General features: G+C 67.4%; 96 protein-coding genes, 4 tRNA genes and 2 riboswitches (2 of these 102 cut by a window edge). Of the genes, 43 read left to right on the top strand and 57 right to left on the bottom strand.

The annotated features are described in order from the left end of the window. From IEX71_RS04675 to gabT, 5 genes are all read right to left on the bottom strand, one after another. Nucleotides 1–934, bottom strand: the 5' portion of a protein-coding gene (locus IEX71_RS04675) for an APC family permease (protein WP_188835736.1). The gene continues 551 nt to the left of window position 1, outside the view; 934 of the gene's 1485 nt are visible here — the first part of the coding sequence; its start codon is at nt 932–934; the stop codon falls past the left edge of the window. Between the two features lie 250 nt (nt 935–1184). Next, on the bottom strand, nt 1185–2372 hold the full coding sequence (locus IEX71_RS04670) for an acyl-CoA dehydrogenase family protein (protein ID WP_188835735.1): 1188 nt from the start codon (nt 2370–2372) through the stop codon (nt 1185–1187). After that, nucleotides 2369–3544 carry a CaiB/BaiF CoA transferase family protein gene (locus IEX71_RS04665; RefSeq protein WP_229749457.1) on the bottom strand — a complete coding sequence of 392 codons (1176 nt, stop codon included), beginning with the start codon at nt 3542–3544 and terminating at the stop codon, nt 2369–2371. Before IEX71_RS04665 ends, IEX71_RS04670 begins: the two co-directional genes overlap by 4 nt. Then, a complete protein-coding gene (locus IEX71_RS04660; protein WP_188835734.1) occupies nt 3541–5013 on the bottom strand; it encodes an aldehyde dehydrogenase family protein in 1473 nt (490 codons plus the stop codon). Before IEX71_RS04660 ends, IEX71_RS04665 begins: the two co-directional genes overlap by 4 nt. 17 nt (nt 5014–5030) lie before the next feature. Next, entirely contained in the window at nt 5031–6401 is a 1371-nt protein-coding gene (gene gabT, locus IEX71_RS04655; RefSeq protein WP_188835733.1) for a 4-aminobutyrate--2-oxoglutarate transaminase, read from the bottom strand. Nucleotides 6402–6511: 110 nt separating this feature from the next. On the opposite strand from gabT, the gene IEX71_RS04650 reads away from it, so the two are divergent. Then, complete coding sequence (locus tag IEX71_RS04650) at nt 6512–7963, top strand: PucR family transcriptional regulator (RefSeq protein ID WP_188835732.1); 1452 nt, start codon at nt 6512–6514, stop codon at nt 7961–7963. 37 nt (nt 7964–8000) lie between these two features. Here IEX71_RS04650 and IEX71_RS04645 read toward each other — a convergent pair whose 3' ends face one another. Genes IEX71_RS04645 through IEX71_RS04610 form a run of 8 tightly spaced genes read right to left on the bottom strand, consistent with a single transcriptional unit; the run spans nt 8001 to nt 15867 of the window. Further along, nucleotides 8001–8867 carry a carbon-nitrogen family hydrolase gene (locus IEX71_RS04645; RefSeq protein WP_188835731.1) on the bottom strand — a complete coding sequence of 289 codons (867 nt, stop codon included), beginning with the start codon at nt 8865–8867 and terminating at the stop codon, nt 8001–8003. Beyond that, complete coding sequence (locus tag IEX71_RS04640) at nt 8864–11251, bottom strand: xanthine dehydrogenase family protein molybdopterin-binding subunit (protein WP_188835730.1); 2388 nt, start codon at nt 11249–11251, stop codon at nt 8864–8866. Before IEX71_RS04640 ends, IEX71_RS04645 begins: the two co-directional genes overlap by 4 nt. After that, nucleotides 11251–11745 carry a (2Fe-2S)-binding protein gene (locus tag IEX71_RS04635; RefSeq protein ID WP_188835729.1) on the bottom strand — a complete coding sequence of 165 codons (495 nt, stop codon included), beginning with the start codon at nt 11743–11745 and terminating at the stop codon, nt 11251–11253. The genes IEX71_RS04640 and IEX71_RS04635 overlap by 1 nt, the downstream gene beginning before the upstream one ends. Nucleotide 11746: 1 nt before the next feature. Further along, nucleotides 11747–12601 carry an FAD binding domain-containing protein gene (locus IEX71_RS04630; protein WP_188835728.1) on the bottom strand — a complete coding sequence of 285 codons (855 nt, stop codon included), beginning with the start codon at nt 12599–12601 and terminating at the stop codon, nt 11747–11749. A 37-nt stretch (nt 12602–12638) separates the two neighbouring features. After that, nucleotides 12639–13355 (bottom strand): SRPBCC family protein, encoded by a 717-nt coding sequence (locus IEX71_RS04625; RefSeq protein WP_188835727.1) that lies wholly within the window; start codon nt 13353–13355, stop codon nt 12639–12641. 51 nt (nt 13356–13406) lie between these two features. Continuing rightward, on the bottom strand, nt 13407–14603 hold the full coding sequence (locus IEX71_RS04620) for an FAD binding domain-containing protein (RefSeq protein WP_188835726.1): 1197 nt from the start codon (nt 14601–14603) through the stop codon (nt 13407–13409). A gap of 29 nt (nt 14604–14632) precedes the next feature. Then, nucleotides 14633–15571: a cyclase family protein gene (locus IEX71_RS04615; RefSeq protein ID WP_188835725.1), complete on the bottom strand. Its 939-nt coding sequence runs from the start codon at nt 15569–15571 to the stop codon at nt 14633–14635. After that, nucleotides 15571–15867, bottom strand: coding sequence for a Dabb family protein (locus IEX71_RS04610; RefSeq protein WP_188835724.1), 297 nt, complete (start codon nt 15865–15867; stop codon nt 15571–15573). The genes IEX71_RS04615 and IEX71_RS04610 overlap by 1 nt, the downstream gene beginning before the upstream one ends. Before the next feature lie 158 nt (nt 15868–16025). Here IEX71_RS04610 and IEX71_RS04605 point away from each other — a divergent pair, with 158 nt between their 5' ends. Genes IEX71_RS04605 through IEX71_RS04595 form a run of 3 tightly spaced genes read left to right on the top strand, consistent with a single transcriptional unit; the run spans nt 16026 to nt 20529 of the window. Further along, nucleotides 16026–18203 carry an oxidoreductase gene (locus IEX71_RS04605; protein ID WP_188835723.1) on the top strand — a complete coding sequence of 726 codons (2178 nt, stop codon included), beginning with the start codon at nt 16026–16028 and terminating at the stop codon, nt 18201–18203. Further along, nucleotides 18200–19636, top strand: coding sequence for an NAD(P)/FAD-dependent oxidoreductase (locus IEX71_RS04600; RefSeq protein WP_188835722.1), 1437 nt, complete (start codon nt 18200–18202; stop codon nt 19634–19636). The genes IEX71_RS04605 and IEX71_RS04600 overlap by 4 nt, the downstream gene beginning before the upstream one ends. 11 nt (nt 19637–19647) lie before the next feature. Beyond that, on the top strand, nt 19648–20529 hold the full coding sequence (locus IEX71_RS04595) for a LysR family transcriptional regulator (RefSeq protein ID WP_188835721.1): 882 nt from the start codon (nt 19648–19650) through the stop codon (nt 20527–20529). Nucleotides 20530–20752: 223 nt separating this feature from the next. On the opposite strand, the gene IEX71_RS04590 is transcribed toward IEX71_RS04595, so the two are convergent. Then, nucleotides 20753–22234 carry an NAD-dependent succinate-semialdehyde dehydrogenase gene (locus IEX71_RS04590; RefSeq protein WP_188835720.1) on the bottom strand — a complete coding sequence of 494 codons (1482 nt, stop codon included), beginning with the start codon at nt 22232–22234 and terminating at the stop codon, nt 20753–20755. Nucleotides 22235–22389: 155 nt separating this feature from the next. Here IEX71_RS04590 and IEX71_RS04585 point away from each other — a divergent pair, with 155 nt between their 5' ends. Beyond that, a complete protein-coding gene (locus IEX71_RS04585; protein ID WP_188835719.1) occupies nt 22390–23286 on the top strand; it encodes a LysR family transcriptional regulator in 897 nt (298 codons plus the stop codon). A 477-nt stretch (nt 23287–23763) separates the two neighbouring features. On the opposite strand, the gene IEX71_RS04580 is transcribed toward IEX71_RS04585, so the two are convergent. Continuing rightward, the gene (locus IEX71_RS04580; protein ID WP_188835718.1) at nt 23764–23922 is read right to left on the bottom strand and encodes a hypothetical protein; all 159 of its coding nucleotides are present in this window, start codon (nt 23920–23922) and stop codon (nt 23764–23766) included. Between the two features lie 849 nt (nt 23923–24771). On the opposite strand from IEX71_RS04580, the gene IEX71_RS04575 reads away from it, so the two are divergent. Continuing rightward, nucleotides 24772–24981, top strand: coding sequence for a helix-turn-helix domain-containing protein (locus tag IEX71_RS04575; protein ID WP_188835717.1), 210 nt, complete (start codon nt 24772–24774; stop codon nt 24979–24981). A 1346-nt stretch (nt 24982–26327) separates the two neighbouring features. Here the strand turns inward: IEX71_RS04575 and IEX71_RS04570 are convergent. The 5 genes from IEX71_RS04570 to IEX71_RS04550 form a co-directional block, all read right to left on the bottom strand. After that, nucleotides 26328–26402: transfer RNA gene (locus tag IEX71_RS04570), tRNA-Val, on the bottom strand. A gap of 18 nt (nt 26403–26420) precedes the next feature. Further along, nucleotides 26421–26493: transfer RNA gene (locus IEX71_RS04565), tRNA-Gly, on the bottom strand. A 108-nt stretch (nt 26494–26601) separates the two neighbouring features. Beyond that, nucleotides 26602–26672, bottom strand: a tRNA-Cys gene (locus IEX71_RS04560). Between the two features lie 51 nt (nt 26673–26723). Further along, nucleotides 26724–26796 (bottom strand) — tRNA-Gly (locus IEX71_RS04555). A gap of 42 nt (nt 26797–26838) precedes the next feature. Then, the gene (locus IEX71_RS04550; protein WP_188835716.1) at nt 26839–27945 is read right to left on the bottom strand and encodes a YihY/virulence factor BrkB family protein; all 1107 of its coding nucleotides are present in this window, start codon (nt 27943–27945) and stop codon (nt 26839–26841) included. An 88-nt stretch (nt 27946–28033) separates the two neighbouring features. Here IEX71_RS04550 and glgX point away from each other — a divergent pair, with 88 nt between their 5' ends. Then, on the top strand, nt 28034–30151 hold the full coding sequence (gene glgX / locus IEX71_RS04545) for a glycogen debranching protein GlgX (RefSeq protein WP_188835715.1): 2118 nt from the start codon (nt 28034–28036) through the stop codon (nt 30149–30151). A 14-nt stretch (nt 30152–30165) separates the two neighbouring features. Here glgX and IEX71_RS04540 read toward each other — a convergent pair whose 3' ends face one another. Continuing rightward, on the bottom strand, nt 30166–31053 hold the full coding sequence (locus tag IEX71_RS04540; protein ID WP_188835714.1) for a polyphosphate kinase 2 family protein: 888 nt from the start codon (nt 31051–31053) through the stop codon (nt 30166–30168). Nucleotides 31054–31102: 49 nt separating this feature from the next. After that, the gene (locus IEX71_RS04535) at nt 31103–32260 is read right to left on the bottom strand and encodes a DUF8805 domain-containing protein (RefSeq protein ID WP_188835713.1); all 1158 of its coding nucleotides are present in this window, start codon (nt 32258–32260) and stop codon (nt 31103–31105) included. 36 nt (nt 32261–32296) lie between these two features. Between IEX71_RS04535 and IEX71_RS04530 the strand changes: the two genes are divergently transcribed. The 3 genes from IEX71_RS04530 to sfnG all read left to right on the top strand — a co-directional run bounded on the left by IEX71_RS04530 (nt 32297) and on the right by sfnG (nt 35116). Continuing rightward, nucleotides 32297–33358 (top strand): ATP-dependent DNA ligase, encoded by a 1062-nt coding sequence (locus IEX71_RS04530; RefSeq protein WP_188835712.1) that lies wholly within the window; start codon nt 32297–32299, stop codon nt 33356–33358. 71 nt (nt 33359–33429) lie between these two features. Next, nucleotides 33430–33518, top strand: a riboswitch (SAM riboswitch). 6 nt (nt 33519–33524) lie between these two features. Beyond that, nucleotides 33525–34040 (top strand): flavin reductase family protein, encoded by a 516-nt coding sequence (locus IEX71_RS04525; RefSeq protein ID WP_188835711.1) that lies wholly within the window; start codon nt 33525–33527, stop codon nt 34038–34040. Beyond that, nucleotides 34037–35116, top strand: a complete 1080-nt coding sequence (gene sfnG, locus IEX71_RS04520) for a dimethylsulfone monooxygenase SfnG (protein WP_188835710.1) — start codon at nt 34037–34039, stop codon at nt 35114–35116. The genes IEX71_RS04525 and sfnG overlap by 4 nt, the downstream gene beginning before the upstream one ends. A gap of 3 nt (nt 35117–35119) precedes the next feature. Here sfnG and IEX71_RS04515 read toward each other — a convergent pair whose 3' ends face one another. Both IEX71_RS04515 and IEX71_RS04510 read right to left on the bottom strand, forming a co-directional pair. After that, nucleotides 35120–36196: a DNA polymerase domain-containing protein gene (locus tag IEX71_RS04515; RefSeq protein ID WP_188835709.1), complete on the bottom strand. Its 1077-nt coding sequence runs from the start codon at nt 36194–36196 to the stop codon at nt 35120–35122. A 12-nt stretch (nt 36197–36208) separates the two neighbouring features. Beyond that, entirely contained in the window at nt 36209–37324 is a 1116-nt protein-coding gene (locus tag IEX71_RS04510) for a 5-methyltetrahydropteroyltriglutamate--homocysteine S-methyltransferase (RefSeq protein ID WP_188835708.1), read from the bottom strand. A 162-nt stretch (nt 37325–37486) separates the two neighbouring features. On the opposite strand from IEX71_RS04510, the gene IEX71_RS04505 reads away from it, so the two are divergent. From IEX71_RS04505 to IEX71_RS04495, 3 genes are all read left to right on the top strand, one after another. Continuing rightward, complete coding sequence (locus tag IEX71_RS04505) at nt 37487–39889, top strand: DUF8508 domain-containing protein (protein ID WP_188835707.1); 2403 nt, start codon at nt 37487–37489, stop codon at nt 39887–39889. Between the two features lie 134 nt (nt 39890–40023). Next, complete coding sequence (gene msrB / locus IEX71_RS04500) at nt 40024–40485, top strand: peptide-methionine (R)-S-oxide reductase MsrB (protein WP_188835706.1); 462 nt, start codon at nt 40024–40026, stop codon at nt 40483–40485. 88 nt (nt 40486–40573) lie between these two features. Next, nucleotides 40574–42007: an amino acid permease gene (locus IEX71_RS04495; protein ID WP_188835705.1), complete on the top strand. Its 1434-nt coding sequence runs from the start codon at nt 40574–40576 to the stop codon at nt 42005–42007. 92 nt (nt 42008–42099) lie between these two features. On the opposite strand, the gene hemQ is transcribed toward IEX71_RS04495, so the two are convergent. The 5 genes from hemQ to yczR all read right to left on the bottom strand — a co-directional run bounded on the left by hemQ (nt 42100) and on the right by yczR (nt 46843). Continuing rightward, on the bottom strand, nt 42100–42810 hold the full coding sequence (gene hemQ / locus IEX71_RS04490) for a hydrogen peroxide-dependent heme synthase (RefSeq protein ID WP_188835704.1): 711 nt from the start codon (nt 42808–42810) through the stop codon (nt 42100–42102). A 22-nt stretch (nt 42811–42832) separates the two neighbouring features. After that, nucleotides 42833–44212 (bottom strand): protoporphyrinogen oxidase, encoded by a 1380-nt coding sequence (gene hemG, locus IEX71_RS04485; RefSeq protein WP_188835703.1) that lies wholly within the window; start codon nt 44210–44212, stop codon nt 42833–42835. A gap of 12 nt (nt 44213–44224) precedes the next feature. Then, nucleotides 44225–44686: a VOC family protein gene (locus IEX71_RS04480; RefSeq protein ID WP_188835702.1), complete on the bottom strand. Its 462-nt coding sequence runs from the start codon at nt 44684–44686 to the stop codon at nt 44225–44227. A 51-nt stretch (nt 44687–44737) separates the two neighbouring features. Next, on the bottom strand, nt 44738–45343 hold the full coding sequence (locus IEX71_RS04475; protein ID WP_188835701.1) for a C39 family peptidase: 606 nt from the start codon (nt 45341–45343) through the stop codon (nt 44738–44740). A gap of 78 nt (nt 45344–45421) precedes the next feature. Next, a complete protein-coding gene (gene yczR / locus IEX71_RS04470; RefSeq protein ID WP_188835700.1) occupies nt 45422–46843 on the bottom strand; it encodes a MocR-like transcription factor YczR in 1422 nt (473 codons plus the stop codon). A 113-nt stretch (nt 46844–46956) separates the two neighbouring features. Between yczR and yczE the strand changes: the two genes are divergently transcribed. After that, nucleotides 46957–47694 carry a membrane protein YczE gene (yczE, locus tag IEX71_RS04465; RefSeq protein ID WP_229749455.1) on the top strand — a complete coding sequence of 246 codons (738 nt, stop codon included), beginning with the start codon at nt 46957–46959 and terminating at the stop codon, nt 47692–47694. Here yczE and hemE read toward each other — a convergent pair. After that, a complete protein-coding gene (gene hemE, locus IEX71_RS04460; protein WP_229749454.1) occupies nt 47606–48652 on the bottom strand; it encodes a uroporphyrinogen decarboxylase in 1047 nt (348 codons plus the stop codon). The two genes, yczE and hemE, sit on opposite strands and share 89 nt — an antisense overlap. 164 nt (nt 48653–48816) lie before the next feature. Between hemE and IEX71_RS04455 the strand changes: the two genes are divergently transcribed. The 6 genes from IEX71_RS04455 (at nt 48817) to IEX71_RS04430 (ending at nt 56572) form a co-directional block, all read left to right on the top strand. Further along, the gene (locus IEX71_RS04455) at nt 48817–49404 is read left to right on the top strand and encodes a DUF3000 domain-containing protein (protein WP_188835698.1); all 588 of its coding nucleotides are present in this window, start codon (nt 48817–48819) and stop codon (nt 49402–49404) included. Next, a complete protein-coding gene (locus IEX71_RS04450; protein WP_188835697.1) occupies nt 49401–50705 on the top strand; it encodes an HRDC domain-containing protein in 1305 nt (434 codons plus the stop codon). The genes IEX71_RS04455 and IEX71_RS04450 overlap by 4 nt, the downstream gene beginning before the upstream one ends. A 51-nt stretch (nt 50706–50756) precedes the next feature. Further along, nucleotides 50757–52007, top strand: coding sequence for a thiolase family protein (locus IEX71_RS04445; protein ID WP_188835696.1), 1251 nt, complete (start codon nt 50757–50759; stop codon nt 52005–52007). Next, complete coding sequence (locus tag IEX71_RS04440) at nt 52007–54121, top strand: 3-hydroxyacyl-CoA dehydrogenase NAD-binding domain-containing protein (protein WP_188835695.1); 2115 nt, start codon at nt 52007–52009, stop codon at nt 54119–54121. The genes IEX71_RS04445 and IEX71_RS04440 overlap by 1 nt, the downstream gene beginning before the upstream one ends. A gap of 124 nt (nt 54122–54245) precedes the next feature. After that, on the top strand, nt 54246–55778 hold the full coding sequence (locus tag IEX71_RS04435; RefSeq protein ID WP_188835694.1) for a helix-turn-helix domain-containing protein: 1533 nt from the start codon (nt 54246–54248) through the stop codon (nt 55776–55778). 8 nt (nt 55779–55786) lie between these two features. Beyond that, on the top strand, nt 55787–56572 hold the full coding sequence (locus IEX71_RS04430) for a glycerophosphodiester phosphodiesterase family protein (RefSeq protein WP_229749453.1): 786 nt from the start codon (nt 55787–55789) through the stop codon (nt 56570–56572). A gap of 46 nt (nt 56573–56618) precedes the next feature. Here IEX71_RS04430 and IEX71_RS04425 read toward each other — a convergent pair whose 3' ends face one another. Further along, on the bottom strand, nt 56619–58163 hold the full coding sequence (locus IEX71_RS04425) for a DEAD/DEAH box helicase (protein WP_229749452.1): 1545 nt from the start codon (nt 58161–58163) through the stop codon (nt 56619–56621). A 199-nt stretch (nt 58164–58362) separates the two neighbouring features. Then, entirely contained in the window at nt 58363–58953 is a 591-nt protein-coding gene (locus tag IEX71_RS04420; protein WP_188835692.1) for an alpha/beta hydrolase, read from the bottom strand. Between the two features lie 110 nt (nt 58954–59063). Between IEX71_RS04420 and IEX71_RS04415 the strand changes: the two genes are divergently transcribed. Continuing rightward, a complete protein-coding gene (locus IEX71_RS04415; protein WP_188835691.1) occupies nt 59064–60092 on the top strand; it encodes an FUSC family protein in 1029 nt (342 codons plus the stop codon). Nucleotides 60093–60104: 12 nt separating this feature from the next. Here IEX71_RS04415 and IEX71_RS04410 read toward each other — a convergent pair whose 3' ends face one another. Then, nucleotides 60105–61202 (bottom strand): ROK family transcriptional regulator, encoded by a 1098-nt coding sequence (locus IEX71_RS04410; protein WP_188835690.1) that lies wholly within the window; start codon nt 61200–61202, stop codon nt 60105–60107. Between the two features lie 91 nt (nt 61203–61293). Between IEX71_RS04410 and IEX71_RS04405 the strand changes: the two genes are divergently transcribed. After that, nucleotides 61294–62577: a YbiU family protein gene (locus IEX71_RS04405; protein WP_188835689.1), complete on the top strand. Its 1284-nt coding sequence runs from the start codon at nt 61294–61296 to the stop codon at nt 62575–62577. Nucleotides 62578–62584: 7 nt separating this feature from the next. On the opposite strand, the gene IEX71_RS04400 is transcribed toward IEX71_RS04405, so the two are convergent. Both IEX71_RS04400 and dxs read right to left on the bottom strand, forming a co-directional pair. Then, nucleotides 62585–63547 (bottom strand): phosphotransferase, encoded by a 963-nt coding sequence (locus tag IEX71_RS04400; RefSeq protein WP_188835688.1) that lies wholly within the window; start codon nt 63545–63547, stop codon nt 62585–62587. Further along, complete coding sequence (gene dxs / locus IEX71_RS04395; protein WP_229749451.1) at nt 63544–65430, bottom strand: 1-deoxy-D-xylulose-5-phosphate synthase; 1887 nt, start codon at nt 65428–65430, stop codon at nt 63544–63546. The genes IEX71_RS04400 and dxs overlap by 4 nt, the downstream gene beginning before the upstream one ends. Before the next feature lie 133 nt (nt 65431–65563). Further along, a riboswitch (TPP riboswitch) is annotated at nt 65564–65667 on the top strand. Here dxs and IEX71_RS04390 point away from each other — a divergent pair. The 3 genes from IEX71_RS04390 to IEX71_RS04380 all read left to right on the top strand — a co-directional run bounded on the left by IEX71_RS04390 (nt 65658) and on the right by IEX71_RS04380 (nt 68403). After that, complete coding sequence (locus IEX71_RS04390; RefSeq protein WP_188835687.1) at nt 65658–66287, top strand: ECF transporter S component; 630 nt, start codon at nt 65658–65660, stop codon at nt 66285–66287. Its footprint overlaps the riboswitch before it by 10 nt. After that, nucleotides 66284–67708, top strand: coding sequence for an ABC transporter ATP-binding protein (locus IEX71_RS04385; RefSeq protein ID WP_188835686.1), 1425 nt, complete (start codon nt 66284–66286; stop codon nt 67706–67708). The genes IEX71_RS04390 and IEX71_RS04385 overlap by 4 nt, the downstream gene beginning before the upstream one ends. Beyond that, on the top strand, nt 67705–68403 hold the full coding sequence (locus IEX71_RS04380) for an energy-coupling factor transporter transmembrane component T family protein (RefSeq protein ID WP_188835685.1): 699 nt from the start codon (nt 67705–67707) through the stop codon (nt 68401–68403). Before IEX71_RS04385 ends, IEX71_RS04380 begins: the two co-directional genes overlap by 4 nt. Nucleotides 68404–68485: 82 nt before the next feature. Here IEX71_RS04380 and IEX71_RS04375 read toward each other — a convergent pair whose 3' ends face one another. From IEX71_RS04375 to IEX71_RS04360, 4 genes are all read right to left on the bottom strand, one after another. Further along, nucleotides 68486–69835: a C39 family peptidase gene (locus IEX71_RS04375; RefSeq protein ID WP_188835684.1), complete on the bottom strand. Its 1350-nt coding sequence runs from the start codon at nt 69833–69835 to the stop codon at nt 68486–68488. Nucleotides 69836–69990: 155 nt separating this feature from the next. After that, on the bottom strand, nt 69991–72669 hold the full coding sequence (gene acnA, locus IEX71_RS04370; protein WP_188835683.1) for an aconitate hydratase AcnA: 2679 nt from the start codon (nt 72667–72669) through the stop codon (nt 69991–69993). 161 nt (nt 72670–72830) lie between these two features. Then, complete coding sequence (locus IEX71_RS04365; RefSeq protein ID WP_188835682.1) at nt 72831–74150, bottom strand: class I SAM-dependent RNA methyltransferase; 1320 nt, start codon at nt 74148–74150, stop codon at nt 72831–72833. Further along, nucleotides 74147–76150: an APC family permease gene (locus tag IEX71_RS04360; protein ID WP_373284548.1), complete on the bottom strand. Its 2004-nt coding sequence runs from the start codon at nt 76148–76150 to the stop codon at nt 74147–74149. Before IEX71_RS04360 ends, IEX71_RS04365 begins: the two co-directional genes overlap by 4 nt. A gap of 130 nt (nt 76151–76280) precedes the next feature. Here IEX71_RS04360 and IEX71_RS04355 point away from each other — a divergent pair, with 130 nt between their 5' ends. Together IEX71_RS04355 and IEX71_RS04350 are read left to right on the top strand one after the other, a co-directional pair. Beyond that, nucleotides 76281–76943: a potassium channel family protein gene (locus IEX71_RS04355; protein ID WP_188835897.1), complete on the top strand. Its 663-nt coding sequence runs from the start codon at nt 76281–76283 to the stop codon at nt 76941–76943. A 37-nt stretch (nt 76944–76980) separates the two neighbouring features. Continuing rightward, nucleotides 76981–77679, top strand: coding sequence for a potassium channel family protein (locus tag IEX71_RS04350; protein ID WP_188835681.1), 699 nt, complete (start codon nt 76981–76983; stop codon nt 77677–77679). 205 nt (nt 77680–77884) lie between these two features. Here IEX71_RS04350 and IEX71_RS04345 read toward each other — a convergent pair whose 3' ends face one another. The 6 genes from IEX71_RS04345 to IEX71_RS04320 all read right to left on the bottom strand — a co-directional run bounded on the left by IEX71_RS04345 (nt 77885) and on the right by IEX71_RS04320 (nt 82000). Next, nucleotides 77885–78262, bottom strand: a complete 378-nt coding sequence (locus IEX71_RS04345; RefSeq protein WP_188835680.1) for an OB-fold nucleic acid binding domain-containing protein — start codon at nt 78260–78262, stop codon at nt 77885–77887. A 92-nt stretch (nt 78263–78354) separates the two neighbouring features. Beyond that, nucleotides 78355–79248: a DUF3710 domain-containing protein gene (locus IEX71_RS04340; protein ID WP_229749450.1), complete on the bottom strand. Its 894-nt coding sequence runs from the start codon at nt 79246–79248 to the stop codon at nt 78355–78357. 58 nt (nt 79249–79306) lie between these two features. Then, the gene (locus IEX71_RS04335; RefSeq protein WP_188835911.1) at nt 79307–79468 is read right to left on the bottom strand and encodes a hypothetical protein; all 162 of its coding nucleotides are present in this window, start codon (nt 79466–79468) and stop codon (nt 79307–79309) included. Nucleotides 79469–79471: 3 nt separating this feature from the next. Then, nucleotides 79472–79771 carry a DUF4193 domain-containing protein gene (locus IEX71_RS04330; protein WP_188835679.1) on the bottom strand — a complete coding sequence of 100 codons (300 nt, stop codon included), beginning with the start codon at nt 79769–79771 and terminating at the stop codon, nt 79472–79474. 172 nt (nt 79772–79943) lie between these two features. Beyond that, nucleotides 79944–80783, bottom strand: a complete 840-nt coding sequence (locus IEX71_RS04325) for an inositol monophosphatase family protein (RefSeq protein WP_188835678.1) — start codon at nt 80781–80783, stop codon at nt 79944–79946. 5 nt (nt 80784–80788) lie between these two features. After that, nucleotides 80789–82000, bottom strand: a complete 1212-nt coding sequence (locus IEX71_RS04320) for a ferrochelatase (protein ID WP_188835677.1) — start codon at nt 81998–82000, stop codon at nt 80789–80791. A gap of 227 nt (nt 82001–82227) precedes the next feature. Between IEX71_RS04320 and sepH the strand changes: the two genes are divergently transcribed. Beyond that, nucleotides 82228–83688 carry a septation protein SepH gene (gene sepH / locus IEX71_RS04315; protein WP_188835676.1) on the top strand — a complete coding sequence of 487 codons (1461 nt, stop codon included), beginning with the start codon at nt 82228–82230 and terminating at the stop codon, nt 83686–83688. A gap of 9 nt (nt 83689–83697) precedes the next feature. Here the strand turns inward: sepH and IEX71_RS04310 are convergent, their stop codons facing one another. The 7 genes from IEX71_RS04310 to IEX71_RS04280 are packed head-to-tail and all read right to left on the bottom strand — an operon-like array spanning nt 83698 to nt 92771. Continuing rightward, nucleotides 83698–85500 (bottom strand): MFS transporter, encoded by a 1803-nt coding sequence (locus IEX71_RS04310; protein ID WP_229749449.1) that lies wholly within the window; start codon nt 85498–85500, stop codon nt 83698–83700. A gap of 7 nt (nt 85501–85507) precedes the next feature. Further along, entirely contained in the window at nt 85508–86233 is a 726-nt protein-coding gene (locus IEX71_RS04305; protein ID WP_188835675.1) for a thymidine kinase, read from the bottom strand. A 36-nt stretch (nt 86234–86269) separates the two neighbouring features. Continuing rightward, nucleotides 86270–87418 (bottom strand): alkaline phosphatase family protein, encoded by a 1149-nt coding sequence (locus tag IEX71_RS04300; RefSeq protein ID WP_188835674.1) that lies wholly within the window; start codon nt 87416–87418, stop codon nt 86270–86272. Beyond that, nucleotides 87415–88023, bottom strand: coding sequence for a DUF5998 family protein (locus IEX71_RS04295; RefSeq protein ID WP_188835673.1), 609 nt, complete (start codon nt 88021–88023; stop codon nt 87415–87417). The genes IEX71_RS04300 and IEX71_RS04295 overlap by 4 nt, the downstream gene beginning before the upstream one ends. 5 nt (nt 88024–88028) lie before the next feature. Next, nucleotides 88029–90740 (bottom strand): bifunctional acetate--CoA ligase family protein/GNAT family N-acetyltransferase, encoded by a 2712-nt coding sequence (locus IEX71_RS04290; protein WP_188835672.1) that lies wholly within the window; start codon nt 90738–90740, stop codon nt 88029–88031. A gap of 52 nt (nt 90741–90792) precedes the next feature. Further along, nucleotides 90793–92268, bottom strand: coding sequence for a beta propeller repeat protein (locus IEX71_RS04285; protein WP_188835671.1), 1476 nt, complete (start codon nt 92266–92268; stop codon nt 90793–90795). Next, the gene (locus IEX71_RS04280) at nt 92265–92771 is read right to left on the bottom strand and encodes an RNA polymerase sigma factor (RefSeq protein WP_188835670.1); all 507 of its coding nucleotides are present in this window, start codon (nt 92769–92771) and stop codon (nt 92265–92267) included. Before IEX71_RS04280 ends, IEX71_RS04285 begins: the two co-directional genes overlap by 4 nt. A 201-nt stretch (nt 92772–92972) precedes the next feature. On the opposite strand from IEX71_RS04280, the gene IEX71_RS04275 reads away from it, so the two are divergent. The 4 genes from IEX71_RS04275 (at nt 92973) to IEX71_RS04260 (ending at nt 97625) form a co-directional block, all read left to right on the top strand. Continuing rightward, entirely contained in the window at nt 92973–93590 is a 618-nt protein-coding gene (locus IEX71_RS04275) for a nitroreductase family protein (protein ID WP_188835669.1), read from the top strand. 5 nt (nt 93591–93595) lie between these two features. Then, nucleotides 93596–94402 (top strand): LLM class F420-dependent oxidoreductase, encoded by an 807-nt coding sequence (locus IEX71_RS04270; RefSeq protein ID WP_188835668.1) that lies wholly within the window; start codon nt 93596–93598, stop codon nt 94400–94402. A 66-nt stretch (nt 94403–94468) separates the two neighbouring features. Next, nucleotides 94469–95029: a sunset domain-containing protein gene (locus IEX71_RS22410; RefSeq protein ID WP_229749448.1), complete on the top strand. Its 561-nt coding sequence runs from the start codon at nt 94469–94471 to the stop codon at nt 95027–95029. A gap of 133 nt (nt 95030–95162) precedes the next feature. Further along, nucleotides 95163–97625, top strand: a complete 2463-nt coding sequence (locus IEX71_RS04260; protein WP_188835667.1) for a DNA gyrase/topoisomerase IV subunit A — start codon at nt 95163–95165, stop codon at nt 97623–97625. A 494-nt stretch (nt 97626–98119) separates the two neighbouring features. Here IEX71_RS04260 and IEX71_RS04255 read toward each other — a convergent pair whose 3' ends face one another. Beyond that, nucleotides 98120–99451: an HNH endonuclease gene (locus IEX71_RS04255; RefSeq protein WP_188835666.1), complete on the bottom strand. Its 1332-nt coding sequence runs from the start codon at nt 99449–99451 to the stop codon at nt 98120–98122. 222 nt (nt 99452–99673) lie between these two features. Here IEX71_RS04255 and IEX71_RS04250 point away from each other — a divergent pair, with 222 nt between their 5' ends. Beyond that, nucleotides 99674–100624, top strand: coding sequence for a ferredoxin family protein (locus IEX71_RS04250; RefSeq protein WP_188835665.1), 951 nt, complete (start codon nt 99674–99676; stop codon nt 100622–100624). Nucleotides 100625–100627: 3 nt separating this feature from the next. On the opposite strand, the gene IEX71_RS04245 is transcribed toward IEX71_RS04250, so the two are convergent. Continuing rightward, the gene (locus IEX71_RS04245) at nt 100628–101122 is read right to left on the bottom strand and encodes a GNAT family N-acetyltransferase (RefSeq protein ID WP_188835664.1); all 495 of its coding nucleotides are present in this window, start codon (nt 101120–101122) and stop codon (nt 100628–100630) included. Continuing rightward, a complete protein-coding gene (locus IEX71_RS04240; RefSeq protein WP_188835663.1) occupies nt 101119–101682 on the bottom strand; it encodes a DinB family protein in 564 nt (187 codons plus the stop codon). The genes IEX71_RS04245 and IEX71_RS04240 overlap by 4 nt, the downstream gene beginning before the upstream one ends. A gap of 72 nt (nt 101683–101754) precedes the next feature. Between IEX71_RS04240 and IEX71_RS04235 the strand changes: the two genes are divergently transcribed. The 9 genes from IEX71_RS04235 to IEX71_RS04195 all read left to right on the top strand — a co-directional run bounded on the left by IEX71_RS04235 (nt 101755) and on the right by IEX71_RS04195 (nt 112966). After that, nucleotides 101755–102333 carry an HhH-GPD-type base excision DNA repair protein gene (locus IEX71_RS04235; RefSeq protein ID WP_188835662.1) on the top strand — a complete coding sequence of 193 codons (579 nt, stop codon included), beginning with the start codon at nt 101755–101757 and terminating at the stop codon, nt 102331–102333. After that, a complete protein-coding gene (locus IEX71_RS04230; RefSeq protein ID WP_188835661.1) occupies nt 102330–102572 on the top strand; it encodes a thiamine-binding protein in 243 nt (80 codons plus the stop codon). The genes IEX71_RS04235 and IEX71_RS04230 overlap by 4 nt, the downstream gene beginning before the upstream one ends. Beyond that, a complete protein-coding gene (locus IEX71_RS04225) occupies nt 102565–102945 on the top strand; it encodes a helix-turn-helix domain-containing protein (protein ID WP_229749483.1) in 381 nt (126 codons plus the stop codon). The genes IEX71_RS04230 and IEX71_RS04225 overlap by 8 nt, the downstream gene beginning before the upstream one ends. A 389-nt stretch (nt 102946–103334) precedes the next feature. After that, complete coding sequence (uraD, locus tag IEX71_RS04220; protein WP_188835659.1) at nt 103335–105320, top strand: 2-oxo-4-hydroxy-4-carboxy-5-ureidoimidazoline decarboxylase; 1986 nt, start codon at nt 103335–103337, stop codon at nt 105318–105320. Between the two features lie 55 nt (nt 105321–105375). Further along, nucleotides 105376–106740 carry an 8-oxoguanine deaminase gene (locus IEX71_RS04215; protein ID WP_188835658.1) on the top strand — a complete coding sequence of 455 codons (1365 nt, stop codon included), beginning with the start codon at nt 105376–105378 and terminating at the stop codon, nt 106738–106740. 215 nt (nt 106741–106955) lie between these two features. Continuing rightward, the gene (locus tag IEX71_RS04210; protein ID WP_188835657.1) at nt 106956–108452 is read left to right on the top strand and encodes a xanthine dehydrogenase small subunit; all 1497 of its coding nucleotides are present in this window, start codon (nt 106956–106958) and stop codon (nt 108450–108452) included. Then, nucleotides 108449–110854 carry a xanthine dehydrogenase molybdopterin binding subunit gene (xdhB, locus tag IEX71_RS04205; RefSeq protein ID WP_188835656.1) on the top strand — a complete coding sequence of 802 codons (2406 nt, stop codon included), beginning with the start codon at nt 108449–108451 and terminating at the stop codon, nt 110852–110854. Before IEX71_RS04210 ends, xdhB begins: the two co-directional genes overlap by 4 nt. A 1-nt stretch (nt 110855) precedes the next feature. After that, nucleotides 110856–111677, top strand: a complete 822-nt coding sequence (gene xdhC / locus IEX71_RS04200; protein ID WP_373284555.1) for a xanthine dehydrogenase accessory protein XdhC — start codon at nt 110856–110858, stop codon at nt 111675–111677. Continuing rightward, nucleotides 111674–112966, top strand: a complete 1293-nt coding sequence (locus IEX71_RS04195; protein ID WP_188835654.1) for a guanine deaminase — start codon at nt 111674–111676, stop codon at nt 112964–112966. The genes xdhC and IEX71_RS04195 overlap by 4 nt, the downstream gene beginning before the upstream one ends. Before the next feature lie 139 nt (nt 112967–113105). Here the strand turns inward: IEX71_RS04195 and IEX71_RS04190 are convergent, their stop codons facing one another. Both IEX71_RS04190 and IEX71_RS04185 read right to left on the bottom strand, forming a co-directional pair. Continuing rightward, complete coding sequence (locus IEX71_RS04190) at nt 113106–113504, bottom strand: MmcQ/YjbR family DNA-binding protein (protein ID WP_188835653.1); 399 nt, start codon at nt 113502–113504, stop codon at nt 113106–113108. Nucleotides 113505–113537: 33 nt separating this feature from the next. Further along, nucleotides 113538–114815 carry a hydroxyacid-oxoacid transhydrogenase gene (locus IEX71_RS04185; RefSeq protein ID WP_188835652.1) on the bottom strand — a complete coding sequence of 426 codons (1278 nt, stop codon included), beginning with the start codon at nt 114813–114815 and terminating at the stop codon, nt 113538–113540. 70 nt (nt 114816–114885) lie between these two features. Between IEX71_RS04185 and IEX71_RS04180 the strand changes: the two genes are divergently transcribed. Beyond that, nucleotides 114886–115343 carry the beginning of an alcohol dehydrogenase catalytic domain-containing protein gene (locus IEX71_RS04180; RefSeq protein ID WP_188835651.1) on the top strand. The gene runs 694 nt beyond the window's last position, so the window shows 458 of its 1152 coding nt (coding positions 1–458); it begins with the start codon at nt 114886–114888; its stop codon lies off the right edge, out of view.

Below are 115343 nucleotides of genomic sequence, written 5' to 3'. Positions count from 1 at the left end.
CGGCCATGGACGCAAACATGGAGGCACAGATAATGACGGTGACCAATCCCGATGCTGGACCGACTATCTTTTCAAAGGCATCGATCGCGTAGCTGACCGGGTTCTTGCTCACATCTGCTTGCCCGACGGTTCCAGCAGCTCCGATCGGCGCCAGTGTGAACGCAACCAGAAGCATGATTCCACTGGAAATTGCTGCCTTCGGTACGTCCCGTCTGGTGTCCTCGAACTCGGGCGAGAAGGTCGCGATTATTTCCGTGGAGTAAACATTCCAGCCGGCGACATAAAGGAGCCCGATCGCCAGCTTCACACCACCCCAGTCGCCGCCGAACTGCATGGTGAAACTTGACGTGCTCCACTGGCCGGCCACGATAGGCGCGAAGATAAAAATGAGAAGCGTGACGACCGCGCCACTATTCAGGACCCACATCAGCCGGACGGTGAGTTTGATACCGAGCACATTCACCAACCACACGAGGATGATGCAGCCCGCGGCGACGAAATGCGGCACCCCCACGTGGACGCTGCCGAGCGTGAAAAACGTACCGGAATCGGGGAACCACTGCGCGGCGACAAGTTCGCCCAGGGTGAGGCCGACCGCGGATAGCGCAAGAGACCACGCCATCCAGTAGCCATAAACACAAAGAGGGCCGATCGGCGCAAAATACTTCCGCCATGCCTCGTGGGCGTACATACCGATGCCACCAGTCTTGTCCGGGAACATCAACGCCATCTCGGAGTACAACACCACTTGCAAAAGGCCGATCAATGCCGCGCCCGCCCAGATGAGCAACATTCCCCACAGCCCTACGGCGCCGATTGTGTAGCCGATGGACGTGAAGATGCCGGTGGTGATGATGCCGAGAGTCATCGCCATACCATCCGTCCACCGCAGCTTCTTCCGGATAAGGTCACTGTCGTCAGCAGAGTCGCTCATTTCCCCTTCTTCCTCTTTTCACGCTGGCCGGATGCACATTGGTCAAGCCACACCGACAACGGGTCGGCTATGAGCCAGGTCACACCGTAGGTTCGCGACTGTTTCCTGCCCACCCGGAACCAGATAAGTTTCCGAAGCAATACTGAAGGTTCCAACAGTTCGGCGGGCGGGCAAGGAAGAACTCAGAAGCTCCGACACCCACAAACAGGCAATACCGGAGCCCGTAGGCGAAATGTGTGATCCGGACAGGTCAGCGGTAGGCAGCCTCTCCTGTCAGTGCCTGCCCGATCATCAAGGTGTGCATCTCTACGGTGCCTTCGTACGTCAGCACCGACTCCAAGTTACTGGCGTGGCGCATGACCGGGAACTCCAGCGAGATGCCGTTGGCGCCGAGCACCGTCCGCGCGGTGCGACAAATTTCGATCGCCTTGCTCACATTGTTGTACTTGCCCAGGCTCACCTGCTCCGGCCGCAGCCCGCCGCGGTCTTTCAGCCGGCCCAGGTGTAGCGCGAGCAGCGTGCCGTTGATCAGCTCGCTGTTCATCGCCACCAGCTTGGCCTGCGTCAGCTGGTATGCCGCAATCGGCTTGCCGAACTGCACACGTTGTGTGCCGTACGTCAGTGCGGACTCGAAGGCCGATCGTGCCGAACCCATTGCTCCCCAAAGGATTCCGTACCGTGCCTCGTTCAGGCACGACAACGGGCCTTTCAGTCCGCGAACCTCCGGTAGCACCGCCGACTCCGGCAGCCGTACGTTGTCCAGCACCAGCTCGCTGGTGACCGAGGCACGCAGCGACAACTTGTGATGGATCTCCGGTGCGGAGAAGCCGGGGGTGTTCGTCGGCACCACGAATCCGCGGACGCCACCATGATCCTCCCCCGCCTGCGCCCAGACGATAGCGACATCGGCGATGGACCCGTTGGTGATCCACATCTTGGTGCCGTTCAGCACCCAGTCCCCGCGGTCCCGGCGGGCCGTGGTTCGCATGCTGCCCGGGTCGGACCCGTGATCCGGCTCGGTCAGCCCGAAGCAGCCGATCGCTTCGCCTGCTGCCAGCTGCGGCAGCCATTCCTGCTTTTGTTCCTCACTGCCCCAGCGCCAGATCGCGAACATTGCCAGCGATCCCTGCACCGACACCATCGATCGGATGCCGGAGTCCGACGCCTCCAGCTCCAGGCACGCCAGTCCGTAGTCGACCGCGCTCATCCCGGCGCAGCCGTAGCCCTCCAAGTGCATACCGAGCAGGCCGACTTCGCCGAGTTCCTTGGCGAGTTCCCGCGCGGCCGGCAACTCACCCTTCTCGAACCAGTCGGCGACGTAGGGGTCGATGCTGTGCTCGCACAGCTGCCGAACGGTGGCGCGGACGGCCAACTCGTCATCAGTCAGCATCGCGTCGATGTCGGCGAGATCGAGCGGGCGGGCAGTGCTGGTCTTCATTCGGTCACCTCGGTCGTGGGGGCGGTCTGTGCAGCGAGCCATGCATGCACCTGCGTGGCGTGGGCATCGTTGCTGGGTGGGGGTGTTGGACTGGTTGTGCGGTAGGCGGTCCACCTGATCGGATGCCGGATCTCACGGGTCCAGCCGTCCCCGACTTCGACCGTGGGATCGAGCCCGAGACTTTCGGCGAACTCGATCGCCTGTGGGATGGTGTTGACCTTGCCGGCCGGCACCCGCGCGGTCCGCAGCAGGTCGACCCAGTGCTCGACGTCGCGCGTCCTCAGCAGGTCCTCGAGCTGGGTCGCCAGCTGCTCACGATGCGCGACCCGGTCGGAGTTGGTGGCGTATTCGGCCCGTGCGGCGAGCCGGGCGTCACCGAGGGCGTCGGTCAGCCGACCGAACTGGGTGTCGTTGCCGCACGCGAGCGCGATTAGCCCGTCGCGACAGTGCAGCGTCTGGTAGGGAGCGATGCTCGGGTGTGCGTTGCCCATCGGATGACCCGGTGCGCCGGTCTCCAGACTGGCCTGACCCTGGTTGGCCAGCGAGCCGAGCAGGCTGGTCAGCAAGGTGACCTCCAAGTGATCGCCGCGGCCCGTGCGCTGCCGGGCGATCACTGCGGCCAATACGCCTATCACGGCATCCTTGCCGGTAAGCACGTCGACCAGGGCGACCCCGGCCTTGGTTGGTTCGCTGTCTGCGTCCCCGGTGATGCTCATGAGTCCGCCGACGGCTTGTACGATGAAGTCATAGCCGAGCAGATCCTTGCCGTCGTTGCCGCCGAAACCGTTAATGGTGCAGAAGATCGACCCTGGATTGACGGTGCTGATCGCGTCATACCCAAGGCCGAGCCGGTCCATCGTGCCGACGGCGAAATTCTCGATCACGATGTCGGCGTGGGTAGCGATGTCGAAAGCGGTGGCCCGGTCAGCCGGATCGGTCAGGTCCAGGGCGATCGACTGTTTGCTCCGGTTGACACTCTCGAAGTAGGTCGCGCCGTGTGCGGAGTATGGCGGACCCCACGCCCGCGTGTCATCGCCGGCCCCACGGCGCTCGATCTTGATCACCCGGGCACCGAGATCGGCCAGAGTCATCGTGGCGAGCGGGCCGGCGAGTACCCGGCTGAAATCCGCTACGACCAGTCCCTCCAATGGTGCCCCCAATTCACCAGTCACCACGACACCTCCCGCTCTGGCAGGAACCAGGGGTTCGCATCCTGCAGCGCCGGGGGCAGCGCTTCCTCGGGTATGTTCTGGAAGCACACCGGCCGGGTGAACCGCTCCAGGGCGGCTGCCCCGACGCTACTGGCGGTCGGGATGCTGGTCGCCGGCCATGGCCCACCGTGCTGTATGACGCTGTTGCACGCCACACCCGTCGGCCACTCGTCGACTGTCACGCGCCCGACCTGTGCCGCGAGCGTTTGCACCAGCCGGAGAACATCCGGATCGTCCGGTCCCCCGCTGAACACCGATCCAGCGAGCGAGGGTTGCAATACCTCCAGCAGCGACACTGCGTCGTCGACGTCCTGGTACGTCACCACGAGGGCCGCCGGGCCGAAACATTCCTCCCGCAGCCGCGAGTCGTTGTCGCGCAACGCCTCGGCCGGCACGGATAGCACGGCAGGCTGCGCGGCGTACCCCGCCGTCGGAAGCCAACCCTGGGCGAGCACCTCGGCTCCGGCCGCCCGCAGCTGCGCCAGCCCGACACGGTAACGGCTCGCGATGTCCTCAGTGAGCATCCACCCCCCGTCCCGCACCCGCACCAGCTCGGCCACCGCGTGCGGGATGGTGCTGCCCGCGGGCACCAGCAGCAGCCCGGGTTTCGTGCAGAACTGCCCGACACCGAGGGTGAACGAGTCGACGAACCCGGCGGCGACGAGCTCAGCTGCGGCCTCCGCTGCTGGTGTGACGACCGCTGGGTTGACAGTGCCCATTTCGGCATAGACCGGGATCGGCACAGGTCGCCGGCGAGCCGCTTCGACCAGCGCCATACCACCGGTCTGCGAGCCGGTGAAGGCGACCGCTGCGATCTGCGGCGAGCGAACCAGCACTGGCCCCGCATCGAAGCCGACCACGTTGCCGAAGATGCCCTTCGGTGCCCCGGCCTCATCCAGTGCCCGCATCACCAGGTTGGCGACCGTCGCGGCGAGCCGTGGGTGAGCGGGGTGCGCCTTGACAACCACGGGGCATCCGGCGGCGAGTGCTGAGCACGTGTCGTGACCGATCGTGCCGAACTGGAAGGGGAAGTTGCTGGCGCCGAAGACCGCCACCGGACCGATCGGCAGCTGGGCGCGGCGCAGTTCAGGTCCGTTCGGGAGGCGTTCGATGCGCGCTCGCAGCCACTCGCCGCGCTGACCAGCGCGTCCATAGAAGCGGGCGTTCTCGGCGGCCTTTGCCAGTTCGCCGGTCAGCCGGGGTACACCGAGCGCAGTCTCCTCGTCCGCAATGCCGACGAGGCGATCTGTCTCTTTCTCAAGGGCGTTCGCGACGGCATCGAGCCATTGTCTACGCTCCTCTGGCGTGGCATCGGCTGTGCGCCGGGCCGCGGCCGCGGCGCTATCCAGGATGGCCGCCAGCTGCGCGTCGGTCGAGTGCTCCGGCCCCGGTGCGGCCCTGCCGGTGCGCGGTGCGTACGTAGTGTCCATGTCGCGCTGCATCGTGCTCACGTTTCGTCCCAGATGGCGTCGGCCAGGACCTGCAGACCGTCGTCCAGCAGCGCCCCGTCGATGACGAGCGGCGGCAGCAGCCGGATTACGTTGCCGAAGGTGCCGCATACGAGAAGGAGCACTCCACGTTTGTGGCACGCCCGCGCGATCCGCACTGCGGCCTCCGGGTCCGGCTCCAACGTGCCCGGCCGGACCAACTCGATGGCCATCATCGCGCCATGTCCACGCAGCTCCGCGACCACACCGCTCGCTTCGATGACGGGCTGGAGGGCGGCGATCACGTGCTGCTCGATCGCCGCGGCACGCTCGACGAGCCCGTCGCGCTCGATGATTTCGAAGACGCCCAGTGCAGCGGCACAGGCGACGGGGTTCCCGGCATACGTTCCGCCAAGTCCGCCGACGCGTGCCGCGGCCATGATGTCGGCGCGACCGGTGACCGCCGCGAGCGGCAGGCCGCCGCCGAGCGCCTTGGCGGTCACCACCAGGTCGGGTTCCAGTCCGTCGTGCTCGCTGGCGAAAAGCCTTCCGGTACGGGCGATTCCGGCCTGTACCTCATCCGCCACGAGCACGATGCCGTGCTGCCGGGCGATGCTCTGGACACCACGCAGGAAACCTGGCGCAGGGACGATGAAGCCACCCTCACCCTGGACAGGCTCGATCACAATCGCAGCAACCGTCTCCGGGCCAACCCGGTTCAGCAGCGACTGCAGTTCGGCCAGTGCGTCCGGCGTCGCCTGTGCGGGGTCACCGGGCCAACGCAGCTGCTGGGCGTAGGGAGCGCGGTGGACGTGCGCGTCGAACGGTCCGAAACCGTCCTTGTAGGGCCTGTCCTTCGCGGTCATCGCCAGGGTGAAGAGGCTCCGACCGTGGTAGGCGTTGTCGAAGACGATCACTGCGGGGCGGCTGGTCGCCGCGCGGGCGATCTTCACGGCGTTCTCGACCGCCTCGGCACCGGTGCTGAACAATGCGGTGGTGGCTTCTCCGGGGACTGGCGCGTGCTCGTTGAGCCAGGTGGCGACGTCGACATACCCCTGGTATTCGGTGACCAGGAAGCACGTGTGCGTGAACTTCGCGACCTGTTCCTGGACCCGGGTCACCACCTCCGGCGCGCTCGCGCCGACACTGGTCACCGCGATACCTGAGGCGAGATCGACCAAGTGGTTGCCATCAACATCCACGATGATCCCGCCACCAGCACGCTCGACGAAGACCGGGACTACGTTGCTGAGCCCCGGTGGCAGCGCTGCGGCACGCTGCTCATGCAACACCCGGGAGCGGGGGCCGGGGATCGGGGTCACCAGCTTCCGCTGCTGATCGGGCAAGCCGGATGTGACCGGCGTGGCGGGCGGAAGTGCAGTCGTCTTCATCTCAGTCCCTTTGTCGTGCGTGCCAAGTCGCTCCAGGCTAGGTGTGAACATCGGATGCCGCATTAGATGTTCTGCTGCATCACTGGCTCTATACTGGATATAATGACCATATGATCAACCTGACCGACCTCACGTCGTCCCTAGGTGACGATCTGCGGCCGGAGGTGCCGCTGCCGGTCACCGCGGTGCAGATCACCGGGGTCCATGTCAGCGAACTCACCGACCCGACGCCTTACCTGGCCGGCGGCGAGTTGCTATTGAGCACCGGTATGAGTCTCACGGGGCACTTCGCTCAGGCACGCGCGTATGCCGCCCGCCTGGTCCGGGCCGAGGTGGCGGCGTTCGGTCTCGGCCTGGGGCCGATCCACGCGCAGGTGCCGGCCTCGCTGCGTCGGGCCTGCGAGATCGTGGGCCTGCCACTGCTGTCGGTGCCTGCGCCGACGCCCTTCCTCACCGTCAGCCGCGCGTTCTGGAATCAGTTGGCGAGCGGCGAGCACGAGCAGCTGAGCAGTTCACTGGGCGCCTACCACGATCTGGTGCGCTCGGCCATGCGCCGTGATCCGATGAGTCAGGTCGTGCGCACCCTCGGAGCCGCGGTGCATGGGTGGGCAGCACGACTGGACGCCACCGGCCGGGTGGTCGAGGTGTGGCCGCGGAACCGCCGCGATGCCGCCCGGGAGACCGCCCGCGAGCTGCGGCGAGTGCACGCCAGCGGCCCGCACTCGTCGGCGACCTTTCCGGTCGGAGACGAAGACGTGGTGGTACAGCCGCTCGCCCGTGGTGAGCGACTGGTCGGCCATATCGCGATGGGCTGTCCCAGGCCCGCGGCGGCGCTGGACCGCCAGCTGCAGCTGGCAGCGTGCTCGCTCCTCGCGCTGCAACTGCATCGGGACCACGAGGTGGTGGTGCAGGCCCGCACTCAACGTTCCTGCATCGCGCAGCTGCTGGTGGATGGCGCCGTCGACGCAGCACGTGCGCTCGGCGACTCGCTACATCAAAGCCGAATCCCGCTGCATGCCAGCTTGATTCGTATCAGGTGCACGGACATCTTCGGAGCTGTCGAGCTGCTGGACCGATGGGAGCAAGGTCGCCTTGACGATTCCCAACTCTGGCTGGCCGACGACAGGGATGAGGTCTGGGTGGTGGCCGACGCGGCGATCGCCGAAGGACTGCTGGACGACGTGCGCACCCTGCGACTGGCCGCCGTCGCTTCGCCTGTGATGCCGGTCGCAGCGATCTCCCGGTACGCCGGGTGGCTGCTTGGCGAGGTGCGACGGGCGCCCGACGGCCAGGTCGTGCAAGATCCGGGAGTTTCGCTCGGGCCTGCCGAAGCACAGCTGGAGCGCTTGCTCGCCGGCCATGACGACACACTCGTCAAGACAGTGGTGTCCTACCTGCAGCACCGCGGACGCTGGGAGGACACCGCACGGGCGCTGCAGGTGCACCGCAATACGGTGCGGCACCGCATCAACACGGTTGCACGGGTCGCCGACGTCGACCTCGATGACCCGGACGACGCGAGTCGCCTCTGGGTCGTGCTGCGGGCTCGCGGCCTGGCCTGACTGCGGATCCCGGTCCGCGGCGAGAAGCCCTTTCCACCTATCCGGCGTTCGTTTCAGGTGTGAAGGACGGTCCGCCTCCGATGCGGATCCGGCGGTCGGCCAGCACCGGGAAGCCGTGCCGGGTCTGCGCGACAAGGTCGAGGTCCAGATCCACCGTCAGGCTCCCTTCGTCGACACCGAGCTCAGCTACCACCTCGCCAGTAGGATCGATCACCTGGCTGTGCCCGCCCATGGTGGTCCCGCTGTGGGTGCCGGCGGTGTTGCACTGCAGCACCCATGCCTGGTTCTCGACGGCGCGCGCCCGGCCCAACAACCGCCAATGCTCGACCCGCGGAAGCGGCCAAGCTGCCGGCACGAGAAGCACCTCGGCGGATGCCTCGGTCAGCTGCCGGAAGAGCTCCGGGAAGCGCAGGTCGTAGCAGGTTGCCAGTCCCAGCCGCGTGTGCCTCGACCTCAGAACGGCATCGGTGGCGGCGATCTCTTGTCCCGCTTCGAGCAGTCGCGGCTCTCCCTCACCGAAGCCGAACCGGTGAATCTTGCGATACGTCAACTGCACGGCCCCAGCAGGATCCAGCAGCACCGAGGTGTTCCAGAGTCCCCGCCCGTCCGGGCCCTGATCTTCGTCGGCCGCAGCCCGCTCGATGATGGACCCGCCGTGCAGCCAAATCCCCTTCTGCGAGGCAACCCGCGACAGGCGCTGAATCGTTGTGCCATCTATGGACTCGGCTTGTGCGGCCCAGGTGCCAGACGCGAATCCGCCGTGTGCCCACAATTCGGGAAGTATCACGAGATCGGTGTCCGGCAGCGATCCGATCCACGCGCAAACCCGGTCGACGCGATCGGCAAGCGACTCGTCATCGCCATACCCCACTTGTAGCAGGGTTGCCCGGAAGAGCGACGTCATGAAGCTTCTCCTGCAGAAGATCCGTTCATCGCGCTGAAGACCTTCTCAGGGGTGAGCGGAAGCTCACGCAGCACGGCCCCGAAGGGGGTGAGCGCATCGTTGACGGCGTTGAGGACAGCGGCGGGCGCCGCGATCAGCCCAGATTCTCCCATGCCTTTCACCCCGGAGGCCGTGTGCGCGGACGGTGTCTCCAGATGACGGATCTCGAATGGCGGCGCCACGTCCATGGTCGGGAGCCCGTAGTCCAGGAACGTCGTGGACAGCAACTGCCCCGACGCGTCGTAGGACAGTTCTTCGAAGACCGCCGCTCCGATGCCCTGCACGACCCCGCCACGAATCTGGCCCTCGACGACGTTGGGGTTGATGACCGTTCCGCAGTCCTCCACCGAGAAGACCTTCTCGAACCGCACGAATCCGGTGTCCGGGTCCAGCTCGACGATCATCGCGTGCCCGCCGTTGCTGAACATTGGGCGTGCCGTGTCGTAGGCCAGCGTCGCCTCGAGGGTCGGATCGAAGCCCTCCGGCCATGCGGTCATGTCGAAGTAGATCGCGGCTGCTACGTCGGCGATCGCGACCTTCGCGTCCGGGGCCCCGGCGACCGAGGCGGTCCCGTCCGCCAGCTCGATATCGTTCTCCGACGCCTCCAGCATGTGCGCGGCCACCGCTCGCACCTTCTCCCGGATGATGCCGCCTGCCCGGGCCACCGCGCCGCTCGCGATCACTGCCCCGCGACTACCGACAGTGCCCGATCCGTAGGCCTGGCTGGTCGAGGTCGCCATGCGGACGGTGATGTCCTCAACGCGGATGCCCAGGGTGTCGGCGGCCATCTGGCCCATTGTGGTGGCCAGACCCTGGCCCTGCGCGGTCAGCCCGACCGTGACGGTCGCTGTGCCGTTCGGGTCCATGCGGACCGTGGCTGTGTCGTGGTAGACATCACCCAGGCCGTGCTCCTTACTGGTTGCGGTGGATTCGCCGCTGCTCTCGACGAAGCAGCTGAGCCCGAGCCCGAGGTACCGTCCCTGAAGCCGTAGCTCAGCCTGCCGCTGCAGGAAGGCCGTGTAGTCGACCATCTCCTCCAGCGCGTCGATCGTTTCCAGCCAGCTGCCCTCGTCGTACACGATGTTCTGTGGGTTGGTCCACGGGAATTCGCGCACAACATTGGACCGGCGAAAGTCGAACGGGGACATGCCGAGCGCCCGAGCCGCGTCGTCGGCCAGGCATTCTCGGGCCAGTGTGCCGGCCATATAGCCGACGCCTCGGTAGGCACCGATCGGCGTCTTGTTGGTCGCGACCGCGGTGTAGGAGTATTCGGCTGCCGGAACGTCGTAGATCCCGGTCGGCGTCATCACCACCGCACACCACGGCTCGACCGCCATCGACCACGGCGGAGCGTGGTAGGCGCCGCCGTCGCCGAGCGCGTCAGTCCGCACCGCGGTGATGCGTCCGGTGTCGTCCAGCGCGTACGCGATGTCGACATACTGCTCGTGAGCGTGAGTGCCGGCCATGAGGTTCTCCCGGCGGTCTTCGACCCATTTGACCGGACGATCCAGCTCCCGCGAAAGCAGCGGAAGAAGCATCTCCTCCACGTAAACATGTGCTTTTTGACCAAACCCACCACCAGTGTCGGGTGCGATGACCTCGACACACTGCTCCGGGAAGCCGAGGTACGCCGTGAGGCAATACCGCACGAAGTGCGGCATCTGCGAGCCGGACCACACCCGCAGCTGACCGGAAGCCCATTCGTAGCTTGCGATGACACCACGAGTCTCCATCGGTGCGGCGGAGACGCGACCGGTGTAGTAGCGCCCGCTCACAACCTGGTCGGCCTGCTCGAAGGCCAGCTCGACGTCGCCGTATGTCGCTCCCCCGGTGATGCCGATGTTGTCGGGCAGTTGACTGTTTGCGACGTCGCCACCTGCGAGGGCGGCATCCGCCGACACGACGACCGGCAATTCCTCGAAGTCCCATTCGATGAGTTCGGCCGCGTCCTCGGCCGCGTAACGGGATTCCGCGACGACAACAGCGACGGGCTCACCGACATACACCACCTCCCCCGTTGCCAACAGCGGCATGGTGGTGGCGTTGCATCCTGGGACGGCGAACTCGCCGACCAGACCCTCGCAATGCGGTAGCACGTCCGTGCCGGTCCACGCGAGAAAGACGCCCGGCAGAGCGAGTGCCGCCGACACGTCAATGCGGGTGATGCGTGCGTGCGCCACTGGGCTGCGGACGAAGGCCGCATGGAGTTCGCCCGGCAGGACCGTGTCGGCGAGAAATACGCCGCGGCCACTCAGGAGCCGGGGATCCTCCGAGCGGAGCACTCGGGTGCCGATGGCGCGCGCCGCGACGACCGGTGTCTTGATGTGTTGCAGCGTTTCGTCCATCAGGAGCGCTCCTCCGCCGGTGCCGCGGCCTCTTCGACTGCGGCGACGATGGTTTCGTAACCGGTGCACCGGCAGAGCGAGCCGGAGACCGTCTCGACGATCTCCGCACGCGTCGGAGTCGGATTCTGCTCCAGCAGCGCGGTCGCGGACATCAGAATTCCCGCCGTGCAGAACCCGCACTGGAGGGAGTGGTTGCGTTGGAACGCTTGCTGCAGGGAATTCAGTTCGGTGCCGTCGGCGAGGTTCTCGACGGTACGGACGTGGCGTCCGTCGGCCTGCACTGCCAGCATCAAGCACGAGCGCATCGGGGCGTCGTCCACCAGCACCGTGCACGCACCACAGACACCGTGCTCACAGCCGAGTTTGGTGCCGGTCAGCACGGCGTCCTCTCGGATGAAGTCCGCGAGCGTTTTTCGTGCGTCTACCTGCGCGCGGTACGTACGGCCGTTCACCGAGACGCTGACGTGCAGCGATTCCTGTGGAGTCGTGGTCATGTCATTGTCCGTTCGTGAGATCTGTGACGGCGCGGCGGACCAAGTTGCCGAGCAGCCGACGGCGATATTCACTGCTGCCGTGTATGTCGGAGATCGGTTGCACGCTGTCCCGGGCGACCGCCTCGGCACGTGCCGCGAGCGTCTCGCCGGGGACTGCTCCATCAATGGCGTCTTCGACGTCTCGCAATCGGGTCGTTGTGCCGACGCAGGCACCGACAGCGACCCGACAACCATGCAGTCGGCCGTCGGCATCGACGCCGGCGGTGACTGCAACGATCGCTAGGCCGTAGTCACCAGCCTTTCGTGCGGCTTCTTGGAATGCCCAGCGTCGGTCGGCGCGTGGGACACGCACTGCCACGAGGACCTCATCGAAGGCCATCGAGGATGTGAACGGTCCGGTGAAGAAGTCGTCCACCGCGATCGACCGGCCGCCCCTCGGGCCTACCACGTCAATCGTCGCGTCCATGGCCAAGAGGACCGTCGGCCACTCCGCCGAAGGATCGGAGTGCGCCACGCTCCCGCCCAGCGTTCCGCGCGACCGGATCTGTGGGTGGGCGATGAATCGTGCCACAAACGGCAACAGTGGCAGCGCGCTTGCCAGTTCGGCGGAACTCTCGATGTCGTGATGGGTGACCCGCGCGCCAATGGTGATCTCGGTTTCGCCAATCCCGATCCGGGCAAGGCCGTTGACCGCCTTGAGATCGACGAGCATGCTGGGACCTGCGAGCCGCATCGCGAGCAGCGGCATGAGGCTCTGCCCCCCGGAGATGATCTTGGCGTCCGGGTCGCTGGCCAGCAGTCGCGTCACTTCCTCGACGCTGCCCGGCGCAACATACGAGAATGTCGGTGGTTTCATCCTGCAACTCCTCTCGGCAGCCGTGGGCTGTCTGGCTCTAGTGCCCGCCCGAGCGGGCTCGCGCGGCGGCATACCCTGCGGCGAACACGCTGATCAGCGCTGCGGCGACCGAGACGACCGTCCCACCGGCGGGCAGCAGCTTCGACCAAGAGGCGCCGCCTGCGAGTGCCAGCACATCCAGCACCTCGTCGTCGCCGCCGATGCGCGGTGCTGGCACGGGGGCGGGCGTGGTGATTGTGGGTCCCGCGACCGGTGCGTCCTGTGGTGCGGCCGGGGCGGTCTGGGGTGCGATCGCGGTGCCCGGACCGCTCTCGGCGGCGACCATCTCCTGCAGTCGCTGCGCGAACAGGCCCATCAGTGCCCCGCTGACATCGGCCAGGACTCCGCGCCCGAACTGCGCCACCTTGCCGGTCAGCGCCAGGTCGGTCTCCACCGTGACCCGAGTGCCGGTCCCTGAAGGGTTCAGGTGCGCGGTCACGGTTGCGGTGGCATCACCTTGACCGCGGGAGTCCTTGCCGCGAGCGAGTAAGACGGCCCGCCGGGCCGACTCGTCGAGTTCGGTGAATTGGGCGACACCTTTGTACTGCGCGGTGATCGGCCCCACCTTGATCTTCGCCTGACCGTGAAACTCGTCGCCGTCAACGGAGGTGATCGACGCGCCGGGTAGGCATGGTGCCACCTTCTCCACGTCGGTCAGCAGGGTCCACGCCTGCTCCGGGGGGAGTTCGACCTCGAACTCATTCACCAGTTGCATTATTCACTCCTTGATCACACTCGGTCGCCGGTCGGCGACCCAAGCCCACACTCACAGTCCGGCCCGCGACACGTCGGGCAGCCCGAATCGGAACCGGCTGGCGCCGGGCGGGAAGTCGCCGCCGTGTTGCAGCGCCTGCCCCATTGCCTGAACCTTCGCAAGGTAGGCCCGCCCGACAGCGAGCCGCTCCGGCTCCCAGGCTCTCAGTGCGGCCGCGACGTCGCCATCGGCTTCGGTCAGGTGATCGGCGAGACGCCAGGCATCATCGGCAGCCTTGGCTGCTCCTGCCGCCGCGTGCGGTCGCGGTGTGAAGGCCGCATCGCCGATGAGCGCAACGTTGCCCACCGCCATCGTGTCGACCTGCGCGTCGGTCACGCTGGTCAAGAACGGCTCAGGCACCCGCTCAATTAGTTCGCGGAAGGGGCCCGATAGCTGCGCCCGGGCACGACCGCGCAACTCTTGGAGAGTCTCGGCGGCCAGGTCCGTGTAGCGCACCGACACCGGTCGGCGGTGCCCGGAGGAATCGGTCATCAATGTGTCCAATTCCGGCCCGGCGGGCACGTTCCAGTACCACTGGAAATTCAACCGCGGTCGGCCGGTGAGCCGCCCCTCGGCCGTGACCTGCGGGATCGGGTAGGCGATGAGGTGGCTGTCGGGCAGCAGCCCGTAGGTGAACGCGTCGCTGAAGAATTCCCACGTGGCCTCGGACACGTCATTGTGGTCGACCATGCCGCGCCAGGTCAGGTAGCCGGCATACTCCGTTTGGACACCGAGCAGCTGGCTGCGTGCGACCGAGCCGCCTCCGTCCGCGCACACGATGAGGTCCGCGGTGACGCTGCTGCCGTCGGCGAACTGGCACCGGGTTTTGCCGGACTCGTCGGTGAGTCGGGTCAGCGCGTGACCCAGGTGGTAACGCTCGGATCCGAAAGCGTCGAGCAGCTTCTGGTAGATCGCGTTGTATGCGGTGAAGCGCCACGACGCATCGACTTGCCCGCGCAAGTGCGCGGTCGTCGCGTCGTAGTAATGCATGGCCGAACTCGGCACGCTCACATCGTCCAGCGTCCCGTCAGTGCGCTCCAGTAGGTAGCGCACCAGTTCGGGCTGCACCACGATGCCGGTGCCGAAGCCGGACAACGGCTGCGGCGTGCGTTCGTAGACGTTGACGTTACACCCGATGTCGCGCAGGACGTTGGCGGCGGTGAGGCCAGCGATCGATCCACCGACAACCGCGACGGTCGGCATACTCATGACACCCTCCTTCCGGGAGAATTCTGTTTTCAGTTGGTCCGCAGGGGCATCGCGAGCGGCCGGATCGGCGCACCGGAAGCACCCCGCAACCGGATCGGCGCCGCGACGAGGCAGAACTCGGTGACGCCGTCGCGTGCCAGCTCCTCCAGGTTCGCCAGCTCCAGCATGGGCACACCCGCCTCTGCCAGGAAGTGGCAATGTCCCGGTAGCCAGTTGTCGTCGTGCTCTGACGGGCCGACCTCGATGCATTCCTGGTCGGAGGCGATGATCGCGATGCCCTGGTCGGTGATCCAGCGGGCCGTGTCGAGGCTCAGCCCGGGAGGGTTCCCGAGCACCTTGGCGCCATCCGGCCAGTAACGCATCCGGCCAGTGCGGACGAACGCGACGTCTCCGTCGCCGAGGGTCAGCCCCGCCGCATCCAGCGCCCGCTGGCAGTCTTCGACGGTGATGGCGTAGGAGTCTGGCAAGCAGTCCACGCCCTTCAGCCCGGCGATGTCGAGCAACACCCCGCGGGTGATGATCGGCGGGATGACTTCCACCCCAGCCTTGGTCCAGGCACGTGAACCGAGGTTCTCCTCGACGGTGAAGTTGTTGTAGATCTTCCCGTCTACGCCGAAATGGTTGAGCGCGTCAATGTGCGTGCCGGTGTGCGTGTACATGAAGATGACGTCGCCCGAATAACACACGTGCCGGTTAGTCTCGTCGGGTTGTCCGTTGAGGTTGTCGACCGCCGTGCCCTGCGGCGTGTGGCTCATGTAGATCTGGTAAGAGGGATCACCGGCGGCCTGGAAGCTCGGCATACCGACGAAGTAGTCGATGCTCAGGTCATAGACAGTGGAGGCGTCAGCGCGGGCCAGCAGCGCGGCGCCGCGCACCGGGTCGAGCTTGTTCAGCGCGCCCTTCTCGTCATCCGGGCCGTATGGGCTCGTCGCGACCTCGATGCCGGCTCGCCGCGCCACCTGGGTCATCACGCCTCCCGCACGAAGTCGACGACAGCGCGCTCGGACAGCAGCGGCAGCAGGTCCCCCAGCAGTTCGACGTGCGCGGGATGGTCGGAGTAGGTGTCCAGATCCGCCCAGTCGTCGAAGTCGGTGATCAGCGCGCCGTCCCACGGGTCGCCGTTGTCGCCGGGATCCCCGGTGTGTGCGCCGATCTCGAAAGAGCGCACCACGTCGACTTTGGTGGAGAAGTCTTTCAGCAGCTCGATCGCGCGAGCGTTGTCGGCTCCCTCCGCGACTTTCCAGGCGAACACGTGTCGGATCATGGGGCACTCCTTGCTCGAAGTTCAGGGGACCGCCGCAGCGGTGCTGCCAGTCTCCGGTTCCGGGCTCCGGCACGCCACTTCATGCTCCGACAAGATCCGGCTGGGCTTTGCCGGAATGCTGAGAGTCCCGATCTGCACCCCAGCCCTAGCGTGTGGTTATGAGCACTGACCCCCGCCATGCACCGCTGTTCGAGCCGATCACGGTTGGCCCGAAGACATTTCGGAACCGGTTCTACGTCGCACCGCATTGCTCCGGGCTCGGCGTCGAATACCCGGGCGCGCAGGCCTACCTACGCGGCATGCGCGCCGAAGGTGGCTGGGCAGCCGTCAACACCGAGTATTGCGCCGTCGACGCCGAGAGCGACGACGCACCCTGGGTGCAGGCCCGACTGATCGACCGGCGCGATGAAGCCAACCTGAGTCTGATGGTCGACCGGGTCCACGAATTCGGCGCGTTGGCCGGCGTGCAGTTGGTCTATATGGGCCCTGATCACACTGGGTTCGTCACACGGCTACCCGCGGGGGGCCCTTCGCAAATGACCAGCGCAATGTCCGGTCACTCCTGCTACGCGCTGGACAAGAACGACATCCGGCGGATCCAGCGATCCTACGTCGACGCCGCGATCCGGGCTCGAGACCTCGGCTTCGACCTGGTACAGGTGGCGGCTCGAGAAGGGTTCTCCCTGCCGCTGCAATTCCTGTGGCGTTACTGGAACCATCGCACAGACGAATACGGCGGGTCGATCGAAAACCGCACCCGCTTCTGGCGGGAGACCATCGAGCAGGTCCGGGAGGCGGTAGGTACCGATTGCGCGATCGTCGCCGGGCTCTGCCTTGACCAGTTCAGCGACGATTCCGAGCAGGCGTTCAAGGTTGCCGATGACGGGGTGGCCGTCGTCGAACTGCTCGACGGGCTGGTCGACCTGTGGGACATGCAAGTGGGTCATCTGGAGGACGACGTCAGCTCCTCGCGCTTCTTCGAGCCGTTCTGGCAGCGCAGCTACATAGAACAGGTCCGGCCTTACGCCACCAAACCAATCGCTGCCGTCGGCCGGTTCACCGACCCGGAACTCATGGCCCGGGCTGTCAAGGACGGCGTGATCGACATTATCGGCGCGGCGCGGCCAGCCATCGCGGACCCGTTCATCCCGACCAAGATCCGGGAGGGCCGCGCCGACGACATCCGAGAATGCATCGGCTGCAATATCTGTGTGTCCCGTTTCAACAACGGCGGCGGGCGAATCGTGTGCACCCAGAACGCCACGGTTGGCGAGGAATACCGCCGCGGTTGGCACCCCGAGCGGTTCAACCCGTCGGAGCGCGCTGAGGACGCCATACTCATCGTCGGTGCCGGCCCGGCCGGGATGGAGTGCGCCCGGGTGCTGGGCGAGCGCGGCTTCGCGAACGTCCACCTGGTCGAGCGCGAGACCGGGATAGGCGGCCACGTCAATTGGGTGTCGCAATTGCCCGGCCTTCGCACTTGGCGGCGGCTGGTCGAGTATCGGGAGGCGCAGCTCGCGAAGCTGAACAACGTCACGGTCCTCACCGGCACGTCGATGGGCGTCGATGACGTCTTGGAGTATGGCGCCCAGACCGTGGTCGTCGCCACCGGAGCCGACTGGGACGGCAGCGGGACCAGCCCGGAAACGCACGCCCCGCTTCGAGGCGCGGCCGAGCACCCAGAGTTGGTGTTCACGCCCGAGGACCTGATGGTGCGCGCGTGCGAGGTGCCCGGCGATTCGGTACTGGTGTACGACTGCGACGGCTACTTCATGGGCTCCAGCATCGCCGAGAAGCTCGCAATGGACGGCAAGCAGGTCACGCTCGTGTCTCCCGCCGACCAGATCGGGTCCTACCTGTTCTTCACCGACGAAGGCGGTCACGCAATGCACGCACTGCTCGAGCTCGGAGTAACACTGGTGCCCAGTCACGTCGTCACCTCCGTCCGGCCGGGCATGATCACGGGACACCACAGCTACCACCCGGGTCGCGAGATGAGCTGGTCCGCGGACAGCATCGTCCTGGTCACTCAACGTCGCTCACGCAACGATCTCTACGAACGACTCACAGCGGACCCCGAAGCGCTGCGAGCCCACGACGTCGAGCGTGTACTGCGAATCGGTGACTGCGTCGAGCCGCGGGTGATCGCCGAGTCGGTATTCGACGGTCACCGGCTGGCGCGGGAGATCGACTCACCGAACCCTGCCGAGCCGCTGCCGTTCATCCGCGAGCAGCGGATCCTCGGCTGGCACGAGGAGGACTACGACGGCGAACTGCGTGGCCTCATCCCACTGACCCCGGTGTCACGCCCACGGCCGGAGGTGGCTCCCCGATGACACGACCGACAACGGTCGGGTTCTCCCGGACGCAGGTGCGCCAGCTGACCGCGACCCCCGCTGCCTGTCGGTCCTACTGGCTGCAAGACGCGCTCCGCACCGAACCGCAGCTTCTGGCGCGGCCCACGCTTCGGGGAGACGTCCGCGCAGACGTGTGCATCGTGGGCGGCGGCTACACCGGGCTCTGGACCGCCCTGGAGCTGCTGCGCCGCGACCCGTCGATGAGCGTCGTCCTTCTCGAGGCCTCCGTGTGCGGTGCCGGCGCGAGCGGCACGAACGCCGGCTTCGCCATGAACCTGTGGCCGAAGCTGCCCGCACTGATCGCCCATGGCGGAACTGACGAAGGTCCCACGGTGGCGCGCGCCTCGAAGGAAGCCGTCGACTACCTCGTCAGCTTCTGCGCCGACCACGACATCGACGCGCAGTCGCGTCAGACCGGCTGGCTGTGGGCATCCACGAACTCCAGCCAGGATGCCTCCTGGGACGAATCCGTCGAAGCTGCAACCAAATTCGACGGCTCACCGTTCACGGTCGTCGGCGCGCAGGACGCAACCACAAAGGCTGGCTCCCCCCTGCGGGGCGGCGTGCTGGACGACACCTGTTATCAGGTGCATCCCGGCCGGCTGGTGCGCGGGCTCGCTCGCGTCGCCCAAGAGTTGGGTGTCGTCATACACGAGCAGTCACCGATGGTGGAACTCGAGCGCCGCCCTGGAGGCACCCGGGTGCGCACCGCCTCAGGATCGGTGGATGCCGAGACCGTGGTGCTTGCTGTCAATGCCTGGGCGGCGAGGATGCCGCAGTACCGACCGCACCTGTTGATGACCGCATCGGACAACGTTGTGGTGCGGCCCCGGGCTCCGTGGCCGACGACGACCATGGTTTCCGACTCCGGCCGGCTGCTGAACTACTGGCGCACGATGCACGACGGAAACGTGCTCTTCGGCAAGGGCGGCACTGGCTTGGGATATGGCGTGCGAAGCGCCAGCACACTCTTCGGCCCGGTGCCGCAGCTGAGCCGACTGCGCAGCCAACTGGCCGCAGCCGTGCCCGCGTTGGCCGACGCTGAGATTCTATCGAATTGGCGTGCTCCTGTTGAGTATTCGCTGTCCTCGTTGCCGTTCTTCACACAGGTGGACGACCACCCGGGAGTCTATTGCGGCACGGGCTATTCCGGCGACGGCGTTGGGCCCTCGGTCCTCGGCGGGCGCATCCTGGCCAGCCTTGCCACTGGCACTACCGACGAACTGTCGACGTCGTTCTTGACCCGCCCACCCGCAGGCCGAGGCCTGCCGCCTGAACCAGCCCGTTTTCTCGGTGGTCAACTCGTCAAGACCGCATACCTGCGTCGTGATCGTCTCGAGGCAGCTGACCGCGCCTGCGATCCGTTGACCGGCCTGCTCACGCGCGTGGATCCAACGTCTTTCGTCGGCTGACTGGTCTGCTCATGGACGTCCGCCACTTGCGATATTTCGTCGCCGTCGCCGAGGAACAACACTTCACGCGCGCCGCAAAACGACTGACGATCGCACAGGCCACGCTCTCGGCGGGGATTCAACGACTCGAGACTGAACTCAACGTGCAACTGCTGCAGCGCAGCACCAGGACCGTCACACTCACCCCGGCTGGTCGGTTCTATCTCGAACGGGCGCACCTCATCCTCCGCGACATCGACGATGCCTCTGACAACGCGCGTCGTGTTGCGGCTGGGTCGGTAGGGCGCCTCGTTGTTGGTTGCGTCGAGTCCGTCACGTATGCGCTGTTGCCAACGCTGTCGCGTGCCCTGGCAAGTCAACTGCCTGCAGTGGACTTTGCATACCGGGGTGAAATGCTGGCATCCGACCAGGCCGTAGCGCTGCGCGACGGAGCCATCGACATCGCCGTCCTGCGACCGCCAGTGGATGACTTTGGCCTGACGGTGATCCCCGTCCGACGAGACCGGCTGCTGGTCGCACTCCCCCGCGGGCACCACCTCGCTTCAGCCCCACGCGTGCGCTGGAAGCAGCTCGCCGGGAGTGACCTGATCGTGCACTCCGCCGACCGCCGATCAGTGATCTTCGACGTGGTAACCGGGCTGATGCACGATTCTGGGATCGAGCCGGACATTAGCCACGAAGTTGGCGAGATATCTACCCTCATAACGCTCGTCGCCGGAGGTCTCGGCATTGCTGTGGTGCCCGAGCCCGCCACCACGTTGAAGGTCGACGGCGTCGTCTATCGTCCACTCGTCGCCCCGGCGGCAACGGTTGACCTTGCTATCGCCCATCAGAATGACCGCCGTGAGGCGTACCTCACCCGTGCCGTTGAGACGATTCGCCGCATCGTTTGAACCCGAGTCCAGCCCACACGGTCGTAGGTGAAGACACTCGAGGCCCTTCCTGAGTTGGGGCGCACGACAGCCCGACCATGCGGAGCTCATAAAGCGTACGAACAGCCGGCCCGCGGCCTGCCTATCGACAAGAAGCCGGAGTACTTGTGCGCCCGATGCGGCGTCATCCGTGAAGTCGGTTACGACCAAACCACGACACGAGTTGGCAGACCAGTGCGTTAGGTCATACCCAGTCGACGGACAAGTACTTCGTCTCCAGGAACGCCTCGAGTCCAGCCCGGCCACCCTCTCGCCCAACTCCGCTCTGCTTCGTTCCACCGAACGGCGCAGCCGGGTCGGAGATCATGCCACGGTTGATCGCGACCATGCCGGCATGGATACGTTCGCCAAGTCGTACGGCCTGCCCCAGCTCGCCGAAAACGTATGCGGCCAAACCAAACTCGCTCCCGTTCACGAGACTGAGCACGGCGTCGATGTCACGCCACAGGACGATCGGGGCGACCGGCCCGAAGATCTCCTCCTGCACCAACGCCGCATCCGGCGAAACGCCGGTCACGACTGTCGGCGGGTAGAAGTAGCCACCGCTGCGCAACTCATCGCGGAGTGGTGCACGATGCGCCACACGCGCGCCGTGGCTCAGCGCATCGGCGACCAGGCCCTCGACTTTCTCCACCGCTTCACGTGACACCAACGGTCCGATCTCCGCGCCGTCTGCTGCCGAACCGACGACCAATGCCTCTACCGCCGCACCAAGGCGAGCCGTGAATTCCTCTGCCACTGACTCATGCACAAAGAAGCCGTTGGCAGCGGTGCATGCCTGCCCTCCGTTGCGGAACTTGGCAATCATCGCTCCCTCAACGGCCGCGTCAAGGTTCGCGGACTCGGTGATGACGAACGGTGCGTTGCCGCCGAGCTCCATGGACGTATTCACAACCCTGTCGGCCGCCCGGCGAAGCAACTCGCGTCCCACACGGGTCGAACCCGTGAAGGAGATCTTGCGCACGCGGGGGTCACTCAGCCAGGTCTCGACAACGCCTGCCGCATCCGTACTTGGCACCAGATTCACGACGCCCGCGGGCACGCCAGCCTCAGCGATGAGCCGCGTCACCGCGATCGCAGTCAGCGGCGTCTCGGCGGCGGGCTTCAACACCACCGTGCAGCCAGCCGCAAGAGCCGGTGCAATCTTCCGAGTCGCCATCGCCGCCGGAAAGTTCCACGGCGTCACCAATGCAGCGACCCCGACAGGCTCGTGCGTGACGATCGTCCGTGACCCGCCGGCTGGTGCTGCGCCGAAGCCACCGCCGGGACGAACAGCCTCCTCGGCGTACCAGCGGAAGAACTCCGCTGCATAGCCGACCTCAGCACGAGCGTCCGCACGAGACTTACCATTCTCCAAGCTGATCAGTTCCGCGAGCTGGTCGCTATCGCGCAGCATCAGGTCGCGGACCTTGCTCAGCATCGCGCTGCGCACCCGTGGCGGGGTCGAAGCCCACGATATGAACGATGCTGCGGCGGAATCGACAGCAGCAGTGGCGTCACTCGAGCTACCGTCGGCGACCTGGGCGATCACCTCCGAAGTCGCGGGGTCATCGACCGCGAACGTCCCCGATGCACCAGCAACCCACTCGCCATTGACGAATACTCCCTTCTTCGCGTGTAGTTCTTCTACGACAGGGGACGCGTAACCAGGCGCTGGTTTGCTCACGGGACTCACTCTCAGGCAAGACGGCAGATGGCCTACCGGGTCTTAGGTAGCTCGGACCCTACGACGTCAACTATGTGAAAAGTGATCGATGCTGTCCAACGCCTATATGGCACTATTCTCATGCCCCATGGACATGAAAGAACACGGACAGTCCCGTGACACCTGAGCTGCGCCGCCTTCGTTACTTCGTCGCAACCGTGGATGCCGGCTCGGCCACCCAGGCTGCGCGACTCCTGCACGTCACCCAGCCCGTACTATCCCGGCAGCTCCAACTGCTACAGAAGGAAATCGGGCTACGCCTATTCACTCGAGACGGCCGCAGGTTCCGACTGACGCATGCCGGCGAGACCTACCTGTTCGGCGTTCGCCAGTTGCTTCAGCAGGCAGACCGGCTCGATAGCAGCGCCGCATCACTGGCTTCTGGAAGGCTCCAAGACCTTCATCTCGCCGTTCCGGCGACCACGCTCACGGACGTCATCGCGCCGTTTATCGCAACACTCGACTCCACAGATCCTGTTCCGATGCTGCGCTCCCTCGACCCCCGAGGCGCAACAGCCGCGATCGCTGATGGCGCAGACCTCGCCATCGTGCACAGGCCACCACCACGCAGTCTCGCCTCGCGGCAAATCGCGGCACTACCGATATGGGCACAAGTGCCGTCCCAGGATCCACTCGCAACGCACGAGTCTGTGGATCTTAAGACACTCGCAGAGCGCACGCTTGTGCTCCTGACCGAGGACTTTCGACCGCGCACACTCCTGAACCAAGCCATGGAGTCGGTCGAGATCGCATACTCGGACTTCATCGAATGCACGAATGCCCAAGTTGCACAGGCCCTTTCGGCGGCCGGCCGTGGGGTTGCCGTGGTCTCCGACGATACACGCTTCGAGTTGGTCGCCCGGCCGATCGCAGGCCTACACGGTCCGGTCACCCTCCGGCTCTACGCAGCGTGGGATCGCCGCCACCACGCAGCCGAAACGATCGCTGCGCTGGTGGACCGGATCGCCGAGTTCTGCATCGAACGTTACGACCCGACCACCGGGCCCGCTTGACCATCATTGAGCGTCGGATGGAATGAGGCTTCCACGGTCGGCGGGCTGCCGGTATGTCCTCCTGGTGCGGTGACAGGATCGCATCGATAACGCCGCCCGCGAATTCCCCACTGTCGTGGATCCTGCGGAACGCCAATAGGACTTCGACGCCATCGAGATCGACGACTCGGCCGCTGTAGAGCCCGGGTCCGATTGGGTTGACCGCTACATTGATGCGGATGTCCCGATCTGCCGGGGCGATCCAGGTGCCGGACTTCCCTCCGCCGCCCTGCGTCCGACATGCTGTGAGTGTCGCGACATGGGCCGAGAACATGACGAATTCCTGCCTGTCCAGGACGATGCGCTGGAGCACCTCCAGTTTCCGAACCGCGCACCGGGTGATGTCAGCGGCGGCCGAACCGACCAGTGGAGGTCGCACGGCCAACGACTCCTCGATCGAAGAGTTCACCGGTCTTGGCGCGCGGTGATGAAAATGTGTCAGATGTCGCCGTCGTGGTAGACCCAGGGGTCACACCGGACTTCCACCGGCCAGTCGGAGTCACCGAGCTTCTCGTGCCAGCGGGCGTCGGCACGGATCTCGATCGACGGCTCTTTCCGCCAGGTGAACAAGTCGTCCGTCACCTGCGCCGTGATCACTTCGACATTGGCGACTTCGCCCTCTGCGAGAACCCTGGTGCGGCGTAGAACACTACGATCCGCCCTCTCCCGCTGACAACGGACCCGGTCCACGTCGCCGTCGCGTCAAGAGCGCAATGACCACCGGGCGCCAGCACCGTGCCGTGTTCGGTCCAGTCGCGCAGGTCGCTCGAAGTAGCTGGGCGATGGTCGCAGCCGGTGGCGAAGCTCGGGGTCCCCGAGCGACTTCGGCGTCTGCAGGTAGAAGAGGCTGATGTAGGTCGCTGGCGCGCACGTGCCAGACCCAGCGGCCGGTGGGGTCGCGCATGCTGGTGGCCAGTTGCACGGCCTCGTGCTTCCACTCAACGCCGAGCTGCGCTGGACCGGCCGAGGCGATCATGGCAGCGTCCACGGACCAGCGGTCCGTTGTCCGCATCCAGCACCGAATGACCCATGAAGGGAAAGATGCGCGATGGTCGGGGTAACGGAAGATATCGCCCACATCCGTGGTGCCAGTCCCGGGTCGGCCCCCTAGGAACCGGACATGACCAACCACCAACGGCGCGCCTTCGGCAACCTGATCCTGCTGTGGTAGCGCCCACCACGAGACAGTCGACGGACGCCACGCGCAGAATTTCCTGCGGAGACCCTTCATCCAGTGGAAGAAAACGAACGAACCTTCTGACGGCATCGAGGCGCCAGTTCTAGGCCGGCCCGCGGTGAGGAGCGTCCTCACTCGGTCCGAAGCGATCTCGCACTGCGCGCAGAACTTCTCGAACGCGTAAGCGTCGCCACGATGGTGTCGCCTGACGCTGTCATGAGCACGAGAGGCACAACTCGACCTTCAGATGCTTGGAAGGGGAAACCACCATGTCAACGCATCCCACTGCACGCCGCCAGTACGAGTCACTCGCCGAAGCTGCAGAGCGCACGGGCCTGAGCACTCGGACGCTCCGCCGACGAATCGCCGCGGGCCAACTCCCCGCGTACCACAGCGGCCCACGAGTTCTCCGCGTCGACCCAGCTGACGTCGACCGATTGATGCACCTCGTCCCAACAGTTCAGCAGGTGGCTTTGTAGGTGAGCCCCGAGAGCGTTTGCCGGTCAGTTCTGAGAGCAGTGCACCCCCGGGTCGGCGTGCAAATGTAGATAAGTTTCGGCAGCACCTGTGACCGAGCCACGAGATGGCGGCCAGTGTCCGCGCCACCGCAGCTGTCGGCAAGATTGATCCTGGGTCATCACCGTTTGACGATCCATCACCGGTGACGCCGCAGGTCACAGCTCCATCCAGATGCGAGCTGACGTTCGTCGTCCCGTGGGAGTTGTCCGGCTGCCGCAACCGGGACAGGGACGTCCTACGGCACGCGCGGTGCACATCTCGAAACAGTCCTCGCCGGTCACCTTGCTCTGAGCTTGCGGGGGGAACACCTGGTCAGCGGGAGCCGCCCACTGACATCCAATCGGCGACATACCCAGGTGCTGTCGAAACTCATCGGCAAACGCTCTCAGGTCTCACCTACAAAGCCAAGCAGGTCTAGACCAGATCTAGACCTGGCGCCGACCACGTCGCACATTGCCGGTACTCGCCGAGAACGTAACGCCCACTAGCTCGCATCCGCGAACAAACGACACGCGGTCGAATCGGTCGATCTCGGCGCAGAACCTGACGATGAGTCAGTACGAGGACACAAGCGTGGTCGCCAGCGAGGTCAAAGATATGCGCCGCAGCTACGTCACCCGCGCGACGCAGGATGTACATGTAGGCATCGGCTCCTGACCACGCTCTTAAGTGCGAAGCCGTCGGTAACCACCATGATCTGGTTTCCCGGAGTCAAGTTTCGACTCACACACACCGGCAGGGACGCTTGGTGCTGCATGGCCGCCGCAGGGCCGGCCACACGGGAGCGAAAGGTGACGTACCCAATATCGCCAGACCGGTATGCGATGGCGGGCAGGTTTGTGCCTGCCAGGCGCTCTCAGTTCGACGCCGTGACGTACTCGACGTCGACCCCGCGTTTTAAGCTAGACAAAGCGTGTGTGCGACCGCGAGAGACGTTCGGAGCCGCGTAACGTCCGCGCGTACGGCGGCGTTCTCCCGCCCGGAACTCGTGTCACCCCCGGGACTCGCAACCGAGCTGACGGTCAACTTGGGCGACCCCGTCCCGAAGTCTCCGCCGGCGCGAGTTCATACGAATCGCCGTAGTGTGCTGCCTCTCTCGTTGTCGTCATCAGCTCGCGGGCTGCGGGCCAACGCAGTGCGGCGTCTTCGTGGTGCTTCCTGCGCAAGCTACGGCGAAGGGCTGCCCTGTAATCGGCCGCGGGCCGCCACGTGACCTCACCGCCGCCAGTGACCCCGTGGGTGACCTCGACAGCTATACAAACAGCCCCTGACCTCGCGTTACCGCAGGTCAGAGGCTGTTTCGTGCTGGTGGACGATACTGGGATCGAACCAGTGACCTCTTCCGTGTCAGGGAAGCGCGCTACCGCTGCGCCAATCGTCCTAGCGATATGTACTGCAGAGCGGACAACCGGGCTCGAACCGGCGACCTCAACCTTGGCAAGGTTGCGCTCTACCAACTGAGCTATGTCCGCCTGTCAACCTCGACTTCGTCAGTCAGGGCAACGGATAAGAACTCTATCCGACACCCTGCCCAACCTCCAAAACGGGCCTCTCGGAACGTTTCAGCAGTCCAGGTAACGAGGTGGAGACGGGATTTGAACCCGTGTAGACGGCTTTGCAGGCCGTTGCCTCGCCTCTCGGCCACTCCACCGCGTGTCCCCGGTCTCGAGCCTCACGAGGAGGCTCGAGAACCGTGAACCAGAGCGGACAACCGGGCTCGAACCGGCGACCTCAACCTTGGCAAGGTTGCGCTCTACCAACTGAGCTATGTCCGCCTGCTGCCTGACGCGAAACCGCGTCGTGCACGAGCCGAAACATTAGCCGATCGCGCGCCGGGAATCCAAACGGGGTTCGTCCGGTGTGGCGTCCTCCGCCAAGACCGGTTCCGGTATGGCGCGGGACCTGCGTCGCTCGGCGCTCTCCACGCGGGTGACCGGCAGTTTCAGGCGGCCCGTTTCGGTCTCGACCGTCTGCTCCCGCAACCGGGTCACTCCGTCGCCGATCCACTCGATGGCGCGCTCGTGCACCGGGGTGCGCTCCGGTGCACGCCACAGTCGCACGGACGCGGAATTCAGCGCTGCACCGATCAGCACCGCGATCCCGAGGAAGTACAGCCAGGTCATCACCACGATCGCTGCTGCGAGCGGGCCGTAGATGCTCGCGCTGTGGTCCCCCACCGACCGGCCGAGGAACCAGCGCAACATCATCGACGCCACCACCCAGATCGCCAGGGTCAGCACTCCGCCCGGCAGATGTCGCAACCACGGCAACCTGCCCGGTGTCGCGATGTGGAAGAAGGTCGCGAGAGTGAGGATCGTCAGTCCGCCGACCAGTGGCCAGTAGAAGACCATCAGGAAGCGCAGACCCGGAGGCAGCCACCCACTGAGGATGTCCGGACCGATCACGATCAGCGGCACCACGATCGCGCCGAAGATCAACCCGCCGAAATAGAGCGAAAGGCTCAGCATCCGCGCCTGGACGATCCCACGATGCCCGCCGTGTCCGTACATGATCGACACGGTGTCGAGCATGACGTTCAGCGCGCGTGACCCGGACCACAGTGAGAGCAGGAAACCCACCGAGACGACATCCGGCCGACCAGCGCTGAGCGCCGAGTTCACGGTCGGCATGATCACGTCTCGCAGACTCTGCTCGGTCAGGAATCCTGACGCGTAGTGCTCGATGTTGGCCGTGACCTGGCCGACGATGTCCGGTCCGAGCCAGTGGCCGAGGTAACCGACTGCGCCCAGCAACCCGAAGATCAGCGGCGGTAACGACAGCAGTGCGAAGAAGCCGGCTTCCGCCGCCAGACCGGTGACCCGGTGCTTCATGCAGACCCGGAACGTCCCGGCGGCCAACCGCGCCAGCCCCAACAGGCCTGGGACCCGGGACAATTCGTGTCGCAAAGTGCTCTTCACACCCATCGGCACATCCCTGGCCGCGCGGTCTCACCGGTCACTTGACCCAAGGTAGCCGGGTCGGACCGGAATCCCGTGGACCACAATGCCCTTTATGGAAATTTGGCCGGGCAAGCCCTACCCCCTTGGCGCCACGTATGACGGCTCGGGCGTCAACTTCGCGCTCTTCTCCGAAATCGCGGACGGCGTCGAACTGTGCCTGGTCGGTGAGACCGGCGAGGAGACACGCGTGGCGCTGACGGAGGTCGACGGCCATGTCTGGCACGGATATCTGCCCGGCATACAGGACGGACAGCGCTACGGCTACCGCGTGTACGGCCCGCACAATCCGGACGAGGGCGAGCGGTGCAATCCGGCCAAGCTGCTGCTGGATCCCTATGCCAAGGCGTTCGACGGCCAGCTCGACGGTGACGAGTCGCTCTTCAGTTACCGTTTCGAGGACCCCGCCGCCTACAACGAGGACGACTCCCTCGGCCACACGATGCTGTCCGTGGTGGTTAACCCGTTCTTCGACTGGGGCCACGACCGGCCGCCGCGGCACGAATACCACGACAGCGTCATCTACGAGACCCACGTCAAGGGCCTGACGATGACCCACCCGGACGTCCCGGAGGAGATCCGTGGCACGTATGCCGCGCTCGCGCACCCCGCGATCATCGACCACCTCACGGATCTCGGGGTGACCGCGGTCGAACTGCTACCGGTGCACCAGTTCGTGCAGGACAGCAACCTGGTCGACAAGGGTCTGCGCAACTACTGGGGCTACAACACGATCGGTTTCCTCGCGCCGCACAACGAATATGCCGCCACGGGGACCGACGGCCAGCAGGTCAGCGAGTTCAAGGCGATGGTCAAGGCACTACACGAGGCGGACATCGAGGTCATCCTCGACGTGGTCTACAACCACACCGCCGAGGGCAGCGAGCTCGGGCCGACGATCGCCTTCCGGGGCATCGACAACTCCGCGTACTACCGCCTCGTCGACGACGACAAGACGCACTACTACGACACGACCGGCACGGGCAACAGCCTGTTGATGCGCAGTCCTCATGTGCTGCAGCTGATCATGGACTCACTGCGCTACTGGGTGGAGGAGATGCACGTCGACGGTTTCCGCTTCGACCTGGCCGCGACGCTGGCGCGGCAGTTCCACGAGGTCGACAAGCTGTCGGCGTTCTTCGACATCATCCATCAGGACCCGGTGATCTCCCAGGTGAAGCTGATCGCCGAGCCCTGGGACCTGGGCGACGGCGGCTATCAGGTGGGCAACTTCCCACCCCTGTGGACCGAGTGGAACGGCAAATACCGCGACGCGGTGCGCGACTTCTGGCGGGGCGAGGCGGAGGCACTCGCCGAATTCGCGTCCCGGCTGAGTGGGTCCAGTGATCTCTATGCGCACTCCGGCCGCCGGCCGATCGCGTCGATCAACTTCGTCACGGCCCACGACGGCTTCACCCTTCGCGACCTCGTGTCCTACAACGACAAGCACAACGAGGCCAATGGGGAGGACAACAACGACGGCGAGAGCCACAACCGGTCCTGGAACTGCGGGGTGGAAGGCCCGACCGACGACGAGGGCATCAACCGGCTGCGACTGCGTCAGCAGCGCAACTTCATCGCCACCCTGCTGCTCAGTCAGGGCGTTCCGATGCTCGCACACGGTGACGAGCTCGGCCGGACCCAGAGCGGCAACAACAACACCTACTGCCAGGACAACGAGATCTCCTGGCTGGACTGGGAACTCGACGACGACGAGCAGTCACTGCTCGACTTCACCCGCGCGGTGATCGCGCTACGCAGCGAGCACCCGACATTCCGCCGGCGCCGCTTCTTCGAAGGCGACGCCCACCACGGTGGAGCGAGCGACCAGGGCGACATCGAGTGGTACGCACCCAGCGGCACCGAGATGAACGAGCTGGACTGGCGCAACGGCTACGCGCGCACGCTGATGGTCTTCCTCAACGGGCAGGCGATCAGCGCGCCGGACGAACGCGGCCGCGAGGTCGTCGACGACCACTTCCTGCTGCTCTTCAACGGCCACTCCGAGTCGGTGGAGTTCACTGTGCCCATCGACCTGTATGACGGGAAGTGGCAGATCGCCCTCAACACGGCCGAGGACGAGCTGCCTTCGGACTCGACCTACAACCCCGGCGCGGTGCTCGACGTCCCCAGCCGGTCGATGGTGCTGCTGCAGGCAGAAGTCACCGACTGAGCGGCAGTGCCACCTCAGGTCGCAGCCAGCCGCCTCTTCTGCTCGGCGACGTCGAAGTCGGCGTCGGGCCATCCCGGGTCGAGCTCGCGCAGCTTGTCGAGCAGCAGTTGCTGCACCGCGAGACGCGCGTACCACTTGCGGTCGGCCGGCACGACATACCAAGGGTTCTCATCGGTCGACGTCTTGTCGAGCACGGCCTGGTAGGCCTCCTGGTAGTGGTCCCAGTGCTCACGCTCGTCGATGTCGCCCGGGTTGAACTTCCAGTACTTGTCGGGTCGTTCGAGGCGCTCGGCGAGCCGTGCCTTCTGCTCGTCCGCGGAGATGTGCAGCATCACCTTGATGAGGTGGATGCCCTTGTCGTTCGCACTGCGTTCGAAGGTGTTGATCTGGCCGTAGCGTCGGCCCCAGGTCGACGGCGGCACGAGGTCATGGACGCGCACGACCAGCACGTCCTCGTAGTGCGAGCGATCGAAGACGCCGATGTAACCCGGTTCGGGCAGTTCCCGGCGGATGCGCCACAGGAACGGATGACGCCGCTCCTCCGCGGTGGGTGCCTTGAACGCGTGCAACTTCACACCCTGCGGGTCCACCGCGCCTACGACGTGCCGCATGATGCCGCCCTTGCCGGACGTGTCCATTCCCTGAACCACGAGCAGGATCGCGGGACCGTCGCCGTCGCGTCCGCCCGCGTAGAGGCGCTCCTGCAGATCGTCGATCTCGGCCCGCGTCGACTCCATGGCCTCGGCGGCGTCCTGCTTCTTGCCCGAAAAGGCAGGCGTGGCAGTCGGATCCAGGTCGCTGAGCTGAAAGCCCGGCGTAACCCGCAGCGCACTGCTGATCGAGTCGTCCGACGCCCTCTTCGCGTCCTTCTTCTTCGACTTCTTCGCGTTCTTCTTGGCCATGCCACATCGTCGCACACGTCGCGACGGCTCGAGGCCGGACGAGCGCCTGTCAGCCTCGAGCAGAACAGAATTCGGCGACCAGTCGCTCCCAGCGGTCGGGATCGACATTCCACTCACGACAGTGACGCGCCACGTCCCAGGTCTCCAGTTGCACCAGGTCCGGGCGGGCTGCCGCCAACGCCGCCGTCGGCGCATACGGCACGAATTCGTCCACCGCAGAATGGATCAGCAGCATCGGCCTGGACAGCTCGTCCGCGCGACGGACCCAGTCGGTGAGGCGGATGTCGATCGGCTCGCCCAGGCCCGCGGCCTGACCGTGCAACCGGCTGCGCAACAGCCGGGCACCCACCCGTGAGATCAGGCGAGGTAACCGGTGCTCCCCCGCGTGGAAGTCGAGCACCGGCCCCCACGACACCACGGGCGAGTCGAACACGACGCGGTCTACGAGCTCGGCCAGCCACGACCGGTCCAGGAACTGCAGGACGACAGCAGCACCCATCGACCAGCCGAAGAGCTGCACCTCACGGGCGCCGGCCGAGGCGGCATACAGAACGGCAGCCTCCACGTCGGCCCACTCGCTCAGCCCGAGGTGATAGCGGTGATCCGACGAGGCCGGCGATCCGATGTCGTTGCGGTAGCTGGGAACAAGGCTGCTGATGCCGAGCTCGTGCAACACCGGCACGGCCCGTAGTGTCTCACCGCGCAGCGCGCCGCGACCGTGGACGAGCACCGCCCAACGGTCGCTGCCCGGGACACGGTCGACCCAGGTCGGCATCGGACCGAGGGAGGTCTCCAGTGCCACCTCGTCCAGCTCCACCGGCAGCGACGTCGCGGGCGGTCCGCAGAAGTAGTAGCCGTCGAAGCGGGCCTTCCCCGGCCGCAGAGCACCGAAGTCGATGCCGTCGAGTCGACGGGTCACTCGGTCCTCGGAGATGTCGAGCACGTCGCCGAGGCGCGCGTGCGTCTCGAGGTCGTTCTGCCACATGCCGTAACGCCCCGGGGCGATCGAATCCTCGGTGACGGCGAGGGCGACGTGGTGGGCGCCCACCTCGAGAACCGGTGTGTCGTCGACCGGCACCACCGGAGTGACCAGCTGCCGGGCGAAATAGCTCGACACACCGAGGGTCCCACCACCCACCGCGGCGCCGACCCCGGTCGTCACGCCGGCGGCCGGTGCGATGGCCCGGCGAAGCACGCTGCTGTTCATGCGGCCATCGTCGCAGCAGACGGGCACAATGGCCGGATGGACCTGCCGCTGGAGTTGCCGATCACGCCCATGCTCGCCAAGGCCATTGCCTCCGTGCCCGCCGCGGACAGTGTCGACGGCGGACTGACCTACGAGCCCAAGTGGGACGGTTTCCGGTGCATCGTGCTCAAGGACGGCGACGAGGTGGAGCTGGCTTCGCGGGGGTCGAAGCCGCTCACCCGCTACTTCCCGGAGCTCGTCGAGGCAGTCCGCGAGCAGCTACCGGACAAGTGCGCACTCGACGGAGAGGTCGTCGTGCGAGCCGGTGAAAAGGGTTCTGCTCGGCTGAATTTCGAGGCTCTGAGCCAGCGCATTCATCCTGCGGAATCGCGGGTGCGCAAGCTTGCCGAGGAAACTCCCGCGGAGATCATCTTCTTCGACGCATTGGTTGTCGACGGCGAGTCGTTGCTGGACCGGCCGTTCGCGGAGCGTCGTCGCGCGCTGGAAGGCGCACTGCGCTCGGTGGGTGCACCGTTCCACCTGACGCGGGTCACCGACGACCCGGAGATCGCGCAGGACTGGTTCTCCCGCTTCGAGGGCGCGGGACTCGACGGTGTCGTGGCGAAGGCGAAGCTGTCGCCATACCAACCGGGCAAGCGGAGCATGCTCAAGATCAAGCACACCCGCACCGCCGATGCAGTGCTGCTAGGCTACCGGATCCACAAGAGCGGCAACGGTGTCGGCTCCCTCCTGCTCGGCCTGTATGACGACGAAGGCAACCTGCGCAATGTCGGCGGCATCGTCTCCTTCACCGCGAAGCGTCGCCTGGAGCTGATCGACGAACTCGCGCCCCTGGTCGTGCGCGACGACGAGGGCGACGAGGTCCGCGGCGAGACCGACCGGTCCCGGTTCAGCAGCAACAAGGACGTCTCGTTCGTTCGCCTGCGCCCGGAGCGCGTCGTCGAGGTGAAGTTCGACCAGCTCGAGGGCCACCGTTTCCGCCACGGTGTGGGCTTCCTGCGCTGGCGCCCCGACCGCGACCCCGAGTCGTGCCTGATGTCCCAGGTCGACCGAGCTCCGGCATACGACCTGGACGACGTGCTGACGACGGTCGACTGAACCCACCGCCGCGTCTCACAGCGCGGACCCGATTTACCTCATTATGTGATGGATACGTTAACGTCGCGTTATATCCATCCAGAGCGGCCGAGAGATCTGGCTCGTCGACGCCGCAGCAACCACCCGACCGGGCAGGTGCTCATGCCAGGATCGATGGAGGCGCATCTTGTCCGAGTCTGCTGTTGACCCCGACCTGCGGGCGGCGTTCCGCAACGCAGTCTTCAGCACCTGGGTGATCTGCGCCGCCGACGGTCCCCGACCGGTCGGATTCACAGCGATCTCAGTAGTTTCCGTCTCGGTGGAGCCACCGCTGGTGTCCTTCAACCTGAGCAGGACGTCGTCCAGCCGACCGACGATCGAGCGCACCGGTCGTATCTCTTTGCATCTGCTCGCGGACCACCAGGACCACCTTGCGCGCCGGTTCGCCGGAGATCGCCGAGCCAGGTTCGCGAGCAGCGACCACTGGCACTGGCACCCCGACGGGCTGCCGGGACTGCGCGACGTCGCCGTGCGGTTGACCGCCGAGGTCGCCGGATCCTTCGACGCCGGGGACAGCCTGGTCATCACCGCGCGAGTGACCGATCAGCAACGAGGGCAAGGCAATCCGCTGCTGCATCACGCCGGCACCTACCGCGCCCTCGATCACACACCATCCCTTGTTCTCCAGGAGGAGTCTGCATGACCGAGCTGAAGTTCGCCTATTGGGTCCCCAACGTGTCCGGCGGTCTGGTGGTCAGCAAAGTGCCGCAGCGCACCGACCACAGCCCGGCATACAACATCGATGCAGCCAAGGCAGCCGAACGCTTCGGCTTCGACTACGCGCTGACCCAGGCGCGCTACCTCGCCTCGTACGGCGCTGACGCCCAGCACGAGTCCACGTCGTTCTCCCAGTTGCTACTCGCCCACACCGAGCGACTGAAGGTCATCGCAGCGGTCCATCCGGGGTTCTGGCAGCCGGCAGTGCTCGCGAAACTCGCTGCCACGGCCCAGGATTGGAGCAACAACCGCTTGGCGCTCAACGTGGTGTCCGGCTGGTTCAAGAAGGAATTCACCAATCTCGGTGAGCTCTGGCTCGACCACGAGGAACGCTACCGCCGGTCCGAGGAGTTCATCGAGGTGCTCAAGGGTGCCTGGAGCACCGACGACTTCACCTTCCGCGGTGACTTCTACCGGACCCGGGAGCTGACCTTCCGTCCGCAGCCCGCGACTCCCCCGGAGGTCTTCCAGGGCGGCAACTCCACCAGTGCGCGCAGGATGGGCGGCCGCCTGTCCGACTGGTACTTCATGAACGGCGGCTCTCTCGAAGCGATCGCCGAGCAGGTCGAGGAGGTCGAGGGTTACGGCCGCGACCACGGCCGGCGACCTGGGTTCGGGCTGAACGGCTTCGTCGTCGTGCGCGACACCGAGGAAGAGGCACGCCAGGTCGTGCAGGACATCATCGACAACGCCGACGCCGACAAGGTGCGTGACTTCGGCGAGGCGGTCAAGACCGCCGGTGCGTCCACCAGCGACGGCAAGGGCATGTGGGCCGGCTCGGACTTCACGGACCTGGTGCAGTACAACGACGGTTTCAAGACCGGACTCGTCGGCACTCCCGAGCAGGTCGCGCAACGGATCGTCGACTACAAGAAGGTCGGCGTCGACCTGATCCTGGCCGGCTTCCTGCACGTGCGTGAGGACATCGAGCGCTTCGGCACCCAGGTCATCCCGCTGGTGCGTGAGTTGGAGGCCGCCGAAGCAGAGAGCAGGTCTGCGTAGAAGTCACTCGACCCGGTTGCCGTCGGCGTCCCAGTGCTCGGCGACCTTCTTGCTGGGCTGCACCCGAGGCGGCTCACCGGGCATCTTCGGATAGTCCGGCGGGAAGTTGAGTTCGCCGCCGGGCAGCGTCTCCCACAACTGCAGCAGCGGGTCGAGCGGGTATGCCGTCTCGTTCAGGTCGGCCCACGCGTCACCGTCCGCCAGGAAGTCGGGCACTGTCGCGAGGTTGAAGTCGCGCGGGTCGGACACGTCGGCCAGTTGTTGCCAGGTCATCGGCGTGCTGACTCGCGCGCCCGGCCGAGCCCGCAGACTCCAGGCGCTGGCGATTGTGCGGTCCCGGTTGTTCTGGTTGAAGTCGACGAAGATGCGCTCGCCGCGCTCTTCCTTCCACCAGTTGGTGGTCACGCCCCCGTCGCGTCGCTCCAACTCGCGGCCGAATCCTATTGCGGCATGGCGTAATTCCTCGAAAGACCACTGCGGCCGGATCCGCACGTAGATGTGTATGCCGCGGTTGCCGCTGGTCTTGGGATAGCCCTTCATACCGAGCTCCTCGAGCAGCTCGCGAGCGACGTCCGCGACCCGCTGCGCGTCGGCGAAGCCGGTGCCCGGCTGCGGGTCGAGGTCGATCCGCAACTCGTCGGGATGGTCCACGTCCGGACGCCGAACCGGCCACGGGTGGAAGGTGAGCGTGCCCATGTGAGCGGCCCAGACCAGCGACGCCGGCTCGGTCGGGCAGAGCTCCTGCGCGGTGCGGCCGCTGGGAAACGTCACGCCGACCGTCTCGACGTAATCGGGTGCGCCACGCGGCAGGCGCTTCTGGTAGAAGCCGTCGCCGTCGTCGCCATACCCCGTGGACAGGCGCATGCCCTCCCGATAACCGTCTGGCCAGCGCTCCATCGCGGTGGGCCGCTCGCCGACCGCACGCATCAGCGCGTCGCCGACGGTCGCGAAGAACTCACACACCTGGAGCTTGCTGATCTGCGGTGTGCGGTCGGTCGCCTCGTAGATGACGCGATCGGGACTGGAGACGCGCACTTCTCGGTCTCCGACGGTCACCTGCGCGGCTGGTGTCTTGGCCATGGAGGCAGTCTGTCAGTCGTCCCAGACACTCGTGGCCAGCTCGACCACCTCTCGCACCTTGCCCCACTGCTCGTCCTCGGTGAGGATGTTGCCCTCCTCGGTCGACGCGAAGCCGCACTGGGTGGAGATTGCAAGTTGTTGCAGCGGAACGTATTTCGCGGCTTCGTCGATGCGCGCCCTGACCTCGTCCGGTTTCTCCAACTCGCCCGACTTGGACGTGATCAGCCCCAGCACCAGGGTCTGCTTCCCCTTGGGGAAGAAGCGCAGCGGCTCGAAACCACCCGCGCGATCGGAGTCGTACTCCAGGAAGAAGCCGTCATATGGCACCGCGAAGAGATCCTGCGCGACCGGCTCGTAGCCACCCGAGGAGATCCATGTCGACCGGAAGTTGCCGCGGCACACGTGGGTGGTGACCACGAGGTCGTCCGGCTTGCCCTCGAGCACCCGCACGAGGATGTCGCGATAGCGGTGTCCGATGCCGTCGGTGTCGATCTCCCGCTCGGTGCGGGCGCGCTCCAGCTCGTCGTCGCTGCACAGGTAGGCCCAGACGGTGTCGTCCAGCTGCAGGTAGCGGGCGCCCTCGGCGTAGAAGGCAGCGATGGCGTCTCGATAGGTCTGCACCAGGTCGTCGACATACGAGTTGCGATCGGGGTAGTCGGGCGCTGCCAGGTTGGCAGGCTCGACCCGGAAGTCCAGCACCGTCGGTGACGGGATGGAGAACTTCGGCTGCACGCCGCCCGCCTCGGCCACCGACTTCAGGTAACGGAAGTGCTCCAGCATCGGGTGGTCCTTCGGGAACCCGAGCTTGCCCTCGATGCGTACGCCGAGGGCCTTCGTCGTTGCGCCCTGGAAGGGCAGGCTGTGGTCCAGCTCGACCACGGAAACACCGTCGAGCCCGCCGAGGAAGTCGAAGTGCCACCAGGATCGCCGGAACTCGCCATCGGTCACCGCGCGAAGCCCTGCCTGCGCCTCCTTGGCGACGAGGTCGGCGATCTGCTGATCCTCGACGCCGCGCAGATCCTCGTCGGACAGCTCGCCGGCCGCGTGCGCCGCACGCGCCCGCTTGATGGCGTCGGGCCGCAGGAAGGAACCGACGATGTCAGATCGGAAAGGAGGGTTGATCGTCATACCTTCCGACCCTAATGACCGCCGCTGCCTGCGACAGACGATCGGCGCAGCAAGTTCAACGGTTCGTCACTCGCGAACCCCCAGGTAGGGGTAGGAAGTCCCTACAGTCCGTAGCACCCACGGCGCGAACGCGCCGCGAGCATGATCCCTGGAAGGTCTTCCATGCCACAACTCCCCACGCGACCGCGCGTCACCCGCGTGCGCCTCGTCACGCTCGTCGCCGCGTCGGCCCTCGCCGTCGGCGGGACAGCTGGTCTGGCCGTCACCCCGGCCCACGCCGCATCCAACTCAGTCGTCATCTCCGCCGTCTACGGCGGCGGCGGCAACTCCGGTGCGAAATTCCAGAACGACTACATCGAGCTCTACAACCGCGGCTCGAGCGCCATCGACCTGTCCGGTTGGACGGTCACCTACTACTCATCCGGCGGCAACAGTGGTGGCACGACGAGCCTGACCGGCTCAGTCGCGCCCGGAGCGCACTTCCTGGTCCAGGAGGGCGCCGGCACCGGCTCCGCCAGCCCGCTGCCCACCCCGGACGCGAGCGGCACGCTGAACATGTCTGCGAGCAAGGGCAGCGTCGTCCTGCGCCAGAACGACACCACCATCGACACCGTCGGGTATGGCGCCGTCGAGTCGTCGTATGTCGAGGGCTCCTCCGCGCCCGGCATGTCCAACACGACCGCGGACAGCCGCACCAAGGGCTGTTTCGACACCGACGACAACGCCAAGGACTTCGTCTCGGCCGGCCCCAACCCGCTGAATTCCGCTGCGCCTGTTGGTGTTTGCGGCACGGATGGCAGCACCCAACCGCCGCCCACCGGCACCCCGTCCACGATCGAGCAGATCCAGGGCACCAGCTTCAAATCGCCGCTCACCGGAGAGCAGGTCAAGGACGTCCGTGGCGTCGTGACCGCGGTCAACGGCAGTGCGGGCTTCTGGATCCAGTCGACCACGCCGGACGACGACCCACGCACCAGCGAGGGCCTCTACGTGTATGGCGGCGCCGGCATGGTCAAGGTCGGTGACGACCTCACCGTCGCGGGCAAGGTGACCGAATACCGCCCCGGCGGCGTCGACAACGGCAACCTCACCACCACCGAGCTCGGCAGCCCGAACATCCAGGTCAACAGCTCCGGCAACGAGCTGCCGACCGCGGTCGAGATCGGCTCGGCCGGCCACGTCCCGCCCGCACAGACGGTCGAGAAGGGTGACCCCGGCAACGTCGAAACGGCCGGTCTGACGCTGGGCCCGGCGACGAACGCGCTCGACTTCTGGGAGTCGATGGAGGGCATGCGGATCCAGGAGACCGACGCGAAGGCAGTCGGCCCGACCGAGACCAGCTACGGCGAGACGCCGATCGTCCCGGCGAACACCAAGGACGTCACCTGGACGCCGGACGGCGGCGTGCTCTACCGCAGTTACGACACACCGAACGCCATGCGACTCATCCTGTCCGACGCGTTGCTGCCGAAGGACTCGATCGCACCGGCCAACACCGGCGACAGCTATGCCGGTGTGACCGCCGGTGTGCTCGACTACAACTTCGGCAACTTCACCCTGATGGCCACCCGGGCCGGCACTCACCAGTCCGGCGGCACCACTCGCGATGTGGCGCAGCCCGCGACGAAGAAGCAGGCGTCGGTCGCGACGTTCAACGTGGAGAACCTCGCCCCGTCCGACCCGCAGACCAAGTTCGACCGGCTCGCCGGTCAGATCACGACCAACCTCGCCGCGCCGGATGTCCTTGCGATCGAAGAGATCCAGGACAACACCGGCGCCACCGACGACGGCACGGTCGACTCCACGCAGACGACCGACAAGCTGATCGCGGCGATCAAGGCCGCGGGCGGCCCGTCATACCAGGCGAAGTGGATCGACCCCGTCAATGACGAGGACGGCGGGCAGCCCGGCGGCAACATCCGCTCGGTGTTCCTCTACCGCACCGATCGCGGTATGACGTTCGTCGACAAGCCCGGCGGCACGTCCACCAACTCCGTCGCGGTGACCGGCACCGGCCCGTGGGCGTCGGTCAACTACTCCCCCGGACGGATCGACCCCACCAACACCGCGTGGGACGACTCGCGCAAGCCGCTCGTCGGCGAGTTCCTCTGGCAGGGCAAGCCGCTGTTCGTCGTCGCGAACCACTTCAACTCCAAAGGTGGTGACGACGGCATCATGGGCCGCTACCAGCCGCCGCAGCGCTCCTCCGAGGTGCAGCGGCACGCGCAGGCGACGTTGGTGCGTGGCTTCGTCGATGAGCTGTTGACGGCGAACAAGCACGCCAACATCGTGGTGCTCGGCGACCTGAACGACTTCAACTTCAGCAAGACCGCGAACATCGTCAAGGGCTCGGGCAAGACCGCGATGACCGACCTGATCGACACGTTGCCGGCGAACGAGCGCTACAGCTACGACTACCAGGGCAACAGCCAGGTGCTCGACCAGTTGCTGGTGAGCCCGGCACTGGCCAAGAACTACGACTACCAGGTGGTGCACACCAACTCGCAGTTCTACGACCAGGACTCCGACCACGACCCCCAGGTCGTGAAGCTGGCAGTGCACTGACACCTCTCGCTGATCGAGTAGCGACGAAGGAGCGTATCGAGATCACTGATCTCGATACGCTCCCTCGTTGCTCGGTCGCTACTTGATCCGCGTAGCGTTCGGGAACGTCCGGCGGACCCGCGTTGTTGTGCGGTATGACGAAACTTCTTCCACGACGAAAGGACGCCCCCGTGAGCGACCAGTCGACATACAAAGTGGCCAAGACCGACGAGGAGTGGAAGGCCGAGCTGTCCCCTGCCGAGTACTCCGTGCTGCGCGAGGCGGCGACCGAACGCCCCTTCACCGGTGAATACACCGACACCGAGACCGAGGGCGTCTACTCGTGTCGCGCGTGTGGGACGGAGCTGTTCCGCAGCACCACGAAGTTCCACAGCCATTGCGGCTGGCCGTCCTTCTACGCACCGTCCGAGGACGACAACGTCGAGCTGATCTCGGACACGTCGATGGGTATGACGCGCACCGAAGTCCGTTGTGCCAGTTGCGGATCCCACCTCGGGCACGTCTTCGAGGGTGAGGGCTACCCCACCCCCACCGACCAGCGCTACTGCATCAACTCGGTCTCCCTGAAGCTCGCTCCGACCGCCAGCACTGACTGACCGGTAACCGCAGAGCCCGTCGCCGCGCCTCCTCGACAGCGACCGGAACCAGTGCCACGCTTGGCCGGTTCCGAACTGGAGGAGAGTCATGGCGACCGACCGAGCGACCCCGATTCCCAAGACGACCGGGATCTTCCGGCGCAAGCCGATCGAGGCTGCTGAGAAGGAAGGCAGCTTCGAACGCACCATCGGTCTGTGGCAGCTGACCGCGATTGGCCTGGGCGCGATCATCGGGGCCGGCATCTTCGCCCTCGCCGGGACCGTCGCCAAGGGCGACGCGGGCCCGGCGGTGTCGATCTCGTTCATCATCGCCGGCGTCGCCAGTGCCTGCGCGGCGCTGTCGTATGCCGAGTTCGGTGGCTTGATACCACGTGCCGGCTCGGCATACACGTACGGCTATGCCGTGCTCGGCGAAGCCGTCGGCTGGTTCATCGGCTGGGACCTGTTGCTCGAATACACCGCCATCGTCGCGGTGGTCGCCATCGGCGTCTCGCAGTACTTCAGCTTCCTGCTCAGTGCGATCGGAATCCATCTGCCTGCCTGGATGCTCGGTGCCCCCGGCACCGGGCACGGACACCATGTCGATCTGTTCGCGGTGTTGCTCTGCCTGGGCGTCGCCTGGCTGCTCAACCGCGGCATGAAGACCAGCGCGAAGGTCGAGACCTGGCTGGTGTTCGTCAAGATCGCCATCGTGCTGGCAGTCATCGTGGTCGGGGTGTTCTACGTCAAGTCGGACAACCTTTCGCCATACATGCCCTACGGCATGTCAGGCGTCGCGACCGGTGCGGCGACGGTCTTCTTCGCGGTCTTCGGGTATGACGCGATGAGCACCGCCGCTGAGGAGGCCAAGGACGCCGAGCGCAACCTGCCGAAGGCGATCATCCTGTCGCTGGCGATCGCGATGGTGCTCTATCTGCTCGCCGCCACCGTGCTGACCGGGATGGTCGACTACAAGAACCTGTCCGACAGCGCCGCCTTCGCCGAGGCGTTCAACGGTGTGGGGCTGACCTTCTTCGCCAAGATCGTCGCGATCGGCGCCATCGTCGGCATCATCACGGTGTTGTATTCGTTCACTTTGGGCGCCTCGCGTGTCTGGTTCGCGATCAGCCGGGACGGCCTCCTGCCCGAGTGGTTCGCCAAGACCAACAAGCACCAGTCGCCCTACCGGCCGACCTGGATCATCGGCGTCGTGGCAGCCGGGATCGCCGGGTTCGTGCAGATCGGTGAGGCCGCCGAGCTGACCAACATCGGCATCCTGCTGGCCTTCGTCGTGGTGTCCGCCGCGGTGATCGTGCTCCGCTACCGCTCACCGGAGCTGCCGCGCACCTTCCGGACACCGTTCATGCCGATCACCCCGCTGATCGGGATCGGCTTCTCCATCTGGCTGGTCACCAAGCTCAGTGAAGAGACCTGGATCCGCTTCGCGGTCTGGTTCGTCATCGGTGCGATCGTCTACGCGGCATACGGCTACCAGCACAGCAAGGTCGGCAAGGGCGAAGCCGTCCAGACCAACGACGCGTAGTCACCCCATGCCGAGTGACGGCTTCTTCGCCGAGTGACGGTCCGATCGAACCGTCACTCGGCGAGAGAGCCGTCACTCGCGATAGATCCGGGTCAGCGCAGGCGGCGGGCGAGGTCGCCGATGGGGGTCAGCGGACCGGTGTAGAACGGGATCTCGACGCGCGTGTGCATGCGTGCCTCCGCGGCGCGCAGGTCGCGCATCAGGTCGACGATGCGATGCAGTTCGCCCGCCTCGAACGCCAGGATCCACTCGTAGTCGCCGAGCGCGAAGGCCGGCACGGTGTTGGCCCGCACGTCGGGGTAGCCGCGAGCCAGCAGCCCGTGGTCCTTGAGCATGGTGCGGCGCTCGGCATCCGGCAGGAGGTACCACTCGTAGGAGCGCACGAACGGGTAGACGCAGACGTACTTCTTCGGCTCCGGGTCGACCAGGAAGTCCGGCACGTGCGACTTGTTGAACTCCGCCGGGCGGTGCACCGCGACACTGGACCACACCGCGTCGAAGCTGCGCCCCAGCTCGGTGAGCTGGAACCGGTGATAGGCATCCTGCAACGGCTCGATGTCCGCGCTGTGCCACCAGATCATCAGGTCAGCGTCGGCACGCAGGCCGCCCACGTCATAGGTGCCGCGGACGACGACGTCCTGCGACTCGAGCTCCTTGAAGAAGCGCTCGGCCTCGGCGATGGCCTCCTCGCGGTCCTCCGGCAACGCGCGGGTCGCCTTGAACGCGGAGTACATCGTGTAGCGGATGGTGTCGTTGATCTCGTTGATCGCTTTGGCACCCGGTCGAAGTCTTTCGTCGCTCATACGGCCATTGTCTCGCGGTCGCTCAGCGGTCAGCGAGGTGGGTGAGCACCGCTCCGGCCGCCTTGCGACCCGTTCCGATGCACGCCGGTATGCCGACGCCCTCGTATGCCGCACCCGCGACTTCGAGACCCGGCAAACTCGTCAAACCTGCGCGCACACCCGCGATCCGGTCCAGGTGACCGACGGCATACTGCGGCAGCGCACCGCCCCACCGCTGCACATGTGCGGCGACCGGCCGTGGCACGTCACCGAGAGCTGCGCGCAGGTCCGACATACCGGCTGCCGCCAATTCGGCGTCGCTCTTCTGCAGGTCCGCCTCCTCGTGGTGCCGGCCGATGGAGACCCGCACGAACGTGAGGTCGGGCGCGGTGTCGGCCAGCCACGGCCACTTGCTCGAGCTGAAGGTGGACGCCTTGATCCGGCGCTCGTCGATGGGCGGCACCAGAAAGCCGGAACTGCCTGTGAAAACGTCGGATTCGGTCCGCCGGAATGCGTAGGTCACGATGCCCATCGAGGCGTATCCGATCTCGGCCAGTGCGTTCGCAGCGTCTGGGCTGGCAGCTGAAAGCAGCCTGGAGGTGGCTCGCGCCGGAGTCGCCAGGATGACCGCGTCGGCGTTGATGTGTTCGGGTGCGCGGGTCTCGCCGACGGTCACCTGCCAGCGCCCCGCCGTGCGGACGAGCTCACGCGCGGTCGCACCGGTGCGGACCGTGACACCACGGTCCAGCAGCAGCCGCACGAGGTGCTTGGGCAACGAGCCGACGCCGCCGCGCAGGCTGGCGAACACCGGCCGCGGAGCACCGCTCGTCGAGGCGTTGGCCATCGCCGAGCGCGCTGCCTCGGTGAGCGGGCGCTCATGCCGTGCGGCGGTCAGGAGCGCCGGCGCGGCGGCCGCCGCGGACAGGCGTCGGGCGTGCCCGGCATACACGCCACCGAGCAAGGGCTCGACGAGCCGGTCTACCACGGCCGGGCCGAGCGCGGACTCGACCAGATCGCCGACCGACAGGTCACCGGTCACCTCGACCACGCGCTCGTCACGCGCCCGCTCGAGCTCCGCGGGGTTCAGCAACGACTCCAGATCCGACGCATCGGCCGGCACTCCGAGCATCGTCCCCTTGGGCATCGGCCGTAGCGCGTCCCGCGTCCAGATCGACGCCGACACCGCTGCGGGATGCACCGGCTCGACATCGAGGTCCGCCAGCAGTTCGAGGGCTTCCGGCCGCCGGGCCAGCATCGACTCGGCGCCGACATCGACCTGGTGGCCGGCGATCGTGGCCAGTCGGAGCTTGCCGCCGATCTGCGGAGATCCCTCCAGCAGGACGACTTCGTGAGGCGAAGCCGACGCCTCGAGAGCAGCGGTCAGCCCGCTGATCCCTGCGCCGACGATGACGATGCGAGCCATGCCCTCAGCTTCTCAGTCCAGGCAGAATTCGTTGCCCTCCGGGTCTGTCATCACGATGAAACCGAGGGACGTCGGTGGTGCGGGCTCGAAGCGCTGGACCCGTGCGGCACCCAACGCGACCAGCCGGGCGCACTCCGCCTCCAGCGCCGCCATCCGCTCGTCACCTTCCAGGCCCGGCGCCGCTCGCACGTCCAGGTGCAGCCGGTTCTTCGCGCGTTTGGCCTCGGGCACCTGCTGGAAGAACAGGCGCGGGCCCTTCTCCTCGGGGTCGACGAGAGCGGAGGCGGAGTTGCGCCGGTCCTCCGGCACACCTGCGTCCTCGAGGAAGCGGTCCCATGCCTCGAGCGGGTCTGCATCTGCAGCGAGCTCGACGCCCGGCGGGCCGGGATGGACATAGCCCAGCACGTCACGCCAGAAGGTCGACAGCGATCGCGGATCGGCTGTGTCGAACGTCACTTGGAATTCTCGGCTCATGCCCATCAACCTGCCACGGCCACCGGACGACCGCTGTCCGAATCAGTCCGCTCAGGCGCTGTAGCCCTTCGGTGGGATGAGCGACGCGAGCTGGTCGAAGGTGAGCCAATACTCCGAATTACCACCGAAATTGGCCGGATCGGCGATGTAGGCCTGCATGGTGTCCGGGTTGTAGCCGACGACGGTGAAGTAGTGGTAGATCGTGTAGTTCGGATAGCCCGGCGGGTGATTGCTCGCAGGAGCGACGATGTTGGCGACCAGCGCGTAGCCGCGGTCGATGTTGAAGGTGATGTCCTGCCACAGCAGGTCCTTCTGGGCCTGGGTGGGCGGGTCGTTCGGCATCTCCTTGGTCTCGTACCAGCCCACGTGGTTGTCCAGGACCGCGGTGACCTGCCCGATCCAGTCGGTCCCGTTGGTGGTCGTCCCGAGTTCGTTTGCCATCTGCTGCTGGCTGACGTCGACACCGCGACAAGACAAGCAGATCGCCGTGGCGGTCGGTCCGCACCAGTAGCCGGTCTGCTGCGCCTGATAGGTGAACGGCAGGACCTTCCAGTTCGCCGCGCGTGCCGAGGGGGCTCCTGCGCCGCCGAGAGCGACGAGTGCCGCGCCGGCTGCTGCCCCTTTGAGCAGACTTCTCCGGTCGATCGATCGGTGCATGGGTGCACTCCTTCCGTGTGCTCCCCACCATCACGGCAAAATGCATCATCAGGCCAGCATCTTGGTCAATAGTTTACATCAAATGGACCCAACGGCCTTCCTCGTACTGGAGACCTCCGACCAGGCATCGGCGATGCCGTCGACCGCACGGCGCAGCGACACCGCATCCAACGCGTAGGGCGTGCGGATCCACCGCTCCAGGCCGCGACCGTCGACGGCGAAGAGCGACCCCGGCGCCAATAGCACACCGTGACGCTCCGCGGCCGTCACCAGCGCCGTCGAACTCTCGCTCGGCAGGTGCCACCACAGGCTCAGCCCACCGGTCGGCACGTCGACCTGCCAACCCGGGCAACGGTCCGCCAGACCGAGCAGCACCCGGCGCGAGTCCTTGATGCGCTGGCGCGACTCCTCGCTCAACGCCCCCTGCGTGCGCAACAGATGCGCGACCACGAGTTGCTCCAGCACCGGAGCCCCGAGATCCATCGTGAGCCGCGCTCGCGCGATGGCACCGGTCAACGCATGCGGTGCACGGATCCAGCCGATCCGCAGACCGCCCCAGAAGGTCTTGGCGGCACTGCCCACGGTCACGCATCCGGGCGCGTGCGCCGCCATCGGCCGTGCATCGACGGGACCGTCCAGCCAGGTGTCGGACATCGTCTCGTCGACGACACCGGTCACGCCGCTCCCCCGCCACTTCCGCGCGATGCGGGCCCGCTCGTCGTCCGACCAGACGACACCAGTGGGATTGTGAAAGTCGGGCATTGCCAACATCATTCGCACCCCCGACTGCCGTATGACGCCCGCCACGTCGTCCGCCGCCTCGGTGACCAGCGGAGCACCGACCACGCGCGCACCGGCATGCTCGAGCGCACGCAACGAGTTCGGGTAGGTGGGGCTCTCCACCACCACCGGGTCCGCCCGACGCAGCACGGCGCGAAAGGTCGCGGCGAGGGCAGCGAGCGCACCCGTGGTCACGATGATCTGATCCGGATCAGTGGGAACGCCACGGTCGGCATACCGCTGAGCGATGGCTTCCCGCAGCTCCGGCACCCCGAGTGGGAAGTAGCCCGCACCGGCGATGAACGACGGCATACGCTCGACGGCGGCCTCGTAGGCGCGGTTCAGTCCGGGGGTCGCGGCGGGTGCGGCACACGTCAGGTCGACCACGTCGCGGCCCGTCGGCTGCAGCGAGGACAGCTCCAGCGGCTCTCCTCCCCCGGCGACCGGCCCGCCCGGCACCTGCACGACCGTGCCCGAACCGCGCACCGCCGACGCATAGCCGCGGTCGCGCAGCACGCCATACGCCCGGGTGACCGTGGTGCGACTGACGCCCAACTGGGTGAGCAGTTCACGCTCGCTGGGCAGCCGCGTGCCGTGCAGCAACCGCCCGTCCGCGACCAGCCGACGGATGCCGTCGGCCAGCCATCGGTAGGCCGGCACCCCAGTGCTGTGCGGCCCCAGCAGCACGGCGAGACGACGAGCGGACACGCGAGTTTCCATCCGGCCATCCTCCCCGGAGTGGCCTTGTCGGACAAGGCCACTTGGACGATGAATGCGCGCGAGCACACCACTTGTCGTCAATTGGCTCTTTTTCGAGGGTCCATTGTTCGGCCATGCTGGTGGCTATGAAGCCGACCCTCGCCGCGCTCACTCCGCGTGAACAGCTACGCGCCGGCCACCTCCCCAGCAGATTGGTGCGACTCTTCATTGGCTTGACGCTGTATGGCGTGGCCATGGCCCTCTTCGTGCGCGCCGGCCTCGGCCTCGACCCGTGGGACGTCTTCCACTACGGCGTCGCGAAACACCTCGGGCTCGACCTCGGCACGACGGTGATCCTGGTGAGCATCCCGGTACTGCTGCTGTGGATACCGCTGCGCCAGTGGCCGGGCTTCGGCACCATCGCCAATGCGATCTGGATCGGCATCGCAACCAATATCGCGCTGGCGATCGTGCCGACGCAGCACGCGCTCCCCGTGCGCATCGTGATGTTGCCGACCGCCTTGGTGATCAACGCGATCGGCGGCGCGCTCTACATCGGCAGCCAGCTCGGGCCGGGCCCGCGCGACGGCTTGATGACCGGCCTGCACCTGCGCACCGGCCTCAGCCTCCGGCTGGTGCGCACCTCGCTGGAGGTCACCGTGCTCGCCGTCGGCTGGCTGCTCGGCGGCGTCGTGGGGATCGGCACCGTCCTCTACGCGGTCACGATCGGACCGCTCGTGCAGTTGTTCCTGCGCTTCCTCATCGTCCCGTTGGACGAGCCGGTCAGGACGACGACGCCGACTGCACCAGCTCCGCAACCCGAGTCAGCATCGCCGGATCCGTGCTCGGCAACACTCCGTGTCCGAGGTTGAAGATGTGCCCACGGGCCGCCCGACCGGCGACGAGGATCTCGCGAACCTTCGCCTCCAGTGGCTCCCACGGTGCGAAGAGCAACGCCGGATCCAGATTGCCCTGCACGCTGTATGCCATGCCCAGCCGTCGGGCCGCCTCGTCCAGCGGCACGCGGTAATCGACACCCACGACATCCGCACCGGCCTCACCCATCGCGGCCAGGAGCTCACCGGTCCCGACACCGAAATGGATGCGCGGCACGTCCAGGTCCGCGACCGCGTCCAGGGCCGCGGTGGAGTGCGGCAGCACGAACCGCCGGTAATCGGCCAGCGACAGCGCGCCCACCCACGAGTCGAAGAGTTGTATGGCGCTGGCGCCCGCTTCGGCCTGGACCCGCAGGAACGTCCCGGAGATGCGAGCGAGCTTGGCGCACAACGCATTCCAGACGTCGGGGGCGCCATACATGAGCGCCTTGGTGTGCTCGTGGTTCTTGGATGGCCCGCCCTCGACGAGGTAGCTGGCCAACGTGAACGGCGCACCAGCGAAGCCGATCAGTGGGGTGCCCCCGAGCTCGGCGGTCAGCAGCCGCACTGACTGTGCGATGTCCTCGATCATGTCCGGCGTGAGGTCCGGCAATGCCTCGACGTCAGCAGCGGTCCGCACCGGGTGCGCGACGACGGGCCCGACCCCCGGCACGATGTCGACGTCGATGCCGGCCGCGGCGAGCGGCACGACTATGTCGCTGAAGAAGACGGCCGCGTCGACCCCATGCCTCCGCACCGGCTGCATGGTGATCTCGCACACCAGCTCGGGGGTGCGGCATGCCTGCAGCATCGGCACGTCCGCGCGCGCCTCGCGGTATTCCGGCAAGGACCGGCCGGCCTGTCGCATGAACCACACCGGGGTGTGGCTGGTGGGCAGGCCACGGGCGGCACGAACCAGGACGCTGTCGCGGGGATCTGAGGCGGTGTGAGTCACGGGATGAATCCTCGCAGCCCGCCCTTCGATCTCGACACACCTCCCCCGCTCCGGCAGCCGCATCGACGCAGGACGAGGACGACACCCGAGAGGAATCGCACCAGCGGCGACCCGCCGGAAGAAGGTCCAGCGATCGAAGGCTTGTACGACTTAGTCTTGGAGTCGTGGGAAACCAAGACCTTGGCGGCACTGCCGCACTGGACTTCCAGGAAGCTGTTCGCGACCTGCAGAGCGTTCGTCTGCGTCCGGAGATCAGCTTGACCGAAGTGCCGGCTCCGAGGCGGATCGCCCCTTATTCACTGGCGATGACCGCCGATGTGTGCAGCACCGTCGATGGCGACGATGCAGAGCTGGCGACCGGCCGTTTCGTCGTGCTGCACGACCCGGATTTCCCTGAGCCGTGGGAAGGTTCGTGGCGACTGGTCACCTACGCCCGAGCCGAGCTCGAGGCCGAGACCGGCGCCGACCCGCTGCTCGGCCAGGTCGGTTGGAGTTGGCTGACCGACTCCTTGCGGGAGGCCGGCGCGGAGTTTCGCGCGGAGGGCGGCACCGTGACCCGTGTGCTGTCCGAAGGCTTCGGCTCGCTGGCCGAGGACGGTGGCACCGTCGAGCTGGAGATCCGCGCGTCGTGGACCCCGACCGGCCACGACCTCGGCACGCATCTCGCCGCCTGGACCAACCTGCTGTCGACAGTCGCCGGCCTGCCGCCGCTGCCCGAGGGCGTGGTCGCCCTTCCGGGTCAGCGCCGATGAACGACACCGCAGACGCACCCGACACACCCGAGGAGCCAGCGGCTCCGACGTACCCCGTCCTGGCGACACCGGCCGACGGGATCCCCGACGTCATCGTCGGAGAGCGAGAGCTGCAACGCGCGGCCGACGCCGTCGCCGCTGCGGACGGTCCGGTCGCGATCGACGCCGAGCGCGCCGCGGGCTTCCGTTACGGCAACCGCGCTTATCTCGTCCAGCTCCGTCGCGAGGGCGCCGGCACCTTCCTGATCGACCCGATCGCGCTACCCGACCTGTCCCCGATGCAGGACGCCATCGGCGACGCGGAGTGGGTGCTGCACGCTGCGACACAGGACCTGCCGTGCCTCGCCGAGGTCGGCATGCGACCGCACACACTCTTCGACACCGAGCTCGGGTCGCGCTTGGCCGGACTGCCGCGCGTCGGCCTGGCGGCCGTGATCGAGCACTACGTCGGCATCACCCTCGCCAAAGAACACTCCGCGGCCGACTGGTCCACCCGGCCACTGCCCGAGCCCTGGCTGACCTACGCCGCACTGGATGTAGAGGTCCTCGTCGAGGTGCGTCACCGCCTGCGCGAAGACCTCGAGCAGCAGGACAAGCTCGACTGGGCGCTGCAGGACTTCGCCGCGCTCACGTCGTTCACCGGGCCGCCGCAACGCACCGACCCCTGGCGACGCACCTCCGGGATGCACCGCATCCGGGACAGGCACGCCATCGCGCGCGTGCGTGAGTTGTGGCAGACCCGCGACGCCATCGCGCAGGAGAACGACACCGCACCCGGCCGGATCCTGCCCGACGCGATGATCGTCGAGCTGGCCAACACCGCACCACGCACCCCCGAGGCTCTGCAGCAGGCGGGCTCCGGCCTGCGCACCAAGTCGCGCAGCCGCTCCCGGGTCGCCGGCCGTGGCGTCAGTCGGTATGCCGCCCGATGGCTCGAGGCCATCGCACGCGTCGCAGCCATGAGCGAGGCCGACCTGCCTCCGGCCACCGTGCGCAACGACGCCCCACCCCCGCAACGCACCTGGTCGGACCGCAAGCCCGAGGCCGCCGCCCGCCTGAGCCATGTGCGCGGTCGGCTGACGGAGTTCTCCGAGCAGCGACACGTCCCGCTGGAAAACCTGATCACGCCGGACACGCTTCGCCGAGTGCTGTGGACACCACCAAATCCGTTGAGTGACAACGCGATTCGCGAGAGACTGACCGCGTTGGGCGCACGCTCGTGGCAGGTCGAGCTGGTGACGCCATACATCCTCGAGGCGCCGACCGAGGTGCCGCCGGAGGGCCCCGCTACTGACGAGTAACAAGTCCCGTAGAGTCGGCAGGGTCAACTCGTCCCACTCTCGGGAGGCACCGTGCCCCGCACGCTTTCTGAGGTCGTCTTCGTCGACGGCGTTCGCACGCCGTTCGGCAAGGCCGGGGAAAAGGGCATGTACGCCCAGACCCGCGCCGACGACCTGGTCATCAAATGCATTCGTGAACTTCTCCGCCGCCAGCCCGACCTCGACCCGGCCAAGGTCGAAGAGGTCGCACTCGCGGCAACCACCCAGATCGGCGACCAGGGCTTGACCATGGGTCGTGTCGCCGGCCTGCTGGCCGGCCTGCCCAAGTCGACTCCGGGCTACTCCATCGACCGCATGTGCGCGGGCGCGATGACCGCGGTGACCAACACCGCGTCGAGCATCGCGTTCGGCGCCTACGACGTCGCCATCGCCGGCGGCGTGGAGCACATGGGCCGGCACCCGATGGGTGAGGGCGTCGACCCCAACCCGCGCATCATCGCCGAGAAGCTCGTCGACCCCTCGGCGCTCGTCATGGGCGAGACGGCCGAGAACCTGCACGACCGCTTCCCGAAGATCACCAAGCAGCGCTGCGACGCGTTCGCTGTGGGCAGCCAGAACAAGCTGGCCAAGGCGTATGCAGACGGCAAGATCCAACCCGACCTGGTGCCTGTCGCGACCCGCCACGACGAGTTGGGCTGGGGACTCGCCACGACCGACGAGCCACCGCGTCCCGGCACGACCGTGGAGGACCTGGCGCAGCTGAAGACGCCGTTCCGTCCGCACGGAAACATCACCGCGGGCAACGCGGCCGGCCTCAACGACGGCGCCACTGCCTGCCTGCTGGCCTCCGAGCGCGCAGCCACCGAGCTGGACCTGCCGATCGGCATGCGGCTGGTCAACTATGCCTTCGTCGGCGTCGAGCCGGAGGTCATGGGCATCGGACCGGTCCCCGCGACCGAGAAGGCGCTGGACCACGCCGGCCTGGACATCAGCGACATCGGCCTCTTCGAGCTCAACGAGGCCTTCGCGGTGCAGGTGCTCGCGTTCCTCGACCACTTCGGCATCGCCGACGACGACCCCCGAGTCAACGAGTACGGCGGCGCGATCGCCATCGGTCACCCACTCGCCTCGTCCGGTGTGCGCCTGATGACGCAGTTGTCGCGCCAGTTCGCCGAGCACCCGGAGGTCCGTTACGGCCTCACCGCGATGTGCATCGGCATCGGCATGGGCGGCTCGGTCATCTGGGAGAACCCGCACCACAAGGACTACGTGAGCAGCATCGACGGGACCGGCAACCGGACCGACACAGAAGGAGCCGCGTGATGACCGACACCGCACAGCAAGCAGCCACACGCGACGAGGTCGTCACCCACGCGCGCGTCCACGACGTCGAACTCCCTGGCGGCGCAGGCACTTTCGCGCTGATCACCCTGGACAATGGCTTCGACCACACCAAGCCCAACTCCTTCGGTCCGGCCGGCCTGGCCGAGCTGAGCGACGCGCTGGACACGCTCGCCGAGCGTGCGACCAAGGGCGAGATCGTCGGCGCCGGCATCACCGGCAAGCCGTTCATCTTCACCGTCGGCGCGGACATCACGGGCATACCGTCGATCACCGACCGCGAGCAGGCACTGGAGATCGCCCGCACCGGGCACGACACGTTCAGCAAGATCTCGGCGCTCCCGGTGCCCACGTTCGGCTTCGTCAACGGAGCGTCGATGGGTGGCGGTGTGGAGGTCGCACTGTATGCCGATTACCGCACCATCTCCTCCGACGTGCCGGCCTACGCACTGCCGGAGTGCTTCCTGGGCCTGGTGCCCGGTTGGGGTGGCACCTACCTGGTGCCGCACCTGATCGGCACCGAGAAGGCCGCGCAGCTGATCATCAAGAACCCGCTGTCGCAGAACCGGATGATCAAGGGCAAGAACGCCTTCGAGCTCGGCCTGGCCGACCGCTTGCTGCAGCCGGTGACGTTCCTGGAGGACTCGCTGGCCTTCGCCGCGCGGGTCATCACGGGCGAGGAGAAGGTCGAGCGCGCCGAGGTCGACACCTCCGAGGAGGGCTGGAACGGCCCCTTGGACAAGGCACAGGCAGAGGCCGACGCCAAGACCGGCAAGGCCGCGCCGGCGCCGTACAGGGCGATCGAGCTGATGCGTGCAGGGCGCACAGCCACCCGGGAGGAGGCCTTCGAGGCCGAGAACCAGGCGCTGGCCGACCTGATCATGAGCGACGAGCTGCGCGCCGGGCTCTACGCCTTCAACCTGGTGCAGAAGCGCGCCAAGCGCCCCGCTGGTGCGCCGGACAAGTCACTGGCCCGCAAGGTCACCAAGGTCGGCATCGTCGGCGCCGGCCTGATGGCCAGCCAGATGGCGTTGCTCTTCGCCCGCAAGCTGAAGGTGCCGGTGCTGCTGACCGACCTCGACCAGGAGCGGGTCGACAAGGGCGTGGCCTACACCCACGCCGAGATCGACAAGCTGCAGGCCAAGGGCCGGCTCAACTCCGACGGCGCCAACCGGCTGAAGGCGCTGGTCTCCGGCTCCACCAGCAAGGACGGCTTCAGCGACGCCGACTTCGTGATCGAGGCCGTCTTCGAGGAGATGTCGGTCAAGAAGAAGGTCTTCGCCGAGGTCGAGGCCGTCGTGTCGCGCGAGTGCGTGCTGGCAACCAACACCTCGTCGCTGGACATCACCGACATGGCGTCGGAGCTGCAGCACCCGGAGCGAGTCGTGGGCTTCCACTTCTTCAACCCGGTCGCGATCATGCCGCTGCTGGAGATCATCCGCGGCGACCGGACCGACGACGCGACGTTGGCGACGGCGTTCGCTACGTCCCGTGGCCTGGGCAAGACCAGCATCCTGGTCAAGAACTCTCCGTCGTTCGTCGTCAACCGGCTGCTCGGCCGGTTCATGGGCGACGCGGGCCGGATCGTCGACGAGGGCACGCCGATCGAGGTCGTGGAGCAGGCGTTCGCGGGGCTCACCCCGATGCCGCCGTTCATGCTCATCAGCCTCGTCGGGCCGGCGATCGCGCTGCACAACAGCGAGACGCTGACCAAGGCGTTCCCGGACCGGTTCTACGTCTCCCCCAACCTGGCCAAGGTCGTCGAGGCGAAGATCCCAAGCTTCTACGGCAGCGACGGCGCGATCGACACCAAGGTGCTCGACCTCTTCGACGCACCCGCATCTCCCGTCGTGCTCACGGCTGACGAGGTCCGCGAGCGTGCTCTCGGCTCGCTGGCCGACGAGGTACGCCGGATGCTGGACGAAGGTGTCGTGCAGGCGCCGGAGGACATCGACCTGGCGATGATCACCGGCGCCGGGTTCCCGTTCTGGAACGGTGGCGTCACCCCGCTGCTGGACCGCACCGGGATCAGCAAGAAGGTCACCGGCAAGCGTTTCCTGGAGCCGGGTGTGGCGTCGGTGGCAGATTCACGCTGACCGAGCTGTGAGCTCCCCCCCGACATACCACCGGTATGACGTTTCTGAACGGAAACGGCCTCTGTGACGCGCATCGCGTGTCGCAGGGGCCGTTTCCATCTCATATGTGAGCTACACTCGCAAAATGACCGATGACTACCTCTCCCGAGTCGGCACGCTGATCCGCGACGCGCGGCGGCACAAGAAGCTCACCCAGAGCGAGCTCGCCGAGGCACTGCAAACATCGCAGAGCGCGGTCGCCCGCATCGAGCAGGGCAAACAGAACCTCAGTCTGGAGACGCTGGCCCGCATCAGCGAGGCACTCGACACCGAGGTCGTGGCCGTCGCCTCCTCCACTCCCCTCAATCTACGCATCAAGGGCGGCCGCAAGCTGTCCGGTGAGATCGAGGTGCGCACCTCCAAGAACGCCGCCGTCGCCTGCCTGTGCGCGACGCTGCTCAACAAGGGCAAGACGACCCTGCGCAACCTCGCACGCATCGAGGAGGTCAACCGCATCACCGAGGTGCTCACCTCGATCGGTGTCAAGATCCGCTGGCTGCCGGACAGCAGCGACCTCGAGATCATCCCGCCAGCGCAGTTCGACCTCGGCGCGATGGACGAGACCGCGGCCCGCCGGACCCGGACCATCCTGATGTTCCTCGGCCCGCTGCTGCACCAGTTCGACGAGTTCCAGCTGCCCAACGCCGGCGGCTGCGACCTCGGCTCGCGGACCGTCGAGCCGCACCTCTACGCATTGCGAGCGTTCGGCCTCGACGTCGTCGCGTCGCACGGCTACTACCACGCCAAGGTGGACCCGTCGGTCCACCCGGGCAAGCCGATCATCCTCACCGAGCGCGGCGACACGGTCACCGAGAACGCCTTGTTCGCAGCGGCGCTGTATGACGGCGAGACCGTCATACACAACGCCAGCCCCAACTACATGGTCCAGGACCTGTGCTTCATGCTGGAGAAGTTCGGCGTGCAGATCGAGGGTGTCGGCACCACCACGCTGCGGGTGCACGGCGTCAAGGAGATCAACCAGGACGTCGAATACCACCCATCCGAGGACCCGATCGAGGCGATGACGCTCGTCGCGGCCGCCGTCGTCACCGAGTCCGAGATCACCATCCGGCGCGTGCCGATCGAGTTCATGGAGATCGAGCTGACGCTGCTCGAGGGCATGGGCATGAAATACGAGATCGAGGGCGACGAATACCGCTCGGCCAACGGCAAGACGCGGCTGGTGGACATCACCACCAAGCCGGGGCCGCTGACGGCGCCCAAGGACAAGATCCACCCGATGCCGTTCCCCGGACTCAACATCGACAACCTGCCGTTCTTCGCGGTCATCGCGGCCTACGCGCAGGGCACCACGACCCTGCACGACTGGGTCTACGAGAACCGCGCCATCTACTTGACCGAGCTGAACTCCCTTGGCGCCAAGGTGCACCTGATGGACCCACACCGGGTGATGATCGAGGGCAACACCAGGTGGCGCGCGGCCGAGGTCATGTCCCCGCCGGCACTGCGGCCGGCGGTCGTCATCCTGCTGGCGATGCTGGCCGCGCCGGGCGTCTCGGTGCTGCGCAACATCTACGTCATCGACCGCGGTTATGAGGAGCTCGACACCCGCCTCAACAAGCTCGGTGCCGATATCCAGACCTTCCGCGACATCTAAATCTGAGGTTGGCTCGGACCGCGTTCTTCGATCACCCCGGTGTGCTCGCGATGGCACACCGGGGCTTCGTCGGTAGTGGCGCCCCGGAGAACTCCCTGCCGGCGTTCGGCGCAGCCGTCGAGCTGGGTTTCCGCTATGTCGAGACCGATGTGCACGCGACCGCTGACGGACAGCTGATCGCCTTCCACGACGACCAGCTCGGACGGGTGACCGACCGCAGCGGCACCGTCGTCGACCTGCCCTGGCGGACGGTGCGCGAGGCGAAGATCGCCGGCATCGCCGAGATCCCCACGCTGGACGCGGTGTTCGAGTCCTGGCCGCAGTTGCGGGTCAACATCGACTGCAAGGCCGAGAGTGCCGTGGAGCCGCTGGTGGCCGCCATCGAGCGGCACCGCGCGCACGATCGGGTGTGCGTGGCGTCCTTCTCGGACAAGCGCCGCCTGGCGGTGGTGCGTCGATTGTCCCAACCGGTCGCGACGTCGGGAGGCCGGTCGGTGATCGGCCGCTTCGTGGTCGGTGGCGTTGCTCCGCCGTGGGCACGAATGCCGTTGGGCCTGAACGCTCTTCGGGACGTCGACTGCCTGCAGGTGCCCCCGACGTCGGGCCGAATCCGTGTCGTGACTTCAGCGTCACTGCGCCGGGCACACCGTGCCGGCGTGCAGGTCCATGTGTGGACCATCGACGCCGCCGAGCAGATGCATCACCTGCTCGACCTAGGCGTCGACGGCATCATGACCGACCGGGCGGACACGCTGCGAGACGTGCTGATCAACCGCGGTCAGTGGGTCAGCTGAACTCGCCGCCGCACATCCGGCGACCGTTGCCGGTTGTGCACGCGTCTCAGCGGCGGCCGGAGCTGAACGACGCCGCGGAGTGACCTCCGGAGCCGCCGCGCCCGGAGCCGTTGGTGCTCGGACCGCGACGCCGTGACGAGCGACCTGCGCCGTTCGAGCCTGCGCCGTTCGAGCCTGCGCCGTTCGAGCCTGCGCTATTCGCTCCGCCACCGTTGCTCGCGCCATTGGCAGCGCCCGAACCCTGGCGCCTGCCGTTCGCCGAGCCGCCGCCATTTCGGTTGCGGTTGCGGTTGCGGCCTCCCTGCCGGGATCCGCCACCCTGCCCGCCGTCTTGTCCGCCGCCGCGGCCGGACCTTCCGGCGCCGCCGGACCTGGCGGGCTGCTGGGCCGCAGCGGGAGCGGCATACCCGCCGTCGACGAGCACACGCTCGCCGGGCGCGAGCTCGCGGAGCACCGGGTCGTCGGTCGCCGCGACTCGCGTGGTGGTCGGCTTGATGCCTGCGGCCTTGGTCAGGCTGCGTACGTCGTTGCGCTGGTCGTCGGTCATCAAGGTGATGACGGTGCCCTCGGCGCCCGCCCGCGCGGTGCGGCCGGAGCGGTGCAAATAGGCCTTGTGCTCGGCGGGCGGGTCGGCGTGCACGACGAGCGCGACATCGTCGACGTGGATGCCACGGGCCGCGACGTCGGTCGCGACGAGGGTGTTCGCCGCGCCGGAGTGGAAGGCCGCGAGGTTGCGGGTCCGGGCGTTCTGGCCGAGGTTTCCGTGCAGGTCGACGGCCGGCACACCGCGCTTGTTCAGCTGCCGGGCGAGAGCCTTGGCGCCATACTTCGTGCGGGTGAAGACCACGGTGCGACCGGGCGCGGAGGCCAGGTCGGCCAGCACCGGCACGCGCAACTCGCGACTGGAGATGTGCAGCACGTGGTGGCTCATCTTGGCGACCGGCGACTGAGCCGAATCCGCCTCGTGTGTGACGGGCTTGTGGAGGAACTCGCGGACGACGCCGTCGATCGCCTTGTCGAGCGTGGCGGAGAAGAGCAGCCGCTGGCCGGATGCGGGCGTCTGCTTCATCAACCGGCGGACCCCGGGGAGGAAACCGAGGTCGGCCATGTGGTCGGCCTCGTCGAGCACGGTGATCTCGACCGACGCCAACGAGCAGTGGCCCTGGCTGATCAGGTCCTCGAGCCGGCCGGGGCAAGCGATGAGAATGTCGACGCCGGAACGCAATCCGCGCACCTGCGGGTTCTGGCCGACACCGCCGATGACTGTCAGGGTGTTCAGGTTGGCTGCGTCGGCCAGGGGCTTGAGCGCTTCCTGGATCTGCGCGACCAACTCACGGGTGGGAGCAAGGATGAGCGCACGCGGGCGGCCCGGGGTGCGCTTGACGTTGCTCTCCTGCAGTCGAGCGACCAGTGGCAGTGCGAAGGCATAAGTCTTGCCGCTACCGGTGCGTCCGCGGCCGAGGACGTCGCGTCCCGCCAGCGAATCGGGCAGGGTGGCCGCTTGGATCGGAGTGGGAATCGAAATATCCTGTGCGGTAAGGACATCGACGAGGCGTGCGGGCACGCCGAGGGCATCAAACGATGAGGTCACGAAAGCTACGTTCTGTTCGGTTGCCTCGCCTGACCAGCCGGGTCCTGTGATCAGGGGCTGCGCATGGAGCGAACTCGACATGCGGATCAACTCGTGGCGAGAACTGTGACGAGCCGATGCAGTCAGCTTACCGGCTGGCTCACGATCTTGACGAATCAGACTCGCTACCAGCGATTCCCGTGACGTGGGACACACAGCCTCATTGCACGAGCGCCGCGGCGAACGCGCGGACGCGCTCGACGATGTCCATGTGGATCCCGTTGCTCTCCCGCACTCCCCCGCGATGCATCCCGTGGTCGGCGCCGTCGACATACATGACCTCACCGGATGGCTGCGGTGCATCCTGCGGCCAGAGCGAATCGGCCGAGCCACCGACGACCAACTGCGGAGCCGGGTATGCCGAAAGAGCTTGCCCGACAGCAGGATCCGACAGCACTGGTGTGAGCCACACTGCCGGGATGCCCACCTCCGCGGCGACGGGTGCAGCAAGGGTGCCCAGCGACTTGGCGACGACGAGGGTCCGATCCGCGGCCGGCGCCTCGCGCAACGCGAGATCGAGCGCCTCGTGCACGAATGCGGCGTCCATCGGGGGTCGCTGCCACCGCACGGCCTGCACGAACCAATCGTCGTCCACCAGGCCGGCGGCGGTCCAGAACAGCAACGGCGCATCGATCGGATAGGAGCCGCCCGGCAGCACGATCACCCGCTTGGCGACGCGCTCGGCCGGCGCGGTGCGTGGCGGCCAGGGCTCGGTCGTCAATCGCGGGTCCTGCGCGTCACTCGATGCCATGCCACTTGGATATCGGTCGGCGTCGATCGGCGCAAGGGCTCAGCTGTGACCAGCGCGACAGTCAGAATGGAACGGCGCTGCTACCGACGACGGATATAGTTATGAAACCTATGAATGATGCTGCCGTGAGTCCCTTCCGCGCCGCATTCACCTTCGGTCCGCACGCCGGCGCACATCGGGTCGCCGCCCGGGCCGGCATCTCGGTCTTCGTGCCCCTCGTCGTCCTCGTCCTGATGGACCGGACCGCCTGGGCGCCATACGCGGCCTTCGGCGCCTTCACCTCGCTCTACGGCCGTCGCAGCGGATACGCCGAGCGCACCGGCATGCAGGCGATGGCAGGCCTCTTCCTGACGGGTGCCGTCGTGCTCGGCACCATCATCGCCCTTCTTCCGGGCAACGCCTGGTGGACGGTGCCCGGTGCTGCCGTGGTCGCGATCACCGGCCAGCTCGTGTCTACGGCATTCCGTTGGCATCCGCCAGGATCCATCTTCCTGGTCTTCGGGATCACGGTCTGCGCCTCGATCCCCGGTCAGGCACAGCTGGTGCCGGTCGCGGTCGTGGTGACCGTGGTGAGCGCGGCCTTCGCCATCCTGATCGGCCGCGTCGGAGCGCTCCGTGAGCCGGCACAGGGGCGACGGGCGATCGTGCCGACAGCCGACATCGCAGTGACCCTTCGCGACCCCGTGCAACGACTCACCGTGCTGCGGCTCCTCGTCGGCATCCTGGTCGCTGGTGCGATCTCGACCAGTTTCGGTGGCTCGCATCCCTCCTGGGCGATGGTGGCGGTGGTGGCCACGCTGACCGGGCCGCGCCGACACACCCAGATCATCCGTGGCGCACACCGCGTCATCGGCACCCTGGCAGGCGTGCTGGTCGCATGGCCGCTGCTCGAGACACACCCGAGTCCGCTCGTCATCGTGCTGCTGATCATGGTGCTGCAGATGGCGGCCGAGCTGCTCGTCGGCCGCAACTACGCGATCGCCCTGCTCGCCATCACGCCACTCGCACTCCTGATGGGTCAACTGTCGGCGCCACGGTCGGTCGGATCCGTGCTCACCGACCGGGCCGTGGAGACGGCGTTGGGCGCGGTCATCGCGTTGACGATGCTCATCCCCTGGCGACGACTCGTCCGTCGCTGACGGACGTGCTGCTCAGTCGGCTGCGGCCACAGCCGACACCCAGCTCCGGAGTCCGGCCACCGCACCGTCGCGCACCCCCGTCGCCGAAGCGTCCGTGACGGTTGCCGCGACGAGCGGCGCGGGTCGCGGACCCTCGCTCAGCGCCGCGGCGAGCGACGGTAGGGCAGCCGCCCCCCATGGTCCGGCCACGATCACTTCAGACGGATCGGCCAGGGCGACGAAGGCACCGACCACCGCGGCAAGCGCCTGACCGAGCACGGCTGACGCCGGTGCGTCATCGAATGCACGTCGTACCGCGTTCAGGTCGATTGCCGTCGAATTCGGTTGCCGCAGGCCCATTTCGGCGAACACGTCGGTGATCGGCATGGCGAGTCCCGAAGGCCCGGGGACGATGACATGCGCGATCTCGCCGACGAACCCGTGATGCCCCCGTCGCACTTCCCCGTCACTGACGACTGCACCACCGAGTCCGCTGCCGAGATGCAGGTAACCGAAATCCGGGCGCTCCGGCAGAGCCGACAGCTCGGCGCCCGCTGCCCAGTTGACGTCGTTGTCGACGAGCACTTCACCCGCGACGTATGGCGACAACTTCCGGCGTGCATCGAGAGAACCGACGAGGAACGGCGCGTCGGGCAGCTCCACGAGCCGACCGTCCGAGCGACGCACGGGGTCGGCCGCACTGACCGCCGCCGCGCAGATCGGATGATCGGACGAGCCGGCTACTGCCCGCACTGCTTTGCCCAGCGCGCCCGCGACCGACCGTGGCCCGTGCGTGGGCGGCAGGGTCACCTCCGCCTCCTGGACGATCTCCCCCGACACCGTGTGCGTGCTCGCGCGGACACCGCCGGCCTCGATGGAGACGGCGAGCCCGACACCGATGTCGGCGCGTATGCCGATCAGAGTGGCGGTGCGCCCGACGCCGTGTCGACGCTCCCCAGTCTCGGCCACCACGCCACGAGTCTCGAGGCGGCGCACGCTCTCGGACGCGGTCGGCTTGGAGATTCCGCCCACCGCTGCGAGCTCGGCACGGCTGCGCGGGCCGTCATACAGCAGCTCGAGCACCCGCTGGTCGGTGCCTGCGCGGAGCACGTCCGGTGATGCACTCGCCATATCAATGCCTCATTCGTTAGGAGTCTTGACCAATGCGCGCGGTGCGCCGTACCCTTGCTTCGTAAGGCGACCTTACAAACAAGGAGATGTCATGGCAACCACCGCCGCTCCCGCTCTGCCCCAGTGGCCCACTCCCCCGGACGACCTGGGCGGCGCCATCCGCGAGATCAAGCTCGCGCTGCGCCGGCGCATCGAGGTGTCCGGCCGCACGGTCGACGAGGTGTTCGACGTCGTGGAGCGCCGTGTCGCGGCCAGGGTTGCTGAGATCCAGGAGATCCAGACGGCAGGCGGATCTCCTTGGCCAGTCATCGAATTCGACGATCTCGCGAACCCGGCGAACCACGCCGCCCTGCATGACCAGGTGCGCCGCCGCGGCTGTGTGGTGATTCGCGGGCACTTCCCGCGTGAGCAGGCTGAGGCGTGGGACGCGGGCATCGTGGACTACGTCGAGCAGAACCGCTTCTTCGAGAACTACCGCGGGCCGGGCGACGATTTCTTCGGCTCCGTCGGTTCCAAGCCGGAGATCTACCCGATCTACTGGTCGCGCCCACAGATGGAAGCGCGCCAGAGCGATTGGATGGCGACCGTCCAGTCCTTCCTCAATCACGCTTGGCGCAGCGAGTCCGAGGGCCGGCAGTGGTTCGACCCGGACCGCGATTCGCTCTACCCGGACCGCATCCGGCGGCGGCCGCCGGGAGCGGATTCGGCCGGCCTCGGCACCCACTTGGACCCGGGCACGCTCGATCTGTGGATGACGCACACCAATCAGCAGGCGTTCCGGCATCTGTTCGACGGATCGGTCGAGGAGTACGACCCCTGGGACGCGGCATACCGGACGATTGGCAAGCAGTACCCGGGCAGCACGATGTGCTCCGCGTTCCGGACTTTCCAAGGCTGGACCGCGCTGTCGGACATGCGGCACGACCAGGGCGTGCTGCAGACGGTGCCCATCCCCGAGGCGATGGCCTACCTGATGCTGCGGCCACTGCTCGACGACGTTCCTGACGACGAGATGTGTGGTGTGACGACGGGCCAGGTCTTCCCGGCGGGCTGGAAGTGGCAGCCGCTGCTGATGGAGGCGCTCAGCGGCCTGCCCGACATACAGGCGGGTGACTCCGTGTGGTGGCACTGCGACATGATCCACGGCGTGGATTCCGTGCAGGATCAGCAGGGTTGGGGCAACGTCATGTACATCCCCGCCGCGCCGTGGTGCCGGCGCAACGAAGAGTATGCCAAGTCGGTGCGTGCGGCATTCACAGCCGGCGACAGTCCGACCGACTTCCCTGCCGAGCACTACGAGCGTGACTGGACAGGTCGTTTCACCGAGGCCGAGCTCAACGACACCGGGCGTCGCGGGCTCGGCCTGCAGGACTGAGCCTGCTCTATCCCGCGGCGAGGACCTGCTCCACCGCCGGGTCGAGGATCTTCGGCATCCACTCCGCGCGCTCCGCGTCCGTGGCGTGCTCCAGCGCACGCTCGTTGGATCGGATCCGAGCGAGGTTCGCAATCAGCAGTGCATCGGGCAGCAACTCGATCAGGCGGGCGCTCGGCACCAGGTCCGCCCAGGCCGAGACATACGACCTGGTGAGGCGCGCGTCGCGCTCCGGATCAGCAGGCAAGTCGAAGTGGTATGATGGCCCAAGAAGCGCGATCATCAACGAACACAATGGGTTTCCGACATACGAGTCGCCCCAGTCGAAGAACCGCGCATCGTGTATGGCGGCAGCCGAACCGTCGGCACAGAAGACGTTGCCCGCGTGCAGGTCGTTGTGCTGGATCGTGTCGGGCAGTCCGGAGTCGGTGAGTCGGGCCGCCGCAGCCCGCAGTGCGCGCTCGGTCTGCGGGTGGTCAGCTCCAGGTCCGGTCAGCCAATGGGACACCAAGTCCTGCGGCTGCCACCTCGGCACGCCGGCAGCGACCAACTGCTCGACCACGTCGATCGATGCGCGCTGCAGTCGGGCATACCGGCGCAGCACACCCGACCACAGCCCGACGATAGTCTCCGCGTCGGCGACCGCCCGCAGTTGCGCGCCCTGGTCCGGCATCAGCAGCCAGCCGCGCTCCTCGTCGGATGCCCAGACCTCCGGCAGCCGATCAGGGGCCACCCGCTTCAGCACCCGGTAGATCCCGGGCTCGGGCGACGTACTCGGCGAACATGCCTTGAACCAGGCACGCCCCGCCGAGGTGTCGACGACGAGTTGGGTCGACCAGGCGCGGACGCGAGGCTGCCGAGGCGTCACGGGCACCCGAGTGAGACCGCGACGCTCGAGGGACTCGTCGATCCAACGGGTCGCCTCCTGGCGCCACGCGTCCGTCTGCCAGAGCTGCGAAGTTGACGAGCTCACGCGTGAGCGGACAGGCGCGCGATGAGTCGCGTGCCGATGACGTCGGGTGTGAGGCCGATCGCTTCGAGCACCTGCCCACGTGAGGCGTGCTCGAGGTATTCCTTGGGTATGCCGAAGGTGTGCACCCGCGCTGACACGTCGGCATCACCCAGCGCGTGCGCCGTCGCCGCGCCGACGCCCGACGTGACCAGGTTGTCCTCGATGACGACCACGTGCTGCACGGTACGCGCCAGCCGCACGACGTCCTCGGACACCGGCAGCACCCAGCGCGGATCCACGACGAGGGCCGAAAGGCCCTGCGCCTCGAGCTTTTCGGCGACCTGCAACGCGGTCGGACACATCGACCCGACGCCGACGATCAGCACCTGCGGGTCCGTCGCGTCGTGCAGTACATCCAGTGCACCGTCGGCGCGGACGGCGGTCAGCGGCTCGGCAACGTCGCCCTTCGGGAAGCGGATCACGGTCGGAGCGTCGTCGACCGAGATCGCCTCGCGCAATTGGGACTTCACCTGCTCACCGTCTCGCGGCGCGGACAGTCGCAGACCGGGCACGATGGAGCAGATCGACATGTCCCACATGCCGTTGTGCGACGCACCGTCCGAACCCGTGACACCAGCTCGGTCGAGCACGAAAGTGACTCCGGCATGGTGCAATCCGGCGTCCATGAGCATCTGGTCGAAGGCCCGATTGAGGAACGTCGCGTAGACCGCAACAACGGGATGCATGCCGCCATACGCGAGGCCGGAGGCCATGGTGACCGCGTGCTGCTCGGCGATGCCGACGTCGATCACGCGCTGCGGGTAGACCTCGGCGAACTTGTCGAGACCGACCGGGATCATCATCGCGGCAGTGATCGCGACCAGGTCGGGCCGCTCCTCACCCAGCCGCACCATCTCGTCGCTGAACTCGTCGGTCCAGATCCGTCCGGCAACCTCGAACGGCAGCCCGGTCTCCGGGTTGATCTTGCCGATGCCGTGCATGTGATCGGCCTGGTCATCCAGGGCCGGCTGGTAGCCGCGCCCTTTCTCGGTGATCACGTGCACGATGCAGGGAGCACCGAACGCGCGAGCCCGCCGCAGCGCCTGCTCGACCGCAGCCTCGTCGTGACCGTCGACCGGCCCGACATACTTGATGCCGAGGTCTTCGAACATGCCCTGCTGCGGGTAGACGATGTCCTTGATGCCGCGTTTGACGCCGTGCAGCGTCTCGTAGGCGAGGCCTCCGACCTTCGGCACGCCCTTGAGCGTCGTCTTGCCCCAGTCGAGCATCTGCTCGTATTTGCGGGTGGTCCGCAACGCTGCGAGGTGGTCGGCCAGGCCACCGATCGTCGGCGCATAGCTGCGCTCGTTGTCGTTGACCACGATCACCAGTGGGAGGTCTCGTTCGACCGCGATGTTGTTGATGGCCTCCCACGACATACCGCCGGTGAGTGCGCCGTCGCCGATGACCGCGACCGTATGGCGGTGCGGCTCGCCACTGAGCATGCGTGCCTTGGCGATGCCTTCGGCCCATGACAACGACGACGATGCGTGCGAACTCTCGACGATGTCGTGCTCGGACTCCGCGCGCGACGGATATCCGGACAGCCCGCCCTGCTTCTTCAGCTTGGAGAAGTCGTGCCGGCCGGTCAGCAACTTGTGCACGTATGACTGGTGCCCGGTGTCGAAAACGATGGAGTCGGTGGGTGATTCGAAAACGCGGTGCAGCGCGATGGTCAACTCGACGACGCCGAGGTTGGGTCCGAGGTGGCCACCGGTGCGGGACACCGAGTCCACCAGGAACTCGCGGATCTCGCCGGCCAGCTGGTCCAGGCGTTCTGCCGGCAGTCGCCGCAGGTCCTCGGGTGAGGAGATCGTGTCGAGCAGTCCCGCTTCCAGTCCCACTTCAGCTCGCGCCTTTCGTCCTTCGGGTTATGCGTCGATCGAGTCTACGCGTCGGTAGACGCGCACCTCGTCAGGACGCTCCAAGCCGCCCCGCGGTTGCACTCGACGAACGCTGGTAGGTTGGACAGCACAAATCCACCGACAGGGGAGCGCTTCGGCGCTGAGAGTGCGGCCAGCCCGCAGACCCTTGAACCTGCTCCGGTTAGCACCGGCGAAGGGAGTCATTCATGGCTACTGTCAGCGCGCCCCGTGAACGGGCGTCGATCACCTCACTGCTCGCCTACCGCACCATCGACCTGGTCACGGTGGCGACACTCGGCGTCGCCACCGGCGTCGTGTTCTGGGCCTGGTCGCAGGCATGGAACGGCATCAGCACCCTCGCGCTGTTCACGGCGCCACCGGTGCTCGGTCTGCTGACCGGGCCCTGGCTGATCGCCGGCGTGCTCGGCGGCCTCATTGTGCGCAAACCGGGCGCAGCACTTGCCGCCGAGCTGATCGCTGCTGCGGTCGAGATGCTCATCGGCAACCAGTGGGGCACCAGCACCCTGATCTCCGGCCTGCTGCAGGGCCTGGGGGTGGAGGTCGTCCTCGCACTCGTGCTCTACAGGCGATTCGGCGTCGTCATCGCTGCGCTCGGCGGTGCGATGGCGGGCGCCTTCGAGATCTTCTACGAGTGGCACAGCTACTACTCGGCGTGGACCTGGAACTACAAGCTGGCCTACCTCGGCTGCACGATGCTCTCCGGTGTGGTGCTGGCCGGTGTCGTCGGCTGGCTGCTGGTACGCGCGCTGGCTGCGACCGGTGTGCTGGACGCGTTCGGTGCGGGCCGTGAGCACCACGCCCGCAACGCGGTGTGAGTGCCGCACACGCCAGGCTCTGCGGCTTCGGCTGGCGCCCGCTGGGGCGTCGCGAAGAGGTCATCAGCGGGCTCGACCTGAGCTTCTCCCCCGGTGAGATCGTGCTGCTCGCCGGCGGCAGCGGAGCCGGCAAGTCGACCGTGTTGCGGGCACTTGCCGGGTTGCTCGGCGAAGCGGTCCCCGGCGAGCGGACCGGCACCGTCGAGGTCGACACTCCGTCCGGCATGCTCCTGCAGAACCCGGCTGACTCACTCGTCGCGGCCACCATCGGCCGCGAGGTCGCCTTCGGGCCGGAGAACCTGGCACTACCCCGCGCCGAGATCTGGAGCCGGGTGCGCGACGGCCTGGCCCAGGTCGGGTTGTCGTATGACGTCGATCGCCCCACCTCCGCCCTGTCCGGCGGTGAGTTGCAGCGCCTGGCGCTGGCCGGTGTGCTCGCGGTGCGGCCCGGGCTGCTCCTGCTGGACGAGCCGACCTCGATGCTCGACGAGGAGACGTCAGACAGTGTCCGCCGTGTCGTGGTGGCAGCCGCGCGTGCGGTCGGCGCCACAACCGTTGTCGTCGAGCACCGCATCGGACCGTGGCTCCCCCACTGCGATCGGGTCGTCGTGCTCGATCACGGCCGGGTCATCGCTGACACGACTCCTGCGGAGTTCGCGACCGAGCAGCAGGACCGGATGCTCGCAGCCGGGGTGTGGATGCCTGATACTCCGGCCCCGGATCCGGTCGTCGTGGACGCCGACTGGGTCCGTCCGACCGAGCCCGGCCCTTCGCTGCACGCAGAGTCCGTGCAGGTCGACCTGACCGTGCGTTCCCTGCAGGGCAGCACCGCGCAGCGAGCGCTCAACGGAGCCACCACCACCCTGCGGCCGGGACGCCTGACCGCGCTGGTCGGTCCCTCCGGGGCCGGCAAGTCGACGTTGCTGGCGGCGTTCGCCGGCCTGTTGCGGCCGACCGGCGGCGCCATCACCGGCCCCGAGCCGCCGTTCGCCCGTCGCCGGTCCAAGGAGCTGGCGACCGCCGCCGGATTCGTCCCACAGAACCCGGAGCACGGTTTCCTGCGCACGACGGTTCGTGACGAAGTCGCCTGCACCGCAACGGCTCTCGGCCGTTCGGTCGATGTCGCCGGGTTGCTCGCTCTGATGCGGCTGGACCACCTCGCCGGCGCCAACCCCTTCCAACTGTCCGGCGGTGAGCAACGTCGTCTGGCGGTTCTGGCAGCGTTGGCGCACCGACCGGGCGTCGTGCTGCTCGACGAACCGACGGTCGGTCAGGATCGGCACACCTGGGCGGCGGTCACCGGGTGGGCGCTGGCGGCGCGCGATGCCGGCGCGACGGTCGGTGTGGCGACCCACGACACCTCGTTGGTGGACAGGTCGGACATCGTCATACAGCTGAAGGACGGGGAGGCCGTCGGATGAAAAGCGTGATGCCGCAAGCAAATCCGCTCGCGTTGTTGACCTTCGGCTTCACCGCGGTCATCGGGTCCTTCCTGATCGATCGACCGACCTCCGCCCTGATCGTCGTCGCCGTGTATGCCGTGCTGGCGGTCCTCTGCGTGCCGACATGGCGGCCGTTGCGCTGGCGACTCTTCGCGGTCGGTTTCGCGGCCGTCTCGCTGTGGTGGTCGTCCTGGCTGCTGGGCGGGCACGACCCCTCGATCGCCACGACCGCGGCCGGCCGCATCCTGGTGCTGGCGCTGCCGGGTGCGATCGTCGCGGCGTTCATCGACCCGATGCGGTTCGGTGACGCATTGGCTCAGAACCTCCGGTTGCCAGCGCGGTTCGTCGGTGCGTTCACCGCATCGCTCACGCGTTTCGACCAGCTCGGCGAGACCTTCGACCAACTGCAGCGCACCCGCCGCATCCGGGGTTTCGGGCCGTCCCGGAACCCGATCGCACGAGCGGCCACGACCGGGCCACTCAGTTTCGGTCTGCTGGTCTCCGCGATGCGCGGGGCGACGCAACTGTCACTGGCGATGGACGCACGTGGCTTCGCGACGGCGCACAGCCGGACGTGGGCCGAACCGTCGCCGTGGCGGCGCCGCGACACGGTTGTCGTGACCGTCGCGGTGCTCGTGACGATCGTGCTGCCGGTCGCTCTCCGCCTGACCTGACAGACCGCGAATGACGGCTTCTTCGCCGAGTGACACCCGAATCGGACCGTCACTCGGCGAGGAAGCCGTCATTCGGCAAAGGTCACCAATTGGCTTCGGTCGGCGCCGGCGGCAGCTTCAGGCTCGCCGGGTGGTTGATGTAGACGGTGCCACCGCTGTGGGGCACCCAGACGTTCTCGAACTGCTCACGCTTGTAGGTGACGCGCACTTCCTTGTTGTCGGCGATGAGGTGCGACGCCGGGTCGTTCATGACCGGGTCGCCGTCGGCGGTGAAGCCGACGAGCACCATCAGGTGACCATTGGTGGAGTAGCCGGCACCATCGAGCTCGGAACTCTTGAACGAGACCGAGGTGATCACTGGCATACCAGCGGCGATGAACGGCTCGGCCTCGGCGAGGTTGCGCAGCCGGGTGATGAAACCCTCCAGCCCGTAGCGCGAGGTGTAGGCGGTGTTGAACGGCCAGTTGCCGCATCCCTCGTAGACGTAGTCGTAGGTGTTGCGGGCCGCGAAGTCGACCTGTGGGTCGGCGTATGACGGGTCGACCCACGCCATGTCGGCCTTCGTCGGCCCGCCGCCCCAGTAGGCCAGCACCATCGACGACGAGGTCGGCGAGCACCACGCCTCTCCCCCGTTGTCCCACTGCGGGTACTGCCCGACGTGGGTCTCCTGGGAGAAGGTCGGCACGTCCAGGATGTGCTCGCGGCCCAGCGTGAACGCGCTGGCCGGAATGGTCGCGTCGTCCGGCAGTGCCGACGCGACCGCGCCGAGGAAGCGCACCGTCGGGGTCAGCGACGTGCCGTGCGGGCGCAGCAACTGCACCCGCAGCTGGAAGTCGGCCAACGTGTGGCCGGAGTACATGTGGAAGGTGTCGGTCCACACCGTGGCGTAATCGGTGCCCTGCCCGTCGACCGACTGTCGTTGTATGGCGCCGCCCTGCGCGGTGTCGTCGCTGCACCAGCGGCCGAGGACGAACCAGTCGGTCAGCGTTCCGTCGTCGACGTGTCCGCGCACGTCGACCTCGATCCACGTGCCGTTCGGGGTGTCGGCGTTCCAGGACGAGATCAGCTCGGTCAGGCCGAAGCCGCTGCGCCGCCACTGTGAGGTCCAGGTGCTCACGTCATACAGCTTCGTGGGAGCGTTTTCGACCGTGGGGTCAGCGAATTCGCGAGTACCGGACGGCACGGAGATCCGCAGGCCGTGCTGGTCGGAGTGGACGCCGGCACCCTTGCCGTGAGCCCACGCCTCTGCCCCGGTGAAGCGGTGGTAGCGGATGTGGCGATCCGAGGCGGCCGCTGCCGAGCGCGTCGCCGCGGAGGCCACCGGAGCACCGAAGAGCAGGGCGCCCCCTGCCGCCATACTGCCCACCATCACCTGTCGTCGGGTCGGGGATGGCAGGTGCACCGTGGGGAGCAACGCGGAACGATCAGACATGGTCCAGACTCCTTGAGCCGTGTGAGCGGGGATCCACTCAGTCTTGCGTAAAAGAAGCCCGCCGACAGCGGTTCTGTGCAAATCATTTCCGCACGCATGGGAAGGCCCCGCAGGCTCGGGGCGAGCATGCGGGGCCTTCCTGCGTATGACGGACCTCAGTCGACGAGCGACCGCAGGACGTACTGCAGGATGCCGCCGTTGCGGTAGTAGTCGGCCTCACCGGGTGTGTCGATGCGGACGACGGCGTCGAACTCCACCTTCGTGCCGTCCTCCTTCGCCGCGGTGACGTGCACCGTGGCCGGGATGTCCTTGCCCTCGTTGAGCGCGGTCACGCCGGAGATGTCGAACGTCTCGGTGCCGGACAGGCCGAGCGACTCGATGTTCTGGCCCTCGGGGTACTGCAACGGCAGCACGCCCATGCCGATCAGGTTGGAGCGGTGGATCCGCTCGAACGACTCGGCGATCACGGCGCGCACACCGAGCAGCACGGTGCCCTTGGCGGCCCAGTCACGCGAGCTGCCGGTGCCGTACTCCTTGCCGGCGAGGACGACCAGCGGGATGCCGGCCTTCTCGTAGTTCTGCGCGGCATCGAAGATCGTCGCCTGCTCACCACCGTTGGTGAAGTCGCGGGTGAAACCGCCCTCGACGTCGTCCAACAGCTGGTTGCGCAACCGGATGTTGGCGAAGGTGCCGCGCACCATCACCTCGTGGTTACCGCGACGCGAGCCATAGGAGTTGAAGTCCTTGCGCTCGATGCCGTGTTCCTTGAGGTACTTGCCCGCCGGGCTGTCGCCCTTGATCGAGCCGGCCGGGCTGATGTGGTCGGTCGTGACCGAGTCACCCAGCTTGGCGAGCACCCGAGCACCGGCGATGTCCTGCACCGGCTCCGGGTCCTTGCCCATGCCCTCGAAGTACGGGGGCTTGCGAACGTATGTCGACTCGGCGTCCCACTCGAAGATGTCACCCTCGGGCGTCGGCAGCGACTGCCAGCGTTCGTCACCGGCGAACACGTCGGCGTAGTCCTTGATGAACATGTCGCGGTCCATCGAGGCGGCGATCGTGGACTCGACGTCGACCGGGTTCGGCCAGATGTCCTTGAGGAACACGTCATTGCCCTGCTGGTCCTGACCCAGCGGATCGGACTCGAAGTCGAAGTTCATCGTGCCCGCGAGCGCGTAGGCGATGACCAGCGGCGGCGACGCCAGGTAGTTCATCTTCACGTCGGGGTTGATGCGACCCTCGAAGTTGCGGTTGCCGGACAGCACAGACACGGCCGTGAGGTCGTTGTCCTGGATCGCCTGGCTGATCTCGTCGGCCAGCGGACCGGAGTTGCCGATGCAGGTGGTGCAGCCGTAGCCGACCAGGTAGAAGCCGAGCTTCTCCAGGTAGGGCCACATGCCGGCCTTGTCGTAGTAGCCGGTCACGACCTGCGAGCCGGGCGCCATCGACGTCTTGACCCACGGCGGCACCGTGAGGCCCTTCTCGACGGCATTCTTGGCCAGCAACGCGGCTGCCATCATCACCGACGGGTTGGAGGTGTTGGTGCAGCTGGTGATCGAGGCGATCACGACCGCGCCGTCCTTCAGGCCGTATGCCGGGCCTTCGGCCGGCGTGACCTGCACCTCGCGGTAGTCGCCCTCGACGCCGTAGTTCTTGATGTCGAGGTTGAACTGCTGCTTGGCGTCGGTGACCACGATGCGGTCCTGCGGGCGCTTCGGCCCGGCGATCGACGGCACGACGGTGGACAGGTCCAGCTCGAGACGCTCGGAGAAGCGCGGCTCGACGCTCGGGTCGTGCCAGAGGCCCTGCTCCTTGGCGTAGGCCTCGACAAGTGCGACCTGGTCGTCCGGGCGGCCGGTGAGGCGCAGGTAGTCCAGTGTCACGTCGTCGATCGGGAAGATCGCACAGGTCGAGCCGAACTCGGGGCTCATGTTGCCGATCGTGGCGCGGTTGGCCAGCGGCACCGAGGCGACGCCGTCGCCGTAGAACTCCACGAATTTGCCGACCACACCGTGCTCGCGCAGCTGCTGGGTGATCGTCAGCACGACGTCGGTTGCCGTTGCGCCGGAAGGGATTTCGCCGGTCAGCTTGAAGCCGACCACACGCGGGATGAGCATCGACACGGGCTGGCCGAGCATCGCGGCCTCGGCCTCGATGCCGCCGACGCCCCAGCCGAGCACGCCCAGACCGTTGACCATGGTGGTGTGGCTGTCGGTGCCGACGCAGCTGTCCGGGTAGGCCTGCAGGGTGCCGTCGGCGGACTCGCGAGTCATGATGCCGCGCGCCAGGTGCTCGATGTTGACCTGGTGCACGATGCCGGTGCCCGGGGGCACGACCTTGAAGTCGTCGAACGCGGTCTGGCCCCAGCGCAGGAACTGGTAGCGCTCCCGGTTGCGGCCGTATTCGATCTCGACGTTCTTCTGGAACGCGTCGCGCGTGCCGGCGACGTCGATGATGACCGAGTGGTCGATGACCATCTCGGCCGGTGCGAGCGGGTTGATCTTCTTGGCGTCACCGCCGAGCGCGCTGACAGCCTCTCGCATGGTGGCGAGGTCGACGACACAGGGCACACCGGTGAAGTCCTGCATGATCACGCGGGCCGGGGTGAACTGGATCTCGGTGCTGGGGTTGGCGGTCTCGTCCCACTGGCCCACGGCGTTGATGTGGTCCTTGGTGATGTTGGCGCCGTCCTCGGTGCGCAGCAGGCACTCGAGCAGGACCTTCAGGCTGAACGGCAGGTTCGTGCTGCCCTCGACCTTGTCCAAACGGTAGATCTCATACGACTTCTCGCCTACTGCGAGCGTGTCCTTCGCTCCGAAACTGTTCGTGCTCATGCCTTGCCGACTCCTTCGTCTCTGGCACTCATGGACGGCTTTATCTTGACGTCAAGATAATTTAATCACACGGTATGGCGCGACTTCAGCAAAGGTCTGCCTAACCAACGCCGGCGACCGCCCACACCGTTGATCCTGCCACCGATCACGCGTATCTGACCTCACCGCCGGATCTGGTCGGCGACGGCGCCGGCAGCCTCCAGGATCGCCACGCATTCGATGTGGTGCGTCATCGGGAAGGCGTCGAACGCACGCAGCGACACCACTTCGTAGCCGGACTCCGCGGCATACGCGAGGTCGCGCGCCAGTGCCGCCGGGTCACAGGCGATGTATGCCGCCCTCCGCGGCCGACGGGCCAGGACGTCGCGGACCACGGCACGACCTGCGCCGGACCGCGGCGGGTCGAGCACGACCAGGTCGACCCGATCGAGCGTCTCATCGACCACGGATCCCCAACCGTCGTGGCCGATGTCGGCGCGCTCCAGCGTTGCGTGCCCGAAACCGGCGATGTTGGGACCGGCATCGCGCACGGCACGGGAGTCGCCCTCCAGCCCCAGCACCAGCCCCTCGGGCCCGACGGCTTCGGCCAGGAACGCGGTGAACACACCGACCCCGGCATACAGATCGAGCGCCCGCTCCCCGGGCTTCGGCTGCAGCCCGTCGAGTGCGGCCCCGACGAACGTCGCGGCCGCACCGGGGTGCACCTGCCAGAAACCTCGTGCGGAGACCCGGAAGCCTCGTGCCGAAAGACCGTTCGGAGCAACCCGCTCGACCAGGTTCGGAATGCCTGAGTCACGCACCGGCAGATCGACGGCCACGACCTCGCCGTCAGCGGCGACCGCCACGTCGACGCCGGTCGTGTCCGGCTCGGCCGGCTCCTCGAGCAGTCCGGTGGCCGCGATCTCCGGCACCGCGATGAGGCAGTCGTCGACCGGGACGATGTCGTGCGAGCGATGCTTGCGCAGACCGAGCCGTCGGTCCGGCGACACCGAGAACTCCACGCGGGTCCGCCACCGCAGGCCGTCCTCGTCACCAGGGACCTGCTCGACGACGCCCGGCCAGTCGATGCCGGCCAGCCGACGCAGCTGCTCGCGCACCACGCGCGTCTTCAGCTCACGCCCGAAGGCGGCTGACGTGTGCTGCCAGTCGCACCCGCCGCACGCGCCGGGGCCGGAGAACCGGCAGGGGGCCTCGCGTCGCTCGGGTGATGCCTGCACGATGCGCACCGCGTCGGCCCGCAGAAAGCGCGACGTGGTGCCTCCGTCGGTGACGCGTGCCACCACCTGCTCGCCCGGCAGCGCGTGCCTGACGAAGACGACCCGTCCGTCGTGCCGTGCGACGCAATGACCGCCGTGCGCCACGTCGCCGACCTCGACCTCGAACTCGGTGCCGACCAGCGAATCTCCTTGTGTGGCAACGCGTTTGTTGCCTCGTCGCTGATTGCTGCGACGTCTGGATGCCGGACGTTTCTGCTGGTTCATCGACCTCTCCTGACCGAACCGGGTGCCGGGCCGTCGAGCCGCGACTCGTGCCCCTGGCTGGAGCGCAGCTGCCACGGCACACTGGCGACCAGCACACCAGGTGTGAAGAGCAGCCGCGACTTCAGGCGGAGTGCGGACTGGTTGTGCAGCAGCTGTTCATACCACCGACCGACGACGTACTCGGGGATGTAGACCATCACGACATCACGCGGGCTGTCCCGGCGAATCGTCTTGACGTACTTGATGATCGGGCGGGTGATCTCCCGGTATGGCGAAGCAATGATCTTCAGCGTCACCGGGATCTCGCGACGCTCCCATTCCTCCTGCAGCGCCCGGGTCTCGTCCGGCTCGACGTCGACGGTGATCGCCTCGAGAACCGACGGCCGGGTCGCCCGCGCGTAAGCGAGCGCCCGCATCGTCGGCTTGTGCAGCTTGGAGACCAGCACGATCGCGTGCACCCGGGAGGGCAGCAACTGGTCGTCGGCGGACTCGGCGAGTTGCAGCTCCTGGCTGACGCGGGTGTAGTGCCGTCGGATCTGGACCATGAGTGCGAAGAGCACGACCATCGCTGCCACTGCGTATCCGGCGCCATGGGTGAATTTCGTCAGCAGCACGACCGCCAGCACCGTGCCCGACATCGCGGCGCCGATGGCGTTGATGACGCGTGCCCGCTTCATCCGCGCCGGTGACGTGGGTGGGTCCTCCGCCTTCAGATTGCGGTTCCAGTGGCGGATCATGCCGATCTGGCTGGTGGTGAACGACACGAACACACCGACGATGTAGAGCTGGATCAGACGGGTCGGTTCGGCGTCGTACACGACGACCAGCAGCATGGCCATGCCGGCGAGGATGAGGATGCCGTTGGAGTAGGCGAGCCGGTCGCCACGGGTGTGCAGCTGGCGAGGCAGCCACCCGTCACGGGCGAGTATCGACGCGAGCACCGGGAACCCGTTGAACGCCGTGTTGGCCGCCAGCACCAGGATCACACCGGTCACGACGGCGAGGAAGATGATGCCGGGCGGGAAGCCGTGGAAGACCGCATGCGACAGCTGACCGAGCACGGTGTCCTCGTTGTAGCCGGTCACCGGCTTGCCGTGCAGGAGCAGGTTGCCCGGGTGGTCCGGATCCTGGATGCGAATGCCGGTCCAGTTGGCCAGTGTCACGATCGACACCAGCATGACGACCGAGATCGACCCCATCAGCAGCAGCGTCGTGCCGGCGTTCTTGCTCTTCGGCTTCTTGAAGGCGGGCACGCCGTTGGAGATGGCCTCGACGCCGGTGAGGGCCGCACAACCGCTGGAGAACGCACGCAGCAACAGGAAGATGAGGGCGACCTGGCCGAGGGTGTCCATGTGCGGCTGGGGCGCCAGGGTGAATTTCGCGCTCTCGGCGAGCGGGAGGTCACCGGTGAGCTTGCGCAGGGTTCCGACGATGGCCAGCGCGATCACACCGAGCATGAACAGGTAGACGGGTATGGCGAAGAAGTTGCCCGATTCGCGCACCCCGCGCAGGTTCATCGCCGTCAGTCCGACGATCAGCAGGACGGCGACGATCACCTCGTGCCCGTGGATCGCAGGCATCGCCGATGCGGCGTTCTGCACACCGGAGGAGATCGACACCGCGACGGTGAGCGTGTAGTCGACCAGCAGCGCCGACGCGACAGTCAGCCCCGCCTTCGGACCGAGGTTGGTGGTGGCGACCTCGTAGTCACCACCACCGGACGGGTAGGCGTGGACGTTCTGCCGGTACGACGCGACGACGACCGCCATCACACACACGACGCCGAGAGTGATCTGCCACGAGTGCGTGAAGGCGAACGAACCGCCGGCGAGTCCCAGGGTCAGCAGGATCTCGTCGGGCGCGTAGGCGACCGACGACAACGCGTCGCTCGCGAAGATCGGCAGCGCGAGTTTCTTGGGCAGCAGCGTGTCACCCAATTTGTCGCTGCGCATCGCGCGACCGACGACGATGCGCTTCAGCGCGCGACTGGTCCCAGACACAACGCGCAAGTGTAGGGCCGCGCCGTCGCCGGCCGGACGACGCAGTCACCCTGCGAACGGAATGTTCGTCACCGTCCGTCGGCAACCCGTGGTGCACGTATGGCGCAGCCGCTCCGGTAGCGTCTCCTGTGTGTACTTCGTGATCATGGGTTGTGGTCGTGTCGGCTCCATGCTCGCGCTGAGCCTGGAGAAGCACGGTCACCAGGTCGCGGTCATCGACCGCGACGAATCAGCATTCCGCCGCCTCGGTCCCAACTTCGAGGGGTCGCGGGTCTCCGGCATCGGATTCGACCGCGAGACACTGCTGCGCGCCGACATCAAACGGGCCGACGCCTTCGCCGCGGTCAGCAGCGGTGACAACTCCAACATCCTGGCCGCCCGGGTGGCCCGAGAGACCTTCGGCGTGGAGCATGTCGTGGCCCGCATCTACGACCCCGGTCGCGCCGAGGTCTACGAGCGGCTCGGCATACCCACGGTCGCGACGGTGCGATGGACCAGCGATCAGATAGTCCGCAAGGTCCTGCCGATGGGCGCCCTGCCGGAGCACACCGACGCCAGCGGCAAGGTGATGCTCGCCGAGATCCCGCCGCACTCCTCGTGGATCGGCACGCCGTTGCAGCGCATCGAGGAGGCGACCGGGTCACGCGTCGCCTACCTGACCCGGTTGGGCGACGGCATGGTGCCCGAGAGCGACTCGGTGTTCCAGGAGGGCGACCTGCTGCACCTGTGTCTGCCGACTGCCCGCGTGCAGCAGGTCGAGGAGCTGCTCAAGTCCACCAAACCGGTCGACTGACCCACGAAACAGCAGCAATCCCAAGGAGATTCGTCAGATGCGAGTTGTTGTCGTCGGAGCGGGAAGCGTGGGCCGATCCATCGCCCGCGAGTTGATACTGCGTCGTCACCAGGTGCTGATCATCGACAAGTATGCCGACGAGGACCGATCCAACTCGGTGCCCGACGCGTCGTGGTTGCTCGCCGACGCCTGTGAGCTCTCGACCATGCGCGAGGCCAACCTGGAGACCTGTGAGGTCGTGGTGTGCGCGACCGGTGACGACAAGGTCAATCTCGTCGTCTCACTGCTCGCCAAGACCGAGTTCGGCATCAATCGCACCGTTGCCCGGGTGAACAACCCGAAGAACGAGTGGATGTTCGACGAGGCGTGGGGCGTCGACGTCGCGGTGTCGACGCCACGGTTGATGACCGCGCTCGTCGAGGAGGCCGTCAGCGTCGGCGACCTGGTCCGGTTGTTCCAGTTCCAGCAGGGCAAGGCGACGATGGTCGAGATCACCGTCCCGGTCGACAGCCCCAACGTCGGCGTCGCCGTCGGTCAGCTGAAGCTGCCGCCCGAGTGTGTCCTGGTCGGCATCATCCGGGACGAGGTGCCGATCGCACCGGGCCCTTACGACGCGATCGAGGCGCGCGACGAGCTGCTGCTGCTGGCGACGCCCGAAGCCGAGCAGTCGCTGGGCGCGGTCCTCACCGGCCGCCCCGCGGACCAGATCCGCACGCACTCCCCTGCGGGCGATTGAGTCCCGCGAGACGACGCCAACCCGTCCGGTGACAGGCAAAGGCCACCCGATCGAACGACAAGCCGAGCCACGCAACAGGCCGGACCAAGCCGACTGAACGACAGCCGGGACGCCCGCGAGACGACGACCAACAGACTGAGGGCGGCTCAACGAACTTGTTCGTTGAGCCGCCCTCAGTCTGTTGCGAGGAGTCGAAGCAAAAGGCTCAGTGCACGCCGTTCTTGATCTCATAGGACGGGTTGAAGATCGTGGGGACGCCCTTGATGTAGGCGACCCGGCCGGTGACCTTCAGGTAAGTGCCAGGCTCGATGCCGGCGATCTTCCGGCGACCCAGCCAGACGAGGTTCATGGTGCGGCTGCCGTCGTCCAGGTCGGCGACCATGGCCGGCACCGAATCCGCGCGAGGGCGCAGGCTGACGCTGCGCACGGTGCCACAGCAGCAGGCGATCGACCGGTCTGCCGCGTCGCAGATCGGTGTCGCACCGAGCTTGCGTGTGGTCGCCTGCAGGTCGTCGCTCTCCAGCACGTCGTCCGACTTGGTCAGTCGGTCCGTGACCTTCCCCAGAGATGTCTTCCAGCTCACGGGCTTACTCCACTCTCGCGTCGAGGTCGCAGGCTCCCTGCCACGCGAGGGTGGCGCAAGCCCGCTGAGTTCGTGTGGAATCAACTTCCATGTCAACGAACCTCGGTGATCTCCGGGCCACGCTCGAACGGCTTGAAGTCGTCGACGGCGTCCGACTTGTCGCCGGTCTGATCCGGCTTGGCATTGGGGTCGACCTCGGCAGCGTCGGCGTCGACCTGGGTCTGCACTTCCTGCGGGATCTGCAGCGGCAGCATCTCGCGGGGCGCGCGAGGCTCGGTGCCACGAGTGACGACCGAGTGGCGCAGGAACTCCACGAGTTCGTCCCCGGCGGCCTGGTCGATCGCGGCGTTGCCGGACAGGACTGCCCGCAGGAACCAGCGTGGACCGTCGACACCCACGAACCGGGCCGGCGCGTAGGTCGTCCGACCGTCGGCGCCCTTGGTGGGCATCCGGGTGTGCAACTCGATGCCGAGCGGTCCGAGCTTCTCCTCGGCGGTGCCGCCACCACCGAGCAGGTTGTCGGCGATCTCGTCGCGGATCTCGTCCCAGACTCCCTTGCTCTTGGGCGCCGCGAACGCCTGCAGCTGGCACGCCGCGCCGTCCACCACGGCGGTGATGCCGGTGATCTCCTGGCCTGCGTCGTCGACGTCCAGTCGCAGCTCCATGCCGGCGACGGGCGTGATCGCGACCGCGCCGAAGTCGAGGTGACCGTCGAGGTCGTCGATCTCGGAGCGGTCGAACGGGCCGTTGGAGCGGTCCAGGTCATACGGTCGTGGCAGGCGCTCCGGGTGGTCGTCGGCCGTCTCGTCGTCCGTTGCGTCGGACGCCTCGTCTGCGTCGGACGGGTCGTCGCCGACAGCCGCGTCGTCGGTTGCCGTGCCCTCGCCGGACTCGTCGACCTGCTCGACCTCGGTGTCCTCGGCCTCGGTAGCGACGTCGGCCGTCTCGGCCTCCGCGTCCTTGGCCTTGCGCCGGAAGAGTGCCACTGCGCTCGCGCCCCTTTGGGTGGTGGTTGCTTGTTCGGTCTGTGGTGTTTCGCGAAGATCAGTGGCCGCCGAAGCAGCCGCCGTCTCCATATCCAGTGTCGCCCCGGACGGACTCCGGAAGCGAATCGGCCGGGTGCGCGCCTGCGTCATCCGGCCGTGCGTATGACGGCGGCGGCAACTCGGCGTCGAGCTGCCGCACCGTCATCTGCAGTTGCCGCATGTGTCAGGCCGCGCACTCCGTGCAGACCGGCAGTCCGCCGACCTCTTTGGCCAGCTGGCTGCGGTGATGCACCAGGAAACACTTGGAACAGGTGAATTCGTCGTTCTGACGGGGGATCACCTGCACCGAGAGCTCCTCGCCGGACAAGTCGGCGCCGGGCAGCTCGAAGCCTTCGGCCTGCTCGGTCTCGTCGACGTCGACGTTCGACGTGCTCTTGTCGTTGCGGCGTGCTTTCAACTCCTCGATCGAGTCGTTCTCGATGTCGTCGTCGGTCTTTCGTGGAGCGTCGTAATCTGTTGCCATTGCCTGTCTTTCCCGTCTCCTCGTCGCCCTGGATGCACTTGCGGGCGGAATTTTCAGCGTCCTCGCGCGAAGTAACGCTGAAGACTCACGATTTGTGCCCGGACCGCGGGGATTTTGCCCCATCGGAGTACGGCGACAACAGGCGGGGTCCGATCTTTGTTCCGGCAGGGCCTCAGCGGTCGACCAGCGGCGCCAGCAGCGCGACATGCTCAGCACCCCCGGCGACCACCAGGTCGGCCGTCGGGGCGCCGCCCGCCCTGCCCTGGACGAGGCCGCCTGCCTCGGTCACGATCAGCCACCCGGCAGCGAGGTCCCACGGGTTCAGCCCCGCCTCGTAGTAGCCGTCCAGCCGTCCGGCCGCCACCGAGCAGAGGTCGAGCGCGGCACTGCCGGCGCGGCGGATGTCCCGGACCAGTCCGGTCATCTCCGCAGCGAGCGCGGCTTGTCGCTTGCGCTTGTCGACGTCGTATCCGAAACCGGTCGCCAGCAGGCTCATCGCCAGGTCACTCTGTGACGTCACCTGTATGGCGGAGGAGCGACCGCGATGGTCGAGGAACGCTCCACGACCCAACCCGGCGTGGAAGAGTTCGTCGGTGATCGGGTTGAGCACCGCCCCTGCGACGGGACGCCACGCCCCCGGCGTGTGCACGTCGCCGATGCAGGCGGCGACGGAGACGGCATACGCGGGCAGTTGGTAGAGGTAGTTGACGGTGCCGTCGATGGGATCGACGACCCAGGTGACGCCGGTCTCCGAGGGGCTGGACGCGCCCTCCTCCCCCAGCAGCCCGTCACCGGGGCGGGCCGCCTCGAGGCGGGTGCGCAGCAACTCTTCGCTGCGCTTGTCCATGATGGTCACCACATCCGTCGCGGTGCTCTTGGTGGCTGCCACCCCGAGGTGGTCCGGGCGTTCCTCGACGATCAGGTCGCCCGCCTCGCGGGCGACCGTGCATGCGATCGTCTCGAGGTCTGCGATCTCGTCCGCGGTCAGCTCGGGCGTCGGCTCGGATGCCATCGTCATCAATCCCTTCCGCACGCGGCAGGTTTGGCTGCCCGCAGGTTGGGACAGCACCCCGCGGCGCAGATCGGGGGCATCGCCTCGCCCGGCCAGGCGATCGGATCGACTCGCTCACCGCGAGCTTGCGCAGCCCGCTCCTCGACCAGGTCGACCAGGCCCATCACGAACTCCGAGTCGGTGCCCACCGTCGGCACCCGCGTCATCCGCAGTCCGACCTCGGTGGCCGTCTCGGCGGCTTCGGTGTCCAGGTCGTGCACGACCTCCATGTGATCGGAGACGAAGCCGATCGGTGCGACGACGACATCGGTGACCCCGCTGCCGGCGAGCTGGCGCAGGTGGTCGTTGACATCCGGCTCGAGCCACGGCTGCTCGGGGCGGCCCGAGCGCGAGCAGTAGACCAGCGCGCCGCTGAGGTTGCGGTCGAGGGTGATCCCGGCCTCGTCGAGGATGACGTGGGCGATCTCGTCGTGCTGGTGCTCGTAGAGGTTGCCCTCGCCGTCACCCGGCCCGGAGGTGTCGTCCATCGCGGTCGGGATCGAATGCGTGACGAACACGATGCGCAGCTTGTCGTCGTCCTCCTGCCCGCAGGCCCGCACGGCATCGGTCACCAGGCGGGCATTGACCCGCGCGAAGCTCGGGTGCGTCGCGTACTGCCGGATCTTGTCGACCTGCAGCGTGCGGTCCTCATCATTGAGCTGTTCGAGCGCCTCGGCGATGTCCTCGCGATACTGCCGGCACGAGCTGTATGACGCGTAGGCGCTCGTCGTGACAACCAGCACTCGCTGGGCGCCGGAGTCCTGCGCGCCGCGCAACACGTCGGGCAGGAACGGCTCACTGTTGCGATTGGCGATCAGCACCGGGGTCGAGTGGCCACGACGCCGCAATTCCGCCCGTATGGCGCTCTGCAGCGCGCGGGTCTGGTCATTGATCGGGCTGCGCCCGCCGCGGGCGTAGTAGTGCTCGGCGACCTCCGCGAGACGCTCGTCCGGAATGCCCCGTCCGCCGGTCACCCGCCGCAGGAACGGCATGACCTCGTCCTCGCCCTCGGGGCCACCGAAGGACAGCACGAGCACCGCGTCATACGGCTCGAGGGCCGTGGACTCGCTCAGCGGCGCCGGTGCCGGCTCGAGTGGTGGCACGGGAGCCGGCTCCGGCTCCGGGGCACGATCAGGTCGCGCGGATTGTTCGGGCGGCTCCGCGATCGGCGATGACATGGTCTGGTGGCTCCTGGCGCGTGAGGAGGTGAAGGGATCCGACCGGAGGTCGGCAACGCCAGCGTACGACGCCTGACGGGCCGTCGATCGGCGCGCCCTACAGTGTCCGTACCGCGCCGCGTGGCATGGTTGGCTGCGGCTGAGAGCAGCAGTGCCGCAGCCAACGGATCCGAGCACGACTCGGCGCACCACGGGATACGCACCACGGATACCTGGGAGAGACGCACATGCGGGAGTTGCGACTGATCGGCGTCCATGACGACGGCGAGCACCTGCTTCTCACCGAGGACGGTGACGACCGTTTCACGGTGCCGATCGACGATGCTCTGCGCTCCTCCGTCAAACGCGCCGTGGCAGGTCCGTCGGCCGACCCCGACGTCGTGCCGGTCCCCGAAGAACTGCGCCCCCGCGACGTGCAGGCGCTGCTGCGTGCCGGTGTCTCCGTCCGCGATGTCGCCGAGCGGGCCCACTGGACCGCCGAGAAGGTGGAGCGATATGCGGGTCCGATCCGTGCCGAGCGCGAGCACATCGCGGGTCTCGCACGGGCCATCGCCGTCAGCGACGCCGCGGCAGGCCGGACCGACACGACGTTCGGAGAGCGGGCCGAGCGACGTCTCGACGGTCGCGGTGTCGACCCGGACGACGTCGTGTGGGACTCCTGGCGTGGACGTGACGGCGACTGGACGGTGCTGTGCAGCTTCCCCGCTGGTGGCCGGCAGCGCCGCGCCACCTGGCACTTCGACGTGCGTGGGCGCATCCTCGAGCCGACCGATGACGAAGCGCGCTGGCTCGGTGAGGACGAGGGGTCTCACGGACCGCTTTCCGCGGGCTCGGGCCGTGACTCCTCGGTCTATGACGTCGAGGCAGAGGGCGGCCTGAACGCCTCGCGTGGCACCACGGTGCGACGGGTCCGGGGTGGACGGACATCTGCGACCGCCGTGCCGAAACAACCCGCGGCCCCGGCCGGCAAGCCGGCCGCGAAGACCGCTGGCAAGGCCGGCAGCAAGGACGCACCCGAGCCCGCCGAGCGACCGGTCGATCTCGTCGCCGCGATGCGCGAGCGCTCCAGGAACCGCCGCCGCAAGGGCAAGCCTGCGGCGCAGCACGACTTCCCCGACGACGCCGCGCCCCGCGAGCAGCTGGACACCTCCGGCGAGGCGCCCCCGGTGGGCTCGCACCCGAGCGAGGACCAGCTCGCCGAGTCCGAGCCGGAGCAGCAGCCAACTTCCGAACACCTGGGTCACGACCCGGTGACCGGCACCGCGGATCTCTTCGCGGACCTGCCGCTCGACGAGGAGGCCACGGGCCCGAACGACGCCGACGACGCCGACGACGCCGACGACGCGGCCGACGCCGTCGCCGAACCGGCAACCTCCGACGACCCCGCAGACTCTGACAAACCCGCGGCCGCAGCCACCGACGAGTCCGACAAGTCCGACGCTGGTAATGACACGGCTGACTCCGAAGACTTCACCGACGAAGACCTCGACTACGAAGACCTCGAGGACGAAGAGTCCGACGACGACCTCGAGGACACAGCCGCCGCTCCCACGCAGGACATCGGGAAGCCGGACCGCGCTGCGCGGGAAACCGTGATCCCCGACCGGCCGAGTTCGGCCCGCAAGGGTCGTCCGAGCGTGCCGAGTTGGGACGACATCATGTTCGGACGTCGCCCGGGTCACGACTGACCGGCGTCCTCAGCGCCAGCCGCCCGGTGGGCCCTGCCGGGGCCGGCCGTCATCCGGACGATGCCGGGTCACCGCACTCCGACGCACGCTGATCGTCTCCGCCTCGTCCGGCTGCGGTTCGGGACGCGGGTGCGATCGCGGCGACGGGCGGTCCTCGCCATACGGCTCGGCCTCGACGTCCTGCGGCCGCGGCGGCGTGCGACGTCCTGGCGCGCGTGGTGCCACCGCCCGGGCACGCTTCGGGACCGGCAGTGACCGGCCGCTGTTCCAGATCAGCACGACACTCGCCCACGCGACGAGGACGACGGCCGCGATGATCATGCCGAGGCTGGCATTGGTCGGGATCGCGACCGCCACGATGCCACCGATGACCCAGGCGAGCTGCAGCAATGTCTCGGATCGCCCGAACACGCTGGTACGCATGTGTTCTGGGACGGTGTCCTGGATCTGCGAGTCGAGTGCGAGCTTGCCCAGCTGCTGCCCGGTGCCGGCCACGAAACCGACCGCCACCGCGGTCCAGACGGTGAAGTGCGCAGCGGCGATGACCACCATCACCGCATCCGCGATCAACGTCGCGAGGACGATGGTCTTGGGCGAGGCGATCTTCAGCGCGGCCCCGGCGACCGTACCGACCGCGTTGCCGACACCGGCGGCGCCGAGCACGAGAGCCAACAGCAGCGTCTCCTTGCCTTCCCAGCCCGGGAACGGGTGGCTGCGGACCAGGAAGGCGAGAAAGATCGTCAGGAAGCCGGACAGCCAGCGCAGACCGGTGTTGGCACGCAGCGCGGTGACGACCGCCGGTCCGATTCCGCGTCGAGTCGCCTTCCCTGTGGTCAGCCCGGACGGCGCAGGTTCTTCACCGACGCTCGAGTCGACCCGTGGCGGCAGCAGAATGGCCAGCACCGTGCCGATCGCGAAGAGCAGTGCACCTACTCGCAGCGACCACGCCGCACCACCGAGCTTCGCAGCCCCGCCGGCGAGCGCACCGGCCACGCCCGCGCCGATGACGCCGGCCAACGACAGCCGGCCGTTCGCCTTCACCTGGGTCAGTTGTGGTGGCAGGACGCGAGGGACCGCCGAAGAACGGGTCACCAGGTAGGCCCGCGACGCGACGAGCACGCACAACGCCACCGGGAAGAGCCACACCGAGTCGTCGTCGACGGTCTCCGCGAGCACCCAGCAGAGGAAGGCACGGATCGCCAAAGTGAAACCGATGGCCCACCGGCGACCATGACGGAACCTGTCCAGCAGCGGACCGAGCAACGGCGCCACGATCGCGAACGGCAGCATCGTCAGGAGCAGGAAGAGCAGCACCTGGCTCTTGGCCTGAGCGGAAGAGACCGAGAAGAAGACGGTGCCGGCCAGGCCGATCGTCACTGTGGCATCGCCGGCCGAGTTGAAGGCGTGCACCTGGATCATCCGAGCCAGACCGCTCTCCCCCGCACCCTGTGCCTCGCTCGCTTTACGGGCGGCATACACGGTCTTCTTGCTGGCCGTGGCCGTGAAGCGGGCCATCGCGCCGGCGCCACGCACGACGCCGCGCCCGGCGGCGAACGCCGTGTCGCGGCCGCCGTGCTGCTCGCCGCCGTCATCCTGCTGAGGTGTCCGCTCGTCGGCGTCGCCGGCCGGTGGGTATGGCGTCCGGCGCTCGTGAATGCCGTCCGTCCGCGGGACCCTCGGAGGTGCGCCGGGAGGCGTGCGTCGACCCGGCGGCATCGGCCGCGTTCGGGGCGTTTGCTGGACCGGCTCGGTGAAGGCCCGGTCGCGTTCGGCCCGGCGACGTCGCCTGCCCGAGTGCGCGTCGCCTGTCATGTTCCCATCATGCCAACTTCGGGCCGGAATCTCCGGCAGTGGGCTCGGTCCCACGCGGTCCGGCACCCGGCAGGGGGCACAGGTCCAGGTCGAAGGGCAGCACCTGCGCCGAGACCGACTGCGCCCGCGCGGCGTGGGACGTCATCCGGCGCATGTAGTGGCGGCGGCAGAGCACTTCGTACTCCACGACCGCGGGGCTGTCCTGTGCGACGTCGCCGACGACGACCTGCTCCCCCTCGACGACCATGTCGCCGTCGACGACCCGCGCGTTGTGGGTGGCGCGCTTCCCGCACCAGCACAGCGCCTCGACCTGCGGGACCTGGGTGCGGTCGGCCAGCTCGATCAGCCGACGTGACCCCGGGAAGAGCTGCGCGCGGAAGTCAGCGGTGATCCCGAAGGTGAAGACGTCGATGTTCATCTCGTCGACCAGTCGGGCCAGTTGGTCGACCTGCGCCGGCGTGTAGAACTGCGCCTCGTCGCAGATGAGGTAGTCGATGACGCGGCCGCCGGTGGCCTGCTCGACCACGACCTCCCAGAAGTCCAGGGAGTCGTCCACCTCGACCGCCTCGTGCGACAGTCCCAGCCGGGAGGACAGCACCGCTGCGCCGGCCCGGTCCAGCTTGGTGAACACCAGGCCGCGACGGCCGCGGCTGCGGTGGTTGTGATCCATCTGGAGCGCGAGGGTGGACTTGCCGCAGTCCATCGTGCCGGAGAAGAAGACGAGTTCAGCCACGATCGGACAGCCTACGAGGCGCCCTCGGTCCGGTGCTCACCGTGCCGGGAGGTGGATGAAGGGCACCTGTTGTTCGGCGTCGGTGAGTGATCCGTGCTGACCGATCAGGGCGATGATCCGGGAGTTCATGACCCGGCTGTCCACGAAGCTGACCGGTGCGTGCACCGCGACGATCACGTCCCCGAAGCGGGCCAGCACGTCCGGCGAGACGGGTCCGAAGAGTCCGGTGGCGACGGCTTCGTCCCGGGTCATGACCCAGCCGTCGTCACCCACGCGCGCCGTCCAGGCAGCGATCACGTCGGCGACGGCACCGGGCCGGCAGTAGAGCTGCACACCACGTGGCTCGCCGCCGACCAGCTCGACGCCCGCCCGCAGCTCGGGGTCGGTGGCGACATCGGTCCTCGCCGAGGCGGGCACGTCGACCATGCCGTGGTCGGCGGTCACGGTCAGCGACGTGTCATCCGGCAGCATGGTGCGCAGCCGGCGCAACTCCCCGTCGAGCAGCTCGACGGACTCGCCCCACTGCCATGACTCGCAGCCGTGCTGATGGCCGGTGCGATCGACATCGCCCCAGTAGAGGTAGACCAGCGCACGCGGGGTCGCCCGTGCGGCGCGCACGGCCGCGTCGACCGAAGCGGACAGGCCGCGCGCTTCGGCGAACAGCGCACCGCGCAGCGCCGACCTGGTCAGTCCGGAGCTACCGAACTTGGCCGGACCGACCATGGTGACCGGAATCCCGGCCGCGGTCGTCTGCTCGAAGATCGTCCGGTGCGGCTGCCACTGCTCGGGATCCGGGCCGCCGATCCAGTCCAGCTCGTTGAAGAGCCGATCGGTGCCGGGCACGCGCACCTGGTAGCCGGCCAGACCGTGCGCGCCCGGCGGCAGTCCGGTGCCGAAGGTGCCCATACTGGTGGCCGTCGTCGACGGGAAGCCGGCAGTGAGCACCCCGGGTACGGCGGGATCCTGGGCAGCGGCCGACGCGCGCAGGAACGGTGCGTGGCCGGAGCGTCGGCGCAGCAGATCGGCGCCCAGCCCGTCAGCGAGCACGACCACGGCTCGCGTGGCCGCCGGCAGTCGCGCGCCGGTCGCCGCCGGCAGCTGCGGCCCGCCCAGTGACCGGACGACGCGGGGCAGCACCCCGGCCAGTCCGGTGCCGTCGTATGACGGAAGCGCCTGCGGGATCACCGGCCGATGGCGGCGGAGAGCGCCGTCGAAAACACTTGTGCCTGCTGCAGATTGTCGTCACCGTCGGCGTCGGCGCTGACCCGCACGGTCACGTCATCGCCGGTGATCGTGCCCTCGTAGCCGTGGTCGGCGTCGCAGTTGGGGTCGGCGCAGTTGGCAGGCAGGAGGTCGACCCGGGACACGGCGCCCCACGAGATCGTCAGGGTCACCTCGCGGCCGAAGGACCCTTCGACATAGCGCTCGGGATCGGGCACCACCCGGCCGAGCATGACGCCGCGCACGCAGGACAGCGGGACCGTCTCGCTGGTCGCCGTGGCGACCATCCCGAGGTGCTGGACCGGCGAGTCCGGTGTGGGCGCGTGGTCGTCGGCGTGCGCCAGGATCAGCCGGCTGTCGGTCAGCACGAAGACCGTCACGTGCCGCCGGACGGTCTCGGCGTCGATCGTCGTCTCCGCGTGCACCAGGTGGGACGTGATGCTCTCGCTGCCGACCGCGGCGGCCACGACATCGGCGACCAGGAGCGGGAAGTAGCCGGCCTGCTCGATGTCGGCGAGGAGGCCGGTCGGCAACGCCGACGCGGTGATCTGCTTGCTGGACGAAGACATGTCGGTCATTGTCGCAGGTTCACTCTTGGCAGTGAGCGACGTCCGGAGTCGGTGCGCACGGCGGGTGGCGCGACGGTGACCGTGGCTCCGAGCACCTCGAGTCCCCCGGCGTGGGTGTTGACCGGGTTGAGCTCCAACGCGGCCACGTCGGGCAGGTGTTCGGCGAGCACCGAGATGCGGGCGACGACGTCCTCCAACGCGGCCTGGTCGACCGCCAGCCCACCGCCGCGTCCGTGCAGTAACGGCGCCGCCCGCACGGAGTTGATCAGGTCACGCACGTCCACCTCGGTCAACGGCGGGATCCGGTAGGCCAGGTCGCCCATCACCTCGGTCGGCGCGCCGGCGAGGCTGAAGCGCACCACAGGCCCGAAGAGGGGGTCCTCACCGGTCGCCACGATGCACGGGATGCCGGGGGTCGCCATACGCTGCACGACCAAGCGGTTGGCGTGCAACGGCCGCAGGCGCTCGTCCAGCGTCGTGTAGGCGTCATGCACGGCTGCCGCGTGGGTCAGATCGGCGCGCACCGCCGTGACCGGCTGGGTCCGCACCAGGGGCGACACCGACTTGACGACCACCGGGTAGCCCATTTCTTCGGCGACCTGGACCGCTTCGTCCGCGGACCGCACCGACGTGTAGGGCCACACGTCGATGCCGTATGCCGCGAGCAGTTCGCGCACCTCGGGTGCGGTCAGCGGCCGCCCGTCGGGTGAGGCGGCCAGCACCCGATCGACCAGGTGCTCGGCAGCCCGCCGGTCGATGCCTTCGGGCAGCACCGGGGTTCCACGATCCGTGCCGCGCCACTCCCCGTAACGGGTGACCGCCGCGAGCGCCCGCACACCGTCCTCGGGCACCGCATAGGACGGCACGAACTTCTCGATCTGCGTCTCCGGATGGGGCGCGGCCAACACCTCACTGACCCCGCTGATGCCCAAGAACGTTGTCAGACACGGCTTTTCGTGCCGGGCGGAGACCTTCGCCAGCGCAGTGGCCAGGCCGATGCCCTGGATGATGACCGGCTGCATGAACGCGGTCACCACGCTGTCGACATCCGGGTCGGCGAACGCCGCGTCGACCGCCTGTTCCAGCTGCTCGGGGGTGCACTCCGCCGGGAGGTTCACCGGACCATGGGTGATCTGCAGGCCGAGGCTGATCGCGTTGTCTGCCGCGAGCGCGCCGAGGGCGTCGGAGTTGCCGACGATCGCCACCCGCGGCCCTTGCGGGATCGGCTGGTTGACCACCAGTTGGGCGACGTCGAACATCTGGTGCAGGTTCTCCACGCGTATGACGCCCGCCTGGCGCAGCATCGACGAGAACGCGTCCGGCGAGATGTGCGTCGGGCGGACCCGGTGCCCCGGTGGCACGCCGTACGAGGACACACCGGACTTGACCACGATGACCGGTTTCTGCAGCGACAACCGACGCGCGATCCGGGAGAACTTGCGAGGGTTTCCCATCGACTCCAGGTAGAGGCCGACGGCCTCGGTCCGGTCGTCGTCCATCCAGGCCTGCATCACGTCGTTGCCCGAGACGTCGACGCGGTTGCCGGTCGACACGAAGTCGGTCAGACCGAGACCGCGCCGCTCGGCGAAGTCGAGCACGGCGATGCCGAGCGCACCGCTCTGCGCGAAGAGACCGAACCGTCCCCGACCTGGCATCTCCGGGGCGAGGGTGGCGTTCATCCGCACGTCCTCGCGGGTGTTGATCAGGCCGAAGGAGTTGGGGCCGGCCACTCGCATGCCGTGCCGCCGGGCGGTGCTGAGGAGTTCGGCCTGCAACTGCTCCCCCTCGGGTCCTGCCTCGGCGAACCCGGCGGAGATCACCACCAGCGCCTTCACGTCGTGCTCCGCGCATTCGTGGACGACCTGCAGCACTTCCGGTGCCGGCACCGCGATCACCACCAGCTCCACGGGCCCCGGCAGATCTTTGACGCTGGGATGCACTGTCACGTCGCGGATCTCGTGGTGCACGTTGCGGTTGACGGCATACAACGCACCGGTGAAGCCGCCAGCCTGCAGGTGCTCGAAGACGCCGCGGCCCAGGCCGGTCGGCCGGGAACCGACCCCGACCACCGCGATCGACGACGGTGCGAGCAGCGAGCGCATGCTGCGCGCCTCGGCGCGTTGCTCACGCGCCGTGCGGACCGCCTGTGACTGCTCGGTCGGCTCGATCCGGAAGGTCAGCGCCATGACGCCGTCGTCGAACCGGCGCCGCACCTCGAACCCGGCGTCGGTGAAGACGCCCATCATCTTGTGGTTCTGTGGCAGGACGTCCGCGACGAACTCCTGCACGCCTGCCTCCGCACCGATCGCCGCGAGGTGCTCCAGCAGCACCGACCCCACGCCACGGCCCTGGAAGTCATCGGCGATGTTGAACGCGACCTCGGCCTGCGGCCCGTCCGGTCCGGTGAGCCGGTCGTAGCGTGCGACGCCGACCATCCGGCCGCCCGCCTCCACGATGAGCGCGACGCGCTGGCTGTAGTCGACGTTGGCGAAGCGCGTGGCCTCACGGTCCGACAGGTGCTTCAGCGGTGCGAAGAAGCGCAGGTAGATCGACTCGTCCGACTGCCGCTCGTGGAACTCCTGCAACAGCTCGACATCGTCCGGGCGGATGGGCCTGACCTGGGCGACCGATCCGTCGCGCAGGACCACGTCGGCCTCCCACTCGCGGGGATAGCCCGGTGGCAGCTCGTCCGCGGACCTGTCGTCGGTCGAGTTCATGCTCCGAGCATGCCAGGTCGGGGTCCGGTGGTCCCGGCGGAGGACACCGGTGTCAGTGCCTCGGGTCGACCACGGTCCATTTCGTGCCGTAGTCGGAGGTCATCCAGAATCCGTGGGTGGTGCGCGGGACGGCGTAGACGATCCCGCCGCCGGCGCTGGCGGTCCAGTCAAAGCCGGTGCCCGGCAGCTGTTGGCCCTTGGGCGGTGTGGCCGCGCCGAAGCCGTTACCGCCGTTGTTCGACACCATCAGGCTGTCGTCACCGTTCGGGGCGGGGACGCCCGTGCTCTCGCGAGGTCCGCCGGCGGAAGCGACCAGGTGCTTGCTGTCCGCCGCGGCCAGCCACACATCACCGAGTCGAGCCAGGATGAGCGCCCCGCGCGAGACGCTGCTCCAGGACTTACCCGCGTCGTCACTGCGCACGATCGTGTACGACGTCTGGCTGTTGCCCGCCTTCTGCGGGTTGCAGAGGGCGAAGAGCTGCAGCTGCTTGCTGTTGGTGGCCGGGGTCACCGACTGCAGGGCGGCTCCGGAGCACGCCGGTGGCGCGTTGAGCGTGGTCAGCTTCTTGTCGTCGAGCCGCATCGGCGCGATCGACGCGCCGGCGTTAGCAGCGGTCAGTTGCACGATGACCTGGTCGTTCTGGACGGTGACCGTCCCGGCACTGACCTGCGCACGCGGCGTGACCTGCGCGTCAGGGCCGGTGATGGTGCCCTTCGCCGGGTCGAACCGCGTGACGTAGACCGGCCCGTTGCAGACTCCCTGCCCACAGTTGTCCGAACTCAGCAGCACCGCGTGCTGCGAGTTGATCTCCACGTCCAACACCGTCGAACCCGGGTGGCTCATCTTGGTGAAGCTGGCGCCACCGTCACGAGTGACCCACAGGTCGCCGCCGAACACGTAGCCGGTCTGCGGCGTGGCGAATCGGGTCTGGGTGACCGCACGCTCCGGCTGCACCTGGGGAACGTCGGTGCCGGTCGCGGCGGACACGTCGGTGCCGTCGAACCGGTGCACCGCCGTCCAGGTCCTGCCGTTGGTGCCCGAGCGCAGCAGCACCGGGCAGGCGTCGTCACCCTCGCAGTCCTGGGCACCGAGCGCGTAGACGGTGCTCTGCCCTGCGTTGCTGACCGACCACGTGCGGAAGCTGTCCGGGACGGTGGTCGGGCGCTGCGCGGACGACACCGAGGACGGACTGGACGTCGGCTCACCGGTGGTCACAGGGTTGCCGCCGACGATCGCCTCACCGCGCCGCACCCCGTCGCCCATGCCGTTCTGCTGCCAGAGGAACACAGCGAAGATCGCGATGATCGCGACCGCGGCACTGGACAACAGTGCCAGCCGGTTGCGGCGGCGGGAGGACCGGCGCGACTCGTGCACGATGCGCTGCCAGTCCAGGTCGGTCGCCGGCTGATCGCGCACCTGCGAGCGCGCCGCGGCGAAGAAGCCGGCCACGGCGTCGCGCTGATCCGACGGCTCACCGTGGTTGTGACCGTCGTTCAGGGGAGAGTCGTTCAGGGGAGAGTCGTTCACCGAGTCACCTCCAACCGTTGTGCCAGTTGCTTGCGTGCATCGTGCAGGTCGCGCTTGATAGTGCCCTCACTCTTACCGGTCTGTGCCGCGACCTGCGCGACCGACAGGTCGGCGAAGTAGTGCAGCAGCACGACCAGCCGGAACCGCTCCGGCAACGACTCGACCGCGTCACGGACGCTCAGCCGGGTCGCCGGGTCCAGGCCGCTGTCCGCGACGTCCACGGCCCGGGCACTGCCGGCGACGAACTTCTCGTATGCCGAGGCCTCGCGGCCACGCTTGCGCCAGTGGTCGCGGACCTGGTTGGCGGCAGCGGTATAGAGCCAGGCGCGCGGATCCTGCACCGAGTGCCAGTGCGTCAACAGCTTCACGAACGCATCCGTGGCCACGTCGTGGGCCAGGTCACGGTCGCCGATCAACTGCGTGGTCCAGCCGACGAGCCGCCCGAAGTGTGCGTCATACACCTCGCGGACGGCGCTCTCGACGGCTGCTTCCCCCGAAGCCACCCATCGCCACCTTTCCCGTGGGACGCAGGCAGTCGCGCGCTGCCCGATGATCGTCGCCGTCATACCCGAGAGGACGCCGCACCGGCCTGCGCGGTTGGTTGCCCACCACATGTGCGTTGTTGACCGGTCCTCGAATCACCACCGGCCAGCCGAAAGCCTAACCCGCCCGCTCGACCGCGCTCCGCACCTAGGCTGGCCGGCATGGAGTTGCGAGATGCCGTGCTGCGCCGCCGGATGGTGCGCCGTTTCGACGCCGACCGGGACGTGCCCGAGGAGACCGTGCTGCGGCTGTTGGAGCTCGCGGTGCGGGCACCCAGCGCGGGGTTCAGCCAGGGCTGGGACTTCCTGGTGTTGCGCGGCGACGAACGTGACGCGTTCTGGGCGGCGACCAGCGATGACGGCATACCCGACGCCTGGTTGCGCGGGGTGAGCGCGGCGCCGGTGCTGATCGTCTGCTGCTCGGACAAGAACGCCTACCTGCGCCGCTATGCCCGCGACGACAAACCGTGGAAAGACCAGTCCGAGGAACACTGGCCGGTGCCCTACTGGGACGTGGACACCGGTATGGCGGCGATGCTGATGCTGCTCGGTGCCGCCGACGAGAACCTCGGCGCGCTCTTCTTCGGTGTCCCGGTGGAGCGCCTCGACGCGGTGCGCGAGGAGTTCGGCATACCTGCTGATCGGGGCATCGTCGGCGTTGTCGCGGTCGGTCACCCGGCCGAGTCGAGGCCGTCCGGCAGCACGCGTGCGGTGCGCCGTCGCGACTTCGGAGAGGTCGCGCACTTCGGCCGGTTCGGTGCCACGGCCGACCTAGCATGATCGACATGACTTCACGTCCGGTGCGCATCGCCGTTCAGATCCAGCCACAGCACGCGACCTACAACCAGATCCGGGACGCGCTGCGTCGTGCCGAGGACCTCGGCGCCGACGTGGCTTTCAACTGGGACCACTTCTATCCGCTGAACGGCGACCCGGACGGCAAGCACTTCGAGTGCTGGACGATGCTCGCGGCCTGGGCCGAGCAGACATCGCGGATTCAGCTCGGCGCCCTGGTGACGTGCAACAGCTATCGCAACCCCGACCTGCTGGCTGACATGGCGCGCACCGTCGACCACATCTCCGGCGGCCGACTCATCCTCGGCATCGGGTCCGGCTGGTTCGAGAAGGACTACGAGCAATACGGATTCGACTTCAAGACCGCCGGTCGGCGGCTCGACGACCTGGCTGCGGCACTCCCCCGCATCGAGTCGCGGCTGGCCGCTCTCAACCCGACACCGGTCGGCCGGCTGCCGATGCTGATCGGTGGTGGCGGCGAGAAGAAGACGCTGCGTCTGGTGGCGCAGCACGCGAACATCTGGCACAGCTTCGCCGACGCCGAGGTGCTCTCGCACAAACTCGAGGTGCTGCGCGGGCACTGCGACGCCATCGGCCGTCCGATGGAGGAAATCGAGATCTCCGTGGGCGTCGGCGGTCGTGGCCGCGACGGCATCGCCCCGACCGTCGCCGACGAGATCGGCAAGCCGTTGTACGACCTGGGTGCGCGGCTGTTCACCGTGCCCGTCGGCGGGCCCGACTACGACTTCGCCGACCTGCAGGACTGGATCGTATGGCGAGACCGGATGAACGCCTGAAGGTTACCCCCGCCGTAGTTACGAATAATGGCTTCCCTCAAGGGATTCGGCACGTACGCTGCGCTGGTGAAAGCAGCACATCTCGGCCTTCTCGGCACTCTGACGATCGCGTCGCTGACGCTTGCCGGGTGCAACGCGGGCCAGGACGCCGCCGTGACGACGCCGACCCGGACCGTCGTGCAGACGGTCACGTCGACGTCCGTTGTCACGGCCCCCACGGCGCGTTCCACGTCGACGCACCGGCCGGCAGCGACACGCACGGCATCGAGAACGGCCGCCACCTCCAAGGCGACCGCGACTTCCACCTCGACGTCGCGGCGGGCGGCTCAGCCTCCGGCCGCGCCGCGTGCGACCAGCGCACCGCGTTCCACCACGACCGCTCCCCCGGTCGCGGTGCAGCCGGCACCGCGTCATACGACCACACGGGCGCCCGTCCCCCTGAAGGCGACGACGACCACGGGCGCCTGCAACATCAAGGGCAACATCAGCTCGTCGGGCGAGAAGATCTACCACGTCCCGGGCCAGCGCTACTACGACGTCACCAAGATCTCGCTGGGCAAGGGTGAGCGTTGGTTCTGCTCGGAGTCCGACGCGGTCGCGGCCGGCTGGCGGCCTGCGAAGGTCTGATTCCTGTCCCGGATGAGGTGATCCTCGTCCCCTGACGGCGTTCACCGAGTGTCGGTGACGCGGCTTCGCGCGCTGTGAGAGAAGATGATCGGCGCTACGACAGAGCGATCAGCAGGACATTCGAAGGGCAGCAATGGCGCGCAAGAAGACGAGTGATACCGAGTACATCGACGATGCGCAGCAGAACATCGTCGACATCGATGTCGACGATGAGATGCAGTCGGCATACCTCGAGTACGCCTACTCGGTCATCTACTCCCGCGCCATCCCGGACGCGCGCGACGGCCTGAAGCCGGTGCAGCGGCGCATCCTCTACGCGATGGACGAGATGCGGCTCTACCCCGAGCGCAACCATGTGAAGTCCTCCCGCGTCGTCGGCGAGGTCATGGGTAAATACCACCCGCACGGTGACACTGCGATCTACGACGCGATCGTCCGCCAGGCGCAGGACTTCACGATGCGACTGCCGCTTGTCGACGGCCACGGCAACTTCGGCTCCCTGGACAACGGCCCGGCCGCCTCCCGATACACCGAGGTCCGACTTGCCGGTGCCGCGCTGGAGCTGACCCGGTCGCTGAACGAGAACACCGTCGACTTCGTCCCCAACTACGACGAGAGCGAGCAGCAGCCCGACGTCCTGCCGGCTGCATTCCCCAACCTGCTCGTCAACGGCGCCAGCGGCATCGCGGTCGGTATGGCGACCAACATGGCCCCGCACAACCTTGGCGAGGTCGTCGCGGCCGCACGTCACCTGATCAACCACCCGGACTCCTCACTGGACGACCTGATGAAGTTCGTGCCGGGTCCGGACCTGCCGTGCGGCGGACGCATCGTAGGTTTGGACGGCATCCGTGACGCCTACCTGACCGGCCGCGGTTCGTTCCGCACCCGCGCCACCTGCACCATCGAAAACCTCACGCCACGAAGGAAATCCATCGTGGTGACCGAGCTGCCCTACATGGTCGGCGCGGAGAAGGTCATCGAGCGGATGAAGGACCTGGTCCAGGCCAAGAAGCTGCAAGGCATCTCCGACGTCAACGACCTGTCCGACATGAAGGGTATGAAGCTGGTCATCGACGTGAAGAACGGTTTCAACCCCGAGGCCGTGCTGGAGGCGCTCTACAAGCACACCCCGATGGAGGAATCCTTCGGCATCAACAACGTGGCGCTGGTCGAAGGCCAGCCGCGCACGCTGGGGCTGAAGGAACTGCTCACCGTCTACGTCGACTTCCGCATCGACGTCGTCCGCCGTCGCACCGCCTTCCGGTTGAAGAAGGCGACCGACCGACTGCACCTGGTCAACGGTCTGCTGACCGCGATCCTCGACATCGACGAGGTCATCCAGGTCATTCGCACGTCGGACGACGCCGAGACTGCACGGACCCGGCTCATGCAGGTCTTCGACCTGGACCAGGTGCAGGCCGACTACATCCTCGAGCTGCGACTGCGACGACTGACGAAGTTCAGCCGGATCGAGCTGGAGAAGGAACAGACCGAGCTGCGGGAGCAGATCGCCGCACTGCAGGCGATCCTGGACGACGAGAAGCTGCTCCGCAAAACGGTGTCCAACGAGCTGGCCGATGTGGTCAAGACGCACGGGACACCGCGGCGCACCGTGCTACTCGAGGGCAACGGCATCAAGACGGCTGCAACCGCCGCACCGCTCGAGGTGTCGGACGACCCGTGCTGGGTGCTGCTTTCGTCCTCCGGACTTCTCGCGCGCACGACCGACGACACCCCGCTGTCCAGCGACGGTGCGCGCCGCAAGCACGACCTGGTCACCTCCCGGGTGCGCACCAGCGCCCGTGGCGACTTCGGGGTGGTGACCTCGGGCGGTCGGATGGTGCGCCTCAACGCGATCGACCTGCCCACGCTGCCCCCGACCAACGATGCGCCGGTCCTGGCCGGCGGAGCGCCACTGGCGGCATACATCGACCTCGGCAAGGGTGAGCAGCCCCTGGCACTCGCGTCCCTGTCTCCCGAGTCGAAGGGTCTGGCGATCGGCACCGAGCGCGGCGTCGTCAAGCGCGTCAATCCGGACTACCCGGGCAAGGACTCCTTCGAGGTGATCTCGCTCAAGGACAGCGACAAGGTCGTCGGCGCGGTCGATGTCGTCACCGGCGAGGAGGATCTCACCTTCATCACGTCAGATGCTCACCTGCTGCGCTATGCCGCGAGTCTTGTTCGGCCACAAGGCCGTTCTGGTGGCGGTATGGCGGGCGTCAAGCTCGGAGCGGGAGCGCGTGCCCTGTGGTTCGGCAGCGTCGACACCTCGGCGCCTGCGGTCGTCGTGACCGGTGCCGGCTCCGCCGACGCACTGCCTGGCACCGGGCCCAAGTCGGTCAAGGTCACGCCGTATGACGAATACCCGACCAAGGGGCGCGCGACCGGAGGTGTCCGCTGCCAGCGGTTCGTGCGTGGCGAGGACGAGCTGGTCATCGCCTGGGCCGGCACCGCGCCGGCTCGCGCCGCCAGCCCGACCGGTGCCGCCGTCGAGTTGCCTGCTGCAGACGGCAAGCGGGACGGCAGCGGCGTGCCGCCGGCCGGTCAGATCGCGGCCGTTGGTGGTTCGTTCCCGGCCGCGTCGGCCGAGTAGGCCCGGCGGCAGGTGAGCAGCGGCCGAGTAGGGCTCGTCACGCCTCCGGTCGGGTGTGTGCTGGTTGCGCTGCTCATGATCGTCCTGGACTGGCTCGGGGTGCTGACCATCACGCTCGCCGCAGCAACCTGCGCTGGGACGGGCCTTTCCGCCGCGTCCGACCTGGTGACTGGAGCGACTTACACCGTGCTGGAACGACCTACACCGGCCGGCTGCCGCGTGGTTCTGCGGGAGTCGTCGTTCCTGATGTCTGCGGACGGGCAGGCCTACGAAGTCGAGCCCCTGGGGATCGGACATCGAGTGGCTTCCTGGCAGGTTGACGACGGTTACCGACCCATATCCCATGGAACCTATGAGCTGAGCTGGTCACGGGACAGGGGCAGCCTTCACGTTGACGGAGCACCGCAGGACCCAGTGGTCAGCGGTGCTGGGCCTCACGAGCTGAGCTGCTGACTGCGTGACTGTGTGCGACGAGACTCTCGCACCTGCACAACTCAGACCGCGGTCACCTTCCGGGCTCTGACTGCCTGAGCGAATTCGATGTTCATCAGTGTCCGTGAGATCGACGATTTGGTGGGTGGCGGGTGTCCCGGTGGTGCGGGTGGTCGGCTGCTGGCGGTCAGTCCGCCTGTCATGACGTAGGTTTCGCCGGCGTCTCCGCCGACGAGGTAGTCGGGGTGTTCCTTGACGTAGTTGCATCGCTCGCAGAGCCCTTGGGCGTTGCGTTCGGTCGTCGCGCCACCTTTGGTGTGCGGCGTGATGTGGTCGGTATGACGGATCGGTGCGTCGCAGAACGGGGTCCGGCAGGTCTGGTCCCGCAGTGCGATGAAGTCGGCGAGGAGTCCCGTGTAGCAGCGGGCGGTTGACTCCATGCCGACCAGGTCACCGGTGCCGGGGTAGGAGAACAGGCGTCGGATCCTGGCTGCCTTCTCCGGGTCCGTGATCCACTCGCGCGCCAGGTCGGCGGGCACCGGTCCGTAGCCGGGCACGTCCGCCGGGGTGTCTCCGGTCAAGGAGTCCAGCGGCAGGACGAGGTCGACGTGCACGTCGACCCCGGTCGCCACAGTGCGGCCGGTGATGCGTTCGACGAGGGTGTCGGCCATGACCTGGCCGCGGGGGTGTTCGGCAGTGGCGGTCGCGGCGGCCGCGGATTTGAGTGCCGCGAAGCAGGCCACGCCGTCCTTGACCGGCAGCAACGCGGTCAGGTAGGTCATGCAGTCCGGAGCCGGTCGCAGGCTGACGCGGCGTTCGGACTCGGCCCTGGCGCGGCGGGCGGTGGCCGCTTCCGGGTCGGCCCGGTAGGCGGCTGCTTGTGCGGTTGCGATCAGTCGCCGATGCGACGTGGTGCCCAGGTCGCCCGCGATCGCGCCATCGACGTACGCCCGGTCGTCCTTGCTCAGGCAGGCGGTTGCTGCCACCAGGGCTGTCGCGTCGCGTTCGCCGATCACGCCGGCTGCCAGGGCCGCGAAGGTGTTGGGCATCTCGTCCACCATCGCGTGGGCGAGCCCCAGCAGCCGGGAGCCCAGGTGCGGGGACGATCGGCGGGCCAAAGCGATGTCGGAACCGACCTTCTGAGCGGTCCTGGCACGATCGATGCCCCGCGGGATGTCCGACGCTCGTTGCGCTCGGTGCGCTGCGACACTCAGGCGAGCCTGCCGGGCGGCGATGGCGTTCTTGGCTTCCTCCAGCGCCCGTGTCTCAGCCAGCAGCTCCTCAAGACCGTCGCCGGTGATGGTCTCGTCGAGCCGGTCATGGAAAGCGCGCACCACGGACGCATCGAAGGCGCCCGCGCTGCCTTCGCCTGCGTCCGTGATTGCATCGATCATGTGTTCGAGTATACCCGAATAGTAAACAACGGCAACGATTTTAGCCCACGAATGTTATCCACATCCCCTCCGAGACGAGTGGGGGATGTGGACAACCCGAGCGCCCGCGTACCCGGGCCGGCAAGGTGCGCGACACCCGCCGACACCCGGCGGTCCGCAGCAGCGGGGCGCTCCGTAACCTGGCCGCGAACACTCACTCGAGAGCCAGACGGGACCTCAGCGATGACAACGCATGCCGAGCCACGACCGCCGTCCGCCTGCTCGATGCAGTGGGATGACGCGGAGCTTCCCGCGTGGGGCACGGCGTCATACGCACGCTTCTGGGTGTGCCTGGAGCAGAACGGCCCGTGGGGGCACAGCGCGATCACGCAGTCGCACCTGGACCCGGAGATCGGCGCCACGCTGGAGCGCGCCTGCGCCGACCACGGCGGCCGGTTGCTGCTCATCCGGCGACCCGGCCCACATGCGGACGAGCCGCACGAGGGTGCCCACACAGTGCTGATCGCCGGCTGCCTCGAGCGCGACCCGTGGTTACTGACCGGCGAGATCGACGACCCCGCGCAACTCCTCGCGCTGCCCTGGGACCTGCTGCTCGAAGACGACCCGGACGCGGCGACCGAGCGACTGCCCGAGCTCGAGGAGACCCGCGACCCGGCGTTGCTGGTCTGCACCAACGGCAAGCGCGACGTGTGCTGCGCCGTCCGCGGCCGACCGATCGCGCTGCAAGCCTCCGCCACTCATCCCGGCGCCGTCTGGGAGTGCTCTCACACGGGCGGGCACCGCTTCTCCCCCACCGGCATCGCCTTGCCGTCCGGGCAGACCTACGCACGACTGACCGGCGAGTTGGCAGAGCTCGCCCTGCAGGCCGAGCGCCGACGCGAGGTTCCGGACGAGCTCGCGAATGCCACGCACAACCGTGGCCGCAGCTGCTTCAAGTCGCCGGTGCAGGTGGCCGAAGCCTTTGTGCGACAGCACATTTCGGAGCGAAAGGGTGCGGCTTTGACGGCGTCCGGCTCGCAAGCGGCTGACGGCGTATGGCGATGCGAGGTCTCCCACAACGACGGACGCTCCTGGACGGTCGACGTCACGAGCGAGGACGGGCCGGAGCTGCGCGCATCGTGCGCGAAGACCCCCGGTCCGAGCACCGTATGGCGTGCTACACCGACACAGTAGGTCTCAGAGCTTCAGGTACATCACGTGCAGGCCGACGAGCCCGTCCTGTGGATGCCGGAACGCTGCGGGCACAGTGCCGATCACCTGGAACCCCAACGACTTCCACAGCCGGACCGCGACCGTGTTGCTCTCCACCACGGCGTTGAACTGGATCGAATCGAAACCCGCGTCCCGCAGCCACTGCACGACGTACTCGCCGAGCAGCCGGCCGACACCCCGACCGCGCGCGGCCGAGCCCACCATGAAGCTGGCCGTCCCCACATGCGCGCCGGCGCCAGGTCGGTTGGGTCCCATGTGCGCACTGCCGAGCACCGTTCCGTCGACGTCGTCGACCGCCACCACCGTGCAGCCCGGCGGCATCTCGAGCCACATCTCGCGAGCGTCGTCCTCGCTCAGGTCAGCGGGCAGCGCGTAGGTGTCCCCCGCCGCCACGACCTCCTGGATAATCGGCCAGATGCTCGCCCAGTCACGCTCAGTTGCGTTGCGAATACTGATCATTCGCCGACCCGTCCGTCGATCGACTGCCGGATCAGGTCGGCATGCCCGTTGTGTCGGGCGTACTCCTCGATCATGTGTGCGACGATCCACCGCAACGTGAACGGCTCGCCAGTTTGCCTGTCCGGCTTGATCGACAACGCGTCGAACCCGTCGCCCGCGAGCGCTCGCTCGATGCCGGCATCGGCGATCGCCACCGACTCCTCGTAGAGCGCGGCCAGCGGCACGGGGTCGTCCGACGCACCCGTGCGCCATTCCCAGTCCGGATCGTCGTCCCAGTCGACCGACGCCCACGGTTGCGGCTCGTCGGCTCCGTGCAGCACCTGGTGGAACCACCAGGCCTCCACCAGTGCCAGATGTTTGACCATCCCGCCGAGCGTCATGTCCGAGGGCGGCAGCGTTGCGGCGAGGCCGGCCGACGTCAGCCCGCCCGTCTTCCACCGGAACGTGTCCCGTTGGTAGCGCAGGAAGCCCAGCAGCGTCGCGATCTCGTTCGCGTGAACCGGTGGATCGACGCGTGCGGTCGCGTCGGGATCGGGAGTGGCGTCAGTGACAGAGGTCATGGCACGAACCTACGAGCAACCTGCGACACCTCGCCATCGAGTTCTCGGCCGTTCTCGTTCTAGGCTGCTGCCATGGCGAGCATCCGGATTGCACAGGACGAAACTGCCGACCAGCTTCTCTCCACCGACCCGTTCGCGCTGATGGTGGGCATGTTGCTGGATCAGCAGTACGGCATGGAGCACGCGTTCCGCGGCCCCGCGAAGATCGTCGACAAGCTCGGCACCCTGGACCCAGGGACGATCGCGGCCCAGGACCCCGAGAAGTTCGCCGACCTCTGCTCGACGCCACCGGCCATCCACCGTTACGCACGCTCGATGGCCGGCCGTGTGCAGCAACTGGCGCAGGCCGTCATCGACGACTACGACGGAGACGCCTCGAACCTCTGGACGACAGCCGGCACCACTGCCGAGTTGCTGAAGCGGCTCAAGGCGCTGCCCGGCTTCGGCGACCAGAAGGCCCGCATCTTCGCCGCGCTCCTCGGCAAGCAGCTGGACGTCACACCGGACGGCTGGCGCGCGGCGATCGGCCCGTATGCCGAGCCCGGCTCGTTCCGATCCGTCGCCGACGTCGTGGACGAGACCTCGCTGCAGAAGGTCCGCGAGTTCAAGAAGAGCGCCAAGGCTGCGGCGAAGGCGAAGGCCACGCCGTGAAGATCCGGGCCGAGGTGACGACCGAGCCGTTCCACGGTGAGGGCGAGTTGCCCAGCCACGTCACAGCCGCTGCTGACGCACTGCGCGCCGGAGGGTTCGACCCCGACCTGGGTCCGCTGGGGACCACCGTGCACGGGGACGCCGATGCCGTCACCGCCGCGATGCGCGACGCCGCACAAGCCGCGCTGGCGGCCGGGGCGACACGTGTCAGCCTGCAACTCGAGCGTGTCGATGACTGACGCCATACCCTCCGCCGAGGAGCTCGCCACCGCCCTGCAGCCGTTGCTGCATCGCGTCGGTGCCGCCGTGGTCGATGACGAGCCACGACCCGGCGACATCCCGATCACCTTGCAGGACACCACGATTCACGTGCGCGTACGCGACGAGCGAGACTTGTCCGACGGTCTCGCCCGATTGATCCAGACCGTCGAGCACGAGCTGGGCGGGCAGTTGTCCGAGCTACCCCGAGCGCGCAAGCAGCACGCTGTGCGGCTGCTGGAGGAGCGCGGCGCCTTCGAGATGCGGCACTCCGCGGAGACCGTCGCCGAAGCCATGGGCATGTCCCGCTTCACGATCTACAACTATCTGAACCGGGTTCGCGTCGACAGCTGACACGAACCAACGCTGCGAGGAGTGCGGCCAAAAACGCCGCGACGACGATCGCGCGCCGGCCGGGCACGCTGGGAGCCTGCGACCGGCGGCACGGGCATCGTTCGTGAGGAGTGCGGCCAAACAACATTTCAACAAACCGTTGACGCGAATGTGAGCTACGGCATACTCTCTTCCACGCGAATCAATTTCATATCTCGAAATTTCTATTCCGTATAAGCGAATGACGACGACGTAGACCCTCCGGGTCGACGCCTACGCGAGCGGCGCCCAGCCGTGAACGCGCCTCGCATGACCAGCGGAATCGCCCCGGCCGGGCCGCGAAAGCGCGAAGATGCCCCTGCCACCCATCATTGATGTCCCCTCCTGGGCCTCTGGAAGGACCGCTCACAATGTCTGCTGCCATCGCCGAGGACGTGCGCCCACGCGCAAAGCATCCCGTCGACGAAGTACTGCCTCCGCAACAACTCGCCGTCTACGGTCTCCAGCACGTGTTGGCGTTCTACGCCGGCGCCGTCATCGTGCCCATCCTGCTGGCCGGTGCGATCGGACTGAACTCCGACCAGTTGATCCACCTGATCAACGCCGACCTGTTCACCTGCGGCATCGCCTCGCTGCTGCAGGCCATCGGCTTCTGGAAGGTCGGCGTCCGGCTGCCACTGCTGCAGGGCGTCACGTTCACCGCCGTCTCCCCGATGATCATCATCGGCGTCAACGCCGGCGGTGGCGTCAACGGTCTGCTCACCATCTACGGTGCGGTGCTCGTCTCTGGTGTCGTGACCTTCCTGCTCGCGCCATATTTCGGCAAGATCGTGCGGTTCTTCCCACCCGTCGTCACCGGCTCGGTCATCACCGTGATCGGCTTCTCGCTACTGCCCGTCGCGGCCGGTGACGCACTGCTGCGCTGGGATCCCAAGACGAACTCCTACAGCGCCTCGGTGCTGAGTACCGACGCGAACGGCAACTACCACCTGGCCGCCGGTGGTTGGAAGACCCTCTGCCTCGCGCTCGGCACCGTCCTCATCATCGTCATCATCCAGCGCTTGTTCCGCGGGTTCATCCAGACCATCGCGGTGCTGCTCGGCCTGGGCATCGGCACCGGCATCGCATGGTTCGCCGGCGAAGCGCACTTCGACGCGGTCAGCAGTTCCAGCTGGGTCGGCGTGACCACACCCTTCCACTTCGGTATGCCGAAATTCGCTCTCGCAGCGATCATCTCGATGGTGCTGGTCATGCTCGTCACCATGGTGGAGACCTGCGGTGACGTCTTCGCCACCGGCGAGATCGTCGGCAAGCGCGTCGACGGCGACGACGTCGCCAGGGCGTTGCGCGCCGACGGTCTGGCAACCTTCATCGGCGGCGTCTTCAACTCCTTCCCCTACACCTGCTTCGCGGAGAACGTCGGACTGGTCCGGCTGACCAAGATCAAGAGCCGGTATGTCGTCGCGACCGCCGCCGTCTTCATGATCTTCCTCGGTCTGCTGCCCAAGGCCGGGGCGATCGTCGCCGGCATACCGGCCTGCGTCCTCGGCGGCGCGGGACTGGCGATGTTCGCCACGGTTGCCGTGGTCGGCATCCAGACCCTCGGCAAGGTCGACTTCAACGACCACCGGAACGGCATCATCGTTGCCACCTCGCTCGGCCTGGCGATGCTGGTCACCGCCCAGCCCGGTGTGGCCACCCTGTTGCCGAAGGACTACCAGGTGTTCCTGGGGTCGGGCATCACCATCGGCTCGATATCGGCGTTCGTGCTCTACATGGTGTTCTTCCACATCGGCACCAGCCGCGGCGCCGGCGTCGCCACGAGCTCCACTGGCACCGTCATCGGCCTGGTTCAGGTCAACGCCATGACCAAGGAGGAGTTCGTGCAGACCTTCGAACCACTCTTCCATGGCAACTCGTGGATCATCGAGGACGCGTACGAGCAACGTCCGTTCAAGGACACTCCGGACCTGCGCGCATCGTTCCAGGAGGCGTTGTTCTCGGCATCGGACGAGAAGCAGCGCGCCCTGATCGCCGGCTACCCGGACCTCGGTAGCGTGGACGTCCCGGGTGGGGAGGTCGGCGAGGCCTCGACCCGCGACCGCGCAGCCATCATGCTCAGCCAGTTGCACGACGACGAGCGCGAGGAGCTGTCGACGCTGACGGCGGCATACCGGGAGAAGTTCGGCTTCCCGCTCGTCACCTGCGTCCGGGAGACCGAGTCGGTCGAGCAGCTCATGGAGCAGGGCCGCGCCCGACTCGACAACTCCCGGCAGCACGAGCTGGTGACCGCCCTGCTGGAGAGCGCGAAGATCGCCGGACACCGCTTCGACGACCTGGTCGCCGAGGCCGAGCCGCTCAACACCGCACGCAGCAGGATGGCGACCACCCCATGAGCGAGCGATCACAAGCACAGAGCGACGGCATTGCCCGGCGAAGGAGGGCGACTCCATGAGCATCACTGTCATCGACGGGTGCACGGTCGTCACCATGGATGCGGACCGCACCGAGCACGACGTCGGCCACATGGTCATCGACGGGTCCCGCATCCGGTCGGTCTCCCCCGGGCCCTATGTCCCCACGCGTGAGGAGGTGCAGATCGTCAACGGCGCCGGCTGCGTGCTCACCCCCGGTCTCGTCAACACGCACCACCACCTCTATCAGTGGGCGACCCGCGGGTATGCCGTGGACGCAACGCTTTTCGAGTGGCTGACGGCGCTCTACCCGGTGTGGGGCAACATTGACGAGCAGATCGTCGGACAGGCGGCTGCGGCGGGCATCGGGAAACTGGCGCTGTCCGGGTGCACCACGGTCATGGACCATCACTACGTCTTCCCGCGCGACGGCGGTGACGTGCTGGGCGCCGAGATCGCGGCAGCTGGCGACATCGGCGTCCGCTTCTTCGCCACCCGTGGCTCGATGGACCTCGGCCGGTCGGACGGTGGCCTGCCGCCGGACCACGTAGTGGAGTCGATCGACGAGATCCTGCAGGCGACGAGCGCCGCTATCGACACGCACCACGACGCGTCACCGGGCGCGTTGGTGCGGGTGGGAGTCGCACCGTGCTCACCCTTCTCGGTCACCACGGACCTGTTGCGGGAAGCAGCCGCACTGGCCCGCGACCGAGGGGTCCGGCTGCACACGCATCTCGCCGAGACGCTCGACGAGGACGACTACTGCCGTGAGCACTTCCGGCTGGCTCCGTTGGACTACATGGAGTCAGTGGGCTGGCTGGGCGACGACGTGTGGTTCGCACACGGGATCCACTTCGACGACAGGGCGATCCAGACGCTCGCCCGCACCGGCACCGGTGTCGCGCACTGCCCGTCCTCCAATGCGCGGCTGGGTGCGGGCGTATGCCGCACCAGCGACCTGCTTGCTGCCGGCGCCCCGGTCGGACTCGGCGTCGACGGAGCCGCCTCGAACGAGGCGACCTCGCTTCTCGAGGAGGCCCGGCACGCACTGCTGTTCGCCCGTGCGGTCGGCGGGCCGACAGCACTCGGCGTTCGTCAGGCACTGGAAGCGGCCACCATCGGTGGGGCGCGACTGCTGGGCTGGGAAGACCAGATCGGCTCCCTCGAGCCGGGCAAGCAGGCGGACCTGTGTCTCTGGCGGATGGACACGCTGGCGCACGCAGGCATCGCGGACCCGGTCGCCGGACTCGTGCTGGGAAGTCCGCCACCGCTCGACCTGGCCATGGTGGCGGGTCGTCCGGTCGTCCGTGACGGTCACCTGAGCCGAGCCGACGAGCACCTGCTTGCCCAGGGCGCGGCACACGCATCCGCACGGGTCTCCGTGCCGGTCCTGTCCGGCTGATCCACCCACGCACGCATGTGACACGAACACCACCGAAACCCCAAAATCCTTGTTCAACAAATTGTTGAGCCGTAGAGTTGACTCAGCCCACGGGTCCGGTCGTTCTGCATGGATAACCGATCGGAACTCGCCGATCGATGTGCAGCACCGCTGCACGCAACCATGCGACCACTTGACCGGGAAGCTCTGCTCTCCTGGCTCGAAAGGAGTCGCTGATGACTGACCCCGCGTCGCCGCTGGGCGTGACCGTCAACGGGCAACCGCGCGAGTTCACCGATGCCGCGCACACCAACCTGCTGGACTGGCTGCGTTCCGAAGGCCTCACCGGCGCCAAGGAAGGCTGCGCCGAAGGCGAGTGCGGAGCGTGCTCGGTGTTGGTCGCCCGGCCGGACGGTGACGACAGCACGCGCTGGACCGCGCTCAACGCCTGCCTGGTGCCCGCCGCGGCCTTCGCCGGTCAGGAGATCGTCACCTCCGAGGGCTTGGGCAGCCCGGACGCACTGCACCCGGTCCAGCAGGAGATGGCCGTCCGCGGCGGGTCCCAGTGTGGTTACTGCACACCAGGATTCGTCTGCAGTATGGCGGCCGAATACTACCGGCCGGAGCGGACGGCGCGGCCGGAGACCGCCCAGACGAACACAGGCTCTGAACGTGAAGATGAGGAACGAATCTTCACGTCAGAGCACGGCGCCAACGGCTTCGACCTGCACGCGTTGTCCGGCAACCTGTGTCGCTGCACCGGCTACCGGCCGATCCGCGACGCCGCCTATGCCCTCGGCGACGTCCCGGCCGAGGATCCGCTGGGTGCCCGGTGCAACGGACCCGCGCCGGCCGCCGAGCCCACGTCATACGAGCTGGACGGGCGGCGGTTCGTCCGCCCGGCCTCGCTGACCGAAGCACTCGAGATCCTGCGCGACAACCCGGACGCCGTGCCGGTCGCCGGCTGCACCGACTGGGGCGTCGACGTCAACATCAAGTCGGCGCGCGCCGACCTGGTCGTCGGCCTCGACCAGTTACCCGAGCTGCGCACCCTCGAGGAGAACGACTCCTACGTCGAACTCGGCGCGGGCCTCACCCTCAGCGAGATCGAGCGCGCACTCGACGGCCGGATCCCGTTGCTGGACAAGCTTTTCCCGCAGTTCGCCTCCCGGTTGATCCGCAACGGCGCCACCATCGGCGGCAACCTCGGCACCGGCTCCCCCATCGGTGACACCCCGCCCGCGCTGCTCGCCCTGGACGCCGAGCTCGTCCTCGTCGGCCTCGACGGTGTGCGAGTGGTGCCGCTCGCCGACTACTTCACCGGCTACCGACAGACCGTCCTGGCCGCCGGCGAGCTGATCCAGGCGGTGCGGATCCCGTTGCCGCTGTCCGGCATCACCGCGTTCCACAAGATCGCCAAGCGTCGTTTCGACGACATCTCCAGTGTCGCCATCGGCTACGCGATCGATGTCGCGGACGGTGTCGTGCGCAAGGCCCGCATCGGCCTGGGCGGCGTCGCCGCCACGCCACTGCGCGCCACCGCAGTCGAAGCCGCTCTGGTGGGCAAGCCCTGGACGGCGGAGACCGTCCGCGCCGCCGCCGCGCTGCTCCAGGAGGAGGGCACCCCCATGGACGACCACCGGGCCAGCAGCAAATACCGACGGGCGATGCTCGGCACGTCGCTGCGCAAGATCTACGCCGAGACCGCTTCCCAGGAAGGTGATGTGGCATGAGCACGCTGTCCGACCGACCCGCCAACCCCGTTGTCGGAGAGGCGGTTCCACACGGTGACGCTGTCGACCACGTGACCGGCGCCGCGCTCTACACCGACGACCTGGTCGGCCGCACCAAGGACCTGTTGCACGCCTACCCGGTGTCGGTCCCGCACGCGCACGCCCTCGTCACCCGGCTGGACACGGCACCGGCATACGACGTGCCCGGCGTCGTGCGAGTGCTGACCGTCGACGACGTGCCGGGAGTGAACGACTCGAACATCAACCACGACGAGCCGCTCTTCCCCACCGAGATCATGTTCTACGGGCACCCGGTGTGCTGGGTGCTCGGCGAGACGCTCGAGGCGGCCCGGCTCGGCGCTGCAGCGGTCGAGGTCGACTGCGAGGAGCTGCCGTCCATCGTGACGATCCCCGAGGCGATCGCCGCGGAGAGCTTCCAGGGTCGCGCGCCGACCGTGTCCCGCGGCGACGTCGACGCCGGTATGGCGGCGGCCACCCACGTCTTCAGTGGGACCTGGGAGGCCTCCGGCCAGGAGCAGTTCTACCTCGAGACCCAGGCGTCCATCGCGTATGTCGACGAGTCGGGCCAGGTCTTTATCCACTCCAGCACCCAGAACCCCAGCGAGACCCAAGAGATCGCGGCACACGTGCTGGATCTGAGCTCGTCCGAGGTCACCGTGCAGTGCCTGCGGATGGGTGGTGGCTTCGGCGGCAAGGAGACCCAGGCCAACGGGTATGCCGCCATCGCCGCGCTGGGCGCCAAGCTGACCGGTCGGCCGGTGCGGGTGCGGCTCAACCGCAACCAGGACATCCAGTTCACCGGCAAGCGACCCGACTTCCTGTCCACGTGGCAGGCCGGCTTCGACGACGACGGTCACCTGCTCGCCCTCAAGGTCGTGTTGACCGCTGACGGCGGGTGGAGCCTGGACCTGTGCCAGCCGGTGCTGTCGCGAGCCCTGTGTCACATCGACAACGCATATTGGATCCCCAACATCCAGGCGCACGGGCGCATCGCGAAGACCAACCGCACCTCGCACACCGCGTTCCGCGGTTTCGGCGGCCCGCAGGGCATGCTCGTGACCGAGAACATCCTCGGCACCGTCGCACCGCAACTCGGCCTGACGGGCGAAGAGATCCGGCAACGCAACTTCTACCGGTCCGCCGACCAGACGACGCCATACGGCCAGCGGGTGCGGCAGATCGAGCGGCTGCACCAGATCTGGGACGAGCTGCTCACCGGGAGCGACTTCGCGCAGCGGCAGCAGGAGATCGAGCGGTTCAACGCCACTCACGACGACACCAAGCGCGCCATCGCCGCGACGCCGGTGAAGTTCGGCATCTCCTTCAACAAGAGCTCGATGAACCAGGGCGGCGCCCTCGTGCTCGTCTACAAGGACGGCTCGGTGCTGGTCAACCACGGCGGCACCGAAATGGGGCAAGGCCTGCACACCAAGATGCTGCAGGTCGCAGCCACCGCCCTCGGACTGCCCCTGTCCAAGGTGCGACTGGCGCCGACCCGCACGGACAAGGTGCCCAACACCTCGGCGACGTCGGCCAGCACCGGCGCCGACCTGAACGGCGGCGCGGTCAAGCACGCCTGCGACCAGATCCGCGACCGGCTCGCGGTCGTCGCCGGCGGCTTCCTCGGCGTGCCACCGGCGGACGTTCGGTTCGCCGACGGAACGGCATACGGCCTCAACAGCGAGCGCGAGCCGATCCCATGGGAGGAGTTGGTGCGCACCGCCTACCTGCAGCGCATCCAGTTGCACGCTGCCGGCTACTACCGCACCGAGGGCCTGGAGTGGAACGAAGAGACCTACCAGGGCTCGCCGTTCAAGTACTTCTCGTATGGCGCGGCGGTCGCCGAGGTCGAGGTCGACGGCTTCACCGGTGCCTACCGCAACCGGAGGGTCGACATCGTCCACGACGTCGGTGACAGCCTGTCGCCGCTGATCGACATCGGCCAGATCGAAGGCGCCTTCGTGCAGGGAGCGGGCTGGCTCACGCTGGAGGACCAGCGCTGGGACGCCGGTGACGGGCCGACCCGTGGCCGGTTCTCGACACAAGCAGCAAGCACCTACAAGCTGCCGAGCTTCTCGGAGATGCCCGAGGTCTTCAACGTCACGATGTTCAAGAACGCCACGGAGGAAGGCGCGATCTACGGCTCCAAGGCCGTCGGCGAGCCACCGCTGATGCTGCCCTTCTCGGTGCGCGAAGCGCTGCGCAAGGCCGCCAACGCCTTCGGGCCGGCGGGCACCAGCGTGCACCTGGCGTCTCCGGCGACCCCGGAGGCCGTCTTCTGGGCGATCGAAGCCGCACGGGCGGAGTTGCCGAACGACGTTGCCGCACAGCAGATTCCGAACGCTGCCGATGCCGAGCAGCGCGTGCCTTCGGGGGTATGACGTGAATTGGTATGACGCAATCGGTCTGCTCCGAACGCAACGCCGTGCCGCGGTGCTGATAACCCTCGTCGACGTGCGCGGGCACGCTCCCCGTGCGGCCGGCGCAAAGATGGTCGCCACCGCTGACGAGGTCTTCGACACCATCGGCGGCGGCAACCTCGAGGAGACCGCCGTTTCGAAGGCCCGCGCACTGCTCGCGGCGCAGGACGGCCGGGAGCCGCAGGAGATGACGGTCGCACTCAGCGACAAGGCCCCCGCCGAGCACGGCGTCCAGTGCTGCGGCGGCGAGGTCCGGATCCTGTTGGAACCATTGCCCGTTCGGCCGTCGGTCGCGATCTTCGGCGTCGGCCACGTCGGTCTCGAGCTGGCCCGCATCCTGTCCCGCCATGAGATCGAGCTGCACCTGGTCGACTCCCGCTCGGCCCACCTCTCCCCCGAGCGCCTCGCCGTGCTGGACGACGCGATCGCGTCCGTCATACCCCATCCGGCACCGGTGCCCGAGGTCGTGCTGGGCGAGGTCCCGGCCGGTAGCCACGTGCTGGTGATGACGCATGACCATGCCGAGGACATCGCGATCTGCGACTCGGCGCTGCGTTGCGCGCACCTGGGGAGCATCGGCCTGATCGGATCTTCGGCGAAGTGGGCCCGCTTCCGCCGCCGGCTGACCGAGGAGGGCCACGATGAGGCGGAGCTGGCGCGGATCACCACGCCCATCGGCCTGCCGGACTTGCCCGGCAAGGCGCCGGCGATCATCGCTCTCAGCGTCGCGGCGGACCTCGTGCGCCGTTTCGCCGACGTCTCGACCTCGGCGGTGAGCCGATGACGATCTATCGCGCCACGATCCTCGACACCCCGGCCGATCCGTTCAGCGGCGGCCGGTTGCGCGCCGAAGCCGATATCGCACTGGCCGTGATCGACGGCCGGATCATGGCGCGTGGCTCGTTCGACACCTTGCGTGCGGAGGCGCCCGACGACGAGGTGATCGACCTGCGCGACGGCATCCTGCTGCCCGGATTCGTCGACACCCACGTGCACTACCCGCAGATTCGCGCCATCGGCGGGTTGGGCAAGCCGCTGCTCGACTGGCTGGAGCACTCCGCCCTTCCCGAGGAAGCCAAGCTGCACGACGCGACGTATGCCGCGCAGGTCGCCGACGAGTTCGTGCACGGCATGACCCGGGCCGGCACCACCTCGGCGCTGGTCTTCGGAGCACACTTCGCGACTGCGATGGACGAACTGTTCCGCAGCGCCGAGCGCAGCGGCATGCGGGTGACCTCCGGTCTCGTCGTCTCGGACCGACTGTTGCGTCCCGACCTGCTGACGACTCCCGAGCGGGCGTATGACGAGTCGGTCTCCCTCGCCGCACGCTGGCAGGACCACGAACGACTCCGGTATGCCGTCACACCACGCTTCTCCTACTCGTGCAGCGTGGACCTGCTCGAGGCGTGTGGCGCGGCATACAAGGACATCGACCATGCCTGGTGCACCTCGCATGTCAACGAGAACGTCACCGAAGTCGCAGAAGTGGCAAGGCTTTTCGACGGATCGAGCTACGTCGGCACCTATCAGGACCACGGCCTGCTCGACGCGCACACGGTGCTCGCCCACAACGTGCACCCCACCGATGCCGAGCTGGACATGCTGTCCGCGAGCCGCGCGGCGGTGGCGCACTGCCCCACCAGCAATGCCTCGCTCGGCAGTGGGATGTTCCCGCTCGCCGGGCATCTGCAGCACGGCGTGCGGGTCGCGATGGGCACCGATGTCGGTGGCGGCACCGGCTTTTCGCTGCTCAAGGAGGGCTTGCAGGCGTACTTCATCCAGAGCTTGCTCGGGACACAGGGAGTTCCGCTCACCCCGGCACACCTGCTGCACCTGACCACGGCCGCCGGCGCGGACGCGCTCGGGCTGCGGGACCAGATCGGCGATCTCAGCGTCGGCAAGCAGTTCGATGCGGTATTCGTTGCGCCGGAACAGAATTCGCCACTCGGTGTCGGCATCCGCCACGCTACGGACCCGGAGGACGCGCTGGCAAAGGTCTTCGCCATGGGCACACCTGCCGACATTGCAAGGGTCTGGATCAACGGCGACCTCGTCAAGCACGACACGCTCTGAATCCCCGCCCGCGTCCCTGACCGACCCCTTGCCGAGAGGACACCCGTTCGCCGAGAGGACAGGCAAATTTGTCCGTTTGAGCGCAATTTGCCTGTCCTCTCAGTGCATCGCCTGTCCTCTCGGCGATTGGGGGTGAGGGTCAACTTCCGAGCGGATGTTCTTCGAGGTATGCCGCGGCGAGCTTCTTCGGTGCCCGGTCCAGCCACGCCCCAGTGACGACCTCGATCAGCTCCTCGACGTCGATCTCGTCCAGCCGGACGAGCACGGCGGGGTACCCGTCGAAGTGCGGGATGGTGAAGTAGATGCTCGGATCATCAGCAATGAGAGCCTGTTTCGCGCCTTCGTCCAGCACACGGACCCCGAGGATCTCGCCATCCGGCGCGTCGTCACCGAGATCGGCACAATCCTTCTTGCCCAGCGGCCGCTCCCAGACGAAGCCCTTGCCCTTGACCCGCCACATGAGGTGACCCCACGACATCTTCGTGTCCACCTCGGGCAGGTCCGCCACGATCCGACGTACGTCATCCCAGGTCGCCATACCCGACGACTTTACGCGTATACCGTGGTCACGTCACCAGTTCTCGATCGACCTGGTCAGGATGCCCGCGATGTCATCCTCGGTCGGGGTCTTCGGGCAGGTGCTGAGCAGGCGCTGCTGCTTCATCACACCTGGCACCAGCTCGGGCACGTCGGACTCCGAGAAGCCAACAGCACCAATGCCGTTGGGTATGCCGATGTCGCGCATCAGTCCGGTCAGCACAGCGGGAAGCTGCTCCCGCGGATCCGACTGCTCCGGCACCTCCGGACCCAGCAGCGAAGCAACTCGCAGGTGCCGCTCCGGCGCCGCGTCGAACGAGAACCGGAACGCCTCCGGCGCGGTCAGCGACACCGCCATACCGTGCGGCACCATCGGCTCGTCGCCGGGATATCCCTTCGGTCGAAACTCCTTGACCTGACCGGCGATCGGATAGGCGTTCGCGTGCGGGATGTGCACCCCGGCGTTGCCGAAACCCATGCCCGCGAACGTCGCCGCTTGCATCATGTCGACTCTCGCTTGCTCGTCCTCCGCCCCGTGCGAGACGGCTCGTCGGAACGCACCGGCGAGCAGGATCAATGCCCGCTCACACCACAGATCGGAGACCGGATTGGACCCGCAGTAGGTCACCCGTTCCTCCGGCTGCTTCCTGTTGTATGACGAAAACGGCTTCGCCGTAAAGGATTCGGCCGCATGGCAGACGATGTCCATGCCCGCAGCGGCGGTCACCTCCGGCGGAAGGGACATGGTCAGCGCCGGATCGACCACTGCCATGGTCGGCCTCAGCCGCCAGTGACTGATGCCGGTCTTCACCCGCATCGACAGCACGTCCAGCACACACATGGCGGTGCTCTCCGAGCCGGTCCCTGCGGTGGTCGGCACCGCGATGAGCGGCTTGAGCTCCCCCGGCGGCACCTGAGCTCTGCCGATCGGTGCATTCAGGTAATCGCCGAGTTCGCCGGGGAAGGTCGTCAGCAGGTTCACCGCCTTGGCCGTGTCGATCGAGGAGCCACCACCGACGGCGACGTAGCCGCCCCACGGACCTTGCGCGGCGGCATACTCGATCGCCTTGTTCATCGAGTCGTCGGTCGGCTCCACGTGGACTCCGTCGAAGAGCTCGGCGATGATGTCGTACCGGCGCAGCGCGTCCATGATGCGATGCGCGACGCCGCTCGCGGCGACGCCGGGATCGGTGATCACCAGAACGCGCGAAACGCCGTACTGCTTGAGGTCGTACCCGATTTCGTCACTCGCACCGAGCCCGAACTTCAGCGGCGGCGCACCCCAGGTGAAGATGGTCTCGGCAGACTCCACGGCTTGTCCCGCCTTCCAGATCGACGACTCGTGCCAGCGTAGCCACCACCGCCGCACCTCAGGAGACCAGATGACCCGCGAGCTCACCTTCGTCGCGCACGGCCGGCTGGAGTGGCGTGATCTCCCCGACCCGCAGTTGCAGGCCGCGACGGACGTGCTCGTCCGACCGTTCGTCGCCGGACGGTGCGACGGCGATGTCCTACCACTGCACCACTCCGTGTCTCGCCCGATGCAAGCCGGCGTGAAGCTGCACCTCATCGACCCCGTCATCGCCGACATCACCGGCCATGTGCCGTTCCGCGGCCCGTTCGGCATCGGTCACGAATGCATCGCACAGGTGACCGCGGTCGGCAGCGAAGTGAACGACCTACACGTGGGCGACGTAGTCGTCGTCCCGTGGTCGGTCTCGTGCGGTGACTGCCGCGAGTGCCGACGCGGCATCACCGCGAAGTGCTCGACCACCCGAGCACTCAGCCCTGGAAAGACGCTGGCAGCGTTCGGATTCGGGCCGTCCTGCGGCTCATGGGG

Source organism: Flexivirga endophytica (assembly GCF_014640635.1).
In the GTDB taxonomy this organism is placed as follows: domain Bacteria; phylum Actinomycetota; class Actinomycetes; order Actinomycetales; family Dermatophilaceae; genus Flexivirga; species Flexivirga endophytica.
This window is presented reverse-complemented; position numbering and strand designations above follow the sequence as displayed.

Coding starts and splice junctions, on each gene's coding strand:
- IEX71_RS04670 (WP_188835735.1), bottom strand. CDS start 2,372: ATGAAGACCAGCACTGCCCGCCCGCTCGATCTCGCCGACATCGACGCG.
- IEX71_RS04660 (WP_188835734.1), bottom strand. CDS start 5,013: ATGGACACTACGTACGCACCGCGCACCGGCAGGGCCGCACCGGGGCCG.
- gabT (WP_188835733.1), bottom strand. CDS start 6,401: ATGAAGACGACTGCACTTCCGCCCGCCACGCCGGTCACATCCGGCTTG.
- IEX71_RS04650 (WP_188835732.1), top strand. CDS start 6,512: ATGATCAACCTGACCGACCTCACGTCGTCCCTAGGTGACGATCTGCGG.
- IEX71_RS04645 (WP_188835731.1), bottom strand. CDS start 8,867: ATGACGTCGCTCTTCCGGGCAACCCTGCTACAAGTGGGGTATGGCGAT.
- IEX71_RS04640 (WP_188835730.1), bottom strand. CDS start 11,251: ATGGACGAAACGCTGCAACACATCAAGACACCGGTCGTCGCGGCGCGC.
- IEX71_RS04635 (WP_188835729.1), bottom strand. CDS start 11,745: ATGACCACGACTCCACAGGAATCGCTGCACGTCAGCGTCTCGGTGAAC.
- IEX71_RS04630 (WP_188835728.1), bottom strand. CDS start 12,601: ATGAAACCACCGACATTCTCGTATGTTGCGCCGGGCAGCGTCGAGGAA.
- IEX71_RS04625 (WP_188835727.1), bottom strand. CDS start 13,355: ATGCAACTGGTGAATGAGTTCGAGGTCGAACTCCCCCCGGAGCAGGCG.
- IEX71_RS04620 (WP_188835726.1), bottom strand. CDS start 14,603: ATGAGTATGCCGACCGTCGCGGTTGTCGGTGGATCGATCGCTGGCCTC.
- IEX71_RS04615 (WP_188835725.1), bottom strand. CDS start 15,571: ATGACCCAGGTGGCGCGGCGAGCCGGCATCGAGGTCGCGACGAGCCCA.
- IEX71_RS04610 (WP_188835724.1), bottom strand. CDS start 15,867: ATGATCCGACACGTGTTCGCCTGGAAAGTCGCGGAGGGAGCCGACAAC.
- IEX71_RS04605 (WP_188835723.1), top strand. CDS start 16,026: ATGAGCACTGACCCCCGCCATGCACCGCTGTTCGAGCCGATCACGGTT.
- IEX71_RS04600 (WP_188835722.1), top strand. CDS start 18,200: ATGACACGACCGACAACGGTCGGGTTCTCCCGGACGCAGGTGCGCCAG.
- IEX71_RS04595 (WP_188835721.1), top strand. CDS start 19,648: ATGGACGTCCGCCACTTGCGATATTTCGTCGCCGTCGCCGAGGAACAA.
- IEX71_RS04575 (WP_188835717.1), top strand. CDS start 24,772: ATGTCAACGCATCCCACTGCACGCCGCCAGTACGAGTCACTCGCCGAA.
- IEX71_RS04550 (WP_188835716.1), bottom strand. CDS start 27,945: ATGGGTGTGAAGAGCACTTTGCGACACGAATTGTCCCGGGTCCCAGGC.
- glgX (WP_188835715.1), top strand. CDS start 28,034: ATGGAAATTTGGCCGGGCAAGCCCTACCCCCTTGGCGCCACGTATGAC.
- IEX71_RS04540 (WP_188835714.1), bottom strand. CDS start 31,053: ATGGCCAAGAAGAACGCGAAGAAGTCGAAGAAGAAGGACGCGAAGAGG.
- IEX71_RS04535 (WP_188835713.1), bottom strand. CDS start 32,260: ATGAACAGCAGCGTGCTTCGCCGGGCCATCGCACCGGCCGCCGGCGTG.
- IEX71_RS04530 (WP_188835712.1), top strand. CDS start 32,297: ATGGACCTGCCGCTGGAGTTGCCGATCACGCCCATGCTCGCCAAGGCC.
- sfnG (WP_188835710.1), top strand. CDS start 34,037: ATGACCGAGCTGAAGTTCGCCTATTGGGTCCCCAACGTGTCCGGCGGT.
- IEX71_RS04515 (WP_188835709.1), bottom strand. CDS start 36,196: ATGGCCAAGACACCAGCCGCGCAGGTGACCGTCGGAGACCGAGAAGTG.
- IEX71_RS04510 (WP_188835708.1), bottom strand. CDS start 37,324: ATGACGATCAACCCTCCTTTCCGATCTGACATCGTCGGTTCCTTCCTG.
- IEX71_RS04505 (WP_188835707.1), top strand. CDS start 37,487: ATGCCACAACTCCCCACGCGACCGCGCGTCACCCGCGTGCGCCTCGTC.
- msrB (WP_188835706.1), top strand. CDS start 40,024: ATGACGAAACTTCTTCCACGACGAAAGGACGCCCCCGTGAGCGACCAG.
- IEX71_RS04495 (WP_188835705.1), top strand. CDS start 40,574: ATGGCGACCGACCGAGCGACCCCGATTCCCAAGACGACCGGGATCTTC.
- hemQ (WP_188835704.1), bottom strand. CDS start 42,810: ATGAGCGACGAAAGACTTCGACCGGGTGCCAAAGCGATCAACGAGATC.
- hemG (WP_188835703.1), bottom strand. CDS start 44,212: ATGGCTCGCATCGTCATCGTCGGCGCAGGGATCAGCGGGCTGACCGCT.
- IEX71_RS04480 (WP_188835702.1), bottom strand. CDS start 44,686: ATGAGCCGAGAATTCCAAGTGACGTTCGACACAGCCGATCCGCGATCG.
- IEX71_RS04475 (WP_188835701.1), bottom strand. CDS start 45,343: ATGCACCGATCGATCGACCGGAGAAGTCTGCTCAAAGGGGCAGCAGCC.
- yczR (WP_188835700.1), bottom strand. CDS start 46,843: ATGGAAACTCGCGTGTCCGCTCGTCGTCTCGCCGTGCTGCTGGGGCCG.
- yczE (WP_229749455.1), top strand. CDS start 46,957: ATGCTGGTGGCTATGAAGCCGACCCTCGCCGCGCTCACTCCGCGTGAA.
- IEX71_RS04450 (WP_188835697.1), top strand. CDS start 49,401: ATGAACGACACCGCAGACGCACCCGACACACCCGAGGAGCCAGCGGCT.
- IEX71_RS04440 (WP_188835695.1), top strand. CDS start 52,007: ATGACCGACACCGCACAGCAAGCAGCCACACGCGACGAGGTCGTCACC.
- IEX71_RS04435 (WP_188835694.1), top strand. CDS start 54,246: ATGACCGATGACTACCTCTCCCGAGTCGGCACGCTGATCCGCGACGCG.
- IEX71_RS04420 (WP_188835692.1), bottom strand. CDS start 58,953: ATGGCATCGAGTGACGCGCAGGACCCGCGATTGACGACCGAGCCCTGG.
- IEX71_RS04415 (WP_188835691.1), top strand. CDS start 59,064: ATGAATGATGCTGCCGTGAGTCCCTTCCGCGCCGCATTCACCTTCGGT.
- IEX71_RS04410 (WP_188835690.1), bottom strand. CDS start 61,202: ATGGCGAGTGCATCACCGGACGTGCTCCGCGCAGGCACCGACCAGCGG.
- IEX71_RS04405 (WP_188835689.1), top strand. CDS start 61,294: ATGGCAACCACCGCCGCTCCCGCTCTGCCCCAGTGGCCCACTCCCCCG.
- IEX71_RS04390 (WP_188835687.1), top strand. CDS start 65,658: ATGGCTACTGTCAGCGCGCCCCGTGAACGGGCGTCGATCACCTCACTG.
- IEX71_RS04380 (WP_188835685.1), top strand. CDS start 67,705: ATGAAAAGCGTGATGCCGCAAGCAAATCCGCTCGCGTTGTTGACCTTC.
- IEX71_RS04375 (WP_188835684.1), bottom strand. CDS start 69,835: ATGTCTGATCGTTCCGCGTTGCTCCCCACGGTGCACCTGCCATCCCCG.
- acnA (WP_188835683.1), bottom strand. CDS start 72,669: ATGAGCACGAACAGTTTCGGAGCGAAGGACACGCTCGCAGTAGGCGAG.
- IEX71_RS04365 (WP_188835682.1), bottom strand. CDS start 74,150: ATGAACCAGCAGAAACGTCCGGCATCCAGACGTCGCAGCAATCAGCGA.
- IEX71_RS04350 (WP_188835681.1), top strand. CDS start 76,981: ATGCGAGTTGTTGTCGTCGGAGCGGGAAGCGTGGGCCGATCCATCGCC.
- IEX71_RS04335 (WP_188835911.1), bottom strand. CDS start 79,468: ATGCGGCAACTGCAGATGACGGTGCGGCAGCTCGACGCCGAGTTGCCG.
- IEX71_RS04330 (WP_188835679.1), bottom strand. CDS start 79,771: ATGGCAACAGATTACGACGCTCCACGAAAGACCGACGACGACATCGAG.
- IEX71_RS04325 (WP_188835678.1), bottom strand. CDS start 80,783: ATGGCATCCGAGCCGACGCCCGAGCTGACCGCGGACGAGATCGCAGAC.
- IEX71_RS04320 (WP_188835677.1), bottom strand. CDS start 82,000: ATGTCATCGCCGATCGCGGAGCCGCCCGAACAATCCGCGCGACCTGAT.
- sepH (WP_188835676.1), top strand. CDS start 82,228: ATGCGGGAGTTGCGACTGATCGGCGTCCATGACGACGGCGAGCACCTG.
- IEX71_RS04310 (WP_229749449.1), bottom strand. CDS start 85,500: ATGACAGGCGACGCGCACTCGGGCAGGCGACGTCGCCGGGCCGAACGC.
- IEX71_RS04295 (WP_188835673.1), bottom strand. CDS start 88,023: ATGTCTTCGTCCAGCAAGCAGATCACCGCGTCGGCGTTGCCGACCGGC.
- IEX71_RS04290 (WP_188835672.1), bottom strand. CDS start 90,740: ATGAACTCGACCGACGACAGGTCCGCGGACGAGCTGCCACCGGGCTAT.
- IEX71_RS04275 (WP_188835669.1), top strand. CDS start 92,973: ATGGAGTTGCGAGATGCCGTGCTGCGCCGCCGGATGGTGCGCCGTTTC.
- IEX71_RS04270 (WP_188835668.1), top strand. CDS start 93,596: ATGACTTCACGTCCGGTGCGCATCGCCGTTCAGATCCAGCCACAGCAC.
- IEX71_RS04260 (WP_188835667.1), top strand. CDS start 95,163: ATGGCGCGCAAGAAGACGAGTGATACCGAGTACATCGACGATGCGCAG.
- IEX71_RS04255 (WP_188835666.1), bottom strand. CDS start 99,451: ATGATCGATGCAATCACGGACGCAGGCGAAGGCAGCGCGGGCGCCTTC.
- IEX71_RS04250 (WP_188835665.1), top strand. CDS start 99,674: ATGACAACGCATGCCGAGCCACGACCGCCGTCCGCCTGCTCGATGCAG.
- IEX71_RS04245 (WP_188835664.1), bottom strand. CDS start 101,122: ATGATCAGTATTCGCAACGCAACTGAGCGTGACTGGGCGAGCATCTGG.
- IEX71_RS04240 (WP_188835663.1), bottom strand. CDS start 101,682: ATGACCTCTGTCACTGACGCCACTCCCGATCCCGACGCGACCGCACGC.
- IEX71_RS04235 (WP_188835662.1), top strand. CDS start 101,755: ATGGCGAGCATCCGGATTGCACAGGACGAAACTGCCGACCAGCTTCTC.
- IEX71_RS04225 (WP_229749483.1), top strand. CDS start 102,565: ATGACTGACGCCATACCCTCCGCCGAGGAGCTCGCCACCGCCCTGCAG.
- uraD (WP_188835659.1), top strand. CDS start 103,335: ATGTCTGCTGCCATCGCCGAGGACGTGCGCCCACGCGCAAAGCATCCC.
- IEX71_RS04215 (WP_188835658.1), top strand. CDS start 105,376: ATGAGCATCACTGTCATCGACGGGTGCACGGTCGTCACCATGGATGCG.
- IEX71_RS04210 (WP_188835657.1), top strand. CDS start 106,956: ATGACTGACCCCGCGTCGCCGCTGGGCGTGACCGTCAACGGGCAACCG.
- xdhB (WP_188835656.1), top strand. CDS start 108,449: ATGAGCACGCTGTCCGACCGACCCGCCAACCCCGTTGTCGGAGAGGCG.
- IEX71_RS04195 (WP_188835654.1), top strand. CDS start 111,674: ATGACGATCTATCGCGCCACGATCCTCGACACCCCGGCCGATCCGTTC.
- IEX71_RS04190 (WP_188835653.1), bottom strand. CDS start 113,504: ATGGCGACCTGGGATGACGTACGTCGGATCGTGGCGGACCTGCCCGAG.